The organism is Deltaproteobacteria bacterium (genome assembly GCA_026129095.1).
In the GTDB taxonomy this organism is placed as follows: Bacteria; JAGRBM01; JAGRBM01; order JAGRBM01; family JAHCIT01; genus JAHCIT01.
On the sequence record JAHCIT010000004.1, the window covers coordinates 1 to 113,005 of the forward strand.

The window sequence follows — 113,005 nt, forward strand, 5'->3', positions numbered from 1 at the left end:
TAAGGGGCGCGGGGTGAGGCTTCCCGGCCCAAACGAAAACCCCTCTCCAGTTCCTGGAGAGGGGTCAGGGGTGAGGCGTTGAGGCAGTTAAGGCGTCAGTCGTAGTCGCCGTTGAGGCAGTAGGAGGTGTCCGCCTCCAGCATGCCCGTGAAGTCGCTGCTGGTCAGGCCGACGTTGTAAAGACCGAAGAAGGTCGTGTCGCCCTCCGAGAAGTTCACATATCCGGTCTCGGTGAAATCGAGCTCGATATCGTCGCCGTCATAATCGCCCTCGACGTAGCCCAGGGCGGACCCGCCGCAGGTTTCAGCCGCGCAGCCCACGGTGAACACGCCCTCGGTAATGCCGGCGAATTCGTCACTCAGGAGCGCGCCGAAGAAACCGCCGTCCGCGCCGCCGACCAGCATCACGAAGCCTTCTGTGTCGTGGGTGACGACCGAGACGGATTCGCTGAACGCGAACTCGCCGCAGGCAACGCCGATCTCGCCGTCACGCGGTTCCGCCAGGAGGCCGATCCCTTCCACGATGCCATCGCCGGTATCACCGCCGAAGACGAATGCCACCGAACCGTCCTCCCGCTGGACGCCCGCGCCGGTCACGTTGTTCTCGAAGTCGAGGTCGAGGCCGTCGCCCGACGCCTGGCCGGTCACGGCAAAGCTCTCGAACCCCTCCGGCAGGGATGCCGAAGCCGTAAAAGCACCGGCGTCGTACATCTCGCCGCTGCCGGTCACCGAACCGTTTTCGGCCAGCGTGAGCGTCAGGTAAATGAAGATCGGCGTGTCGCCGTCAACGTTTCCGACCGCCGCGCCCTGGTAGTCGCCCGGTGTCAGCGAGAACCCGCCGCTGCTGCCGCAGGCGGCAAGGCTTAAGGTCGTGATGGCGGCGAGCGCGAGGGTTGCCCCTTTGATGGTTGCCCTGATGGTGGTGAGGTTCATGAGATACTCCTTGTAACGTGCTGAATAGATTGTGTTTCTGGCGATCCGGGCGGCACCCGCCGGACGAACCACCGGGCAGCTTTCCGTATGCTCTTGGAATGATATGTTCCGGGAATCAAGGGCCCAAAAGAAAACCCCTCTCCAGTTCCTGGAGAGGGGTCAGGGGTGAGGCTTTCAGGCAGTTAAGCCATCAGTCCCAGTCGTAGCAGTCCTCGGAATCACCGTAGAAGTAGCCGGCGTCGCCGCTGGTGAATCCGGCGTTCACTTCGAAGTAGTTGCCGTCGAGTCCGCCGTTGTTGATCACGGCGCTGGCCGAAACGTCTTCGCCGTCGAACCGGCCCGTCAGCGTTCCCTCGCCCTCGCCGTCATCCATGTCCATCGTGCCGGTGAAGACACCGAAGTCGCCGTCCTCCCAGTCATAGAAGATGCCGATGAGGTCGCTGTCCCGCGCCAGGACCACGATGTCGCCTTGCGCGAGGTAGTTTTCATCCTCGTCGTTGACGCTGAAATAGCCGCAGGCCAGCCCCAGTTCCTCGCCGTCCACGACGACGCCGCCCGTGTAGCCGAGCGTTTCGGAACCTTCGTCATCGGTGCCGATGATCTCCCCCGTCAGGATGCCGTCCGGCGTGATCGTGCCCTCGATCGTCACTTCCGGGTAGTCCATTCCCACATCCACGGTCGCCGTGAACGAGGTGCCTTCGACTGTTCCCTCCACGTCATACACGTCATCGATATATTCATTGTCGTCGGGAAGGCCTCCCGGATTGTAATAGGCGATATAGTCCATGAGGGTGCCGGTGATCGTGCCGTCCTCCTCCACCGTGAGTTCCAGAAGGCCATACCGGTCGCTGTCGCTGCCGAGATAGGCCGGGCTGATGCTCAGGGGCAGACCGGGCACTTCATAAATTGCCCCCGCCACGTAGTCACCGGGCAAGAAGGTGGCGTCCGGCGCGTTGCTGTCGCTGCACGCGGCAAGGCCAAGTGTCGTGATGGCGGCGAGCGCAGCGCCCGCCTGTTTGATTGGGTTGAGGTTCATTGGTTTTCCCTTTCGTTTGCCCGGCGCGCCGGGGGTTCAGATCATTTGCGCGACATCCTAGAGCAGTGCTTCGCACAGGTGCAACAGAAAAACACACCGCCATTAGAGGCCTCACCCCCTGCCCCCTCTCCGGGAACCGGAGAGGGGGAGACCACTCCCCCTTGATCCCCCTCTCCGTAGTCACGGAGAGGACCTCCCCTTGATCCCCCTCTCCGTAGTCACGGGGGGTGCTGTGAGGGGCGGGGGTGAGTTTTCTGTTCCCGCCCTTCAGGGGGCGCGGGGTGGGCTTCCTGCTCCCTGCCTCACCCCCTTAAATCCCCTCTCCGGGAACCGGAGAGGAAAACTCGGTCCCCCTCTCCGTATTGCGGAGAGGGGGCAAAGCTTCACTGCCGTGGCCTTGCTACTGACCGGCCGGGGGCGTTTCGCCGCCGCCGGTCCCGGTGCCCTCGCCGGCCTTGCGTTCCTGGATCCGCTGCTCGATCAGCGGTTCGATCACGTCGGCCTGCTTGTGGAGCATCTTGCGCATCTCCATGCGCCGCTCGCGGCGGACGTCCTCGGGGAGGTTCTTCACCTCCTCGATCCGCTGGACCGGCTCGGCCAGCGGGTTGGCAAACTCGGTATCGGGCGGCGCCTCGTTGTTGATGGCGGTGATCTTCCCGCGCGGGGCGCCGCCGCTGGTGATGTCGGTGACGATGAAATCAACCAGGTACGGCGTCCCCTTGGTCATGCCGTCAATGACGGGGAGGAACCTGTCGTCGAAGGTGAGGAAGGCGATCTGGTAGCTGCCGTCCACGGCCATCATGATTACCCAGTCGGGCTGGGCGCGGGTGTGGAAACGGAGCATGATCTGGGCGAGCTTGCCGATGGCTTCCGGTTTCCCTGTCTTATAGATCTGCGGGACGCGGGTGAAGGTGACTTCCGGGCCGGGGCCGTCCAGGGCCGCCTTGCGGGCGGCGTCGGCCGCTCCGGCATCGGACGGCGCGGCGTCGGCGCTGGCCGGAGCGTCGGCGGCCGGTTTCTGCGTGTCGGCCTTCCGGCAGCCGGTGAGCAGCCCCCCGGAAAGCCCCGCCGCGAGGAATACACCGGCCAGAAAAAGTGCCGCCTGCCTGCGCATGTCCGTCATATGCATCCGTCCCGTTCCGTCGAACATCTATATTAAAGGTAGCAACACCCTGACTGATAGGTGCCCCCGCCGCCCGCTCCAAGTCAACCACCCCGCCGGAAAACGATGCAAATAAAGCGGGGTTAATGGCGAAGGGCTGGCAGCATTCAAATTAAACCGTTCTCTGGCTATTGCCGGTTTTCTTAGACCCCCTTAATATAAGCCGCAAATTCGCCCGAAGGGCCAGATTCAAGGAGCAGAAAAATGATGAACCGTTTTCTCACGGCGGCCTGCGCCGCCACGATGGTATTCGCCGCCGGATGCGGCAGCAGCGGGGGACCCAACTACCGCCTGTTTGCCGCTGATGGCAGCTACGGCAGCTCAGGTTTCCTTTACGCGATCGATCCGGACGCCGGTGAAATCAAGGTGGTCGGCGGCTTGGCTGACAGTTCCGGCGACACCCTTTACTCGCTGACCGGGCTGGTGTTCGGCAGTGACGGGGTGCTTTACGGTTCCACCAGTGACGACGCCCCTGTACAGGACAATGTGTTCGTCTCGATAGACACCCAGACTGCTGAAGTGACGGAAATCGACATCGAAAGCGATGATGACGAATGCTTCGACGCCGTCGGAGATCTCGAAATCGTCGACGGGACCATTTACGGTGTGTCGGATGACGGCGCCGGCGACACGGGCTGCTTCCTGACGGTTACGACCGATGGCACGGTCGAGATGGTCACTGACGGTTTCGGATGGGCGGGCGGCCTTGCCTACGATGCCGCTGCCGACGCGCTTTACCACCTGACCGAAGGCGGCAGCACCCTGGACACGGTGGACCTGGAGAGCGGCGAACTCGACGAAGGCATCGACGTGGATGATCCGGTCGATGATTACGACGGAATGGCATACAGCTACGTGAAGGCCATGGCGATGGTGGACGGACGTCTGCTGGCTATCATGGGAACGTATTATGACAATTCCGTGCTTGTGGAGATCGACACCGATTCGGGCAACGTAACCGTGCTGACGCCGGTTCCCGACTCGATGGATGCGCTGGCGGCGATCCGCTGATCCGTTAACTGAACGATCAACACCCTCCCGGCCCCTTTCCCCTTTGATGGGGGAAGGGGCCGGAGTGTTTTTGGGGAACACCGGTTTCAAAAAACCGTTCTCCGGCTATTGCCGGTTTTGTTATTGTTCTTTAATATCGAACCCACATTCCCCCGAAGGGGCCAGTTTCAGGGAGCAGAAAAATGATGAACCGTTTTCTCACGGCGGCCTGCGCCGCCACGATGGTATTCGCCGCCGGATGCGGCAGCAGCGGGGGCGGGGCCCGTGCGGACATCTACCTCATTGACGGCACGGCCGGAGCCCAAGGGTTCATCTACAGCGTGGACCTTTCCACCGACCCCATCACCGTGGCGATCGCCGGGCAGGTGACGAGCGACGACGGCGACGTGCTGCCGATGACGGGGCTCGCCATCGGGCCCGGCGGCGTGGTGATCGGAACGACGTCTGCCGATGCCGACAGCAATGACCTGCTCGTCACGATTGACCTGGATACCGGCGCCGCCGAAGAGATTGACTACAGCGGTGACACGGACTGCATCTATGGCGTGAACGACCTCGCCTTCGCCGGCGACACACTCTACGGGGTCACCGGCGAGGACAATACGAACTGCATCATCACCATTGACGAGGACGGCGAGGTCACCGAGACCGACACCTTCGCCTCGTACGGCGGGGCACTGGCCTACGACGCGGCGGGCGATATCCTCCATTTCCTGGACTTCCCGGAAGGCCTCGAAGACGCCACGCTGAACACCATTGACCTCGACGACGGCTCGATCGTGGACGGCGACGATATTACCGGCGGCGACGACCTGTATGACGACTACCCGCAACTGAATAGCGCCTACGTCAAGGGCATGGCGTTCGCGGGCGGCCGGCTGCTCGCGATCACCGGCAGCGACTACGGCGTCTCGCTTCTGATCGAGATCGATCCCGAGGACGGCACGTTCGAAGTCCTGGGTATTGTGCCCATTGCCGCCGACGCCATCGCGGCGGCCAACTGAACCGGTGCGAAGACATGACCATTTTTCAAGGAGCAACTGACATGAAACGGATTCTGATCGCGGCGATCGCCGCCACGATAACGACAATCACCGGATGCGGCAGCAGCGGCGGGGGAGCGGGCAATGCGGACCTGTACCTCATTGATGGCGCGTCCGGGACCCAGGGGTTCATCTACAGCGTGGACCTTTCCACCGACCCCATCACCGTGGAGATCACCGGCCAGGTGACCAGTGACGACGGCGACGTGCTGCCGATGACGGGGCTCGCCTTCGGGCCCGGCGGCGTGGTTGCCGGGACGACGTCGGCCGCCGAGGAGGCCGATGACCTGGGCGACCTGCTGGTGGAGATTGACCTCGCCACCGGCGACGCCGAAGCGATCGACTGGAGCGGCGACACCGACTGCATCGATGGCGTGAACGACCTCGCTTTCGCGGGCGACACCCTCTACGCGGTGTCGGGTGGCGCCACGTGCATCATGACCATAGACGAGGACGGCGAGGTCGCCGAGACCGACACGAGTAATTACGGGGCGCTGGCCTACGACGCGGCGGGCGAGACCCTCTACTATTTCAACAGTTATGACATTGATGGTGCCTCGCTGGACACCATTGATCTGGACGACGGGTCCATCGTGACAGGCGACGTGGAGGTGGACGCCGGCGACCCGCTAGGCGACTATCCGGATATAGAATACTCCTACATCAAGGGCGCGACATTCGTGGGCAGCAGGCTGATCGCGCTCGTCGGCTACTATTACGGAACGAGCGTTCTGGTCGAGGTTGATCCCGAAGACGGCACAATCGTGGTTCTGGGCATTGTGCCCCCCAACGCCGACGCCATCGCCGCGGCCAACTGATCCGTTAACTGAACGATCAACACCCTCCCGGCCCCTTTCCCCTTTGATGGGGGAAGGGGCCGGAGTGTTTTTGGGAAACGCCCCCAAATTAACTCGGCGCGTCATTTTTCTTCTTGACAGTAAAACGTCGGTGTATATATTGTCATACAAGGATGACGCGATGCGTCTCCCCGTATCTGTATAACAGGATTTCAGTTCCCATAACACAACCAAAACACAGGAGAATCAGCCATGCCACAGTTCAATCTCGACAGCATCCGCGAAGCCGCCAACTACCTCACCAGCGACGAATTCCGCACGAAGCTCGAAACCCAGGTCCGCGAGGCGGCCCGGCTCGCCAATGACACCGCCCAGCAGGGCCTTGAGGCGGCCCGCAAGGTGAGCGAGACGGCCATCACCGAGGCGCAGAAGGTCCAGCGCGAGGTGGCCGGCAAGGTGCAGACGTTCACCCGGCAGGTCACTGACCAGGCCCGCGAAACGGTCGAAAAGCTCCGCAGCCACACCGATACCGGCGCGCAGGCCTGATCGAAGGGCCCCGGCCTCACCCCTACTTCCCCTCCCCCTCTCCGGTTCCCGGAGAGGGGGATTTAAGGGGGTGAGGCGGTTTCTTTCCCCTACTTGAAACCCGCCGCCCATACGGACTAGGTAGGGCCCGGTGCTGCCGGTCTGGGGTCCAGGCGGCGGGACCATCCCGCAGGGTAAAGACGCGGAACAAAAGCGGAAAAGGAAACATATGAGCGCCAAGCACGAAGAGGCGAAGAAGATCAAGAACTACCAGGCGGCCATCGGGAAGCAGCTCGAAAAGGCCCGCAAGAAGTTTGCCGACTTGGCCAAGAAGGCCGGTCTCGACCACTGGCCGAAGCTGGAAGACCTGCCCAAGGTGGGCGCGGTAAGCACCAAGATATCGGCCGAGCAGGCCAAGAGTATCCGTGAACCCGCCAAGCGCCGGGCCAAGGTCCGCAAGGCGGCGCTCGCCAATCCCGAGGTCCGCAAGGCCCGCAAGGAGCTGAAGCGCGCCCAGCGGGCAACGACCCGGACCCGGAAGCTGCTGGCCACCCGCACGAAGAAGGCCGAGGCGGCCCCGGCGGCGGCCGAGGCGCCCGCCGCCTCCTAACGGTCCCCTTAAGGGAGGCGCGGCCCCCTTCACAGGCGGGGCCGGGCGGCAACCGGCTCCGGCATGCTCACCCGATTCAACTTCATCGCGCGGTGGATCGCCGAATTCCTGTTCGGCGCGATGGACCTGAGCGACAAGCTCCAGGACCGCGTCTGGTCGCTCCGCAAGGAGGGAACGGTCGTCTTCGTCCAGCGCCGCCGGAGCTGGGTCGATACGGTCGTCTTCAACTACCTGTTCCTGAAGGCGAAGCTCCCGTTGATCCGGTTCGTGGGCGGCGAGATCGACCTTTTGCTGGTGGGGCCGGTCCGCGAGATCATCAGGGCGTTTTTCCGCGCCATCGGGCTTGCCCGGCCGCTCCCCGCGCAGAAGCCCTACCTTGACCGCCTCGGCGAGGAACTGGCCGCCGGGCGCGAGTCGCTCGTCTTTCTCGCCAAGGGGCGGAGCATCGTCAAGGATTTCTTCTCCGGCAACGACCCGTTCCCGCTGCTGGTGAAACTGGCCCGGACCTCCGACCGGCCTGTCTACCTCCTTCCGCAGTACATCATCTGGGACCAGACGCCCGGCCACAGCCGCGCCACCGTCACCGAACGGGTGCTGGGGGCCGAGGATGACGAGTCGGTCGTCCGCCGGGCGATCGCCTGGATCAAGATGCTCCGCTACGCCAAGGCCGACTGCGGCACGCCGATCGACGTGCGGGCGTTCATCAGGCTCCAGGACGAGGGTCTGAGCGACCGGGAGATCGTCCACCGGCTGAAGCTGGAGCTGCTGATGGAGTTCGAGCGCGAGCGGCGGGTCTATTCGGGCCCCAGGCTCAAGCAGCGGCCGGACATGAAGGCTGATATCCTGCGCGACGAGTGGTTCGTGGGGCGGCTGCTGGAGCTGGCCGAGCGGACAAACCAGAACCGCGACATGCTGCTCTACAAGGCCAACCGGATGCTCGACAAGATGGCCTCCGACTACAGCCACCTGAGCACCCGTGCGCTCAACTTCGTGCTGACGCAGGCCTGGAAGCGGATGTGGGACGGCATCGAGATGGACCCGGCGCAGCTCGAAACCCTGCGCCAGGCGATGCGGGAGGGGCCGGTGCTGCTGATGCCGAACCACTCGTCGCATGCCGACTACCTGCTCATGTCCACCCAGCTTTACGCCCACGACATCATCCCGCCCCACATCGCCGCCGGGGACAACCTCTCGTTCTGGCCGCTGGGGGCGATCTTCCGGGGATCGGGGGCGTTCTTCATGCGCCGCTCGTTCCGGGGCGACGACCTCTACAAGCTCGTCTTCGACGCCTACATCCGTTTCCTCCTGCGCGAGGGATACCTCGTCGAGTTCTTCATCGAGGGCGGGCGCTCCCGCTCGGGCAAGATGCTCGGCCCCAAGTACGGACTGCTTTCGACGATGATCGACCACTACTTCACCGGCGACTGCCCGAACCTCTCCATCCTGCCGGTCGGCGTCGATTACGACCGGGTGTTCGAGGAAAACTCGTTCAAGAAGGAACTGGAAGGCGGGGCCAAGCAGAAGGAATCGGTATTCGCGCTCCTCAAGATCGTCCGGTTCTTCGGCGAGAAGCGGGGCCGCGTCTACGTGAAGTTCGGCGAGCTGCTGCGCCTGCGCGACTGGACGGCCGACCGGAACCAGACGATGGACGATGCCGACAACCGCAAGACCTTCACGGCCGATCTCGCCGCCGAGGTCGTCACCCGCATCCAGCGCGAGCGAACCGCCTCGCCCACGGCGCTTGTCTGCGCCGCCCTGCTCCCCGACCCCGGCGTGGCGATCGACCCGATCCTGTTCCAGAAGCGGGTGGAACTGCTGCTCGCCGCCGTGAAGCGGATCGGCATGCGTCTACCCTCCTCGCTTGCCGGGGCGCAGACGGACGCCCTCCGCACGCTGCATGACCGGCTGCACGACCTTGCCCACTCGAAGGTGGTGAGGATTGACGAGAATACCGGCCACATCACCTTCGAGCGGCCCGCGACGCTCGTCCTCGACTACTACCGCAACACTGTCGTGAACCTGCTCTCGGAGCTGTCGCTCACCGCGCTGGCCCTGCTGGCGGGCGGCACGGAACCCGCCGGGGCGGCCGGGATCGAGCGGCGCACGGAGTTTGCCGATACGCTGCTCGCCGGGCAGTTCATCCGGCCGGTCCGCGTCTCCGGCGAGGAGCGGCTGAAGATGCTCGCCGACCTCGGAGCCGCGACGCTCGCCAACGGGGCGGCCCCGCTCACGGCCTGCCCCGCCGACACCGAATCGCTCCGGCTCATCGCCTCGCTCGTCCGGCCGAACATCGAAACCGCCTGGCTCGTCCTGGATTCGCTGCCGCTTCTGGACGGCACGCCCCTGAAGAAGTCCGACTTCGCCAAACAGGTCGTGAAGCGGTCGGCCGACTCCCTGAAGAACGGCGACATCCGGACGGTGGAGTCCATTTCCCGCGCCCGTATTGACGAGGCGATCGGCTCGCTCACGCATCTCAAAGTGATCGAGCCCGGCGCCGAGCGGGACGAAATCCGCTCCGGCCCCACCGGCAAGCGGCACCCGCTCATCACCGGGGCCCGCGACCTGCTCGACCGGACGGCGCTCGCCGCCGGAAAACCGCAGTAGCGTTTTTTCCTATTCGACCTGGGCGGCCTTTGACGGATCGGACGGGGATTCGTCCGTTTCCTTCGTTCCATCGGCCGGCTGGCCGAGGCCGAGCTGGGCGGTGAGCTTGTCGATCTGGGAGTCGAGGAGCTTGAGGTCCTTCTCGATGGCCGGCTGGACGGCCGTGCCAGGGTAGTCGGCGAGAAGCTGGTTGAGCTGTTTCTGCACGGCAAGAAGCGCCAGCCGCCGGGCGGCGGCGTCCTTGATCCTGAGGGCGCGCACCACGGCGTCGGCGGCCTGCTCGCGCTGGCGCTGGACCACGCCGTCAATGGCGGCGGGAAGCAGCTCCAGCGCCCTGCGGTTTTCGGTGGGCGAGCCCGACAGTTCGCGGAGCAGGTAGACCGCTTCCGGGAACTTGCCCTCGCGGACGGCGAGCTCGGCTGCAAGAAGTTTCTGCCGGTCCAGCTCGGCCCGCTCGGCCGACGCCTTTCCCTTCTGGGCCTCCATCGTGCTGAGGGAGGCGGAGATCATCGGCTGGAGATCGGTTTCGGGGAAACGGTTCCGGAGCTCGCCGATCCTCCCGCGCACCGTGTCCAGTTCCGTCCGGCCGTGGAAGTAGCCGTCCTGGAGCGCCGACAGCTCGCGGCCGAGGAGGTCCAGCCGCCGCTGGCGGAAGCCTTCCATGATCTGCTGCGCGCGCTCGCGCAGGGCCGGGTCGCGGGCCTCGCCCATCACGTCGGCCACGAGGCCGTGCGCGGCCGAGTAGTCGGTGCCGTAGGCGAAGATCGCCTCGGCCTGGATGAGCTTCGCCCGCCAGCGGGCATTCTCGTCCCGGTCGCGCCGCTCCAGCGCGGCGATGCGGTCCCGCGTCTGGGGGCCCAGCGGCTCCAGCGACTTCAGCCGTTCCATCACCGCCTGGTAGTACTGGCGCGCACGGTCGAGCTCGCCCACGGCGGCCAGATACCCGGCCAGCTCGCCCGTGAGCGTGGGGAGATCGTCGAACTGCTGCGACGAGAGAAAACCCTCGAGATAGTGCGCCGCCCGCGCCGGATCGCCCGACCTTGCGGCCGCCCGCGCCACTGCGGGCACCACGTCCAGCGGCATCTCCTCCGGCGGAAGCTCGCTCACCGCCGTATCCCAGGCGGCGAGAATCTTCCCGTCGTCGCCCGACTGGACCGCCTGGAGCAGTTCCTGCCGGACCGACCCGCCGGTGCGGGCCGGGATCTGCCCCTCGCCGATCTCCCCGGCCTCGCCGGACGCGAGCCGGGCGGCGCGCAGCTTGGCGAGCCTCGTCATGGCTCCGATAAGCTGTTCCCAGCGGGCGCGGTCGCCCGCTTCGGTGCGGATCGTGTGGCGGTCGAGGCCGCTGGCCGCCTCGGCGAGGGCGACGAGCGCCTCCAGTTCCCCGGTGCGGGCCTGCTTCTGCGCGTCGGAAAGGGTGCGAGACTTGCGCGTCTCGTCGAGAAGCTTTTTCAGCGGGGCCGGGTCGGGGAGCTGGATATCCACCTGCAGCGATTCGGGCGTCGCCGATTCGCCATAAGGGTTCACGTAGCCCTGCGCCGCCGCGCCGCCACCGGCCGCGCCCTCTTCCACCGGTGCGGGGGGCGGCGGCCCGCCGGGCAGCGTGACTCCGGCGCACCCGGATAGAACGGCGGCCAGCAGGGAAAGCCCGCTTCCGGCGGCCCGGAAACGGCGGATGATCTCGGCCTGAAACTGCGGCATCGTCGGCACCTCGTCCAAAAGCACCTGCTCCCCTGAATCCCGATGGTGACAGGCCCCTGTATACACGCCCGGAGCCACGGCCGTAAACCGGCGGCCGGGGGAGTACCAGAGGGGCCGCCACAGGTCAGTTGACAGTGGCGGCGTGAATCACCTAACTAGTGCAAATCTGTAGGTTTCCACGGAATCGCAGAACCATCTAGAGGGAAGGTTATAGTTACGCCCATATGAGTGCCCAGGACGACGCCCTGTTCCAACGATTCGGAAAGGTTTTCCCCGCCGGCACGACCATCTTCGAGGAAGGCGCCGAGGGGCGCGAGATGTTCGTGATCCAGGACGGCAAGGTCCGCATCTCCAAGAAGGTGCGCGACGTGGAGAAGGTGCTGGCCGACATCGGCCCCGGCGCGTTCTTCGGCGAGATGTCGATCCTCCTCAACAAGCCGCGCTCGGCGAAGGCAGTGGTGCTGACCGATTCGAAGCTGCTGGTGATCGAGCCCAAGACGTTCGAGGCGATGCTCAAGGGCAACGCCGAAATCGCCATCCGGCTCATCAAGATCCTCGCCGACCGGCTCCAGGAGGCCGACGAGCAGATCGAGAACCTGCTGCTGCGCGACGACTCCAGCCGCGTGGTCCACTTCCTCACCCGGCAGGCGGACAAGAAGGGCAAGCCCGTCGAGGGCGGCGGCCGCTTCATCGCCGGCAACAAGGATCTGATCTCCGCCCAGACCGGCACCGACCCCCGGCACATCAACGACGTGCTGGACAAGCTGGTGAAGGGCAACCTGCTGAAAATCCAGCCCGACGGATTTGTCGTCGCCGAGACGGAAAAGCTCCGGAAGTTCCTGGAGTACCTCGCGCTCAAGGAGCAGTTCGGGGAGTTTTCCTGATACCCCGCAGCGGGGGCGGCTGTCAGGAAAGGCGGAAACCGGGTTTCCCATGCGTGTGAAGATCTGCGGATGCTCCGGCGGCGAGACACCGGAAACCTCCCTGACGGGGTTTGTGATCGACGACACCCTGGCGCTGGACGCCGGTTCGCTGTGCAAGGCCCTCACGCTCGAAGAACAGTGCGCCCTCGACAACGTGCTCATCACGCACACGCACCTGGACCACATCAAGGACCTGGCGTTCCTCGCCGACAACATCATCGGGATCAAGAAGACGCCGCTCCACATCTGGGGAGCCGAGCCGGTCATCCGGGTGCTGCGCGAACACTTCATGAACGACCGGATCTGGCCGGACTTCACGAAGATCCCCACGGCCGACAACCCCACGCTCGTCTACCACCAGATCGAGCCGGAAAAGCCGTTCGAGGTGGCCGGTTACAAGGTGCTGGCCGTGCCGACGAAGCACCCCGTTCCGAATACCGGCTACATCGTCTCCAACGCCACGGGCGCGTTCTGCTTCACCGGGGACACCGGCGTCACCGAACGTATCTGGGAAGTGCTCAACCAGACGCCGAAGGTGCTGGGCCTCATCACGGAAGTGAGTTTCCCGAACATGATGACCGACCTGGCGAACCTGAGCGGCCACCTGACGCCGAAGATGCTGTTTGAGCAGATGGGGCGGCTCAAGAACCGCAACTACACGGTCTACCTGTCGCACAACAAGCCCAATTTCCGCGAACTGCTCCACAAGGAAGTGGCCGAGACGGGGCTCCAGGACTACTACTTCCTTACCCGCGGCGAGCTGCTCGACCTCGCTCCCTGAAACCCGCCCCCGCAAGAAACCCACCTTGACCCTGCCCAGGGAAATCCGCTCCGCCGCCGACTTCGGCAGCCTTGAGGCCGGGCAGACGATCCGTCTTGGCCTGGAGCGGATGCGCCGCCTCTGCGAAAAACTGGACCATCCCGAACGGGCGTTCCGCGCCGTCCACGTGGCCGGGACCAACGGCAAGGGCTCGATCTGCGCGGCGATCCATGCGGTGCTCGCCGGGGCGGGCGCGGAGCCGGGACTCTACACCTCGCCGCATCTGGTGAGCCCGCTGGAGCGTGTGCGGATAGGGCGGCGTGACTGGACCGAAACGGAACTCGTCTCGTCCGTCAACGAGGCGCTTTCGGCCGTTCACGGCGACACGGCCCTGTCGGCCGAGCCGCCCACGGTGTTTGAACTCGTTACGGCGGCGGCCTTTCTCGCGCTCGCCCGCGCCGGCGTGAAGCTGGCCGTGATCGAGGTGGGGCTCGGCGGCCGTCTCGATTCGACCACGGTCTGCCACCCGGAAGTGTGCGTCATCAGTTCCATCGGGCTCGACCACCAGCAGTATCTGGGGCCGGACATCCTCAGCATCGGGCGAGAGAAGGCGGGGATCATCCGGGAAAAGGCGCCGGTGGTCACGTCCGCCGTGCAGCCGGAAATCCAGCGGCTCATCCACGACACGGCGATGGAGCGGCTCTCGCCCTGCTATCTGGGCGGCCGCCACTTCGACTACGTTTCGGCCGGACGGGAAGGCGGCAGCGAGGCGCGGTTCGACTACCTCGGCATCAACACCCGCTGGCCGGACCTTCCGCTGCCGCTGCCGGGCGCGCACCAGTTCCAGAACATGGCCGCCGCCTGCGCGGCACTGGAACTGCTCGCCGCCCGCGGCGTGGCGGGCCTTGCGCCGGAGACGGTGCGCTCCGGACTTGCCTCCGTGCGCTGGCCGGGGCGGCTGGAGCATGTCTCCACCTCGCCCGACCTGTGGCTCGATGGCGCGCACAACCCGGACGCCGCCCGCGTCCTGGCGAAGTTTCTCGAAACGGCCGCCGCGGGCCGCCGCCTCCACTTCATCGTGGGCTTCCGGGCGGACAAGCAGCAGCGGGAGTTCCTGGAGATCATCGCCCCGCTGGCCCACCGGATCACCGCGACCGGCGCCCCGGGGCTCATGCCGGCGGACGAGGCGGGCCGGATCGCGGCGGCCGTTCACCGGAACACGGTCGTCGAGCCGGAACTTGCGAAAATCCTCGCCCAGCTTCACTGGCGGAAAGACGCCACCGAAACGGCCGTCGTCACGGGATCGCTCTATCTGGTGGGCGCGGCGAAGGCGTGGCTCGACCTCAACATGCCCGGCCAGCGTTCACCGGCCGCCTGAACGGCTGGTTCGGGGCCGGAACCGTCAGGGCTGTTCCGCTTCGCCGGGCGGATTGGCGGCAGGCTGCCGGGCGGGCTCCTGCTGGTCATCCGGCACCCAGAGGCGGTCGCGGCGGAAGTACAGCTCCAGCGCGAGCTGCGTGAACGATTCGAAGACGCCCTCGCCCACTTCCTCCTGCCTGACGATGATCGCCTGGTCATCGGGGCCGATGACATGGAACACCGGGGAGCGGACGAACATCTCCTTGGTCACCTTCCGCATGTTCTGGCGGTCGGCCCAGGTGCGGTAGGCGTCATCCCACGCGATCTCGCGCACTCCGAAGGCGTTCACCTCGCGGATCCCGGCGTCGTCCACACGCCAGTAGTGGGAAAAGTGGCTGATCGTCCGGTTGTAGAACACCAGCGAGCCCGCGAGCACGATCATCGCCCACAGGGCGACGCGGCCGGGTTTCGGCAGGTTTTCCTGGGTGACGGAGCGGTAAGCCAGCGGGAACAGGAATCCCACGGCGGCCAGAACCCCGTACCAGATGGCGTCCACGAGGAAACTGAGCGGCGCGACCGAGATGATCCCCACGCCGGCCGCCGGGCTCTCGAACCGGTAGTAGGTCGTGCATCCGGCCGCCCCGGAAAGGACAGCCAGAACGGCGAGGCGGCGGGCAAAACCGCTGGCGAGACAGGTGAAACGGCGGCTATTGGGGGCGGCTCCGGGGCAAAACATCGGATCGGCTCTCTCCGTGGCATGTACGGCCATTCCCGCCAGGTCACGGGATTTGCAGAAACGGCTCTGTGTGATAGATTAACCGTTGCAGAGACAGAATCAAAAAACGTTAGTTATTATGATGACTTACAAGCCAAGGATGCGCCGCCCCTGACCGGGCGCCGCTGTCCCGGCCAGTGGCCGGGGCATGGGCGACCATGAGCCTGCTCGGAAACCTGGAAGACCTCGGTCTGGGAGACATCCTCCAGATCGTCAGCCTCTCGAAAAAGAGCGGCGTGCTGCTGCTCACGGCGCGCAACCGCAGCGGGCAGGTCATGTTCAAGGAGGGGCGGGTCGTCTGCGCCACGGTCAGCACGATCGCCGGGGATCTGACCGAACTGCTGGTCCGGTCCGGCGGGGTGCCCGAGGCCACCGCGAAGGACGCCCGGCAGGTCTGGGACGACCTCAACCACACCCAGCCCCTCCGGCAGGTTCTCCAGAAAACCTACAAGGTCAGCCCCGCGCTCATTGACGACGCGATCCGCGAGCACATCCAGTCGGTCACGACGGAGCTGTTCACCTGGACCGACGGCGAGTTCAACTTCGACCTGCTCGACGTGGACGACGTCATCTCGCGCCTCCCCCCGGCGCAGCGCGAGCTGGTCGTGACCGAGGGGATCAGCCCGCAGTTCCTGGCGATGGAGGCGGCCCGCCTGATGGACGAGAGCGCCGGCGGGACGACCGGCCCCGCGGGCGCGGCCGCCGCACCGGAGCTTGGCCGGGTGATTCCGATGAAGCGCCCGGCCGTTCCGCCCGTTCCGGTCACGCCGTCCCGGCCCACCCCGCCTGCTCCCGCCCCGGCCGCTCCGGCCGCATCTTCCACTCCGGCTGCGCCCCCCGCGAAGGTGGCCCTGCCGCCGCTCCGCAGCCATGTGCCGGTGATCGTCGCGGACGACGACAAGCTGACGCTGAATGCGCTGGCCGCCTCGCTGCGCCTGCGCGGCTTCGAGACGCACCCGGCCGATTCGGTCGAGGGGGCACGGACGCTGGTCAACGAGTTCGAATCGCGGGGCCAGTTCTACATCGTGCTGGCCGACCTGCTGATGCCGCGCAGCGACGGCGCGGGAATCCTGGGCGGCATCGAGCTGCTGGAGTTCGTCCGCGCCCAGCCGGTTCCGAGGCCCGCCGTGCTGTTTTCCGACTACGAGAACGCCAGCGCCCAGCAGAAGGCGGTGGAACTGGGCGCCAGCGAGTTCCTGCACAAGCCGCGCAAGGCGGAGATCACCAGGGGGGCGCAGTCGGATGCGATCGTGAAGTTCGTTGCGGTGCTGGAGCCCCGGCTCGCCCGGTGGATCGAGGAGGAAACCGGCCAGCCGCTTCCGCCGCTGGCCGCCGCGCCGGAACCGGCCCCGCCACCCGCACAGCCGCCTGCACAGCCAGCCGTGCCGCCGTCCGTGCCGGCGAAGGCCCCCGCGTCGCCGGACTCGCTGCGGGACATCGGCGGCGAGATCGCCGAGGAGATCGGCGCCGAGTTCAAGCCGGCCCAGAAGGCGTCAAGCGCCGGGCTCTCCATGCTCCGCCAGATGAGCCAGGAACTGAACAACCCGGAATCGAACATCGAGATCACGCTGCTCATCCTGCGGTTCGCCGCCGAGCTCATGTCGCGGGCGGTGATCTTCCTCGTGACCGACCGGGACATCCGGGGCCTCGGCCAGTTCGGGCTGGAGGTTCCGGGCGTCAACGCCACGCGCATGGTCCGCTCGACGCTGATCCCGCTGAAGGAGCCGGGCGCGCTGGCCGAGGTGGCGCAGTCGAAGACGACCTACAAGGGTCCGCTCCAGCCGGGCAAGTGGAACGACTACCTCGTCCGGCAGTTCGGCGGGTTTCCGGTGCCAGAGGCATTCATCTCCCCGATCGTGAGCCGGAACCGGTGCGTCGCCCTGCTCTACGGCGACAATGCCCCCGAAGAGCTGCCCACCGGCGAGACCGAGGCACTCGAAATCTTCCTCGTGCAGGCGGGGATGGCGATGGACCGCGCCGTGCTGGAGCGCAAGCTCGGCGAGCTGGCCCGCGCCGTGCCCCGGAGCAAGGGATAGCGCCATGCCCATTGCCCGCATCCTGCTCGCCGAGGACTCCCCCACCACACGGTCCATGGTCGTGTCGGCGCTGGAACTGATCGGCGATATCGAGGTGGTGCCCACCTCCAGCGGGTTCGAGGCCCTGAAGACGCTGCCGCGCTTCAAGTTCGATCTCATCATCACCGACGTGAACATGCCCGACATCAACGGCCTCGAACTGGTGTCGTTCGTCAAGCACAACCCGATGTACCGGCACATCCCGGTCATCATCATCACCAGCGAGACCGGCGAGAAGGACGAGGCCCGCGGACGCGCCCTCGGCGCCGCCGAGTACGTCCACAAGCCGCTGAACCCGGACACCCTCCAGCAGGTGATCCGGCGCTACATCAGGGTGGACTGAAGACCATGGCGAAACTGTCGCAGGAGTTCGTCTCGGAGGCCGAGGAGATCCTCGACGAGCTGAACCGCGAGCTGTTCCGCCTGGACGGCATGGCGTCGGGCGAGGCGTTCAACCCCGAATGCGTGAACTCGATCTTCCGGGGCGCGCACTCGCTCAAGGGGCTCGCCGGCATGTTCGGCTTCTCCGAGCTCCAGGAGTTCGCCCACCATCTCGAAACCCTGCTGGACAGCCTCCGGCTGGGGCGCGTCGCCCTGTCGAAGGCGCTGGTGGACGCCCTGTTCCGGGGCGCGGCCCTGATGAAATCCCTCGTCGAGGCGCGGGCGGCCGAGAACGCCCTGCCCGACACGGCGGGGCTGCTGGCCGAGGTGGGCCGTGTCCTGAACGCGAAACCGGAGCAGGCGCAGGTGTCTCCGGCCGAGCAGGCGGGCATTGACCCGGCCTTCACCTCCACGCTGTCGGAATACGAGGAGCACCGGCTGAACGAGAACCTCCGGACGGGGAACTTCGTCCACAAGGTGACGGCGGTGTTCGAGCTGGCGACCTTCGACACCGCGCTCGGCGATCTGATCGAGGCGGCCAAGACAAAGGGCGAGATCATCACGACGCTTCCCTCCGGGGCGGCCTCCACCGCCGACCAGATCGCCTTCGACGTGCTCGTGGGAACGAAGATCAGCCGCGACGAGCTGGCGACGCTGGTGGCGAAGATACCGGGCGCGGAAGTGACGACGCTGGGCGGCGGCGCGGCGAAGCCCGCGGCTCCGGCCGCCGGAGCGGGCGCTGGAGCACCGGCTGCCACGCCTGCCACCGACGACCGGGCCACGGCCCGCAGCACCGCCCAGACCGTGCGCGTCCACATCGGCAAGCTCGACTACCTGATGAATATCGTGGGCGACCTGGTGATCCAGCGGTCGGAACTTCAGCGCATCTCAGACCGGCTGAAGCGGGAGGTCGAGGCGGGCCAGCTCGCCATTGATTTCGACAAGGCGATCCGCAACTTCACGCGGCGGGTGAACGAACTCCAGACCGGCGTGATGAACACGCGGCTCGTGCCGATCGGCTCGGTGTTCGAGCGGCTGGCGACGGTGATCCGCCAGACGTCCCGCTCGCTCGGCAAGGACGTGCGGATCGAGATGTCCGGCGTCGAGACGGAACTGGACAAGCTGATCGTCGAGGAGCTGTCCGACCCGCTCATGCACATCGTCCGCAACGCCATTGACCACGGGATCGAGCTTCCGGCCGAGCGCGAGGCCGCCGGCAAGCCGCCGCAGGGCACGATCCGCCTGAACGCCTACCCGGAGGGCAACAAGGTCATCGTGCAGATCACTGACGACGGCAAGGGCATAGACGCCGACCGCGTGCACCAGAAAGCGCTGGACCTGGGGCTCGTGGACCCCAACCAGCAGCTCACGAACGCCGAGAAGCTCGACCTCGTGTTCCTGCCGGGGCTTTCCACCAAGACCGAGGTGAGCGACCTCTCCGGCCGGGGCGTCGGCATGGACGTGGTGAAGAACAACATCGCCGGGCTGTCGGGCGTCATCCAGATCGATTCAAAGCCGGGCAAGGGAACGACCTTCTCGCTCACGCTGCCGATCACGCTCGCCATCATCAAGGCGCTGCTCGTGGAGTCCAGGGGACACACCTACGCCGTGCCGATCTACAGCGTGATCGAGTGCGTGCGCGTGCCCGCCGGCCGGGTGACGACGATCGAGCGGCGGGCGGTGTTTGAGCTGCGCGAGCGCAGCGTCCCGCTCATTGATCTCGGCAGCTACTTCCGGCACGAGGGCGAGCCGGCCACCGGGCCCTACGACTACGTGATCGTGGTGGGACTCGCCGAGCAGCGGCTCGGCATCCGGGTGGACACGCTCGCCGGGCAGCAGGACGTGGTGATCAAGCCGCTCGGCGACCTGCTGAAGAAGGCGCCGGGCATTGCCGGGGCGGCGGAGCTGGGCGGCCAGACGACCGTGCTCGTGCTGGACATAGGCCGGATACTCTCGGACGTGATGACGGGCGGGCACGGAGAGCGGGCCGCCTGACGGCGGGCCGCCACACGGAAGAAGGACGGAGGGCCGGAGTTGTACGAGGAGTTCTTCCAGTTCACGGCGCGGCCGTTTTCCAAGACGCCCGACCCCGGTTTTCTCTACGAGAGTCCGGGGCACGCCGAGGCGCTGGCGCGCCTCGAACTGGCCGTCGAGGACCGCGAGCTGGCGCTGCTGCTTGGCGACGTGGGCTCCGGCAAGACGACGCTCACCCGCGCCCTCATTGACCGGCTCGGCGAGACGGTGACGCCGGTGCTGCTCACCAACCCCAAGCTCACCCCCGTGCAGCTCCTTCGCATCTTCGGCGAGCGGCTCGGCCTCTCGCCGCTGCCCAAGAACCGCATGGAGCTCCAGGAGCGGCTCTCCGACCGGCTCTACCAGCTCCACGAGCAGGGAAAGCCGGTGGTGCTGGTGATTGACGAGGCGCAGCTCATCCCCGGCAAGGCGACCTTCGACGAGATCCGGCTCATCACGAACTTCCAGCTTGACGACACGAACCTGCTCACGGTGATCCTCGCCGGGCAGCCGGAACTGGCCGGGCGGCTGGCGCGGCCGGCCTATGAGGCGCTGGCCCAGCGGATCGGCCTCACCTGCCGGCTGGGGCCCCTCGACCGGGCCGAGACGGCCCGGTACGTGGCCCACCGGCTTCAGGTGGCCGGGGCGGCGAAAAACCCGTTCACCGAGGAAGCGCTGAACGCCCTGCACCGGTTCTCGGCTGGCGTCCCCCGGCTTCTGAACAGCATCGCCCACGGCGCGCTGATCGATGCCTTCTCCCGTGACGACACGGCGGTCGGCCCGCAGCACGTCGAGTCGGCCGCCCGCGAGCGGATCGAGACCCGCGGCCCCCGCGGCAGCTCCACCGGCGAGGTGCGCCACTGATGGACATCCTGAAGGCGCGGGCCAAGGCGAAGGCGAAACCGGCCGGCAAGCCGGAACAGCCGGAGACGGCGGCGGCGTCCGTCACGCCACCTGCCGCGCCACCTGCCGCGCCGGAAGCACCCGCGCCCGAAGCCGCCGCCAGGGGCAAGGCACCGAAGGCCAAACGGGCGGCGGCACCACCACCAGCGGAAGCCCCGGCAGCCGCCGGGCCGGAACCTGCCGTCACGGCGGCACCGGCACCCACGCCGCCTGCCAAACCGGCGAAGGCCGCCGCTCCGGCGGCCGAACCGGAAGAAGCGGGAATACCGGACTACCCCGCGCTGGACCTTCCCGATCTCGTGGAGCTGGAAGCGGATAGCGGCGGCGGGGAAGACGGCCAGAACTACGACGAGGAGGAACAGTTCCTCCATTCGTACGCGGCGCAGGCGACGCGGGTGTCCGGGGCACGCAAATACCTCACCTTCGAGGTCGGACCGGAGCGGTATGGCCTGCTGCTCACCGACGTGCGCGAGACGATCAAGCTGTCTCAGATGACGCTCGTGCCGCGCTCGCCGCGATATCTGGCTGGCCTCATCTCGCTGCGCGGGACGATGGTTCCGGTGATTGATCTCCGGCACCGGCTGGGGCTCGATGCCGCGCCGCTCACCCGGCAAAGCCGCATCGTGGTTTGCGAGAGCGCCGGACACCCGGTGGGGTTCATCGTGGACCGTATCCACAAGGTCGTTGACATGACCGACGCCGATCTCCAGTCGGCCCCGGCGAACCTCACGCCGGAAGAGCAGGAGGTGATCGAGGGGGTGGGACGGTTCCGGGCCCTGCTCGCGGCGACCGCCCCCGGCCGCCCCGGCCGGGAGGCCGCGCAGCCCCGTGACAGCGACGCCGGCGGCGAGGAGGCCCAGGGCCCCGCCTGGCAGGTGGAGTTCTTCACGCTGCTCCGGGTCCCGGCGCTGGCACGGATCGAGTTCGGGGGGAGCGGCGCATGAGGCCACCCCCCCAGCAGGCGGCCCGCTTCTCGGTGGGCGGAACGCATTTCGGCCTGGACATCATGCAGATCAAGGAGATCATCGAGCCGCAGCCGGTGAAGCCCGTGCCGCGTGCGCCACGGTTTATAGATGGGGTTATCGAAGTGCGCGGCGCGGTGATCCCGGTGCTGGAACTTTCAAAGCGGTTCGGAACCTCCCCGGCTGCCGATCCGGCCGAAAAACGGTTTATCATCACCTCGCTGGCAGGTAAGCTGCTCGCGCTCGGAGCCGACTCCGTGACGGAGATCATCCGCATTGACCCGCAGGGGTGGCGGCCGGTTCCGTCGCTGCTCAGGCGGCCCGAAACCCGGTGCATCACCGGCGTGGCCCGCTCCGGGCGCGACCTGGTGATGGTGCTGGACCTGGCGGGGCTCCTGCGGTCGGAAGACCCGCTGGACCTGGGCGGCATGCAGGCGCTGGTGGACGAGGCGGGAACGCAGATGGAGAAGGAGGCGGGACACCCATGAACATGGCGACCTGGATGAGCCGCTTCGGTTCCCTCAAGCAGAGGGCGTTCGGGTTCGTGTTCATCGGGCTGGTCGTCTCGCTCGGCATCGGGGCCTACCTCTATCTCGACATCCGCTCCAACATGGACGACGTGAGGCAGAAGTTCCTCGAACTGATCGAGGAGAAGCTGGTGTCGAGCGCCGAGAACTCCTCGACCTACATGGTCAGCGTGATCGAGTTCGGCAGCGGCGCCGAGGAGCTGATCCGGCGGCTCAAGGCCGATTCCAAGGGGGCCGCCGACTTCGTGCTGCTGCTCCGGCCACCGGCCGGCGGCGGAAAGATCTCCGAAGTCATCGCGGCCGAAGGCGTGGAACCCTCGCCCGAACTGACGACCATCCGCGAGGAGTGGACCCGCACCGGCGGCAGCCGGGCCATCACGTTCAACCACGAGGCCGCCAGCGGCGAGCACTACCGCGTCGTCGTCGTGCCCTACCGGCCCGGCGCCGACCTGATGGGCTTCGATTCGCACAGGGCCGGTCCCTCCGAACCGCAGGGCTACCTGCTGCTCGGCATCCGCGAATCCTACATCCAGAACCGGCTCCAGGGCATCGTGCGGACGGAGGAGTCGCTGCTCACCGGCATCTCGCTGGGCGGCCTGTCGGTCCTGACGTTGCTGCTCATGTCGGCCTTCGGCCTGATGGTGCTGATCCTCACGCCGCTGGAGGAGATGCGGGAGTTCAGCGCCGCCATCGCCCAGGGCGACCTGACGCAGGCGCTGGACCCGGACCTCACCGACCGGCAGGACGAGATCGGCGACCTCGGCCGGACCTTCACCGAGATGACCGGCTCGCTCGCCACGATGGTCCGGCACATCCAGGAGTCGTCCGAGTCGCTGCGCCAGTCGGCCCACAAGGTTTCCGAAAGCTCGCTTGCCGTCACCACGTCCAGCCACAGGCAGGAGACGCAGGTGGACAGCACCATCACCACCATCACCGAGATCACCCAGGCCGTGGGCGGAATATCCGAGAACGTCTCCGAGCTGGCCGGCGCCAGCGAGGAGGCCGCCACCTCGGCCCAGGAGTTGGGCCATGCCAGGGCGGAGATCGCCCGGAACGTGACGGTGCTCGCCGAATCGGGCGACGAGACCACCTCGTCCATCCAGCAGATGGCCACCTCCATCCAGCAGGTGAAGACGAGCATCGAGCGGCTGTCGGCCGCGGCCGACGAGACGGCCACCTCCGTCGTCGAGATGGACCAGTCGATCAAGCAGGTCGAACAGAATGCCCGCGCCACCGAGGCGCTTACTGACGAATCGGCCCGCACGGCCGCCACCGGCATGGAGGTCGTCCACAAGTCCATCGAGGGGATCACCCACATCCGCGAATCGTCGGTCCGGGCCGAGACGCTGATGACCGCCCTCAGCCGCCGCGTCGAGGAGATCGGCAAGATCATCACCGTCATCGAGGAGATCGCCGAGCAGACGAACCTGCTCGCCCTGAACGCCACGATCATCGCCGCGCAGGCCGGCGAGCACGGAAAGTCGTTCGCCGTCGTGGCCGACGAGATCAAGGACCTGGCCGAACGCACCACCGAATCGACCAAGGGCATCACCCAGCTCATCACCACAATCCAGAAGGAAGTGAAGCAGGCGGTCTCCGCCGTGGGCCAGGCGGGCCGGCTGGTGGAAGAAGGCGTGAAGCTCTCCCGCGATTCGGGAGAGGTGCTGGAGAAGATCAACCAGCGGGCCACCGACTCGATGAACCAGGTGCGCGAGATCGCCCGCGCCACTGTGGAACAGGCCCGCGGGTCGGCGCAGATCAACCAGGCGATCGAGCAGATCACCTACATGCTCGAAGGCATCCTGAACGCCACCCGCGAGCAGGCGGCGGGTTCCCAGAACATCATCCAGGCGGCCATCCGGGTGCGCGACACGACCGCCCAGGTACGCGACGCCACGGCCGAGCAGGAACGGGGCGCGCGGGAAATCGGCAACGCCATCGAGCGCATCAACCAGATGGCCAACCACATCCGCCGCTCGGTCGAGGAGCACCGGCTCGCCACCGACAAGGTGCGCGAGGCGATCGGCAGCATCCGCGAGTCCACCGTGCTGAACATAGATGAATCCACCCGGCTCGAAGGCGTCGTCGCCTCGCTCAACGAGCAGAGCCAGTCGCTCCAGGAAGCCGTAGGAAGGTTCAGGGTCCAGGGCAAATGATCGTCAACTGTCCGAGCTGCAAGGCCCGCTACGACCTCTCCGGGCGCGGGCAGATACCCGACAGCGTGCGCCTCCGGTGCTCGGCCTGCCAGACCGTGTTCGTGGTGAGGCGGAAGGCTTCTGTGCCGCCCGCCCCGGCGTCCGCGCCCCGCCCGGCCGCCGCTCCCGGCGCCGGGCAGCCGGCGATCATCCTCGTGGCGCACGATTCGGACGAGGTCCGCAAGCTCCTGCGCGACATCATCGCCGCCGAGAAGCACCTCCAGGTGGTCGAGGCCGGGGACGGCCCCTCGGCCATCGGCATCCTCCGCAGCTCGCCCGTGCAGGTGATCGTCGCCGACGTCGCCCTGCCCGGCCTGCTGGGGTTCGAGATTTCCTCCCGCCTGCGGGCCGACGACATCCAGGGCAAGCCCCGGATCATCCTGCTCGCCTCGATCTACAACCACACCCGCTACAAGCGGGCTCCGGCGCAGCTCTACGGGGCCGACGACTATCTGGAGAAGCACCACGTCCACGACATGCTGGTGCCGAAGATCAACAAGCTGCTCTACAACCTCCAGGTCCACGACGACGCCCGCCCCGCCGCCCCGGCCGACGCCATGCAGGCGGTGACGGAGGAGGCGCCGGTGCCCAGGCTCACCGAAATGCAGGAGAACATCCTCAAGAGCCCGGAGGAAAATCCCGTCGGCGACCCCGCCTCGCCGGCGGCGCACGAGCACGCCCGGCGGCTCGCCCGGATCATCGTGAGCGACATCGCCCTCTACAGCGAGGAGCTGCTCGCCGAGGGACTCCGCACCAGCAACATCAGGGATTTCCTGGAACGCCAGTTCACCGAGGCCCGCGAGCTATACAACCAGCGCGTGCCGGAAGCCGTGCGCCGGCGGAGCGACTACCTGGAGGCCGCCATCCAGGAATACATCAGCCGGGTGGCCGGCGGGCGGACGGCGTAGCGGACGGTTCCCGGCAGGGCCGGGAGGGGAACGGGATGAGCGAAGCGGATTCCGCCATCGAGGCGAAGCTGGAGAACCTTGCCCGTTCGGGCGGCTCCCCGCGCTCGCTCGCCCTCATCATCGCGGGGCTGGCCGATCCCGAGTGGCGGGTCCGCAAGGCGGCCATCGAGGCCGGCTGCACCTACCCGGATGTCTCCGCGCTCATTCCCGAACTGATCTCCGCGCTCGCCGACCCGGAAAACGTGGGCCGCCGGAACGCCGCCGCCGAACTGCTGGCGGCCATGGGCGACCGGGCCGTGCCGGTGCTGATCCTCAAGCTGGAGGACATGGACCCCGACGTCCGCATCTTCGCCGCCAACGTGCTGGGGGATATCCGCGCCCCGGCCGCCATCCCGGCACTCATCGCCCGCATCGGCGACCGGGACGAGAACGTCCGCATGGTCGCCGTCGAGCGGCTGGGGCTGTTCGACGACCCGGCCGTGGACCGGGTGCTGATCGGCCTGCTGGACAAGGACGACATCCCGCTGCGGTTCGCCGCGCTGGAAGCGCTTGCCGCCCATGACGCACGGATACCGGTGGAGGTGCTGGCACGGCTCGCGGGCCAGCTTGTGCTCCGCCCCGGCGTGTTCCGCGCCCTCCGCAGCGGACGCCAGCCGGAGGCCTGGGAGATCGTCGCCGGGGGCGTGCTGGACCAGGCCCGGTCGTCGAGGGAGATGGCGACGCTGGCCCTGAGCGAACTGGTGCAGAATTTTCCCGAACTGGTGCCGCGGGTGCTGGGGATGCTCCAGCCGAAGGCCACGCCCGATTCGGTCACGCGGCTCGCACTGGCGGTATCGTCCGAGGACGTGACGCTCCGCCGCGCCACGGTGGACGTGCTCGGCCTGATGCCGAGCCCGGCGGCCGTGTCCCATCTCATCGCGCTGGCAGAGGACGACGACCTTTCGGACCTCGCCGCCATCGCCCTCGCCCGGCTGGCCCACCGGTTCGGACCGCTCATGCTGGAGACCTGGGACCAGGCCAACGACCGGGAACGCTCGCTCCTCGCCAAGGCGTTCGGCACGGCCCAGGTGGGGGCGGCCGCCGACCGGCTGATGGCGGCCCTCGATTCGGGATACGGACACCTCATCGCCAATGCGGCCCGCGCCCTGGGGGACCTGGGGGCCGTGGAGGCCGTCACCGACCTGGCGGTGCTGCTTGCCCACTCCTACCCGGACGTGCGGCTGGCGGCGGCGCTGGCCCTTCAGCGGATGGCGTCAGTGGACATGGACGCCGTCTCCCGCGCCGTGCTCCCCCACTCCGGGGCGGACGAGGCACGCACCCGCGCCGCGGCGGCGACCGCGCTCGCGGCCGCCGGAACGCCGGGGGCGAAGACGGCCCTCTACCGGCTGCTCAAGGACGCCGAGCCCTCCGTGCGGCAGGCGGCCGTCGAGGCCCTCAATCCCCACGCGCTCGACGGCGCGTTCGACTATATCGCCCCGCTGCTGGCCGACGAGTCGGCCGAGGTCCGGCGGACGGTGGTGGATGTGATCGGCAAGGTGCCGCACAGCCGGGTGGTGCAGGTGCTGGACGCCGCCCTGAATGACATCGACATCTGGGTCCAGGTGGGCGCGGTGCGTAGCCTGGGCATGCGGCCGGAAACCGGCGCCCTGGAACCGGTGATCCGGCTCCTCGGCCAGCCCGACCTCGCGCCGCCGCTCGTCGCCGAATCGCTAAGGGCGATCGAACGCCGCAACCCGGCCCTGCTGGCCGAGACGGCCCTGCCGCTGCTGACGAGCGCCGAGGTTGACGTGGTGCTGGCCGCACTGGAGGCGCTGGCCGCCGCCCCCCGCACCCCCGGCATCGGCGCCACACTCGAACGGCTGCTCCGTCACGACCACTGGGATGTCCGCAGCAAGGCGGCCCAGGTATACGCGCTGCACGCGGGCGAACAGGCGCGCCCGGCCCTGCTCGACCGGCTCCGCAGCGAAACCGACGCCCTCGTCCACCGGGCCATCCGGTTCGCGCTGGACCGCATCGCCCCCAAACGCCCATGAGCCCCCTCGACACCAGCCCGAAGATGTCGGACGAGGAGTTCCGCCTGATCAGGGACTTCCTCGTCGCCCGGGTGGGACTCTATTTCGACGAGCAGATGAAGTTCCTGCTGGAGCGGCGGCTCTACCGGCGGCTCGAACTCCGGCAGATGAAGGATTACCGGTCCTATGCCCAGTTCCTGCGCTACGACCCCAAGGCAGCCGCCGAACTGGACGAGATGGTCGAGCTCCTGACGACCAACGAGACCTACTTCTTCCGCGAGGCCTACCAGCTCGACGCCCTCACCGGGGAGGTGATCCCGGAGCTGGTGGAGCAGAAGAAACGGCGCGGCGAGCGGCGGCTCCGGCTCTGGAGCGCCGGGTGTTCCAGCGGGGAGGAGCCCTACACGCTGTCCATCCTGATGCTCGAACATCCCCTGCTAGCCGGATGGGAGACCGAGATCATCGGGACCGACATCAACCAGCGGGTGCTGGCGAAGGCGCGCACGGGCATTTACACGGAACATTCGCTCCGCGGCGTTCCGGAAGGACGCATGGACCGCTACATCGAGCGGTACCCGGACGGCCGGTTCCGCATCACCGACGAGGTTCGCCGCCCCGTCACCTTCGGCGCGGCAAACCTGCTCGACCGGTCGAAACTGGCGTTTCTGATGGATGTGGACGTGATCCTGTGCCGCAACGTGCTGATCTATTTCGATGCCGCCAGAAAGCGCGGCGTGATCGACCTGTTCCACGAGAAGCTCGTTCCCGGCGGCTTCCTCCTGCTCGGCCACTCCGAGTCGCTCCTGAACCTCTCCACCCGGTTCCAGCTCCGGCACCTGGCGACCGACATGGTGTACCAGCGGCCGCCGAAGGAGGCCGGAGCATGAGGGTACGCACTGCTTCCCCCGTCCGGTCCCTGCCCCGGAAGGTGCGGGTTCTGATCGTTGACGACTCCTCGTACAACCGCCAGCTCCTCACCGAGCACCTGTCGGCCCGCGAATCGCTGGAGGTCGTGGGCGCGGCCCGCAACGGCGAGGACGCCCTGAAGAAGGCGCTACAGCTCAAGCCCGACATCGTTACCCTGGACCTCGAAATGCCGATCATGGACGGTTTCACGTTCCTCCGGATCGTGATGCAGTCGAACCCGGTTCCGGTGATCGTGGTGAGCAGCCGCAAGGAGGACCGCAGCGTCTTCCGCGCCCTGGAACTGGGCGCGGTTGATTTCATTGGCAAGCCGGAGGCGAAGAAGGCGTCATCGGTCACGTCCATCATCGACGAGCTGATCTACAAGATCGAGAACATCGCCGAAGTGAGGATGGAGAAGGTCCGCTTCCCCGGCGCCGAGCTTCGTGTCCCGCGGCGCGTTCCGCCGGGAGTGGCCGTTCCGCGTTTCCCCGAACCGCCGCCCGTGCGCGTCCGGGCTCCGGCGGGCCGCGCCGAACGGACGGGACCGGTCGAACTGGTCGTCATCGGCGCCTCCACCGGCGGGCCCAGCGCCATCCAGCAGGTGCTCCAGAACTGGCCGCCCGAGATCACCGCGCCGGTCGTGATCGCCCAGCACATGCCCCCCGGTTTCACGCGCCATTTCGCCGAACGGCTCGGCCGGCTCACCGGCATGGACGTGGCTGAGGGGACGGACGGCGAAACGCTGCGGCCCGGCAGCTTCCGGGTGGCGCCGGGCGGATCGGACATCCTCGTCCACCGCGCCGGGGCAAGGGGCTACCGGACGGAGATCGCCGCTCCAGAGGGGAGCCAGGGGTTTGTGCCGAACGTGGACCGGCTGTTCCTCTCGGCTGCAAGGATTTGCGCCGGCGGGCGGGCGGCGGGCATCGTGCTGACCGGAATGGGGAACGACGGTGCGAAGGGGGCGGCGGCGCTCCACGACGCCGGTTCCCCGGTCATCGCCGAATCGGAAACGACGGCGGTGGTCTACGGCATGCCGCGGGAGGCCGCCCGGACCGGCAAGACCGACGCGGTGGTGCCGCTCGACCAGATACCGGCGGCGCTCAGGGCGCTGGCCATTCCCGGCAGGCCAAAGTCTTCGGAGTAGTTGACGGAGTAGTTGACCGCGCCCCGGCCTTCAGGGCATAAACCCAGACGAAACACCACGTTATGAGCAATCCGGACGACAGCCTATCGAAGCGGGAAGAGTTCCTGACGATGTTCAAGCGGAGCGCCGACTTCGCCCAGGAACTGCTGGGCGAGAACGAGCGGCTGCGCCTGCGTATCCTCGACCTGGAACAGTCCCGCACCCGGATCGGCGAGAGCGCCGAGCCCCTTTCCGCCGAGGCCCGGCAGCTCATGGACGAGATCCAGCGGCTCCGCAAGGAAAAGGAGGAGCTGGTCCAGCGGTTCAGGGAGATCGAGGCGGAGAACCAGGATTTCGCCAGCCGCTACGTGGATATCGAGGAGGAGAACAACAACCTCGCCAACCTCTATATCTCCAGCTACCAGCTCCACTCGACGCTCGACTTCAAGGAAGTCCTCCAGATCGTCCTCGAAATCGTCATCAACCTGATCGGCGCCGAGATGTTCGCCGTCTACCTGCTGGACGAGAAGACGAACCAGCTGGAGCCGGTGGCCAGCGAGGGGTGCGAGGTGACGAGCCTGAAGGCCGTTCCTTCCGGCCAGGGGACCATCGGACAGGTGGCGACCTCCCGGGAGAACTACTTCGTCAGGGAGATCCCGAAGGACCAGAAGCTCGACCCGGAAAACCCGATCGTCGTCATTCCGCTCACCATCAAGGACAAGCTGATCGGGGTGATAGCGATTTTCCGGCTGCTCCAGCAGAAAACCCATTTCGCCAACGTGGACTACGAGCTGTTCACCCTGCTGGCTGGCCATGCGGCCACGGCCATTTTCTCGTCGAAGCTCTATTCGGAGTCGGAGCGCAAGCTCAACACGATCCAGGGCTTCATCAACCTCCTCAGCAAGTAGGGAAAGGAACCGGACCGGGAGATGGAGAACTTCAGTGTGCTGGTGGTCGAGGACTCGCCGACCATGCGGCAACTCATCATCTTCGCGCTCAAGCGCATCCGCACCCTCGACATCATCGAGGCCGGTGACGGCGTGGACGCGCTGAAGAAAATGTCCGAGCGGAAGTTCGACCTGGTGCTCACCGACATCAACATGCCCGTCATGGACGGCATCAAGCTCATCACCCTGATCCGCAAGGATGCCACCCACGGCAGCATACCGATCGTCGTGATCTCCACCGAGGGGGCTGCCGAGGACCGCCAGAAGGCGCTCACCCTGGGCGCGAACACCTACATCACCAAGCCGATCCAGGCCGCCCAGGTTCTCAGTACCGTCAAGGAACTGCTGAACATCCAGTAGACACCGGGCAGGCCGCGAAGCCCCGCGCCGTCAGGCCTGCGCCTTCAGTCCGGTTTTCAGTCCGGCCTGCCAGAACAGCCTGTCAGATTGACGGGTCGTTCCCGGCGATCTCCGGCGGCTTTCCGGGCGGCCCCTCGCCGGCCTCGGCCTCCTCGCCCGTGTCCATGAGGTATTTCGCGATCCAGTAGGGATAGATCACCTTCTGGACGAGGAAGATGCCGACGGCGATGTAGCCCGTGGCCCACAGGAGGTCGATCACGTAGTGGTGGTTCAGGTAAACGGCCGCGAACCACATGACCGCCGGATAGAGGAAAAAAAGCGACCGCTGCCAGACCTTCAGTTCCCTGAAGCCCCAGGCGCAGAAGATCGCGCAGGTGAGCGAGTGGCCCCCGTGGAGCGAGGGGACCGCGGCGAACCGGTTGGGGTTCAGCGTCCCCCAGACGAGCCCGAAGAAGTTGATGCCGAGCAGCTTGTCCAGCTTGGCGAGCCCCGCCGCCCCGCCGATGACGTGGTGCTCGATCTCCGGCTGGGCGAAGCCGTACTTGAGGACGTACCAGGGCGGCGCGGCCGGCAGCAGCGCGTAGGTGACAAGGCCCATCAGGTTCAGGATCGCCAGCGTGTAGGTGAAGCGGAAGAACAGCTCCCGGTCCTTGCGCCAGCCCCAGAAGATGAACCCGACGATCCACGGCATGAAGAAGTGGACCGCGTAGGCCGTCCCGGTGAACACGTCGAGCACCTTCACCAGCAGCGTGCCGTCGTTGACGAGCTTCCACGCCTGCATGGCGAAGGGCGGGATGTCCCCCTGGAGGAACCCCTGCCACTGGCTCTGGTGGACGACGAGCCCCAGCTTGCACTCGATCATCGCCTCGGTGCTCTCGCAGCATTGGGGCGCGCTGGCATAGGCGCCGCACAGGTGGTCGTTCACCGGGCTGACCCGCTGGGCCGCCGCGGCGAGCGAGGGGGAGGCGGGGCCGGAAATCCAGCGGGTGATCCAGCCGACGGCCGCCCGCTCCCAGACGACCACTTCCTCGATGTTGATGCGGCGCATCTGGTCGGCGACGCCGCGCAGCATGTCGTAGCCCAGCCAGAACAGGAAATACGGCGTCCAGTCGCGCAGGAACAGCCGGGCCTTCGTCCGGCCGAGGGCCAGCGAGCCCATCATCACGATGGTGAGGATAAAGAGGACATGATCGGGCCGGAACGCCCGCAGCACGAAGCCGCCCGTCCAGAGCACGATGATCGCCACGATCCAGATCAGGACGATCTGTTTCAGCGTGAGTCTCTTGAAGTCGCGGAAGTAGTGAAGCAAGGGTCTTGATCCGTCCGGCCGGACGGAATAACCGGTTTCAGCCGCCAAGAAAAGCCCGTGAACTCACGCGCAGTCGCGCCAGCGGCGCCAGGCGGCGACGCGCTTCTTGCGCTCGGCCCCGCCGATCTCCGGCCTGAAGCGGGCCTCCTCGGACCAGACGGACTCGATCTGTCCGGTGTTCTTCCAGTAGCCCACGCCGAGCCCGCCGAGGAACGCCGCGCCGACAATGGTGGTTTCCGTCTGGTGGGGGCGCACGACGGCCTGGCCGAGGAAGTCGCTCTGAAACTGCATCAGGAGGTCGTTCTGCGACGCCCCGCCGTCAACGCGCAGTTCCCGGATCCGTTTCCCGCCGCTGTCGGCGGCCATCGCCTCCAGCAGGTCCACGATCTGGAAGGCGACACCCTCCAGCACGGCGCGGGCGAGGTGCGCCCGCGTGGTCCCCCGCGTGAGGCCGGCAAACAGGCCGCGGGCGTCGGGGTTCCAGACGGGCGCGCCAAGCCCGGTGAGCGCCGGGACGAACTGCACGCCCCCGGTGTCGGGCACCTCGCGGGCGAGGGGTTCGATCTCCGTGGCCGAGCGGATGAGGCCGGGGCCGTCGCGGAGCCACTGGACGGCGGCTCCCGCGATGAAGGAGCTGCCTTCGAGGGCGAAGGTCCGCGTGCCGTGCAGGTCGAGGGCGACGGTGGTGAGAAGCTGGTTGCGCGACGGGACGGGCTTTTTACCCACGTTCATCAGCACGAACGCCCCGGTGCCGTAGGTGCACTTGGCCATGCCGGGCGAAAAGCAGGCCTGCCCCACCAGGGCCGCCTGCTGGTCGCCGGCCGCGCCGCCGATGGGCGTCCCGTCGGGCAGGATGCCCACGTCGCGGGTCTTGCCCATGACGCCGGCGTTGGGGACGATCTCCGGCAGGATGGCCTCCGGCACGCCGAACACCTTGAGGAGATCCCGGTCCCAGGCGCCCGTGTGCAGGTTGTAGAGCAGCGTGCGCGAGGCGTTCGTGGCGTCGGTCACATGGGTGCGGCCGCCCGTCAGTTTGGCGATGAGCCAGCTCTCGATGGTGCCGAAGGCTAGCTTGCCGTCACGGGCGCGCCGCCGGACCTGCGGATCGTTGTGGAACAGCCAGTGGAGCTTGGTCGCGCAGAAGTAGGGATCGAGGAGAAGGCCGGTCTTCCTGCGGATCGCCTTCTCGATGCCGCGCTTTTTCAGCCTGCGGCATTCGTCCGCCGTGCGGCGGTCCTGCCAGACGATCGCCCGGCCCACGGGTTCCAGCGTCGAGCGGTCCCAGAGCACGGTCGTTTCCCGCTGGTTGGTGATGCCGATGCCGGCCACCGAGAGCCCCTTCGAGCGGCAGGCCGACACCACCTGCTCGACCACCGACAGGGTGACGGCCCAGATCTCCGAGGCGTCGTGCTCGACCCAGCCCGGTTGCGGGTAGTGCTGGGTGAACTCGCGGTCGGCGTGGGCGATCACCTCCAGCTTCTCGTTCACGGCCATGGCGGCCGTGCCGGTCGTGCCCTGGTCGATGGCGAGAATCACTTCCGGCATGAGCCGTTACTCCCCGTCCCCTTCGTCGCCGCCGGGGGGCCCCTCCGGGTTCCCGAAAAACCCCTTCGAGGGCGCCGCGTCCGCATCGAGGTGCGGCACGTCGTCCGGCGTATGGACCCTGTTGATCCGGTTGAAGGGTATCTCCTTCGGACCGGACGCCATGCGGATGATGAGGGAGTGCTCGCCGAGGCCGCTGAGTATCCCCCGGTAGGAGATGCCGTTGGCCAGCACGATCACCTCGCGCTCCAGCAGCCGGGTGAGCGGCGGCCGGGAGCTGTCGGGCTCCTGGATGCGGCCGCTCACCCGCACGGGGCCGCCCTCGCCCTCCAGCGGCTTGTCCTCGCGGAGCGTGTCCCCGCCAGAGCTGCCCCCGTCCGGCGGCTTGCCGCCGCCGGACTGACTGCCGGTCTGGCCGCCTTTCTTGCCGTCCGGTCCGCCGCCCGTCACTTCAGTTCCTCCCTGAGCAGGTCAACGATCCGGGACAGCCGGCTGCGGAGCGTCCGCTGGTCGGCGTCTCCCTTGCCGATGTACATCGACGGCCGGAACTTCTGGAGCGCGGCATCGAGCTTGGGATCACGCCTGCGCCCGGAGAAGAACAGGATCATCGCCGGATCGTATTTCTTCTGCTTTTCCACCTGCCGGAGCGTCTGCGCGGCGACAAGGCCGTTCATCACCGGCATTTCCAGGTCCAGCACGACAAGGCCGATGTCGCCCCCGGCCTCCTTGATCTGGACATAGCCCTGGATCAGTTCGCGGCCGTTCTCGAAGCAGATCACGTCGCGGGCAAAACCGCGGGAACGGAACACCTCCTCGATCTCCGCACGGATGGTGGTGGAGTCGTCGGCCACGACCACCGTTTCGAGGAACCCCACCTCCGCGCCGCGGGCTTTCGCCGCCCCGGCGGCCGGGGCCTCGACGAAGGCGCTTTCGAGTTCGGCCGGCAGATCGGTCTTTTTCGAGGGCACGTCGGAGAGGAGCCTTTCCCAGTCATCGGCGCTCAGGTCGTCACCGGTCCGGGACGCACCGGCGGCGGGCGGCTCCCGCCGCTCGCCCGGCTTCACGTCGGGCGCAATCGCCCGGTTGCACAGGGTGCAGTGGGTCAGCTCGTCGCCGCGCTCCAGCAGGACGACCACCTCCACGTCGGCGCCACAGTAAGGGCACCAGCGGGTCGGTATCCGCCACTTTTTACTGGTCTTCAGCATGGGAAAAGTCGGGTTTCCTCGTTAATCCGGAACGCCGGAAGGCGGTATTGTCATCGCCAACCGCCGGTTGGGCAAGCCGGGCGGGCGGCAGAGATATATTTTTGACACCTGCCCCTGCTGCCTATATATAGGTTCTTCCGGGACGGTCGTTCCTGAGCTGCTGGCGAGGGCCGGCGTGGCCCGACCGACCGGGCCGCCGGGAGGACAGCGACCCATGCGACTCTACCGATCCCGTATACCCGCCATCGCCACCAAGATCGTGGCCACCCTTGTCGCCGACGGCGACATCGAAATCAACCGGTCCCGGCTCGACGAGGTCGAACTGGACATCAAGTCGGTGCTGGACGAATACCTGCGGCAGGAAAACATCCTGCTCAATGCCGTCCGCGACCACATGGAGAAGCACCACCTCCCCTACCAGGAGTTCGGCAAGATCAAGAAACAGCTTGCCGAGGAGACGAACTTCCCCACGGGCGACGACTCGTTCTTCTGGCTGGCGAACCAGATCATCGAATCGTTCATGATCAACGAGAGCGTCGAGGAGGTGTTCGCCGCCGACAACCTGCTCCGCCGCAAGATCATCCAGGTGTTCCGCGAGAACCTGGTAAACGACGACGACCTGGAGCGAGAGGCGCGCAACCGGATCAAGAACATCAGCGAGGATTCGCCCGAGTGGAACCTTGAGTTCCAGAAGGCCCTGAAACTGGTAAGGGAGCGGCGGGGGCTCAAGTAGCGCCTGCCCTTCGCTGACGAAGACAGGAGCGAGCAGCAGCCCGCATGAGCCGAAAGTCCAAGGCACGTCCGGCGGCGCAGTCCGGCGGTTCCCAGCCCGGTCCGCCTCCCGGCACCGGCAACCCCCTCTCGGCCCGCCTGCGCGACGCCGTCGTCCGCTGGACCCGCCTCACCGCCCGGAACCCCGTACAAACGCTTCTCGTCATCGCGGCGATCACCACCCTGTCGGCCGTGTTCGCCTACCGGCTCGTGACCAACGTGCGGACCGATTTCGCCTCGCTGCTGCCCGAGACCGACCGCTCGGTGCAGAACCTGAAAAAGCTCGGCGAGCGGTACGGCAGCGAGCGCGGGCTCCTCGTCGTCATCTACTGCGAGACGAAGAAGGATCCAGGCTGCTTCGAGGATTCCAAGCGGCTCGCCGGCGACATCGCCGGGAAGCTGAAGCCCCTGGAGGGCACCCTGATCCGGCAGGTGGTCTACCAGAACACCGAGGACCACGAGTTCTACCGCAAGTACAAATACCTGTTCATGGACACCGAGGATCTCGCGGAGATCCAGGACCGGCTGGACATCAAGCTCCGGTTCGAGCGGGTGAAGAACTCTCCCGTCGCGGTGAAAGACCTGCTGGAAGACCCCGGCTTCGACCTGGCCGACATCGAGGAAAAGTACGGCGACCGGGAGAAGAAGCAGTCCATGTACACGGACGGCTACTTCACCAACGGCAATGGCGCGGTCCTGCCCGACGGCCGGGAACTCGGCCCCAACTCGGTCGTCGCGCTCCAGGTGACGGCCCTGGGGAGCGGGCTCGACTTCGGCGGCTCCGGCCGGCTGCTGAAGACCATCCAGGGGATCATTGACGGCCTCGCCCCCGCGAAGAACTACAACCCGCTGATGGAGGTGGGCCTCACCGGCTCCATCGCCCGGTCGAACTACGAGGTCACGGCCGTCGTCACCGACACCGTGCGCACGGCGGCGCTCACGATCCTGCTCTGCTTCGCCCTGATCCTGCTCTACTACCGGCGGTTCCGGCCGGTGGTGTTCATGACCGTCGCGGTGCTGGCGGCGATCTGCTGGACGTTCGCCGTGAGCTGGTTCCAGATCGGCTACCTGAACCAGCAGACGGCGTTCCTGGCCAGCATCATCATCGGCAACGGGATCAACTTCAGTCTGATCCTCATGGCGAGGTATTTCGAGGAACGCGAGCGCGGTCTTGTCCCCGAAGATGCCATTGTCAGCGCCGCCGAAAACACCTTCGAGGCGACCCAGACGGCCGCGGCCGCCACGGCGGCCGCCTACGGCGTGCTCATCTTCACCTCGTTCAAGGGTTTCTCCCAGTTCGGCTTCATGGGCGGCCTCGGCATGGTGTTCTGCTGGCTCGCCTCCTACACGATCATCCCCGCCCTCATCACTCTCACCGAGCGGTGGCGGCCGATGGTCGCGCCGGGCCGGAGGCAGACAGACCACGAGGGGCGGCTCGGCTCGGCCTGGATCGCGCAGGCCGTCGTGAAGGCCCCCCGCGCCATCATCGCCGCGTGCGGCGCCCTGACGGTCATCAGCATGTTCTTCGTCTGGATCTTCCTGAAGGATCCGTTCGAGTACAACTTCTCGAAGCTGAGGAGCCGCGACGACCCCAACGCGACCTACGTCCACTTCCGCCGCCTCACCTGGGACATGAAGCTGGAGGGCGGCGGCGGCGGGTCGGTCTTTCTGGTGGACAGCGCCGAGGAGGCCGCCATGCTGGTGGAGGCGGCCAACGCCAGGCGGGACGAGCTGGAAGCGGCCGGCCCTCCGGGCTCGACCATCACCGGGGCCCACTCGATCTTCACGCAGCTTCCCGAAAACCAGGAGGAGAAGATCCGCATCATCAGCGATATCCGCGAGATGGTCGAGCGGCAGCCGATGGGCTGGCTGTCGGAAAAGCACCGCAAGCGTCTGGACGAGTTCCGCGAGGCGTTCGACATCCGGCCCGTCACCATCGCCGACCTGCCGGAGAACATCCGCAAGCGGTTTACCGAGCGTGACGGCACCTTCGACAAGGTGGTGCTGATCCAGCCCAAGCCTGACGTGTCGCTGTCGAACGGCCGGAACCTGCTCCGGTTCGCCTCGGAGATCGAGAGCTACACGCTGGAAAACGGCAAGACGGTCCATACCTCCGGCGACGCGATGCTGTTCGCCGACATGCTGGCCGCCATCAGCCGGGACGGGCCGGTCGCCACGGCGATGTGCCTCATGGGCGTCTTCGGCATCATCTTCGTCAGCTTCGGGGGCCTGAAGAAGACCGTCTTCATCCTCTTTTTCCTGCTCTACGGCATCCTGCTGCTGGTGGGCTGCATGGGAATCTGGGATCTCAAGATCAACTTCTTCAACTTCGTCGTCATCCCGATCACGATCGGGATCGGCGTGGACTACCACATCAACGTGTTCAAGCGGTACGCGCTGGAGGGCCCCGGCTCCATCGAGAAGACGCTCCACTCCACGGGCGGAGCGGTGCTGCTCTGCGCCGGGACGACGATCATCGGCTACGCGATGATGACGCTCTCGCTCAACCAGGCGATGCAGAACTTCGGGTGGATCGCCATCATCGGCGAGATCACCTGCGTCACCTCCGCCCTGCTGTTCAAGCCGGCCGTGATCCTTCTGGAGGAGGAACGGGCCAGAAGGACCGGCGGCGCGATGCTGGTGGAGTAGGGGGCGGCGCGGCCCCTCCTACCTGCTGACGAACACGGAGAGCTGCGCGCCGGGGCTGGAGACGAGCGACAGGTAGATGTCCCAGATCCCGTCGCCGTTCACATCCGAGGCGGCCACGTTCCAGGCGGGGCCGCTGGTCACCAGCGCCGCCGCCGGAGCGAACAAGCCCGTGGGAACCCCGTCCGCCCCCTGTCCCAGCATGATGATGGCGAAATCGCCGTTCCCCCCGATGGGGAAGACGAGGTCGGGAATGCCGTCGGTGTTGAAGTGCCCCGCGGCGATGAATGGCCCCGACCCGGAGGGCACGATCCCCGCCCGGCTGTCCGTCTCCGTCGGCACGGATGACCCGGGGCCCGGCCGGAAGGTTCCGTCGCCCCTGCCCAGCAGCGTGTGGACCGTGCAACCCGTGGCCGAATACTCGATGATGGCGAGGTCGTCGGCCCCGTCCCCGTTGAAATCCCCGGCCGCCGCCGACCGGATCCCGGTGCCCGCGCCCCCGGTGGAGACGGTGCCGCCGGGCAGCGAGACCACCTCGTGCCGCGGGGCGGAGAACGTCCCGGCGAGGTTCCGCGGGAGACAACCCGGCGGGGGGACGGCGGCCCCGCATCCGAGCAGGACCGATACGCTGCCGTCGCCGTAGTTCACCGTCACCACGTCCGGCCTGCCGTCCCGGTTGAGGTCCAGCGGGGGCGGGTGGCCGGAAGCCGGGCCGAACCCTTCGGCAAGCAGGAACTGGGGTTTCAGCCCCACGCCGATGACCGGCTGGACGGGGTGCGGCTCGAACCGGCCGGAACCGGCCGCAACGAAATGGTGGACCTCGCCCAAACCGTACATGGCGACAAGGATCGCGCTGGCCGGGCGGCCGCCACCGATGACGGCGACCGAGACGGGGCCGCTCTCCGGCGGGAAGCCAATCACCTGCCCGGTGCGGAAATGGCCCTCCCCGTCGTTCAGCATGACCGAGAGGGAACCGGGCGAATAGCCGACGACGGCGAAATCGAGCAAAGCGTCGCCGTCGAGGAACCCCGGCGCGGCGGACCGGACCAGGTTGACGCCCAGAGGGCCGCTGGACCGGAGGGTGAACGTGCCGTCGTGGATGCCGCCTCCGTCGCGGCCGTCGCCCTGGTGAAGCCACCAGGAGTTCGAGAGCGCATCCAGCACCACGATGTCGTCGAGTCCGTCCGCCCCTGAAAAGTCCCCGCGAATGAGCGTCGTGCCCTCGCCGCCCTCCATGGTCCGGTAGGCGGTTTCCCGGTCGAAGCGGGCGGCCGTCGCCGGATCGGCCCGCACTGCCGGAGCAGGCGCCACGAGGGCGGCGGCCAAACATCCGGCCAGCACCGGCCATAGCGGCTTCTGCTTCACTCGCTCTCCCTCTGGCCGGGCAGCGGCCCGGACTGCCGACGGCGCACATCGCGCCTCTGTAATAATATTTGAGAATCCGTTATTCTGCCGTGACACGAGGCACGGATGGGGGCGAAGCGGACCGGAAACCAGTTCATGTTTATGCTTGATTAGGCCCTGCTTGCCGATATAAAAATGAGCGGGCTAGCGCGGCAGATGTGGGGTTGTTCCCAATGCGACCAAGAGGTTTGATTTCGTGGAACCTTAGCGAACTCGCCCTCGCCCTGAAAATCGATGAAAAAGATGTGCGAGAATATTTTACTGACGGAAGGCGTATCTCCTTCCTGCTTGAAAGACGGCTCGCGGCAGAGGTCGGTGGGCAGCTTGCACCGTCTGAAGGAGCTGGGTTCGACTTGATTGACGCCCAAGGTCACAAGTGGGAAGTGAGGAGTATTTCCAAGGGGGGAATTTATTTTTGTCCCAGCTACATGGTCGGCTCAGGACGAGCCTTCGTAGAAACCGGTTTCATTGAAAAGCTTGACCATATTGCCGGATTTTTGGTGTCCGATATCGAAGCTTTTCCGGACGTCCCATATTGGGAAATACCGCATTCAGCCGTGCGGCAGTGGTGGAATCAAAATCAACTGGGTACAACAACAAAAGTAACCCGGGGCAAGGCATTAACGCTGATATCCGATTTGTAATTTATAACCATGAAAGCACTTCAACACGATTTTTTTGATACCCACAATTCCGGTCATGTGGACGCGCAGTTATCTCCAAACCTACTGAAAGACGAACTTTCACGTTTCAGCGAGTTTGGCAAACAGACAATAGTCAATTCCAATAGCACCATTGTTAATGCTTCAAATAACGAAACATTTCATATCAGTTATTACATAAATGAATTCTGGACTGCAAAGCAACGTGCTGCTCATTCAATTCATGAGATCTCTTACCGCGCCTGTTTCAAACCGCAGTTACCGCGCTTTTTCATTGAGCGGCTGACCAGTCCAAAGGATATGGTTTATGACCCGTTTATGGGGCGCGGGACCACCATAATCGAGGCCGCATTGCTGGGCAGAACCCCGGCAGGATGCGACGTAAACCCGCTAAGTCAGGTCATCGTGAGACCAAGACTGGAACCGCCGGATATAAATGATATTGAGAAACGGTTACGCACCATAGATTTCGATTCGCCACAGGATATCCCTGACGATTTGCTTGTATTCTATCATCCCCGAACATTGCAGCATATTTGTGCCCTTCGAAACTACTTGCTGCACAAGGCGGGGAATAAATCCCTGGATAAGGTGGACCGATGGATTCAGATGGTTGCAATAAACAGATTAACCGGCCACTCCCGCGGTTTTTTTTCCGTATACACCATGCCGCCTAACCAGGCGGTTTCGGTTGAAACCCAGCGCAAGATCAATTCTCAACGAAACCAGTCCCCAGATGAGCGTAACATCAGTGCAATCATACTTAAAAAAACAAAGTCTCTGCAAAAGGATCTGACCAGAACTGATCTAGAGCGCCTCACCAGTGCATCATTACGATCGTTACTGTTAACCGGGCAATCCAGCAATACACCGGATATCCCATCGGAATCGGTTTCCCTAGTCGTGACATCCCCGCCTTTTCTGGATGTGGTTGATTATGCCGGAGATAACTGGTTGCGTTGCTGGTTTTTGGGAATTGATGCTCAATCGCTCGCAATCACCATGTCCAGGAAACTTGCTGACTGGATGAACAACATGACCGCCGTCCTGAAAGAAGTGTGTCGTGTCTTGAAGCCCGGCGGCTATGTCGCATTTGAAGTCGGCGAAGTAAGAGGCGGAAAAGTCCGCCTTGAAGAGGCAGTCGTGCCATGTGGCATATCTGCTGGACTGGGCCCGGTTCTGGTTCTCATTAATGACCAGAAATTTACCAAAACAGCGAATTGCTGGGGCGTGGACAACAATTCAAAGGGCACCAATACCAACCGGATCATAGTATTCCAGAAGCCCCCTACCTGATCCCGTAGCGGGCGATCTTCTTCATGAAGCCCTGGCGGGAGAAGCCGAGGAGTTCGGCGGCGCGGGTGCGGTTGCCGCCGGTGGCGAGCAGGGTTTCCTGGAGGATCTCGCGCTCGCGCTGCTCAAGGAGCGCCTTCAGCGTGCCGTTGCCCCGGTCGGCGTCGCCCTCCCCGCCCGGTCCGCCGTCCGTCACGCGCTCCGAGAGGTGCTCCGGCCCCACCTCGGTCCCGCCGTCCAGGTTGATGACGGCCCGCTGCATCTCGTTCTCCAGCTCGCGCACGTTGCCGGGCCAGCCGTAGGCCAGTATCGCCTGCCGGGCGGCTTCCGAGAGCACGGGCGCCGGGCGGCCGCCCTCGCGGGCGAGCTTGCGGAGAAAATGCGCGGCGAGCAGCGCGGCGTCCTCGCCCCGCTCCCGGAGCGGCGGCACGCGCACGGGGAAAACGCTCAGGCGGTAAAAAAGATCCTCGCGGAACCGGCCCGCCTTCACCTCCGTTTCGAGGTTCTTGTTCGACGCGCTCACGATCCGCACGTCCGCCTTGCGGGTTTCGGTGGCGCCCACCGGGCTGAACTCGCCTTCCTGCAACACCCGGAGCAGTTTCACCTGCATCGCGGCCGGCATGTCGCCCACCTCGTCCAGGAACAGCGTGCCTCCGTCGCAGATCTCGAACAGCCCCTTCTTGTCGTTCATGGCCCCGGTGAAAGCGCCCTTGACGTGGCCAAAGAGCTCGCTCTCCAGCAGCGTCTCGGCCAGCGCGGCGCAGTTGACGGCGCGGAACTCCCCCTGCGCGGCCCTGGGGCCGCCGTAGTGGATGGCGCGGGCGACCAGTTCCTTGCCGGTGCCCGTCTCGCCCTCGATGAGCACGGTCGTGTCGGTGCCGATCACCTTGCGGAGCTTCTCGAACACCGCCTGCATGGGGACAGAGCCTCCCACGATGTCCCCCAGCGAGCGGCCGAACTGCGAGCGCCAGTAGGTGTTCTCCTCGGCGAGCCTGTCGGCCTTCTTCCTCAGTTCCTCCACCAGTTCGAGGTTTTCCACCACCCGCGAGGTGACGCCGGAGATCACCAGGAGAAGGTCCAGGTCGCGCTCGTCGAACGCCCTCGCCTCGGTCTTGTTGTCGATCTGGATGATCGCCCGGAACTCGCCCTGGCTCATCACCGGGGCGCACAGGCAGGACAGTATCTTCGACGCCGCCACCGACCCGGCCGTGGGGAACCGGGCCGGCACGTCCTCGACCAGAAGGCATTCGCGGCGGGCGGCCATCTGCTCCAGCAGCGAGCGCGAGAGGATGAAGGGCTCCTGCGGCGCCGCGCCCGACTGGGTGCGCGAGACGGCCGCCTCGAACCGCTTGCGGCGGTTCTTCACCAGGATCGTCACCCGCGAGGCCTTCTCGAAGGCGGCCACGGCGGCGTCGGCCACCGCCTCCCAGGCTTCCTCCGGGCGGCGGACCTGTTCCAGCTTCCGCCACAGCCGGTAGACCTGCGCGAGGGCGGCCGTGTCGCGCCCGATCCGGCCGTCCACGGTGGCGCGGTCCTCGGCCTTGCGGACCGACAGCACCGTCCGGGTGTCGTCGCCGGGGTCCGCGCCGCCGGTCTCCGGCAGGAGGACCGATGCCCGGAACGACATGTCCGACTGGACGCCCCCCAGGGTCAGGATGTCGCCGGGGAGGATTTCGAGCCGTTCGGACCTGAACAGCCGGTCCCTGCCGTCCCGGGTGAGGACGGTCCCGTTGGTCGAATCGAGGTCCGAAAAGTAGAGCTTTTCGCCCGACCGGTAGAGCTGGCCGTGCTCGCCCGACACGTAGGGGTTGTCAATGGCGATGTCGCAGGAGGCCCGCCGCCCGAAGGTGACGGCCTCGCGGTCCATCTCGACCTGTTCGCCCTTGCGGGGGCCGGCGATGAATTCGATCCGGATCATCTCTAAGGGGGTTATCCTACACGGGCATGGCCCGAAAAGGGTATTTTCGGCGTAACTGCCTGATATATTTATGTATTTTAAGTTTCAGCCGGTTCCCAAGCGAATAACCGTTGCCGCCCGCCCCCGCCTCCGTTAGGCTCTTGTGCTGCTTTGGGGAAAGAACAGCCTCTCCTTTATAACGCAACGCGACAGGCAGCAGGCAAACGAACCGTTTGAAACTCAAGAACCTCACCTACCCGCTTCTAAAGAAGGCCATAGACCTCTATGTGGCCCGGGCCTATCCGGCCAAGATCATCCCCGAACGGCTGCTGGGCATCCTCGAACTGAGGGGCCTCGAAAAAAAGAGCGGCTGGAAGGACGTGGTCCAGTGGCCCGAATGGGAACGGACCCCGCCCAAGGCCGGCCCGGCCGAGGTGACGCGGCTCCAGCTCCGGCTGGGGAATGCCTCCTATCCGCACATGAAGCTGTCGCTCGACCGGATTTCGGACACCGACGAGTTCATCTGGAGCGTTGATACCCACGACCAGAAGGTGATCGAGCTGGGCGGCGGGACGGAGAAGTACAAGAAGCTCCAGGAGGAGAACCAGCGGTTCCGGCACGAAATCGAGGCCGACTGGACGGCCGCCGGGATCAGCACCCAGAAGAGTTACTGCGAGGAGATCACCGAGCAGACGCCGCCCCCGGCCCGGATCAGCGAGAACGCCGCCCGCGCCCTCCTCATTGACGACGATGACGAGATCCTCTGCCTGGAGCGGGTGCTGCTGGAGCACGAGGGGTTCCGGGTCTTTACCGCGAAAAGCTCCGCGGAGGCGGTGCAGGTGTTCGAGCAGTCCAAACCGTTCGACATCTGCCTCGTGGACGTGATGATGCAGGACCGCACGGGCGTGGACCTGCTGAAGGAGCTCCGCACGCGCCACGGCCTCAACTGCCCGGTCGCCTTCATCACCGCCATGATCGACCCGCCCGTCAAGCCCGAACCGAACCTCGCCGTCATCAAGAAGCCCTTCGACTCCCGCGAACTCCTCAAGACCGTGCACGACCTCATGGAAGGCAGCAGGGACCAGCGCGCCGGATGAGCGGCCCCCTCCTGGCAAGCGGCCAGGCCCGGTTCAGGACCTGGCTGCCGACGCGGATCTTCGGCGGCGCGGGCTCGGCCGGAAAGGCCGCCAGAATCGCCGCCGACACCGGCATCCGCAAGGCCATTCTCGTCTCCGACCGGGGCCTTGAGGCCGCCGCCCGGACACTCGCCGAAGCGCTCGGCCCCCTGCACGCCTGCACCTTCCTCGACGTGGAGCCCGATACCGGCGTCGAAATCATCGACCGGGCGACCGAGCTGGCGCGCCGCCACTCGGCCGATGGTGTCGTGAGCCTGGGCGGCGGGTCGGTCATGGACACGGCGAAAGGTGTCGCCGCGGCCCTGAAAACCGAAGGCTCCGTGCGGCCGCTCATCGGCACCGGGACGATGAAGGGAAAGACGGCCGCGCCGCACCTCGGCATTCCCACCACGGCCGGCGCCGGCAGCGAAGTGACCTGCGCGGCGGTGATCCGCGACGGCGCGGCCAAGCTCGTCTTCTGGGACGACGCCCTCTACCCCGCCGCCGCGATCCTGGACCCGCTGCTCACGCTGAAGCTCCCGGCCCGGCTCACCGCCGCCACCGGCATGGACGCCCTCACCCACGCGGTCGAGGCGGTCCATTCGCTCTCGTCGGGGCCGCTCACCGACGCGCTGGCGCTCCATGCGGTCTCGCTCATTTCGGGCAGCCTGCGCGAGGCGGTCCACCTGCCTGGGAACCCCGACGCCCGGATGTCGATGCTTGTCGCCTCGAATCTCGCCGGTCAGGCGATCTCGAACGCGTTTCTGGGGTCGGTCCATGCGCTCGCCCACAGCGTGGGCGCGCACTGCCGCGTCCACCACGGCACGGCGAATGCTATCCTGCTTCCCCATGTGATGCGGATGAACCTGGAACTGAACCCGGAGTTCTGCGCCCCGCGCTATGCCGCCGTGGGCCGGGCGCTCGGCGTGCCGCACGGAAGCCCGGAGGAGCTTTCGCTCCGGGCGGTCCAGCGGATCGGGGCGCTGATCCGCGAGGTGGACCTGCCCTCACGCCTGCGCGACGTGAATGTGCCGCCGGGAAGCGGCGCCCTCCTGGCCGAGGGGGCGATGGCCGACATCTCCCACCGCACCAACCCCGTCCCCATGACCCGCGAGCTGTTCGAGCAGCTTGCAGAACGGGCGTGGTGAGCGGGGGGGGCTGATGACCCCTACCCCACCGGCAGGACGATCCTGAACACGGTGCCGCCTCCGGGCGGGCAGTCGGCGCTGATGGTTCCGCCGTGGAGCAGAACCGCCCGGCGGGTGATTGGCAGGCCGAGGCCGGTCCCGCGGCTCTTGGTCGTGAAGAACGGGTCGAAGATCCGCTCCCTCGCCTCCGGCGGAATGCCCGGCCCCGTGTCCCTGATGGTGATCTCCGCCGCCGCCCCGCTCCGGGCCACGCCGATGGCGATGGAACCCTGGCCCTTCATCGCCTGCGCCGCGTTGAGAAGGAGGTTCATGACCGCTTCCCTGAGGAGGTCGGGATCGGCGTTCAGCCGCACGTCGTCGCCGGAGACGCGGACACTCACCCCGCCGCAGGCGGGATCCCGGTCCAGCAGGGCGCCCGAATCATTGAGAAGGGGCAGCAGCCCGATGCGCCGGAAGCTGGGCGGCCGGGGACGGCCGTAGACCAGCAGGTGATTGACCGTATCGTTCAGGCTGGCGAGCCGGTCCATGATCTCGCCGATCACGGCCCGGTCCCGGCTGTCTTCCGGGAGGCGGCCGCCGATGATCTGTATCGCGCCGCCGATTCCGGCGAGCGGGTTCCGCACCTCGTGAGCGACGACCGTGACCATCTCGCCGAGGTGGGCGAGAGCCTTCTGCTCCACCAGCGACGCCTGGGCGTCCTCCAGCCGCTTCTGGAGCCGCCGGAAAAACCACAGCCCCGCCGCCGTTGCCCAGACCGCCGTCAGCGACATCATCCGGTTGAAAATGGCGAACTGGTCGAACTCGTGGCCGAGCGTGGGCTTGAGGAAATAGCCCAGGACCGCCAGCAGCGTGACCGCCACTGTCACCGCGAACATGGCGGCCGTGCCCCCGGCCTGGAAGGCCAGCAATAGCGGGATGATATACAGCACCGGCACGGCCAGCCCCCGCGGCGTCAGGCAGTCGGTGGCGAAAATGGCCGCGGCGATGGCGATGGTGGCCGCCACCAGCACCCACCGGCGCGCACCGGGGCTGTTCAGGGATTCAGGCATTTCAGGTCCGGTCCTGCGGAACCCTCCCGGCCCTTCGGCCATCATCCGGGAGATTTCAACGCAAAACCGTCTTGCTGGATATGACGAATGACAGGTACCCGGCGGGAAAGGGCTATTTCTCGATGGCCCGGAGGATCTCGTCCTCGTGGGCGGCCCACTCCTTGTCGTAGACCGCGCGCTCGTCCGCCCCCACATCCACCTCGCGGACCAGCCGCCCGGCCCTCGACAGGACGAACCAGACCATCGGAATGACACCCCCGAACAGGAACAGCGTTCCGCCGATCTTTCGCAAGTGAGCCAGGGTCTGCCATACCATCCCGGTCACGAAGTCGTTGGTCCGGGCGTACCACAGGCCGTGCTCCACCACGGCCGCGAGCTGGTAGAGCCCAATGGGGAACAGGTTCAGCGTCATCATCAGCACGATTCCCAGCTGGAGCGACCAGAAGGACCGGTTGATGAGCTTCTCGTTCCACGAGGCCCTGGGAAACAGGTGCTGGCAGCAGAACAGCATGCCCGCCAGCGCCACGTTCCCCTTCACGCCGAACATGGCGGCATGGGCGTGGTTTCCGGTGAGGTAGGTCGAGTGCTCGTAGTAGTTGATGATGGGCAGGTTGATGAGCGATCCGAACACGCCGGCCCCGATGATGTTCCAGAAGTTGACGGCGAGGATGAATCTCCACACGCCTTCCATCACGAACTTCTGCCTGCCGCCGGCATGGTTCGCTCCGGCGCGCACGATCTCGTTCCGCATCCGCCAGGCGTCCAGGGTGATGAGGAGCAGCGGCAGCACCTGCAGCGTCGAGAAGACACTGCCCAGGGCGATGATTCCCGTCGGCTTGCCGATCCAGTAGAAATTGTGGGAGATGCCGACCGTCGCCGTGACGAGGAACATCATGACCGCCAGGAAGATGACCCGTTCGGCCATGGCGCGGTTGATGAGCCCCATCTGGACGAGCATGTATCCGACGATGCAGGTGGTGAACACCTCGAAGGTGACCTCGACCCACATGTGGACGGTCATCCAGCGCCAGTAGTCGGAGATGGCGAAGTTGGTCCTCGCCGTCGCCCCCAGCCCGAAAAATAGGAACAGGACCATGATCGCGCTGCCGTAAAAGAGCCAGGCGGGAACGGACCAGAGGTTCTGCTTCGAGATCCAGGGCCGGACGCCCCGGAAGATGATCACGATCCACAGGACAAAGGACACCAGCATCAGGATGTGCCAGAACCGCCCCAGCTCCATGAACTCCCATCCCTGGCTCCCGAACCAGTAGGCCAGGGTGTCGTTCATCAGGCCCATCTGGCCCGCATAGATCCCGAAAAACGCGCCCGCGCCGACGGTCACGCAAAGGGCGAACAGGAGTTCGATCAGGAAACGCTGGCCTTTGGGCACTGGTGCGAGCTTGGGCAGGAAGAAGATCGTGTACCCGACCCAGCACATGAAGAACCAGTAGATCTGAAGGAGCGTGTGCCAGGACCGGACGACGTTGAAGGGGATGGAAAGCCCGAACAGGCTGACGACCGTCATGCCCGGACCGCCTTCGAGGAAATCCTCGGCGCTCAGGATGCCCGCCAGCACCTGGACCAGGAACAGGAGCATGGCGAAGGCGAAGAACTTGTACGTGGATCTCTGGGTGGGACGGACGAAGTCGTGGCCCTTCTCCAGCTCAACCGTGGTGAGCGTGCCGCCATTGGCCCCGTTGAACGGGTCGCCGGGGAGTTCCTTCATCTGGCCATAGATGTAGAGAACCAGCATGATCCCCAGGAACAGCGCGAGGATCGAGACGAAACTCCACAGGACCGTGGGCATGGTCGGGTGGTTGCCGGCATCCGGGTCGTAGGGCCAGTTGTGCGTGTAGCTGAAGTTCTCCCCCGGCCGGTCGGCCCCGGAGACCCACCCTCCCCAGAAGAAAAAGGCCGTCAGCGCCTGCAGGTCGTCCGGGCTGGAGATGTAGTTGGGAAAGGTGAACGCCTCGGAGTAGGAGGAGTCGGTGAACATCCGCGTGTAGTGCTTTTCCAGCTCCCGCAGCGCGAACACCTGGGCGTCGTTGATGCGGATCAGGTCTTCCTCCGGGGAATATCCGTTCTCGTGGATCTCCTGCTGCACCCTCATCCTGATCGCGTTCCGGTCCGCACCGGTCAGCTCGCGCTCCCGGCTGATCTCGTCCTCGTAGTAGGTCCGCATCGCCAGCACCGTCCGGTGCAGCGCGTCGGCGGTGAAGTCGGGGCCCCGCTCCGCGCCGTCGCCCCAGAACGATCCCCACGACATCAGTCCGCGGAGATGGAATATCTCCTTCCCGCGATCGACCCTTTCGGCGGGAATCACCGTTTCCCCGGCGGGCGAGACGAAGTTGGCGATCGGCGGCGCCCCCTCGTAGGTCCACGATCCCAGGGCGACGAGCCCCACGATGCTGATTCCGGCCACGACCGCGAAATGGAGCCACCAGGTCTTCTTGTCCAGAAGCCACTTGGCGAACGTCCGGTTCCTGTTTCCAGCTCCACTCATGGCTGCAACCTCTAATCAAGACCCAAACGGGTGACTTTCAGAAACTACGCCCAGTGGAATGTACGGTAACAAGCAGCGGCAATGTCCATCAATCCGCCAAATGGCTCATTTGCCTGATGCAAATGCATCAGTACCCCCCATTTCCCTCCCCGCCCCCGGCGGGTGTACGCTTGAGGGCAGTCATGGCCGGACCCGACACATCGCGCCCGCAGGGGGAGCCGAAACCCGAAACGGCCGGCACGCAGCCCCTGTTCTTCTCGACCGCGCTCGGCGAGAACTACCGCGAGTTCTGGTCGAACATGGCCAGCACGCCTGAGGGGGCGCGGCTCGCCGTGTCGGGCCACCCGTTCGGCCAGTATCCGGACGAGCGGCTGGTGGACTTGCAGGGGCTCCCGGTGGCGCGGCTCGTGAAGGAGTCGCTCGACCTGGACGGCACCCAGCGGCTCCTCGAAGTCGGCTGCGGCATCGGGCGGCTCGCCCGGCACCTCGCCCCGTGGGTGGAGGAGTACCACGGGGCGGACATCTCGCCGGCCATGTGCCTGAGGGCGTCACACCGGCTCTGGGGGGTGCGGAACGCCTTTTTTCACGAACTGCCGGAGCCGGACCTTGGCGTCTTCCCCGGCCAGTCGTTCGACGCCGTGATGTTCCAGCACGTGCTCATTCACCTGGACCCGCCCGACGCCGAGCACTACCTCGCCGAGGCGTACCGGGTGCTCCGGCCCGGCGGAAAGCTCTACGCCCAGTTCTACAACCGGCGGCACCCGCAGGGGTTCGACGAGACGGTCCACGCCGTGGACCAGCGGCTCCGCGACGGCCGCGCCCAGCGGGGCCGCGTCTTCTGCCACACGAGCCACGAGGTGCGCGCCATCGTCGCGCAGGCGGGGTTCGAGATCGACCGGGAGAAAAGCCACCTGGAACCCTGGCGCCAGAACCGGCGGTGGTGGCCCGACAACGACTTCTTCTTCTGGTTGATTGCCGTGGGGACGAGGCGCTAAGAGCGCCCCGTCTTGTACGTGCCCAAGCACCATTACTTCGACGTGAGGGCCCCGGAGGCGGGGATGCGGCTGGACCGGCTGGTGCGGAAGCTCCTGCCGGACGAGACGCTCGGCAACATCCACCGGATGATCCGCAGCGGCATGGTGCAGGTGGGAAAAACACGGCGCGAGAACAGCTACCGCGTGAGCGAGGGCGAGGTGGTGGTGCTTCCGCAGCCGCCGAAACTGGTCCGCCCCAAGCCCCCGCCGCCCGAGACAAAAGAGTGGACCGCGCCCGCGCCCCAGGTGATCCGCGAGGCCCCCGGCTGGATCGCGCTCCACAAGCCGGGCGGGCTCTCCGTTCAGGGCGGCACGGGACAGGGCCCCTGGAGCGTCGTCAACTGGCTGAAGGTGAAATACCCGGAGGCGGAGTTCGCCCCGGCGCCCGTCCACCGGCTCGACCTGGACACGACGGGGCTCCTCATCGCGGCGCGGACGCCGCAGGCGGCCCGGTGGTTCCAGCTTCACTTAAGCTCGCGCACGATGCGGAAATACTACCTCGCGCTGGTGGAAAGCCGCCCCCGGTTCGAGCACACGATGGTTGACGGGCCGCTCTACCGGGCGACCTCCGGACGGATCAAGATGAGCGTGGATACCCGCGGCGTCACGGCGCTTACCGAGGTGTGGACGCTCTCCCGCGGGGAGCGCAGCTCGCTCGTCATGGCCTTTCCGCACACGGGCAGGACGCACCAGATCCGGGCGCACCTGGCGCACCTGGGCCACCCGATCCTGATGGACGAGCGGTACGGCTCGACGATGCGGCTGCCCGACGGCCTGAGGCCGTTCGAGCGGATCTACCTCCACGCCTGGCGGCTCGACTTTCCCGCCCCGCCCGGTTCGGAGGGCGAAGGCGAACGCATCCGGGTGGAGGCCCCGCCCGACGGCCTGTTCATGAAGGCGATCCGGGCGACCGGAAACCGCCTCACCCCAGCCCCCTCTCCACCTGAAGTGGAGAGGGGGAAGGAATGAGAAAGGGGAAAAGATGCCTTTCCTGTTCCCCTCTCCGGTTTTCTGGAGAGGGGTCAGGCAAGGTCGTAAAATTATTCGGATATATTCGAATAATCATTCGAGTATGGTGAAATCTCTGGAATACTTCCTCGACTATACGTCACCCGCCGCAGGCGAATCCCGATTCCCCCTTCGCTCCCGCCGTTCATGTTCTACACTGGCGGGCCATGACGGCCTACCAGCAGAACCGGGAGATCGCGTGGCGGGAGGTGGACGGGGAAGCGATCCTCGTGGACCCGCTGGCGCGCCAGCTCCGCGTGCTGAACCCGGCGGGGACGTTCCTGTGGGCGCAGCTTGAGGCGCCCCGGACGGCGGAGGAACTCGCCGCGCTGCTCACGGCCGAGTTCGACGTGACGGCCGGGGAGGCCCGCCGCGACGTCGAGGGCTTCCTTGCCCACCTTCTCGGCAAGAAACTGGTCAGGGAGATCACCCGGTGAAAAACGCCCAGCTCCAGCAGGCGGTGGGGGAAATCCTGCGCGAGGAGGTCGCCCGGCGCGGCAAGGTGAACTTCCGCGTGACGGGAAACTCGATGGCCCCGCTCCTGAAACCCGGCGACATCGTGACCGTGCGGCGGGTGCGCCGCCGCTGGCGGCTCCTGCCGGGCGACATTCTCGTTCTCTCTGGCGACGGCCCCCTCGTCGTCCACCACTTCCTCTACTGGACGCTCAGGGACGGGCAGCCCCACTTGCGGACGGCCGGGCGGAACGGTAAGGCGCTGGACCGGCTCTGGCCCCGCGAGGCGGTGATCGGCCGGGTGGTGCTCCGCGAGCGCGGCAAGCTCTCCTTCCGGGGCCCCACGGCCCCGCTGTGGCTGGCCAGTTCCCTCTTTGCGGCGCTGGGCGGCGTGCTCACCGCCAGACTGGAGCGGCTGCTCAAGTGACCGATGCCCACGCGACAGGCACCGCCCGCCCCGCCCTGGCCGGACACCCGCTCGACATCGCCGCGCCGCCGAAACTCGCCGGGGCGGCGGCGCGGATCACCGGCCGGCCGGAGGGCGCCACGGGCCGCCCCTACCGGATGATGCTGCTGGAACGGCGGACGCTGAACTACAGCGACCCCTACAAGGTGACGGTCACGCGGCGCGAGCACGGTTTCTCGGCCGCGTCATCTGCGTTCCGGGCCGACATCGAGTTTCCGGGCCGCAACATCCGCATCGAGATCGCCCCGCCCCCTGCCGCCGGGAACCCGGCCAACGCGCTGGAAAACGCCCTGCGCCTGGTGACCCAGTGGCTCGCCTGGGAGCACCGGGGGCTCGTCGTCCACGCCTCTGCTTTTGTGCGGAACTCAGGCGGCGCGGTGGTGGCCGTGGGGCCGTCGGGCGCGGGGAAAAGCACGCTCGCCCGCCGGGCACTGGACAGCGGACGGCCGGTGCTGGGCGACGATCTCGTGATTCTCAGGATGGAAAAGGAAGGGCTCATGGTGGAGGGGACGCCGTTCTCCGGCTCCGACCCCCGGATTCCCTTTACCGCCGGGCGGCACCCGGTGGCGATGCTCGTCACGCTGGAAAAGGGGGCAGGCACGGAACTGCTGCCCCAGGCCCCCGCCGAACGGCTCACGGCGCTGCTCGCCCAGGTGCAGGGGATCGCCGACCGTTCCAAAACGGAAACGGGCGCGCTCATGGATGCCCTCATACCTCTCCTCGGAACGCTGCCCGGCGGGACCCTCCGCTTTGCCCTCGACTCGGACCTCTGGCAAACTCTGGACAGCTAAGAGGTCTTGCCCATTTCCACGTTCGACCAGATCCGCGAAAAGCTGGTCGCCACGAACCGGTTCGTGACGACCCAGCTCGAACTCACCTACCGCTGCAACTACGAATGCCTCCATTGCTACTGCGTGGACCAGCCCGCCCGCGAGGAGCTTTCGACGGCGGAGTTCAAGGCGGTCATTGACGAGCTTTACGCGCTGGGCTGCATGAACATCACCTTCACCGGCGGCGAGGCGATCATCCGCAAGGATTTCTTCGAGCTCGCCCGCTACGCCCGCGACAGGCGGTTCGTGATCCGGCTCTTTTCCAACGGGCATCTTCTGGAGGGTGCGCGGCTCGAACAGCTCCTGGAGCTGAAGCCGATCTCCGTGGACATCTCGCTTTACGGCGGGAGCGACGAGACCTACGAGGCGGTGACGGGCGAGAAGAACCGCTTTGAGCGCGTCCGGCGGAACGTGGAAGCCCTCGTCGCCCGCGGCCAGCGGGTGATCGTCAAGATTCCGCTCATGCACGAGAGCTACCACGACATCGGCCGGATGATCGGCTGGTGCCGGGAGATCGGCGTGCCGTACCTCACCGACGTCTGGATGACGCCCAAGGATGACGGCTCGGTGAAGCCCGCGCTGCACGCGCTCACCGACGACGAGATGACCGACTTCTTCCGGCGGTTCGGCACGAAGGCGAAGAAGCTCGTCCGCGAGGACGACAAGGCGATCTGCACGTCGGCCTGCTCCTCGCCGATTGTCTCGCCGCACGGGGACGTGTTCGCCTGCACGCAGAACAAGGTGCCGGCCGGGAACGTGCGCGAGACGCCGCTCGGCGAGATCTGGCGCGGCGCCGGATGGATGCAGGAGATCCGCGAGGTGAAGTGGCACCGGTTCACCGAGTGCCGTACCTGCGAGTTCCAGGAGACCTGCTTCATCTGCCCGGCGATCAGCCTCTACGAGAACGGCCGCCTCGAAGGCCCCAACTCCCACGCCTGCCGCGTCGCCCGCATCCGCCACGAGCTGGGACAGGTGTAGGGGGGACCTCTCCCCGGCCCTGGCGGGCCTCCCCCTCTCCGTATGACGGAGAGGGGAACAAGGGGAGTGGTCTATTCCCCCTACGCCACGAGGATCCCCATCAGTTCGTCTTTCGTCGTGGGGCCGTTCATCACGCGAATGGCCACACGGTCGATGGTTTTCGGGTGGTGGCGGGGCAGTAAACAGCAGGCAGGCCGCAGGGAATACCGGCGGGTGCCTCAGCCGGCCGGCGAGCCGGTCGCCACCTGGTAGGGGAGCTGCCCGCCGGTGATCCGGTCGTGCTCGCGGCCCTGGGGCCGGTAGTAGGTGTTCCGGTGGTGGGCGAGATTCAGCGCGAGATACAGCAGCGGGTGGCGGCGGTTGTTCCAGAACCGGCCGCTGGCTCGCCAGGGACCCGATCCTGTTTGGCGGCGGCACGGCCAACCTGTACGAATACTGCGGAAACGATCCGGTAAATTGTACGGACCCGAGCGGGACTGTTCCCATTCTGGCCGTCGCGGTGGTGTGGGCGGGGGCGGAGCTGGCCCTGTCGGCATGGGATGCATACGAGACATATGCCACGCTGACCGACCCGGAGGCATCGGTATCGGAAAAGTCGCTCACGCTGGGGCTGTTCGCGGTTGGGGCCCTTCTTCCCGGTGGCGGCTGGACGGCGAGCGGGAAGAAGATCGTAAAGTCTTCTTCTAGAGTACTGGGCCGTGCCTTAGAAGCTGCTGGGCATTCTAGGCCTGCAAACTCTGCAGCACACCATATTGTTGCCGGTTCTGCCGCTGCTGCCGAACCAGCAAGACGAGTATTAAATAAACTGGGGATCGGAATAGATGACGCTACCAATGGTATATTCTTACCAATGCAACAACATGATATGCTGCACACAACTGAATACTACTCAGCCATAAACAAAGCTTTGCAGGGAGTATCGACACGCCAGCAAGCAATGGACGTTCTTGAAGCTATTGCGCAGAAATTAAGGAATCAGAAATTTCCGTGATGGATAAGGATGCAATATGGAAGATCCGAAAGTATTAGCAGATTTGTTTTCGAGGCTGGGTGCTAGGCATCCAGAAAGATGGGCCAAATCGCAGATTGAAGAGGGTATCCCTCAGCTTGCTAGGTATTTGTTCCTACGGCAGGCGTGGAAGCACGTGGTGGATCCCAATGGCGACTGGATTGCAGATTCAATTACAACGGAAAACCGTGACCTTCCTGGCGGTAATATAGGCCCTGCGCTTAATAGAATCGTGGCGCAGGGAGCGACACACGCTGATATCAACACCATAGTTCGTATCAAACAATGGGAATTGCTCTCCAGACTTTGTCACCTGATTGACGATCCAGACTTGGAAGAGGATGAAGTGAAAAGTATCGGATGGCGACTATTTTTGGTAAATGAAAATGATGAGCCGATCGAGATCATTCCAGGGCTTCATGAGTCTGTTCTAGAAGTTGAACCTACTGGTTATGAGATGCGGCCTGCTAAGTGACTTCCCGCGACACTGTGCGCCAGGACACCGGGCAGTCGCTGGCGGGACGCGGGGGCATGATCGGTGGCGCGCCACCGGTGTCGGCGCAGATCTGGACGTATGCCTACGACCTGAACGGCAACCGTGTGCTGGCCGGGGAGGCCACCCACTATGGCATCAATATCTGCACACGGCAGCACACCTACGACGGCAACGACCGGCTGGTGGCGGTGAGCCACACGGGGTGCCGGACCGAGCGGCGCCGGGGAGCCGCCTGTGGCAGCGGGCGGGGCTGGTGGCGGGGCAGTAAACAGCAGACAGGCCGCAGGGATTTCCGGCGGGTGCCTCAGCCGGCCGGCGAGCCGGTCGCCACCTGGTAGGGGAGCTGCCCGCCGGTGATCCGGTCATGCTCGCGGCCCTGGGGCCGGTAGTAGGTGTTCCGGTGGTGGGCGAGATTCAGCGCGAGATACAGCAGCGGGTGGCGGCGGTTGTTCCAGAACCGGCGGGCGATGCTGCCCAGCGAGAAGAACTCCCGCCGGAACTCCAGGTAACACCGCTCCAGTTCCTCGGTGGTCATGTTCGGATGCCTCCAGATGAGGCGCCCGCAGGTGTAGTGCTCGTAGTTGTAGTCGAGGATGTCGCCGTCCCTCTCCATCCGTGCGTGCGTCACGGTGCCGGGGAGCGGCGTCAGGATGCCGGGGTTCACCATGAACAGCCGGTTCCGCATGACGAAATCCATCGTGTCACGGAACGTCTGGGGCGTGTCCTTTTCCAGCCCGAAGATGAACGCGCCGAAGACGGCGATGCCCGCGTCGTTCAGCTTGCGGATGCCGGCATCGTAGCGGTCCACCTTGTTGAAGGTCTTGCGGTTGGCGTTGAGGTTCTCCTGGTTGACCGATTCAAAGCCCACGAACAGTGACGCGCAGCCGGAGCGGACGGCCAGCTTCAGCAGTTCGCCGTCCCGGCAGGCCAGCTCCAGCGAGGCCTGGCTCCCCCACTTGATCCGGAGCGGAATGAGCGCCTCGAACAGGCGGTAGGCGTATTCGTGGGAGAAGAAGATGTTGTCGTCAACGAAGAAGAACGCCTTCTTCGGATACCGGCGGATCTCCTCGACCACCTGCTCCACGGGCCGGGTCCGGTAGAGTTTTCCGTACATCTTCGTGACCGTGCAGAAATCGCAGCCCATCGGGCAGCCGCGGGAACTCTGGATGACGCCCGCGTCGAAAGTGGTCCGGCCGCCGGGAAACAGGTCCTTGCGCGGGACCGGAACCTGGGACAGGTCCAGCGGCGCGGAGCCGGTGTAGTGCTTTCCGGAAAGGTTCCCGCCGGAAAAGTCGGCCATGATCTGCGGCCAGAGCCCCTCGACCTCTCCCTGCACGACGGCGTCGGCATGTTCCAGCGCCTCGGCCACCATGAACGACACATGCGCGCCGCCCAGGATCACCTTCGAACCCCGCCTGCGGAAATAGTCCGCCAGCCAGTACCCGCGGTTCGCCTGGCAGGTCATCATCGTGATTCCGACCAGATCCGGGGTCTGGTCGAGATCCAGCGGGGCGAACATCTCCTCGGCGATCTCGATCTCGGAGAAGTAGGGCTCCGCCAGCGCGGCGAGGATGGCGAGGCTGAGGTGATGGACCGACTTTCCGCTGACGCCGTGGACTTCCTGGCTAACCGGTGCGATCAGGAGAAGCTTGCTCATGTGGACACGGCCCTTCGGCTCCGGCTGGTTCCGCCGGGAAAGGCCAACTGTCGCAGGGGGTTACCTGCCCCGATATGACAGGTGTCATCCCGGGACTGAATGAAACGGCGCCCCCCTACTCCGGATCGAGGGCGGTGAGGGCGGCGTATTTCTCCTCCAGCCAGCGCTTGAGGTCGAGCTCGTTGAAGATGCGCGTGCCGCCTTCCATGCGGTAGGGGATCATCCCCGATTCGATCCACAGATGGACCGTCTCCACCGGGATGCCCAGCACGGCGGCCAGTTCCTCGGGCGTGATGTTGCGTCCGGTGGTCTGCATCGGGTGTGTCTCCCTCGCACGGCCTATTACGGCCGCTCGCTTCCGCCCCCGGCCTTGAAGTATATAGGGATGGGGAGCGGGCGCAACGGAAAACGGCGCGGGATATTTTTCTGATGGCACGTGAGGCACAGGCGGCCCGAAGGCCGCGAGGACTTTTCGGCAATCTCCGGCGGATCGGGCGCACCCTGTCGGACCCGGCCCTGTCGCCGGCCGAGCGGGCCGAGCGGGCGCTCCGGCAGATCGCCCCCGGCGAATACGAACGGGCCCGTCGCCGCCTCAAGACCTTCGAGGAACTGGCCCGCACGGAGTATTCCCGCATCCGCCTCGACCCCAGTTCGCCGGACCAGGAGGTCGAGGCGTTCATCGCGCTCGTCCGGGCGTCGGTCAAGACCTTCCAGAAGGAGCCGCCCCGCACCCGCGTGGGCCGCCGCATGGTGGACTGGGTTTCGAAGAACCTCGGCCAGATGGAGCACGCGCTGCTGCCCTCGCGGCAGGAGGCGTTCATCCTGCTCGGCATCGAGCACACCGACGATGTGGAGACGATCAAGCTGAGGTTCCGGGCGCTCGCCCGCGAGGCCCATCCCGACAAGCCCGGCGGCAGCCATGACCGGATGCAGAAGCTGAACGAGGCCTACAAAACGGTGCTGAGGATCAAGGGCGAGGGATAAGGAAGGAAGCCTCACCCCGCGCCTCATCGGCGCGGCCCTCTCCAGAAACTGGAGAGGGCAAAACCCGGTTCCCCCTCTCCGTGACTACGGAGAGGGGGTTAGGGGGTGTGGTTTCCTTTATAGGGTGCGGGCTTATCCCGCTTCGGCAAGGTGCGCGTCGCCGCCCGCCGGGCGGCGGCGGATTTCGGTGGAGGAGCCCGCGCCGCGGCTCACGGCCACCTTGCCGGTGCGGACGAGCTCGCGGATGCCGAAGGGCTTCAGCAGGTTCATCACGGCGTTGATCTTCTCCTCGACGCCGGTGAACTCGAAGGTGTACGACGACGGCGAGACATCCACCACCTTGCCGCGGAAGATGTCGCAGATACGCAGGACTTCCGCCCGGCCGTCGCCCTCGGCGTGGACCTTGACGAGCGCCATCTCGCGCTCGACGTGCTCAAGGCCGGTGAGGTCCACCACCTTGATCACGTTGATCAGCTTGTTGAGCTGCTTGGTGATCTGCTCGATGATCTTCTCTTCGCCGCTCGTGACGATGGTCATGCGCGAGACGGTGGGGTCCAGCGTCTCGGCCACCGTGAGGCTCTCGATGTTGTAGCCGCGGGCCGAAAAAAGCCCCGCCACCCGCGAGAGGACGCCAAACTCGTTCTGCACCAGTACTGCCAGTGTGTGTTTCATCTCTTTTCTGCCTTCCTGCTTCCTTCACGCCTTCCCGACTTCAGGAGAGCGAGGCCGAGTTCGGGTCGTCCTTGACGTGCACCTTCAGCGCCTCGTCGGCAACGATCGGGTTGGCGATACTCCCGCCGGCGGGGATCATCGGGAAAACGCTCTCCTTGGGGTCCACCCGGATGTCCACGAGGCAGGGCTTTGTCGTCGAGAGCGCCTCGTCGATCACGCCGGGCAGCTTCGACTTCTGCTCCACCCGGAAGCCCGCCGCGCCCATCGCGTCGGCCAGCTTCACCCAGTCGGGCTGGAGCGGGATGTGAACGGCCGTGTAGCGGTCGTCGTAGAACATCTCCTGCCACTGGCGGACCATGCCGAGGTAGATGTTGTTGATAATGAACACCTTGATGGGGAGCTTGTGCTCGGACGCGACGATCAGTTCCTGGATGCACATCTGCACCGAGGCGTCGCCCACGATCGCGAGCACGAGATCCTTCGGCCGGGCGAACTGCGCGCCGATGGCGGCCGGCAGGCCGAACCCCATCGTGCCGAGCCCGCCGGAGGTCACCCAGCGGAACGGCCGGTCGAACTGGAAATACTGCGCCGCCCACATCTGGTGCTGGCCCACGTCGGTGGTGACGACGGGCGAGCGCGCCTTCGTCTTCCGGTGGATCTCCTGGATCGCCCACTGCGGCTTGATCACCTCGCCGGGGCTTCCCGGCGTCCAGTCCTGGTAGAACAGCGGGTGCTGCCGTTCCCACTCGGCGATCTGGGCGTGCCAGGGGGCGAGCGAGCGGCGGTATTTCGCAAGGTCGGGCTCCGGCGGCAGGTTGTCCAGCATCTTCTGGACCACCTTGCGGGCGTCGCCCACGATCGGCACGTCCACCTCGACGTTCTTGGAGATCGACGCCGGATCGATGTCCACATGGATCTTCTTCGCTCCCACGCAGAACTCGTCGAGCTTGCCCGTCACGCGGTCGTCGAACCGCGCACCGATGGCGACGAGCACGTCGCAGTTCGACATGGCGAGGTTCGCCCGGTAGGTGCCGTGCATCCCCAGCATGTCGAGCGACAGGGGATCGCTCATCGGGAACGAGCCCAGCCCCATCAGCGTCTGCGTCACCGGGATGCCGAGCCGGCGGGCGAGTCCGGTCACCTCGGCCGCGGCGTTCGACCAGATGCACCCGCCGCCCAGGTACAGCACCGGCCGCTTTGCCCCCAGGATGAGCGACAGGGCCTTTTTCACCTGCTTCAGGTGGCCCTCGGTCGAGGGGCGGTAGGAGGGGATGTCCACCCTGTCCGGCCAGGCGAACGCCGTCTTGTGGGCGGTGACGTCCTTGGGGATATCCACCAGCACCGGGCCCGGCCGGCCGCTCGTGGCGATATATTGCGCCTCGGCCATCACGCGGGCGAGGTCGCGCACGTCCTTCACGAGGAAGTTGTGCTTCGTGCAGGGGCGCGTGATCCCCACCACGTCCGCCTCCTGGAAGGCGTCGTTGCCGATGAGATGCGTCGGCACCTGGCCGGTGATGATGACCATCGGAATCGAGTCCATGTAGGCCGTCGCGATGCCGGTGACGCCGTTCGTGGCCCCGGGACCGGAAGTGAGCAGCACGTAGCCCGGCTTCCCCGTGGCGCGGGCGTAGCCGTCGGCCATGTGGACCGCCCCCTGCTCGTGCCGGACGAGGATGTGCCGGATGCTGCCGTCCTTCTCGGCGAAGTGCAGCGCATCGTAAATGTGCAGCACCGCGCCGCCCGGATAGCCGAACAGGGTGTCCACTTTCAGTTTCTTGAGGGATTCGACGAAGATCTGCGCGCCCGTGAGTTCCACGGCGGACTCCATTCACTGCTCTCGCGCCGGGATCTGCCGGACGCGGGCGTCTGGATCAAACACCGGGAGGTACCCCGGCCGGCCCTTTGGCCTGCCGCCCCCCGCTTTCCGTTGCCCCCTTCTGGTGAGGGAGCCCCCGGCGCGGGTAGCTGTTGGCGGCAGGTGGCCGTATCGCCTGCGCCATTCGCCAGAGGCGAAAGGCGCGACCCCGACATGATGCAGAAACCCGCCGGGCCTGTCAAATCAGCAAGCGGTTATGGAAGACGAAGATCGAGAACGATGCGGAGGCCGTCGTCAACACGCCGGAGCGTGAACAGGTCCAGCATGCCCACGTATTCGAGCAAACCCGACTTATCCACGGTCATGATCTGCGAAACATTCACCACCGAATCCCGTGCAAGGCCGCTCGATTCCTTCGGGACGAGGACGTTCCCGGGTGCCTTGGCGAGTTCCAGATTGCCGGTCAGCGCCGCCACGATGACCGTTGAAATCCGGCTGTCGTTGAACCGGTTGGCCTGAATCGCCATGACCGGCCGCCGGTAGCCGGGTGCCGATCCCGCCGGGGCCGGCAGGTCGGCCCACCAGATACTCCCGCGCCGGATTACCACTTCTCGTCCGTCCGCGTCGCCCGCGCCTGCATTTCGACCAGCAGCGGGTCAAGAGCAGAGGACTCGCGGCTGTAGACCTCATTCAGCTTGCGTGTGATCTCGTCATCGCCGGGAGCAAGATAGTGCTCCAGTGCCCGCGTAATCAGCGCGCTCCGGCTGATCTTCCGGCGGCGGGCCTCCTTTTCGGCCTTCCTGAACAGTTCGTCGGGGATGGATACGGCAGTCTTCATGGTATGACCAAGTATAACCATAGTCATACTGGAGTCAAACCGAGGGTATAACCAAGTATAACTTCAATGGTACGGTAACGATATTCTCATCCGGTAACCCCGCCCCTGTGGTATCCTCTAGCGAAGGCGGCCAGAGGTGAAGCATGAGGAAGCGGCGGCAGTTCATTCGCAGCGCGTTGCCGCTCGGAGCCCGGTGGGTGGGCGCCGTCATTGCCTTCGGTCCGGCTGGAATTGTCGCCGCCGCCGATGACATCACGCTGGAGATGGTGGCCGAAACGCTGCCGACCGCCCTCATCGGCGCGGCGCTCATGTTCCCGGCGCTCGGACTTCCGCTGGAGGGCGGGTAGGCGGCAGTTTCCCGCCCCGCCGCGTCCGGCTGCCCCATCTTCCCCCCCCCTTTCACCAAACCGCCGCTTTTTCCCCTGTCCAAGGGGGGCGGGGGGCGGTATACTGGCTCTTAAGAGATATCCCACGAGGCGAGCGGTGCGGCATGCAGGTCCGGGCCGGACGCCCCAGAGGAGAAGCGTTCAAGAGCGTGACGGCGATCCCCCTTCGCATCTACTCCGACTTCCTCTGCCCCTACTGCTATCTGGCCGAAAAGCAGCTTGAGCGTCTCGCCGGCGAATACCGCTTCGTCGTCCACTGGACCGGCTTCGAACTGCACCCGGAGATCCCCGCGGGCGGGGTGAAGGCGGGGCTGATCGGCCCGGACTCCCTGAGCCACGTCTGGGAGCGGGTGGAGAAGACCGCCGCCGAACTGGAGATCCCGATCAAACCCCCTTCCCGTTTGCCAAACACGCACCTGGCGCTGGAGGCGGCCGTGGAACTCGGCCAGACGGAGACGGGAGCGCGGTTCCGCTCGCGGGTGTTCGACGCGTTCTTTCTGGAGGACCGCGACATCGGGGCGCAGCCGGTCCTGCTGGACCTGGCCGCCGGGGCGGGGGCCGACACGGCCCGCCTCCGGGAAGCCCTCGACGGGCGCGTCCACTTCGATACCGTCGAGAGCAACCGGGAGGCCGGATACGACGAGCTTGTGACCGGCGTCCCCACGATTCTGGCCGGGGGCCTGAGGTCGCTCGGCGTGCAGCCGCTGGATACCTACCGGGGGCTGTTCGACCACTATCTCCGCAAGGCGGCCGACGCCTGAATGGATACTCCAGGGAGCCCACTTCATTGATATTCTACGTACTCGACACCAACGTCCTGCTGTTCGACCCGCAAGCGATCGCCAAGTTCGGCTCCGAATACGTCGTCGTGCCGATCACGGTGCTGGAGGAGCTGGACACCTTCAAGCGCGACCAGACGGAACTGGGGCGGAACGCCCGCATGGTGATGCGCTACCTGGACGCGCTCCGCTCCAAGGGGCTCATCAGCCACGGCGTCGAGCTCGAAGGGGGCGGGAAGCTGATCGTCGCCGTGGGGTTCGAGACGGATCTCCGCCTTCTCCCCGACGATCTCGACAGCCACAAGGCCGACAACCGGATCCTTTCGGTCGCCCTCGCCATCCAGCAGGGAAACCTCTTTTCGCAGTTCACCGCCGACGGCCCCTCCATCCTGAGGACGAGCCGCCCGGATGTCTGCGTCGTCTCCCGCGATGTGAACCTCCGCATCAAGGCCGACGCCCTGGGCCTGAAGGCGAACGACTACCAGGTGGGCCCCACCCGGAACCTCGACGACCTCTACCGGCGCCTGAGGGAAATCCACGTGGAGCCGGAGACCATAGACCGGCTCTACCGCGAGGGGCAGATCCGCTACGAGCCGGAGGAAGGCGAGCCGCCGCTCGCCGTGAACGAGTGCGTCGCCCTCATTGACCGCTACGTGCCGAGCCACACGGCGCTGGCCCGCCAGCGGGAGAACGGCACCAGCGGGCTTTTCCTCGTCAAGCCGCCCAAGGAGTCGGTCTGGGGCGTGCGGCCCAGGAACCGCGAGCAGGTGTTCGCCATGGACCTGCTGCTCGACGACCGGGTATCGCTCGTCTCGCTCGTGGGGAAGGCCGGCACCGGCAAGACGCTGCTCGCCATCGCCTGCGCGCTCATGCGGACGGCCGACGACCACCGCTACCAGAAGCTCCTCGTCTCAAGGCCGATCTTCCCGCTGGGGCGCGACCTTGGCTACCTCCCCGGCGACGTGGACGAGAAGCTCAAGCCCTGGATGCAGCCCATCTTCGACAACGTGGAGTACCTGCTCGGCTCCGAGTCCGAGGGGTCATCGGGCAACGAGAGCGGCGGGGGCCGCCGCCGGGGCGGCGACTATGCCCGCGGCGGGCACAAGCGCCGCCGCTACCAGGACCTCATTGACCTCGGCATCCTGGAAATCGAGCCGCTCACCTACATCCGCGGCCGGACGATCCCGCACCAGTTCATGATCGTGGACGAGGCGCAGAACCTCACGCCCCACGAGATCAAGACGATCCTCACCCGCGCCGGCGAGGGGACGAAGGTGGTCCTCACCGGCGACCCGCACCAGATCGACAACCCCTATGTCGATTCGATCTCCAACGGGCTTACCTACGTGATCGAGAAGTTCCGGGGCGAGGCCGTCGCCGGGCACATGGTCCTCACCCACGGCGAGCGGAGCGAGCTGGCCGAGAAGTCGGCGAACCTGCTGTAGGGAAGCCCCTCAGTCCGCAATCGCCTTGCGGAAGGCGGGGCGGCCCGTTTGCCGCTTGGCGTATTCGGCCAGTTCCGGGTGGCCGCCGAGCAGTTCCATGGATTTCGCCCAGGAGAGCATCGAGCCCATCATGAGGTCCGCCACGGTGAACCTGCCGCCGACGAGGTATTCCTTCCCGGCGACGGCCTTCCTCAGCACGTCGAGCGCGGCGCCGAGCTTCTTTTTTGCCGCCTCGATGGCGGCTGGGTCGCGCTTGTCAGCCGGGGTCATCACCTGGAGCTTGAAGAGGTCGCCCAAGGGCGGCTCCACCGTCGCCACGCCGAACAGGATCCACTGGTAGTATTCGCCCCGCTCCGGCGTGCCGGGAAGGGGCGCGAGCCCCTTGTCCGGGTATTTGTCGGCCAGATGCAGGCAGATCGCCGCCGACTCGATCAGCGTCTGGCCGCCGTCCTTCAGTGCCGGCATCACGCCCAAGGGATGCACGGCGAGATATTCGGGCTTCTTGTGGCCGCCCGTGGCGAGGTCAATGCGGACCAGCTCGTAGGGAACACCGAGTTCCTCCAGAAGCCAGCGGGGGCGCGTCGCACGGGTGCGGGGGGCGTAATAGAGCGTAATGGACATGATCGTTCACTCTCCCGGCCGGAAGGTGAAATAAAACTCCGGCGCGGCTCCATTCGTGACGCCGGACCCTGTGGGAAGTCAAAGGGGGGATTTACGGGCGGACCGCTACTTCTTCCCCTGTCCCGGCCGGTGGGACTTGCCGTGGGGGTTGCGGCGGGTGGCCTTCTTCTGGACGGCGTGGGCGTTCATCTTCGAGGCTGTCTTGAGCTTCGTGGCGGCGGCGCGCTTGGCGTGGCTCTTTTTCGGCGCCTTGCTCTTTTCGGAACTCTTGCGGATAAAGACCGACTTGCGGCTCATCTGGATGGTTCTCCCTTTCAGCCAGTAGCTAGCACGGCAGGGGGCCGGTTTCACTGACAACCGTCAGTTGCCGCCCCGCCCCCGGCGCGCCCAGACTCCCCCATGCCCCGCTGGAAGGATTTCGCCGCGCCGCTGCTCGACTGGCTGATCCCGGCCCGCTGCGCCTTCTGCACGAAAAACCCGGCGGCGCGGGGCAGCTCGCTCTGTCTGGGCTGCCGGCAAAGGCTGGAGCCCGTACGGGAGCCCTGGTGTCCCCTCTGCGGCGAGCCCTGGCGCTTCGCCGCCACTGTTTCCATGAGCGACGCGGCCGCCTCGCACCCCTGTCCCCGCTGCCTGAAAAGCCCGCCCCCCTTCGAGCGGGTCCGCTCGGCGTTCGTCTACCGGGAGCCGCTGAAAGGGGCGGTCTCGCGGCTCAAGTTCGGGGGCGACCTCGCCCTCCTGCGCCCGCTGGAAGAGCTGTTCGGGGAGGCGTTCGGCGAGGTGGTGGAGCCGGGCGCGGTCATCGCCAGCGTTCCGCCCGCGCCGGGAAAGCTGAAGGAGCGCGGGTTCGACCTCGCCCACCGGCTCGCCCGGCGTCTGGCGGCCGTTCACGGCAGTTCCACCATCCGCACGGACCTCCTTGCCCCAACGGGCGAGGGGACCGAGCAGGCGGGGCTCAAGTACCGCGAGCGGGAGGCGAATGCGCGCCTGCGGTTCCGGGCGGCGGGTGCCCGCCTTGAGGGAACTCCCGTGGTCTATCTGGTGGACGATGTCTGCACGACGGCGGCGACGCTCAGGGCCTGCGCCGCCATCCTGAAATCCCAGGGGGCGGGAACGGTGCGGGGGCTCACCCTCGCCCGGACGGTGCAGGAGTAGCGGCGCCTAGCGCGACCCGACGATCTCGATCGGGAAACCGTTCTCGGCGGCGTACTGCATCACGTTCAGCGCGATGGTGCGGTCCACGCCGATCGCCTTGGCCGTCTCGTTGTTGAGCGTGACCATGAGCTTGTCGGGGCTGGCGATGGTGATGAGGCCGGGGTCGGCTCCGCCGAGTACCCGGTTGGACAGGTCGCCCACCTTGCGGCCGATGTCGAACAGGTCGGGCGAGAGCCCCACGAGCGCGCCCGCCGTGACGAACGACCGCTCGAAGACGAAGAACGGGATCTTGCGGTCGAGGGTGAACTTGAGGATCAGCTTTATCGTGTCGCCCCGGACGACGGTGCGGTCGGGGACGAGCCACAGGGCGTCAATGCCGCCCTCGAACTTGCGGAGCGCGTTCGCCAGATCGCTCGGGTCATCCACCCGGACGGGGAGGATCTCGAACCCCTGCGAGGGGGCGATGAAGCGGGCCTGCTCGATGAGGTCGCCGGTGTTCTTGGGATCATAGAGGACGCCGACCTTCTGTATCTTGGGTACGACGCTCTTGAAGGTGACGAGCTGCGCCTTCACCGGCACGTCCAGCGACAGGCCGGTCATGTTCTTGGTCTTGAGGTCCTCGCGCTGGGGATTGGTTACCATCGAGAAGAGCACCGGGATGTTCTTCACATGGTCGCGGCACAGGCGCGAGGCGCCCAGGCCCACCGTGACGATGAGGTCGGGCTTGTCGGTGGCCTTCACCAGCCGGTCCACGATGGTCCGGCCCTGGTTGTCGTCCCGGTTCATGTCGTAGATCTCGATTTCCGCCTTGAGGGCCGAGCGGATTCCCTCGACCACCTTGTCGTACCGGTCGATCTTCTCGGTCACGATGACCGAGACGCGCTTGGTGGAGATGACCTGCGGCTTCTCCGGCGAGGCGAACAGGACGAACTCCTCGGCGCGGCGGTTGACGGCGGAGATGTAGTATTCGAGCCCCTCAGGAGTGACGGCCTTGGCCTCGATATCCGCCTTGTAGTTCCCGCCCTTGATCTTCTGGAGGTAGAGCTGCGAGTAGCTGCGGTTGCCGGCGCGGCGGTAGAACACCGAGGCGTATTCGAGCTGGCTGTCGGGCTCGATCGTGACGCTGATCGTGACCGGCTTGCCCCGCTCGGCGAACTCGATGCCGCGGTGGACGATCGTGAAGGGATTCTGGGCCATCGCCGGGACGGCAAGCGCCAGCATCCAGATCCATGTGGCACAAATCACGATCCTGCTGCGGATAGTCTCTTTCCTCACTGCACCATGTCCTTCCGTCCGGCCGCGCTTTCACACTGGCCCCGTGCCGTCTCCCGGAACATCCCAGGCGCGTTACCGCCAACGCTTCCTTCCCGGATTCCGGAGCCCGTCGCACGGGTTACAAAACTGCTACAACGGGCAGTGTGCCGGACAGGGCTGAAACAGTCAACAATATTGACCAGTTAGCACCGGCCCCCCGGCACCCCCCTGACGCGCCGCTCCCCGGCCTGTTTCCGGGCCGTCAAATCTCGCCCCGGTCGTTGATTTGCCCGGCCCGGTCGCGGTAGAAAACTGCCTGTAGGCGAGAGCTATTCCGACCCAGAAGCGGACCCCCGTTTTCCATGCCCGAATCCCAGACCCCGAACACGCACAGAACCCAGCCCATCAGCATCGAGGACGAGATGCGGAACTCGTACATGGCCTATGCCATGTCGGTCATCGTCGGCCGCGCCCTGCCCGATATCCGCGACGGGATGAAGCCGGTCCACCGCCGCATCCTCTATGCGATGCTCCGCGAGGGGCTCACCTCCGACAAGAAGCACTCCAAGTGCGCCGGCGTCGTGGGCGAGGTGCTGAAGAAATACCACCCGCACGGGGACTCGGCCGTCTATGACGCCCTGGTCCGCATGGCCCAGCCCTGGAACCTGCGCTACCCGCTGATCGACGGACAGGGGAACTTCGGCTCGGTGGACGGCGACCCGCCGGCCGCCTACCGGTACACCGAGTCCAGACTGACGCCGCTTGCCGAAGCCCTTATGGAGGATATTGACCGGGAGACGGTCGATTTCACCCCGAACTTCGACGGTGCGGTGATGGAGCCGGTCGTGCTGCCCGGCAGGATTCCGAACCTGCTTATCAACGGCTCGGACGGCATCGCCGTCGGCATGGCGACCAAGATTCCGCCGCACAACCTGACCGAGCTGTGCAATGCCATCTGTGAACTCATTGACAACCCGCAGGCCAGCATCGACGACCTGATGAAGCATGTGAAGGGGCCGGATTTCCCCACCGCCGGGACCATCATGGGCCGCAACGGCATCGTGGACGCCTACCACACCGGCCGCGGCAAGGTGATCGTGCGCGCCAAGGCCGAGTTCGAGGAAGTCCGCAAGGACCGCGAGGCGATCGTCGTCACGGAAATCCCCTACCAGGTGAACAAGGCCCGGCTGATCGAGAAGATCGCCGACCTGGTGCGCGACAAGCGGGTCGAGGGCATCTCCGACATCCGCGACGAATCGGACCGCAGCGGCATGCGGATCGTCATCGAGCTGAAGAAGGACGCCAACGGCGGCGTGGTGCTGAACAACCTGTACAAGCACACGCAGCTCCAGGACAGCTACGGCATCATCATGCTCGGCATCCGCGGCGGGCGCCCCTCTACGCTCTCGCTGAAGGAGATCCTCCAGGAGTTCATCAAGCACCGGTTCGAGGTCGTCACCCGCCGCACCGCCTTCCTGTTGCGTCAGGCCCGGCGCCGGGCGCATGTCCTCGAAGGGTTCAAGATCGCCCTCGACAACCTGGACGAGGTGATCGCGCTGATCCGGGGTTCGAAGAACCCGGACGACGCCCACCAGGGCCTCATGGCGAAGTTCGGCCTGAGCGACGTGCAGGCCAAGGAAATCCTCGAACTCCGCCTCCAGCGCCTCACCGGCATGGAGCGGCAGAAGATCCTCGACGAGCTGGCCGAGGTGATGAAGCTGATCGCCGAACTGGAGGCCATCCTCGCCGACGAGAAGAAGGTTTATGCCATCATCCGCACCGAGACGGTGGAGATGCGCGACCGGTTCGGCGACGAGCGGCGCACGCAGATCGCCGCGGCCGCCGGCGACATCGACGCCGAGGACCTCATCGCCGACGAGCCGATGGTCGTGACCGTGTCCCACCAGGGCTACATCAAGCGCAGTTCCACGTCGCTCTACCGCTCGCAGCGGCGCGGCGGGAAGGGCGTCATCGGCGCCACCACGAAGGAGGAGGATTTCGTCGAGACGGTCTTCGCCTGCTCGACCAAGAGCTACCTCCTCATCTTCACCACCCTGGGCCGCATCTACTGGCTCAAGGTCCACGACATCCCGGAGGGCTCGCGCATCGCCAAGGGCAAGGCGATCGTGAACCTGGTGCAGATACGCTCCGGCGAGGGCGAGCGCATCGCCACGGTGATGCCGCTCCGCGAGTTCACGCCGGACCAGTTCCTGCTGTTCGTCACCAAGAAGGGCACGGTGAAGAAGACCTCGCTGGAGGACTTCTCCCGCCCCAGGCCGAGCGGGATCATCGCGCTCGGCATTGACGAGGGCGACGAGCTGAAGACCGTGCTCTCCTGCACCGCCGGCGACGAGATCATGATCGGCTCGCGCAAGGGGATGGCGGTCCGGTTCCCGAACGGCAAGGTGCGCCCGATGGGCCGCGCCGCCGTGGGTGTCCGCGGCATCGACCTCGATGACGACGACGAGGTGGTGGGTGCGGCCGCCGTCCGGGAGAGTTCGACCATCCTCACCGTCATGGCCAACGGCTACGGCAAGCGCACGCCGGTCGCCGAGTACCGGATCACCAACCGGGGCGGCAAGGGTGTCATCAACGCCAACGTCACGGAGAAGACCGGCCATGTGGTGTCGGTCGAGCGCGTCGAGGACGACGACCAGCTCATGCTCATCACCACCCACGGCAAGCTGATCCGCATCAACGTGAAGGAGATCAGCGTCATCGGCCGCAACACCCAGGGTGTCCGGCTGCTGAACGTGGATGCGGGCGAGTCTGTCAGTTCCATCACCCGCGTTGCCGGCGAGAACGAGACGGCCGGCGACGACGCGGACGGCGGAAGCTGACCGGCACGGCGGGCGCATGGTTTCCGCCAGCAGGCTCCTCACGCCGGTCTCCCTGGGCGCCGCCCTCGCCCTTCTGTCGCTCCATGCCGCCTCCTGCGACCGCATGGGGCGCGACGTGCGGCTCCGGGAGCAGGCGCAGGCCGCGCTCCGGGCGTCGAAGCCCGCCGAGGCGGCCGACCTGTTCTTCCAGGCCTACGAGGCGAGCCCCCGCGGCCCCCACGCCGCCCGCAACCTCTATGACTTCGCCCGCACCGAGGAGCTGGAACTGAACCGGCCGGAGTTCGCCGTCGAGGTGTACGTCCGGTTCACGACCTCCTTTCCGAAAGACGCCCTGGCCCCGGAGGCACTGGAGCGGGCGGCGAGACTCTATTCCGAGCGGCTCGACAACCCGCAGAAGGCCATTGATGTCCTGGTCCGGCTGGGGAACGACTACCCGGATTTCGCCCGTGCGGGGCAGGCGCGGCTCAACGTCGCCCGCGAATACGAGAAGATCGGCAACCGCGACCAGGCGTACGCCAAGTACGAGCAGTTTCTCCGCGACTTTCCCGGTTCGCCGCTGGCCCCGCGTGCGTGGTACCTGCTCGCCGCGCTCCAGTCCATGCAGGGGAGCTACCCGGAGGCGGTCAAGAGCCTCGACACGGCCGAGGCGGCCCTCTTTTCGGATCCCGGTATCGCCGCGTCCGAGGCACCCGACTTCCTTGACCTCGTGCGGATCGAGCGGGCCCGCGCCCTAGAAAACATGGAAATGCCGGCCGAGGCGGTGGAGAGCTACCGGAGCGTCTCGGCCCACTACCCCGGCGCCTCCGTGATCCGCGCCCGCATCGAGGCACTGGAGACGAAGCTCGCCGAAAAGGCCGAGAAGGGAACCCGGTAGGGTACGGACGCCGCCGGCCGTCAGGGCTCCTGTGGCGGCGCCAGCGGTCCGGGCGGCCTGCGCCGCTCCCGGCGTTCCTTCCGCTCGCCCGGTTCCCTGGGCGGCGCATCGGGATCGAGCAGCCAGACCTGGTAGGTGCGGTCCTCGAACACCTTGCGGGCGCGGTGGTCGGCCTCAAGCTGCTTCGAGAACCGGTAGAAGGCCGGGAGCTTCCAGAGCGTCACGTAGCGGGCGTCGAACTTCCCCAGGACCGAATCCACGGGCCGCCGGGTCTTGCCCAGCACGATGTCCACGTAGTGAATGAACAGTTCCCGGTCCTTCGCGTAGAAGAAGGTGGGGTCCAGCGCGACCAGCGTCGTGAGCCACGGCGCGAAATACAGCAGCGGCGCGGAGTCGGCCCACTGGGCGGTGAATATCTTCTGCGGCTCCTTCACCGTGGCCGCCATCCACTGCGCCATCGCGTGCGGCGGCGAGGCGGGCGGCGCCTGCTTGCGGGCGTCGTGGGCGAAGTAGCCCGTGACGGGCAGGATCACGGCGAGTGCCATCGCGGCGTGGCGCGGCAGCACCCTGAAGGGGTTTCCGGCTTCGGCCCGCGACGCGAGCCAGGTCTTCCAGGTCAGTCCGAGCGCGAGGACGCTGAACGGCGCGGCCATTTCGTAGAGCCGCCGCATGACCGTGGAGCTCACGATGCAGAAGGCGAGCGCGATCGTGGCCGCCGTGAGCACCGGGCGGGTCCGCACCTCGCGTGAAACCACGAGCCAGGCGAGGCTGGCCGCCACCACGAGGTAGACCGGCCACTGCATGACGACGATCCGCAGGCCGGGGACGTGCAGTTCGCCACCCAGGGCCACCCGGAGCGCCTGGTTCCCGGCGGCGGTCGTGTGGAACGGAACGAGCACGTTCTGGACGAAAAACAGGTGGAAGTTCACGGGGAAGTTCGGGTGGATCACCTGCCCTGCCGTCCACCCGGCGATGACCGCCACAAGCGGCTTCCAGTCGAACCGGCGGAGCAGCGTGCGGAAAGACACCCGGCCGTTTCCGCCGTTTTCGTCCACGCCTCCGGCCAGTCCCGGCACCAGCCCCCAGAACACCCACACCCCGGCGTAGAACGCCGCGATCCAGCCGCCCGTGTGGAACAGGCTGTAGAGCATCGCTGCCACAAAGAGCGCCGCCGGGCGGACACGCGACACCAGCATCCAGATGATGAGGACCGAAAAGCCGATTCCCCACAGGTGCGGACGGCACATGGCGAGCCGGACGGCGAGCGCCGAGCCGAGTGCGGTCAGCAGCAGCATGAACGCCCACGCCTCGCGGACCCTGAGCCTCCAGAGCGCGAAGGCCAGCGCGAAAATGATGAACGCCTGTCCCATCAGCGCGCCGAAGCGGGCCGCCTGCGTCACGGGAAGCTGGTAGACCGCCCCCAGGATGACGTGAAACAGGAACTCCTTGTCGGCGAACTTCTCCGAGACGATGGAGTACGGCCCCCAGGGGAAACTCTGGAGCGGGCCATTCGCAAACAGCTCGCGGGTGACGGCGAGGTGGTAGTAGACGTCGAAGTCGATGGGCTCGGAGACGTGGAACTGGATCGATGCGAAATAGGCGAGCGCCGCCAGCGAGGCGGCGATGAGGGCCGGAAGTTCGTGCCATTTCCGGCCGTCTGTCGGTGCTGAACCGGTCACGCTGGCGGGCATCGTAGCCGAAGCGGCGGGGAAAGCACCCCTGTGCTAGCCTTTCCCCGTCATGCCGCCTTTTTCAGACACGCTGGCCACGCTCCCGCCGCTGCCTGAGCCCGCCGCTGCGCTCGCCCGGCGGCTTCTGTGGCAGCTTCCCGTGCCGCTCCGGCCGGAGATCGCGGGCGTCATCGGCTTTGCCTGGCGCGTCCACCGCCATGAGCGGCGCGAGCCAGTGCCGGAATCCTCGCCCAACCTGCCGTTCATCGTCCACCCCCTGAGGCTCGCCCTCTCGCTGGTGGAGGAAGCACGCGTCGTTCGCCCGCTGCCGCTCGTGGCCGCGATCTGCCACGACACGCTGGAGCACGACCGGCGGCTCACCTTCACCGAGCTTGCCAGCGCCACCGGCACAAAGGCGGCGGAACTGGTCCTCGCCCTCTCGGTGCCGCACAAGCTCAATCCCGGCGAAAGCCCCGCCGCCTCGCGGGTCAACTACCTGCGGCAGGTGGTCCGGGCGGGCCCCGGCGCGCTGCTCGTCAAGGCGGCCGACCGGCTCGACAACCAGCGCCACCGGTTCCAGTCGGGGCCGGCGGAGCGCCGCCGCGTGATGCTCCGGCAGGACCGGGAGGACTGGCTCCCCCTGTTCCGGCAGCACCTCCCGCCGGAGGGCGCGGCGATTCTCCGGAGCCTCGAACTGATCTGCGGGATGTGAGTTACCATCTTTATCACTCTCCGCCCCCGTGTCTTTACGGGCGCGGAGGAGCTATCCCGCCGGGATCACAAAGGAACGGGCGAACCGGCCGGAAACCGCCCGTGCCCGTTAAGCCCCCTCCCTTTTCCGGGGATTTGCGGCGTATCCGCCCGTGGTTTTCGCAGCTTGCGCTTGCGTGAAAACGCCATAAAGACAGGCACGGAAATCCGCGGTTCCGCCCGGAAGAACAGACCAGGATCGGTCAGGATGGTCCATCCTGGGCCAGGATGGGCCACGCTCTTGAACAGCCCCGGAAAGTCCGGCATTAATCGCAACAGATCAGAAGTGCGCCCGGCGGCCAGCCGGGGGCGCGAAACCCCGAACATCCCCTGACACCCCCGGCCGCCTCACCCCGCGCCTGAACGGCGCGGCCCTCTCCAGGAACTGGAGAGGGCGGGGACGCAGTTCCACGCCTTTTCCTTCCCCCTCTCCGTGACCACGGAGAGGGAGATAGTGGGGGTGTGGTTTCCCCCTCTCCGGTTCCCGGAGAGGGGGCCGGGGGGTGAGGCCGCCTCACCCCGCGCCTGAACGGCGCGGCCCTCTCCAGGAACTGGAGAGGGCGGGGACCGGCACCGCCGGGGCGGCTGCTTTTCATCAACCCCAGAAAAGGAAACCCCTCATGGATACCGTCATCCACGGCTCCGGCGCACGGGCGCTCGGAGCGGCCATCATTGGCGGCGCGGTGCAGACGATCCGCGACGCCATCGTTTCGCTCTCCGGTGACGCCGCGGACGGACCGGCCCGCCGCCGCCACTACAGGGCCATCGGGCCGGAAATCCGGTGGCTGGCGTCTGACGGGAACGGGCCGCTCTCCTTCGGCTGGCTGTGCGGGTGCCTCCGGCTGAACGCCGGGATGATCCGCCGCCGCGTCGCCCGCGAGCTTCTGGCCACCGGCGACCGGGAGCTGGAAAAGCTGGCGAAGCTGCTGGCCGCGTAGCCCCGAACCTGTCATGGCAGGCGGCCTTCTCGTCCCCCACCCCCGCCAGCGGGAGTTCCTGGAGGCGGAGGAGAAGTTCGTCCTCTACGCGGGCGGCATCGGCAGCGGAAAGACCACGGCCGGGGCGATCCGGTTCCTCCGGCGCGCCCGGGACCACGACACCAACGGCTACATCCTGGCGAACAGCTACGAGCAGCTCGACCGGGTGGCCGTGCAGGTGTTCATGTCGCTGGCCGAGGAGGGAGGCCACTCGCCCCGGCTCATCCGCAGCCGCCGCTCCATCGAGATGAAGGAGGCGCCGGCGAGGATCTTCTGGCACTCGACCGAGAACTACAACATGCTCCGCGGCGTCGAGATGGGCTTCTTCTGGCTGGACGAGGCCCGCGACACGAGCCGCGAGGCGTGGCTGGTGCTCCAGGGAAGGCTCCGCCACCCTGGCGGGCCGCTCCGGGGCGACCTTACCTCGACTCCGGCCGGCCTCGACCACTGGCTCTACGAGGAGTTCGCCTCGCCCGAGCGGCGGCCGGACACCCGGCTCGTCACGGGCACCTCCTACGACAACGCCCTGAACCTGCCGCCCGGATATCTCGCCGGACTGGAAAATGCCTACACGGGCGACTGGTTCGAGCAGGAGGTGAACGCGCGGTTCGTGAACACGGCGAGCGGCCGCTGCTACTACGCCTTCATCCGCCAGCGCCACGCCCATGAACCGGTCGCCCGCCACGCGGACCAGCCGGTGCATGTGGGCGTTGATTTCAACATCTCGCCCATGTCGGCGGTGTTCGCCCAGCACGACGGGGAAACCATCTCCGTTTTTACCGAATGGTCGGAGCGCAACTCCAACACGCCCCGGCTCGTTGACGCCATCAGCGCCATCGCCGGAAGCCGGTCGGTGCCCGTGCTGGTCTACCCGGACGCCTCCGGCGCGGCGAGACAGACGGCGGGGGATTCGGACCACGCGCTGCTGAAGCGCGCCGGTTTCCAGGTGAACGCGCCCAGGTCCAACCCCGCCCAGCGCGACCGGGTGCAGACGGTGAACGTCGCCTTCAGCCGGAACCGGCTCCGGATCGACCCCGCGGCGCGGCAGCTCATCCGCTCGCTGGAGGCGACCCGCTGGAAGGAGGGCAGGAACGAGATCGACAAGGGGCCGTCGGTGGAGCACCTCTCCGATGCCCTTGGCTACCTCGTCTGCCACCTGGAACCGGTCCTGTTGCCGAGGGTGAGTGTCAGTTCCCACAGGCTTTGAGGATATCCGCATGCAGCTTCCCGAACTCCGCACCGCGGCCGACGCCGCGCCCGGCACGCTGAAGGCGCTCGCCGCCCATGTCCGCGCCCGGCGTCCCGCCTCGTACGACCGGCGGGTGGCCGAGGCGCGGGACTACTGGCACGACCGGTCGGGCGCACACCTGGCCGAGGACATCCGCAGCACCTTCAGCGACGGCGACATCCGGCAGACGGTCGAGCGGAGCTCGATCACGCTGCCGCTGGTCCGGCGCGTGGTGCGGAAGCTGGCACGGCTCTACCACGCCGAGCCGGTGCGGCGCGTGCGCCCCGCGGGCGAATGCGCCGCCCACGAATCCTCAAGGGACGAAACGGAGCGGCGCTACCACCGGATCGCCACGGCGGGTGAACTCACCGAGACGATGCGGATGGCGCAGGAACTCTACACGCTGACGGGGCTTGTGTATGTCCGGGTTGGCTACGACCGGGGCATCTTCTTTGAAATCCTGGGAGGCGACGAGCTGCTGCCCGCCCTTCCCCCCGGCGCGCCCGCCAGCGATGTCGGCCGCTACCACTCGCTGCTCGTTCCTCGTACCGGCGGGGACGGCCGCGCCGAATACGTCTTCTGGTCGGACCGGCTCCATTTCGTCTTCGACTCCGAGGGCCGCATCACCGGCGACTTCGGCGACCCGGCGCTGGAGAACCCGTACGGCCGGATCCCCTTCGTCCGTATTGACGGCCGCACGGGGGAGCTTTTTCCCGATCCGCCGGAGTCCCTCGTCCGGGTGAACCGCGTCCTGAACTTCGCCCTGACGGAGCTTTTCTACACGATCAAGTTCCAGTGCTTTGGCCAGCCGGTGTGGGTGTCGGACGAGAACGTCGCGCCCGACTTCAAGGTGGGCGTGCAGCACCTCATCCATGTGGTGAAGCGCGACCAGGCCGCCGCTGGGGATTTCCGCTTCGAGAGCCCCGACGCGCCGGTCGGGCCCGTGAAGGAAACCGTCTTCGAGGTGGCCCGCCTCGCGGCCCTGCTGGAGGGCGTCCCCGCCGACACGGTGGACGCACGCGGGCGGGTGGAATCGGGCGTCGCCAGGTGGCTCGCCCAGGCCGACAGCCGCGAGATCCACGCGGCCGAGGTGGCGAGGTTCCGCACGGCCGAGCGGCACATCTTCCGCACCGTGGCCGCCGTGCTCGCCCACCATGAACCCGGCGCGCCCCTCGGCACGGACCAGTTCACCCTGGAGACCGATTTCGCCGATCCCGCCCCGCCGCTCAACCCCGGCGAGGAGCACGGCGCCGACGAGGCGGACCTGCGCCTGGGCGTCATCTCCCCGGCCGACCTGCTTCGCCGCCGCAACCCCGACCTCGCCCGTCTCTCCGAGGAGGAGATCCTCTCCCTGTGGAGACGGAACCGGGAACTGGCGCGGGAACCCTAAGGAGCAAACAGATGCCAGACGACCCACTTGCCGGCCCCGGCGAAACGCCGGATGCCGCAGTCCCCGCGGGAACGGATACTCCCGCCGCCCCGCAGGACGGATGGGAAGAAGCCGCAAGGTCGCTTCTCGGTTCGCGCATCGCCCGGCTGCCGCAGCCCATGCAGGAGCTGGCGAAGTCGCTTCCCGGGGGGACCGCGCCCGGCGCGCTCGTGAAGTTCGTCGAGCAGGCCGAGGCGGCCGCTGCCGCCCTCGCTTCCGGCCCTCCGGTCCCGAAATCCACCGACGCACGGCGGACCGGGCACGGCGACGCGGGCCGGGCCGACGAACAGCTCTGGAACGAACTGATGCAGGACGGCCGGCGCGCGCTCGAACTCAGGCGCCGGCGGCCGGACCTCTATGACGCCCTCCGCCAGCGGTTTGGCGGACGGCCCCGGACACGAAAGGACTGATCCACCCATGGCTTCCACGAAACTTTCCGACATCGTTGACCCGCAGGTGCTCGCCGACCAGGTGAGTGCCCTCTTCCCCGGACGCATCCAGCTGGAAGCGTGCGGCGCTGTTCTGGCCGAGACCAACGGCGATATCGCCTCTGGCGGAACCCGCATCACGATCCCGCGCTGGAAGCGCGGCGGCGACATGGAACCCCTCTCGGACTCGGCGCCCCTGGGCATCGAGAAGGTGGACAGCGTGACCGAGCAGGGCGTGGTCGTCCGGCGCGGCAAGGCGTTCGGCGTCCACGACTTCGCCCGGCTGGTGTCACTGGACGACCCGCAGACCGAAATCGCCCGGCAGATCGCGGCGATCTTCGCCCGGCACCTGGACTCGACCCTGATTCACGTTCTGGAGGGGGCCATCCCCCCGGCCAACCGCCGGAACGTGGCCGTCACGAGCGGCTCGGCCATGAGGATCGGCAAGAGCAGCGTGCTGGACGCCATGTTCGCGCTCGGCGACAACGAGAGCGACCTCACGGCCGCCGTGATGCATTCAAAGGTGTTCAAGGACGCCTACGACCAGGGGCTCATCGTCTACTCGGACGTGCCAGCCGACGCCGTGAACCCCGGCGTCCGCTCCGGCCTCAAGGCGACGATCTTCGGCCGCCCGGTCTACGTGAGCGACCGGGTGCCGGTGGACACCACGGTACCGGACTACTTCGCCTACACGACCTTCTTCCTGGGGAGCCGGGCCCTGTACCTGGGCTACCAGCGGGAGCTGACCATCGAGACCGACCGCGACGTGCTCACCAAGGAGGACATCATCTCCTTCGATGCCCACTTCGTCCCGCACCTGTTCGGCGTCGGCTGGACGGACGCGGCGAACAACCCCGGCAACGACGCCCTTGCCGACCCGGACAACTGGGACCTGAAGGCCGAGGATGCCAGGTCGGTGCGGGCGGTGGCGATGGTGACGAACTGAACTCCCGGATCAGGCGGCCGGAACCCGCACCCGCACGGTGGTTCCACGGCCGGGCGCGCTGTCGAACGTGACGTTGCCGCCCTGCCGGGTGACGAGCTCATGGACGATGTAGAGCCCCAGCCCCGCGCCGTGACCCTCGCCGGCCTTCTGGAGCGTGGCGAACGGCTTGAAGAGCGACGCATGGAGCTGTTCGGGGATTCCGCGGCCGGTATCGGCCACCTCGATCTCGATCTCGTTTCCGCGAGGGCGGATCGTGAGCCGGACCGGCTCGCGGCTTTCCGACTGGGCGGCGTTCTCCAGCAGGTTCATCACGGCGGTCGTGACCGGCCTGCCGTCCACGAGCCGCACTGCCGCCTCCGGACCGCAGGCGATCTCCACGGCGGGGTATTTCCTGCGGACATCCGTGAGGACCGACTCCACGGGAATCTGCGACGGGGCCTTTTCCAGGTGCTCGGCCAGCTCGTACAGACGGTCCACGATCGCCGCGGCGCGCCCGTGGCCCTTCAGCGCGAGCTGGAGCATGCCCAGGGCGGCCTGCCTGTCGTCGGCCGAGAGCGTCGCCGACTGCCCGATCTCGTCGGTGAGCGTCTGGAGGATGGAGCCGCTCGATGCCAGCGGATTCCTCAGCTCATGGGCCGCGCCCGTCACCAGCGAGCCCAGCGAGGCGAGCGCCTCGGCACGGATGAGCTGGTCCTTGGAGTCCTTCAGCAGGACGTAGGCCTCGGCGAGCGCCTCCTCCCGGTCGCGCCACCGCTTGACGATATAGACCGAGAGCACGATGCACTCGATCATGATGAACAGGAACGCGCCGCCCATCGCGACAAGCCAGGCGCCCGAAAGGCGGCCGTCCTCATAAGGGGCGCCGGCCATCAGCGGCGCGTAGGGGATGTAACCGAACCGCTCGGCGATGGTCGTCCCGACAATGACGAGCGAGCCCACCGTCACGCCGATCATGGCATCGCGGATCTCGAACAGGAGCATGGCGACGAAGGTTCCGCCCACGAACACCAGCCCGGCATAGGGACTCGTGAGCGGACCGGTACTGTAGGAACCGTAACCGAAAGTGCCGGAGTAGAAGACGATGGTCGCCAGCACGATGGCGTGGTTCTGCGGATCGCGCTTCCGGATGGCGAAACCCCAGATGAGGATGGCCGCCCAGACGATGTTCATGCTGAGCAGCGTCTTCATGAACAGGGCGAGATACTCCCGGTTCATGTAGGCCGCGCCCTCCGCATCGCTGAGCAGAGGGGTGAAACTGAGGACGACGAAGAGGATGAACACCGCCGTCGTCCCGGCGATGAGCAGCGACTTGTCCACCGGACTCCAGTCCAGAAGGTGCATCAGCTGGCTGATGATCCGGTCCTGCCAGCGCATGTTCTTGCCGGTTGCTTCCAAAACGGTTCCTTTGCCTGCGGCGGAGTATGCCACGGGGCAAAGACGAAAAGGAAACCCTTTAAATGGCGATAACGACCGAAACGATCGAAAGCCGCGACCCGGCGGTACGGGGCCGCCATCCGGCGGGAGCGGCGGACCACTCGGCCCAGATCACGGCCGCGCTCACGGAGCTGCGTCTGGACCTCGCGGCGAGGGGGCTCGCCTGGCAGGAGTTCGAGGGCGTGGACGGCGCGGGTGTCTATGACGGGACGAACCCGGAGCTGGACGCGCTGCACGAACTCATCGCCCTCGCCTTCATCCACCGCTCGCTCGCCGAAACCGCCGACGACCGGTGGGAGCGCGCCGCCCGCCACTACGAGCGGTGCTACCGCGAGCGCGTGGACACGCAGGAGTTCGCCACCTACCACGGCGCCGCCCACCAGCGGACGGCGCGGATTTTCCTGTAACGGCACCGGCTGGTCCGGCCGGGGAAGGAACCGCCATCCATGTCATCCCAGACCGTGAAAAACGGATTCGCCGCGCTTGGCGTGACGGCGACATACAAGTCGGTGAACCTCGGCCCCACAGTGGGCGGCGCATCGCTCCGGATCGAGCGCGAGCTTGTCGAGATCCTCACCGACGAGCGCGGGCTGACGCCCGTGGACTACCTCACGCACGGCCTGAAGAAGGTGGACGTGACCTTAAGCCTCGCCCGCTGGTCGCTCATGAACTTCCAGGCGGCGTTTCCGGAGTTCACGCTCACGGGCTCTGGCGACGACCGCAAGCTCGACATCCGCGCCGACACCGGCACCTCGCTGGAGTCGAAGGCGGGGCAGCTCGTGCTGCATCCGGTGTCGCTCCTGGACGGCGACCGGACCTTCGATCTCACCTTCTGGAAGGCGGCCGTCATCTCGCCGCCGGAGCTGGCCTACCGGGGCGAGCAGGCCCCGGTGGAACTCACCTTCCGGGCGCTGCCCGATTCCAGCGGCCTGCTGCTCACGATCGGCGATCCGTCAGTCACCTGACAGCAGCCACCTGCCGGCCGCCGGATTTTCCAGTCCATGGACCAAGGAGGAAACCCATGTCCCATCACGATCTTTCAGCCCTGCGGAGCCGCCTCACGGTGAAGCTCCGCCAGAAGACCTACAGTTTCGACGAGCCCACGCTCGCGCAGATCGCCGCGCTGGTGGAAGCGAGCCGCCCCGGATCGCAGCCCGTGGAGATGGCACTCCAGTTCCGCCACGCCCTCCGGGGCATGGTTCCGGAACTGACCGACGGAGATGCCGACTACCTGCTGACGCCGCGGGTATTCGAGGCGTTCCTCAAGATCCTCACCGGGGAGACCCGCGAAGACCCTCCCCGCGGGCGGAACTGAACGCGCTGGCCGGGATCGCCGCCAGGGCCGCCTTCAGGCTCGGCCTTTCGCCCGGTGAAACGCTGTCGCTTCCGCCCTCGTTCCTGAAAGCCCTGCTCGCCCGTGCCGACGAGCTTCACGCGGCCTCCCGGATGGAATGGCTCGACATCCTCGCCGCCGCCGCGCTGGAACCCTGGCAGACGGGCAGCGGGCAGTCGGCCTACCGGCGGCTCCGGACCGTGCTCGCCAGCCGGTGCCCAGGCGACCCGGATACCGCCGCGCCGTCCACCGCCGGCGAGCTCATCGCCCTCTATGCCGCCGCCGTCCACCCCGGCCGGCTGGCCGAACTCGCGGGGGAGCTGAATCCATGTCCCACCTGACGGAACTCACGGATCTCGTACAGACGGTGCTGGGGACGCTCGTTCCCGGCGACGGGCGTCTTGTGCCCGAACGCGGGGGCCTCACCCAGTCGGGCCGGACCTTCGACGTGCGGCCCGTGGGCGCCACCGTGCAGTCCTGGGAACGGCCGGGCGATGCGGCGAAGGCGAACCTCGGCGAAAGATTCGTCATCGAGATCCGGTTCGTCATGGCCGCGCAGGCCTCGGCAGTCCGGACGGCCGCCGTGGCCCACGCCTCGAATATCCTCTCCGGGCTCGCCGACACGGGGAACCTCCCTCCCGGCGGCACCCTCTCGCAGGTGATCCCCGGCGCGCCGGTCATCCGGACGAAGACGCCGCCCGGCGGCCCGGCCACGGTGACGCTGGAACTGCCCGTGACGGTGTATTCGTAAGTGACCACACCCCGGCAGGAAACCACACCCCCTGACCCCCTCTCCGCAGACGCAGAGAGGGGGGAACAGGAAGGAGCCTTTCCCGCCCCCTCTCCGTGACCACGGAGAGGGGGATGGGGGGAGTGGTTTCCTGAAGGCGGAGAGTTTTTTCAGGTGAAGCAGAACGGAAACCCCCATGCCCGACTCCCCTGAAACCTTTTTGGACCTTTCGCGGTCCGGCGATGCGGCCGGAGGCGTGGAAAGCCTGCGTGACCGCCTCGACCCGGAGGCGCTCCGCGAGGCGGCGCAGCTCATGGCCGAAATCCGGCGCGAAACCGTGCGGGCGTCGGACGTGCTCGTCAACCAGTTCCAGCGGCAGGCAGTGAGCCCCATCCGGCCGCTCGTGCAGGCGACGGCCGGTGCAATCGAGCAGATGTTCCGGGGACTGGTGGACGGCTCGGTGCGGAGCGGGCGTGCGTTCGCCGCCGTCATGCTGGACGCCGTGGGCAAGTTCGCCACCGCCCTCGGCCAGAGCATGATCGCCACGGCGAAGGTGCTCCAGGCGCTCATGGTGCTGAACATCCCGGCGACGTTCGCCGGGGGGTTCGCCCTCATCGCCATCGGCTCGGCCCTGTCGGCCTTCGCGGCCGGGCTCGGCGGAAGCGCCGGTACGGCCACCAGTCCCGCAGCCCCGCCGGAGCCCGCGCCTGAAACACCGGACCGGCGCCTTCCGGCCGAACTCACCGTCAATCTCGTGAACAACGGCGGCGTCATCGGCATCGACAGCGTGCGCTCGTTCATCGTGGATACCATCCGCGACGCCATCGGCGACGACCGGCTGGTGGTGATCCAGGGGGCGTCCGGCATCCGGGCGATCTGAAATGCCAGTCCTCGCCAGCCGTCAGGCCCTGCTCGTTCCGTCCGTGGAACTGGAAGGGGAGCTGCGCTTCCGTCTGGACGGCGAGGACTGCACGGCGGTCCTCGCCCGTGCCTTTTATTCGCCGCCATCGCTGGCCGCCGCACTCCGGGCGGCCATGCGCGCCGCGCTGCCGGTTCTCGAAGACGAAGCGGCCTGCGGCTTCCGGCTCCATTTCATTCTCGCGGCGGCACTTTCCGGCGGCGAGGCGGTGAACACCGGCGGCGCGCTCGCCTGGACGAACACGTCCGCGGGGCTTCCACTCACGATCCTCCACTCCAGTCCGCTGTCGCGGATCGAAACCCCGGACGGCTGGCCGCTGGTCGCGGGCGACGGGGCGCACGCCGATCTCGCCGTCGCGCCGGGAAACCGGGTCCAGTGGACCCATGCCGGAGACGCCGTGCCGAATCCCGTCCAGCCGTGCCAGTTCGTCTGGCCCCAGCTCCGGGGCCGCGCGCGGCTTTCGGAGCGGCGGATCACGGGCGACTTTTCCACACGCACCCACGCCCAGGCCGAGGACGGCCGCCTGTGGCCGGTGGCCAGGGGCGCACAGCGCCGGTGGGAGCTTTCCTTCGGGCCGCTCTCCGCCGCCGGCTGGCGGGCACAAGGCTGGGACCGGACCACCGGAAGTGGCGGCGCGCTGGAACAGGGCTCGATGATGACCTTCTTTCCCGATACTGGCCGCGAGACGGCCCTCCCCGTGCGGCCGCTGAACCGCACGATCGAGGTGGAACGGACCGTGCCGGGCTACCGGTCGGTGAAGCTCCAGCTCGCGGCGCAACCTGTACCCGATGGCGGCGGTTTCACCTACGGCCGGGAGTTTTCGGTCGAGACCGTCAGCGGCTCCCTGACGGAAACCTTCGGCGGCGACACCGCCCACTTCAGCGCCGATGGCGGCGCGCTGAAACAGTCCGGCGCCACGCCCTCGCCGGCCTCGGTGTTCGTCCGGCTATGGCCGCTTGATGAAAGCCTCCACAGCTCGAACCTGCTGGCGAGCGTGAAGCTGTGGCGCACGTTCCCGTTCGTGGCCAGTGGCAGCGGATGGGAGGCCGGCATCGCGCTCTCGCACGCCAGCGGCAAGGCGGGCGTGGCCGTCACCGCGTCCGAAGGCCCCGCGCACCGGGAGCTCCGGGCCTGGGCCATTCACACCGACGGCAGCAAAAGCCCGCCCGTGACGCTCGGCGTCCTGCGCGGGAACATCCCCCGCTCGGAGGGGATGCAGGAGCGGCCGGACCGGAGGTTCATCGCCCGGTTCTGGTACGTGCCGCTCGGCAGCGGCGCGGCGCTGACTCGGGTGCGTGCCTGGTACAACGGCGAGGGCCCCTTCGACGGACAAGTCATGCACGGTTTCGACACCGGCGGCGGCGACCTCGCCTGGATGCCGGTATGCTCGAACGGAACCTCGCCAGCCTCGACGACCTGGTGGAAGGCGTTCCGGTTTCACGAGGACGCCTCCGGCTGGCTCGGCCCGGACGGGCTGCCGCTCCTGCTGGGAAGCGTGGAGAATATATAGAAGATGCCCAAATAGACGGGCCGGAACCCCTCTTTTGGGGAAGTTCCGGCCCGAAGGTGCGCCGCTTGCAGCAACCGGCGCGTGTCGAAGTCAGGAGTTACTTGGTCTTGGCCGCTTCCTTCTCGGCCTTCTTCTCGGCCTTCTCTTCTTTCTTCGCATCCTTGCTCTCGGCGGATGCCGGGGCGGCAGGGGTCGCCGGAGTGGCCGGCTTGCCTGCTTCGGCCGCCGGGGTGGCGGGCGTGGCCGGCTTGGCCGCTTCAGCCGCCGAGGCGATCAGGGGCGTGCCCGCGATCATTGCCGAGAGGAGTGCTGCTTCGATGGTGCGTTTCATGGTCGGACTCCTTAAGTCCATTCACGTCCGGCATCCCGGAAGAACCGAAGACCCCGCTCATGTGTCCCCATGACACACGGTTTCGGAGCCTTCTCAGCGGTTTCCCTGGCGAACCGGAGCTGGAACATGAATACCGCAGCCGGATTAAAATTAGCGCGCTTTCAGATTAACACCGGAATAAGCCTACATTAATTGCCAGAACGGCAGCGGGATAGAGAACACCGGCAACCTGCGGTCAACCCGGCGAGCCGGTTCAGGTTTCAGCCGGTGACGGCCGTTCTCTTGTTTCACTGCCCGAAACCCATGCCGCATCGTCCTCGCCCGCTTTCAGGCCGATGGTCCGCCGGAGAATCCGTTCCAGCACGATGAAGAACCGGGTAGTAGCCAGCACCGGGTTCAGCCACCCGACGGTGATGCAGTAGTAGGTATCGAACGGCACGGTGTGGTGGATCTGGTGGTGGTCTGGCGGGAGGATGAGCCGCCACTTCTGGAGAAGCCGGACGAAACCGGGAACGGTGTCCGCATGGGCCCACTTGTGAAACTGGTTCGTGGCGAAGACGAACAGGCAGAGCCAGAGCGTGTGCGCCGTGGCGGCGAGGCCGAGGAGTCCCGCGCCTTCGGCCGGGAACGACAGGAGCACTCCCGTCTGGAGCGGCACCGACACGATGCAGTTCGCACCGTTCGTCTCGATGAAGTCGTGCCGGGTAATACCCTTGGGGTCCACATGATGCTCGCGGAACGGGCGGACGAAGTTCGGGCCGAAAACCGGCGTGTTCACCGTGCCGTAGCGGTCGGCCATCCAGTGAACGAAGCCGGAGACGAAATCGGCCAGCAGGTAGCCGCCGGGAACGGCCAGGATGAACACCGCCCACGCGGCGGGGCTGTCAATCCAGCGGGCGAGCCCCAGCGAGCGCGAGAACAGCGCCGCCGACAGCAGGAGGCACCCGGCGATGCCGGCGATCTCCAGCATCCGGTGGACAGGTGAATAGCTGTAGCTGCGCGTTTTCCCTCGCATGACCCTGGCAAAAACCCCCGGTTGACCCTACCAGCCGGGACCATCTTCCGTCTGTTACGGAGATCACACCACCCCGATGCCCCGAAAGCGGGCCTCAGGGAGTGCCGATGCTCACAAGCTGCGGCGTGCGCCGAAGGCGCGTGACATCGTAATCCTGCCCGCGGAGGCGGCCGAGGATGCCCTCGTAGACATCCGTGTCCAGAACTGGCGTGCGCGACAGCACCCACAGGTAGTTCCGGCCCGGATGGCCGACCACCGCCCAACGGTAGTCCGGGTCCAGGTCGATCACCCAGTAGCTGCCGTAAAAGGGCCAGAAGAAGGTCACCTTCAGCTTCGCGTTGGTCGCCGTGTCCACGACGCGGGCCGTCCCGCGGACGCTGCGGACGGGGCCGTCGAGGGTTTTCTCGCGGCACTGGTTGAAGACGCCGATCCGGCCGTCCGGCTCCAGCGTGTAGGTCGCCATCGAGGCGACGCAGCCTTTCTGGAAACGGTTGGGGAAGCTGGCGATCTCGTACCAGTCGCCGAGATACCGCTGGAGGTCCACCTTCTCGACCGTGTGCAGCGGCTTGCCCGCGGCGCAGCCGCCGGGAAGCAGGGCGATGATCGAAGCGAGGAGCCGGATGAGGGTTCGCATGGGAGCAAGGATAATATGACCGCCTTCGACGATGCCATCGCCCGGCCGGAACTCCAGCCGGTGTGGGTCGTGGAGTTTCACGCCCCCCGCCGTGCCATCGCCGCGCTCCCAGCCCACGGCGATGAACTCATCTGTCTTGAAGAAGGCGAGAGTTTCGGCGGCTTCCCGGCCACCGGCTACCTGCTCATCGGCAATGACGAGAAGACGGGAGAAATCGTCCGCTACGTCGGGCGGAGCCCGGACGGCACGGCGATCACGGGACTGGTCCGCGGGCGGTTCCGGTCGGCGGCGCGGGAATGGCCCGGCGGAACGGTGGTGAGGGAGTGGGGCCTCGGCCGCGTCTTTTCGACGCTCCCCGTGGCGGCCTTCCCGGACGCGCTCCCCATCCTGCTGGACCCTGCCCTCAGCCCCCGGACGCTCGACGAAGAGCGGCTCACCTCGGCGGTGGGTTCGTTCACCTTCCGGCTGGCCGACATGGACAGCTTTACCAGCACACTGATCGCGCTCACTCCGCTCCGGCGGCGGGGCGTGACGCTATGGCTGGGATTTCCCGGCATCACGGAGCCGGAAGGGTTCCGCGCCGTCGCACGCGGCCGGGTGCAGGAGGTGACGAGCGACGACGGCGGCGCGATCTGGCGGTTCCAGTGCCGGAGCCTGCTGGCCGACCTCAAGGACCAGCGGCTGTTCCTGGACCGCCGCTCGCGCCTCACCGGAGCCGTGACGGGCGTCCAGACGTCGCTGCCGGTCGCCGACACCGGAAGATATCTCCCCAATACCGGCGGCCTCGTCCGCCACGTCCGGGTCGGCGACGAGATTGTCTCCTACGCCGGGCGGAGTACCGCCAGCGGCGCGGGGAACCTCACCGGCTGCGTGCGCGGGTTGTTCCAGTCCGTCGCCGCCGCCCACGAAGCCGGAGACGAGGCGGTGCAGGTTTATGAACTCTCCGGGCACCCGCTCACGATCCTGCTGAACATCCTCGCCACGACCGAAACCGGCGGCAGTGGCCCCTACGACGACCCGGCCTTCCGGGGCGGAGCGGCGCTGGGACTTGATCCGGACCTGGTGAACACCGGGCAGATCGAGCAGACGCGGGACTCGCTGCTGCCTGCCCTTTTCGCCCGGTTCCTCATTGACCGGGAAACCGACGACGCGAAGCGGTGGATCGAGGAGGAACTCCTGCAAGCCTGCGGCGCGGCGCTCATCGAGGAGTCCGGCGGACGGCTATCGGTCCGGTTCATGGGGCCGCCCTCGCCCGCCGAGACGCCGGCCGTGCTGGACGCCGCGGCCCGGATCCCCGCAGGGGAGCGCATGGACCTGGGGCTCGGCCGAATCCGCAACGCGATCGAGATCCGCTACTCACGCGATCCGGTGGACGGCGTTTGTCTCGAACGGCTTCTCTACCTGGACGCCGATTCGGTGAGCCGCCACGGCGCGGCCCCAAAGCTCACGCTGGAGTTCGGCGGCCTGCACGGACCCTGGTCGCCGCTCGGCGATCACGGCGGCGACGCCCACGCGCTCAGGCTGGCCTCGCGGCTCGCCCTCCAGCTTTCGCATCCCCGGCCGCGCCTCCGGACCGGCGCGGCCTTCGGCCTTCTCACGGCCGGCATTGGCGACACGGCGGTGCTCGCCCACGGCCGCCTGCCTCCCGGCCAGCCGGACGAATCGCTCCCGCCGGAACGGGCGGCAAAAGACAGCCGGGCGCGGCTGGTGGAGATCGTCAGCACGCACCTCGACATGCAGACGGGCATGGCGGTTCTCGACGTGCGCGAGTCGCCCTTCGAGATGCTCCGGTACGCCTTCATTCACCGGAACGGCGCTCCGGATTTCGATGACGCGGACGTTCTGGACCGCCAGTACGCCCACCACGCCGGGGACAGCGGCCCGGACTATGCCATCTACCCCGCCTGATACCTGAAGGAGTCCTGTTCCATGCCCGCCTATACCGCCATCACCGACGCCACGCTCACCGCCGGGCGGCCCATCACCGAGACGCTGATGCGGACGATCCGGGACAACCTGGACCACCTCAAGAACGCGACGGACGGGCTCACCAGCAACGTGACCGTGACGGGCGGCCCCGGCACTCCGGCGACCGCGAGCACCTCCTATGTGACCGTCACGCGCAACCGGCTTTATCTCGAAGCCGGGACGTACACCTTCCGGGGACATGCCGAGATCATGGTCCTCGACGGGAACTGCACCACCGACACGGCCCATGTCCGGCTGAGAATTGGCGGCGAGACGTTTCTTGAGGAAACGTCGGCCGCCTGCGCCGCTTTCGATGCCGTGAGCGGAGGGACCGCCGGGATCGCCGTCGCCACGGGCGGCTGGACCGACCTCGAAGTGCAACTGAAGACATCGAACGCCGCCAAACAGGCCGCCCACCGCCACATCACGGTGTCGTGGCTGAAGACGGCATAAGGAGAAACATGCCATGCCCGAAACCAACATTGACCCCGACGTCCGGATCGAGGCCGCCTCGTTCACCGCCGACGGCGTGTACGTGGTCCGCGATCTGGACGGGCGGCCCCTGTCGTGGACGTTCAACGGCACGCTTCCCGGCCTTGGCTTCGGCGGCGGCACGATCGCTGTCGAGGCGACGAACCTCTCGGCCGCCGACACCGGCCTGTCCGGCGGGGACTGGAGCGCCGACACCGGAAACGGAATCTGGGAGCCGGTCATGGCCGAGGACGCCCCCATCCTCATCACCGGCTCGGCGACCGGCTGGATCGACGCCCCGTTCCGGTTCGTCCGGTTCCGGCTGTCGGGGTCGAGCGAGCCGTCAATCCTGGGCCGTGTGCTGGCCGGTGTCCGCGGCCTTTAGGGATTTCCATACTTCAAGGAGACTGTTCATGCCCGTTCCAGGACGAAAATCACCAGGCATCCCGGCCTTCCAGAAGGGCCAGCCAAACGGCGTCGCCCCGCTGGATGGCGGCGCAAAGGTTCCGGTGGAGAACCTGCCGGACGATACCGGCGGCAGCGCCACCTACGTCCCCTGGTATCCGTTCATCGCTTCGACCGCCCACGCCTTCAGCGTTGCGGGCAGCACGCCCACGGCGCGGAACAGCTCGCTCGTCGTGGACAGGGCCGGCAGTTACCGGCCGAAGCTCATGGTCCGGGTGTCGGCCGTCACCGGCAGCCCGACGCTGGTCCGGGTGACGGCGAACGTGGCGCTGTACGCGGTGAAACCGGACGGCACGAGCCGGACGCTCTACGCACAAAATGACGAGATCGCCGTCCACGACAATGGCAGCACTTACGCCACGAACGACTTCGCGGTGCTCACGGGCGGGGCGATTTCGCTCAACGCCGGAGAGACAATCATGCAGAACGGAAACTCCAACCCGTTCAGGTTCCTCTGCAACGGGAGCGGGACGCAGGTGGATGCCTTCTCGTCGGCCTTTTATCTGGAGAAGCAGTGATGGATGATCTCGCCCGGACCGGAGTCGAGCTGGTCGTCACCACGGGAGCGGTGCTGATCGGGGTCCTCAAGATGCTGCCGCCGCTGCTCCTGCGCGCCGTGGAGACCCAGATCGGGCGGCAGCCCGCCGCCCAGGGCCCCGAAGCCCTCACCCCCGTGGTCGCCTCGATGGACGGCCTGCGCTCGGAAATGGGCGCGCTCCGCCACGAACTGCGTGACCTGCGCGAAACCCTGACCGAGCACCGGATGGACACCGCCGAGCGGCTCACCCGGCTCGAATCCCTCAAGTGACGCCGCCCCAGGCCATTTGCATCATTCCGGCACAGTGGTTAGGTTGCCCGCCATCATAAAATAAAAACGGCCGGGCGAAGGCCCGCCATCCTGAAGGGGAAACTGTTCCAATGGTTGTCAAGAACGCAAAAACGAAATCCATCCTGTCTGTATCCACCGCCGCCGCGCTGATGACGGCAGGGGCCCTCAGCTTCGGCAGCATCGGCTGCGGAAACAACGACCGCATCTACGGCTGTGGGGATGAGATCGACGGGGTCAATACCAGCGGAGTCACGCAGGCCTTCTTTTCCGCATACGACGGCGATGATGTGGAAACCTACTGGACCTGCGAGGTCGAGAAGATCGACGACGAACTGCCCGGCGAACTGCAACTGAACAATTTCCTGTTCTTCATGCTGGCCGACGGAACGGGAAGCTCCGAAGGCATCGGCGAGGTGCTGGAGTGGGAAGCTGGCGAGGAATGCGGAGAGCTTTCCGTTACCTCCAGTGACGAGAACTTCGGCACGTTCATCATCCGCGACATCGAGGTGGAGGGCGACGACCTGGAGGAGGCATCCTTCAACATGGCGGGCGACTTCAACTTCGGCGAAGGCGGCACCGCCAACGCGATGGAAGTCACCTGCGTGAAGCAGGAGTCCGTGGAAGAATAACCAGTCCGGCTTCCGGCCAGACCAACGCCAGACGCCCGGCACCCCGAAAGGGGCCGGGCGTTTTGCTTACCACTTCACGTGATAGGTGCAGGAGTCGGCCCCGAGCTTGCGGCAGGGGCAGGTGTCGTCGTGCTCGACGGTGACGCGCATCGAACCGGCCGGCTTGAACCGGTAGGCCATCGCCTCGATGATTCCCCGGTCGAAATCGCACGGATAGGGGTTCTCGCAGACCATCGTAGCCGAGCGCGGGCCGGTCTTCCGGTAACCGTAGCGGCCGATCTCACCCTTGCGGTGGTTCATGTGGTAGGCGACATCGATGCTTTCGAGCGCCTGCTCGATCGTCTGGATATCCGGCGGGAAGTTGGCGTTCTCCGGGATCTTCATCCCGATGTTGTTCAGGGTGCGGGCGCCGATCTCGTCGGATATCCGCCGGAAGGAGATGAGCCACGACTGCTGGGAATACCACTGGCCGGGCCGGGGATCGGCAATGCCGTTGGTGGCAAGGATCTCGTGAGCCCGCTTCTTGAAGTAGCCCATGCCGTCCACGATCGCGAGGACGGTCTCCCCGTTGACCTCAACACCCTGCGCGAAGGCACGGAACTGCGCCATGACTTTCCCCTCCGAAAATCCCTGCCGCACCGTTGACACCGGAACCTGCGTCCCGGCGCGGCTCAGTTCATGGTTAACACTTTCGTAATCCAGACCCCGGTGTGTTTCAAGTCACAAAACCGGGTAAAAGTGGCCCTATGGCCTATTTTGATACATTTTATCCATTTTTCTCGTGATACGTCTCACATAGCAATTCTCTGCTTCTGGAAATCTGCAAGGCGTGCTGAATCTGGCTCATCCAGTGCTGGCAGGCAGACGCCGCGAAACGGACATGGGCGGGCGCCACGTTCCCTTGTCTTTCCGCCGGGAAACCTTCCAAATGGAAAGGTCCGGCCGGAGAGGGGCCGCTTCCGTCCATTGATGCCGATTTCCGTTTTGACATCGCGGCTCGCCGCAGCCCTTTGCCTCGCCGCGCTGGTTTCCGGCCCGGCTGCCTGCGCCCGGCGCGAATCGATCTACGTCGGCGTGCCCGCACTCCCGCCGCTGCCCGAGCAGCCCGACCGGCTGGGGCCGGGCGAGCACCGGATCCACCTGCACTTCCAGGGTTACGAGCGGTCGTACGTGATTCACGTGCCCTCCGGCTACCGGCCCGACGAGGCGTTGCCGCTCGTCATCATGCTCCACGGCGCCGGGGCCAAGGCCCGTAACACCAACCGGCAGACGAACTGGTCCGCCGTGGCCGAGGAACGGCGCTTTGCCGTGGTGCTGCCAGAGGGCACCGCCGCCATCAAGTCCCTGCCGGCCCGGTTTCTCGCCAATCCCCAGTCCTGGAACGACGGCAGCGGGCGCGGCCCGGCCGCCAGATCGAACGAGAACGACGTGGGGTTCATCCACACCGTCATCACCGATGCCGGATCGCGGGTCACGATCGACCTGCACCGCATCTACGTGGCGGGCTTTTCCAACGGCGCGTCGATGGCCTTCCGCATCGCGGCCGAGCTGTCGAACAAGATCGCCGCCGCCGGAATCGTCGCCGGCCACTACCGCCTGAAGGGATACACGCCCGCCCGCAGCGTGCCGCTTATCTACATCGTGGGGACCGAAGACCCGCTGACTCCCCTGGACGGCGGCGAGATATCTCTCCCCTGGGGACTGTCAATGATCCAGCCGCCCGTCCGGGACACGATCGCCCAGTGGACGCGGCTGCTCGGCTGCGTGCGCGAGCCGGACGAGACGCACAAAAACGGCGAGGTGACGCTGTTCGCCTACCAGACCTGCCGGGGCGGCGGCGAGGTCCACTACTATCTTGTCGAGGGCATGGGGCATGTGTGGCCCGGCGGCGACCCGATGCTGCCCGAATGGGCGGTGGGCAGGCCGAGCGACGCCATTGACGGCAGCCGCGTGATCTGGGACTTTTTCAGCCGTCACCAGCTCGCGCCCGGTGTCTTTCCGAGCTGGACGCCCCCGCACCCCGGCGCGGACCACGCGCAGACGGTTCCGGCGGAGCCGGGCGGCTGAGGTTCCCCTTCGGTCCGCAAACGCCTATACTTCTTTTCACGGGTCGTTCAGGGGTGCCGGGTTCCGGAGGGGATCAGAAGCCGCGGGGAACAGCACGCTTGGGCCACACGATAGTTCACGTTGACGACGATCCCACGATACTGAGACTCGTTGCGATGGCCTTCGAGAAGTCCGGGCACCGGGTGGTGTCCCTCTCCGAGGCCCCTACCGCGCCCGCGAAGATCCGCGAGGCCCGGCCCGACCTCATCATCTGCGACATTTCCATGCCGGCGGTGGACGGGTTCCAGCTCATCGGCCAGATCCGCCGGCCGCCCGATCCCGTCGAGGCGCCGGTGGTGTTTTTCTCCGCCGTCGGCGGCGACGAGGTGGTCTGCCGGGCGTTCGAGCTGGGGGCCGTGGACTTCGTCCGCAAGCCCGCCAGCGTCGTCGAGCTCCTGGCCCGCGTCTCCGCCCGGCTTTCGCGCCCCGGCGCGGGCCGCAAGGCCGACCTTCGCGGGAACCTCTCCCTGATGACGGTCGCCGACCTCATCACCGCCGCCGAGAGCGCGAGAAAGTCGGCCGAACTGAAGGTCACCCACAACGGGCAGCCGAGCGAGATCCGGCTCCGCAACGGCCGCATCGTGTCGGCCAGCCACAACGGCGAGAGCGGCGAGCGGGCCCTCTACCGGATCATCGCCCTGCCCGATGGCGAGTTCGAGATGACGATCATCTCCGGCGATGGCATCGCCGGTCCGCTGGACCTGGAGCCCCGGTTCGCGCTGATGGAATCGGCCCGGATGAAGGACGAAGGGCTCATTTAGAACCAGCCCTGCCTGCCATCACCTGCGCGGCTGTTTCACATTGCGACAGTCCGCGGCGTTTTTTTCGCAAGGTTTGAAAAAATCCCTCCCCCGGCCCCGGTTCCCGGTTTACACTTCCGGCATCGTATGGGCGAAGCCGCAAAGAAGCTGAACCGCGTCCTGATCGTCGAGGACAACCAGTTCATGAAGACCTTCTACGAGAAGGCCCTCAAGGATCTTCCGGTGGAGTTCCTGTACGCGGGCGACGGCGAGGATGCAGTCCGCCTGACCCTCACCGAGCGGCCCGCGATGATATTGATGGACATCAACATTCCGAAAATGGATGGCGTCTCGGCCACGCAGCAGATCCGCAAGTCCGCCGGATGCGAAACCCTGCCGGTCATCGCCGTGAGCGCCCGCAGCCAGGACGCCTACACCCGTTCGGCGGGATTCAGCGAGTTCATTCCGAAGCCGGTCCATGTGAACGCGCTCCGCGACGCCGTGAAGCGGCATCTCAAGCTGGCCTAGACACTGTAGCGGTCCGGTGCCTATCCAGCCGGAAGCTCGACGTAGAAGCCCGCGCCTTCGCCCGACGCACGGTTCGTGTCGGCCCACACGCGGCCGCCGTGCAGTTCGCTGAGCCGCCGGACGATGTTGAGTCCGAGGCCCGTGCTGAGGGACGAGCGGCCCGCGCCCTTGCGGCGGCGGAGCAGCGCATCGGTATCGAACAGCGTCAGGGCGTCCTCGGGCGAGATGCCCGGCCCCGAATCGAGCACCGAAATGCGGACCCAGCCGGGGCCGGGGGTTTCCACCGCCACGCGAACCGTCCCGCCCTCTGGCGTGTAGGTGATGGCGTTCTGGACCAGGTTCGTCAGGATCTGGATCACCTTCGACTGGTCGCCCGTGACCTCGATGTCTTCAGGCGGGAGTTCCACCTGAAGGTCTATCTTCCGGAACTGGGCGGCGGCTTTCAGCGAATGGACCGATCCCTGCACGGTCCGGACGATGCTGAACCGGCTGCGGGAGAGCACGATCTGCCCGGCTTCGAGGCGGGCGAGGTCCAGCAGGTCGCGCACCAGCTCCATCATCCGGTCGCCCGATTCTCGGATCGATTTCAGGCTGCCCCGCACGCCCGCCATGTCGCCCGTGGCCACCCGCATCTCGGCCAGTTCCGTGTGTCCGGCAACTCCGGCCAGCAGGTTCTTCAGGTCATGGGAGCAGATGGCCGCCAGTTCCGTGCGGGAGCGGAACGCCTCCTGCGCCAGCCGGCGCCGCTTTTCGAGCGCATAGACGACGAGCCCGGCCATCATCACGCCGCCGAAGTTCACCAGATGCGCCACCGTGATGACGACAACAGGGTACGTCGGGATGCCGGCCGCATGGAGGTAGGGGTATTCGTGTCCCATGAGCGGCGAGTAGGGAATCACGCCCAGCCCCTCGGCGATGATGATCCCCGCATAGGCCCAGGTCGTCATGAAGGCGTATAAAAGCCCGGTCCAGATGCCGGCGAACAGAGTCCCCAGGATGACGAGCATCGGATAGAGGACGACCACCACCGTCGTCAGCGACCCGGTGAGATGCACACAGTAGGTAATGATGGCCGTGTCGAACACGCCCATCAGCATCACGATGGCGCGGGGCTGTATCCTCAGGAAAATCAGTGCCGCGCCGACGACGCTGGCACCGGCGTAGGCCATGACCGCCGGGAGTTCGTCATAGAAGGCGGGCAGCATTGCCGCGGCCAGGACGATCCCGCCCGAAACCATGGCCCGGATCACCGAGGCGATCCGCTGCTGCCGGTAGAGGTCGTCGGAGTTGTCGGCGAAGTCGGTCGAGACCGACAGGAGGAACAGGAGACGTCCCAGCGTCCGGTCGAACAGCCTGAAACGCGGATCAGCCGCGGGAGGCGCAGGGAGCGGGAGCGTACGGTCTACCGATCCGGTCACATCGGGCGTGGTGTTCTTGCCATTTTCCAGACAGCAGTACCCGTTCGCTGCCAGCCCCGCCCTTCCCAACCGGAGCCGCCGCAGAAAATCCCCAAGACCAGAACGATTCGGGACCAGTCTAAAGGGACAGGTACCCGCATTAAAAGCCCCGGCTGTTTTTTCCGGAAAAATCCCCGCGCAAATATCTGTAATTGCTTTGATTTCTGGCAGTGTCACGCCCTGACATACGGTTTACTTACGGTATCCACAGGAATGGGAGGGTTTATCGCATGGGAAACGGACGAAATCCCCTGCCGGCGCGGGACCGGATCGATCACGCGCCGTCATCGCACCCAAGGGAGATGCCGGGCAAGACCGCCAGGGAACTGCGCGCCGAACGGGAGGAGGTGATCTGGCTCGACGCGAAGATCCAGTCGGAACTGGGACCGGAGGACTATCTGCTCTGCCGGCTTCGCGCCACGGGTCACTCCTGGCAGCAGATCGCCGCCGCCGCGGAGGTCCGGTTCGGCGGCCAGTGGTCGCCCCAGCGGGCGGCCGCCCGGACCGGGCGGGCGCGGGACCGTCTCAGCCGCTATCTGGAGAAGCTGGCCGAACTGGACGGCGCCGGGGAGAGCTGACACCCATGAGCGGCTACATCGTGGGACACAAGGCGATCTGCCAATACCTCGGCTGCTCGCCGAGCACGCTCAAGCGGTGGATCCGCACGGAGGCACTTCCCGTCTGGCGGCTTGGGCCGGGGACGAAGGGGCGGGTAGGCACGACCGCCACCGCGCTGGAGCGGTGGCTCCAGCAGCGGCCGTCCGCCTCAGCCGCGCCGCCTAGCGGGAACCTGCGAACCAGCGGAGAAACAGGTCCAGGCTTACCGCGAATCCGGCACGCGGGGCGGCGCCGTAACGGCTGAGATCAAGATACCAGTCCGGCACCGGGCCGCCGCTCTCGCGCAGTTGCCGGGAGAGCGTCTCAAGGCCGGTCTCGTACTCGGCGCCCGCGCCGATCCAGCCGAAGCCCTCCGGCGCGAAGATGTCGAACGACAGCGCCCGCCCCTGCGCGTCCCGTCTCACCAGCGCGTCGGCGGGAAGGGCCGGCGGGCGGTTCAGGAACACCGGCCGCTCCGGCGCGGCCGGGGACGGCGGATCGTCATGGGCGGGGCGGGGGAACGGAGCCTTCACGAAGTTGAGCGGCACCGGGTTGCGGCCCAGCGTGCGGAGATCGTCGGCCTGCTCGGTGGCCAGCCGGTGGACCAGGTACGAGAGAAAATCCTCGGCCACGTTCATGGCGTCCTCGATCCCGGCGAAGGCGATCCGCGCCTCCACGTCCCATCCGGCGGCGGGACCGCCGCCGGAATCCCGCTGCACGGGAGCGATCGAGAACACCTTGCCAAGGGCCGGTGCGGCGGCGTCGAGGCGGCACGCCGCGCCGGGGCCGAACCCGCGTGCGACCGTGCGTTCGGCCATCTCCACCTGCACGTATCCGTTCCAGTCGAAGTAGTCCCGGATATCCTTCCCGGCGGCGTTGCGGATGCGGAGCAGCGCCTGTCCCTCCGGCGTCCGGGCCCACAGGTGCCAGTGGGCTTCCGGGGAGGGCGAGGCCACGAGCGGCGGAGCCGCCTGGTACAGGCCGATACCGGTCACTTTCAGTTCCTGCCCGGCGGCGCCGTCCAGGACCTTGCCCGTCACGGCGAGCGAGCTTTCCGGCGTGAGATTCCGGGCCGCGTCCCACTGGTCCGGCGGGATGTCCCGGCTGGAGACGATGCACCGGACCTGGCCCGTGCCGTCGCGGACGGTGAGCAGCATGCCCCCCTCGCCCGCCGGAACGGCCGACACCACCCAGCCCTTCAGCGTCACCACCCGGCCCGGGTACTGGCGAAGGTTCTGGATGTGGACGTGGCTGAACATGGCCCCTTACTGGAAGGTATAGACGAGGTTCACCGTGGTGCGGGTGTCGATATCCTTCTTGAACAGCAGCGGTGCCGGCGGGACAACACTCGTGTCCTGCGGCGGATCGGTCAGGTAGCGGATGTTGAACGCCACCTTGAGCGCAAGCCGGCCCACGATGCTGGCCGAGAGTGCCGTCGTCGAATCGGTGATGATCCCGCCACCGGATTTCGGGCCGAAGATGGTCGAGGCGACCTCGCTGAACTCCGCCGTGTCGCTGATCTTCCAGAGGAAGTTGAGCGCGGCGCGGCCAATGAAGTCGTCGTTGCGGATGGCGCCGAACGGCTTGGAGTGCCGTCCGCCGGGTCCGCCTTCGAGACTGAGCTGGACCTTCTCCTCGTCCACGATCCTGATGCCGTAGCCGCCCGTCTCGGTCACCTGGTATTCGAACCCGCTGAACTTGTCGTTGATGTATTCGCCTGTGCCGAACAGGTAGTGCCGCCGGGTCAGGCTGTAAGCCGACTTGCCGAACAGCTCGTACCGGCGGGCACTGGTCTTGGTCTGCCGGGTCGCCTGGTCGAAGCTCCGGGTATAGAGGGCCTTGAAATGGCCGTTGTGGATGAAACTTCCGTGGGCCAGCTCGCCGCTCGTTCCAGCGTTCAGGCTGGTGGACTTGGTATTACCGGTGGTGAGCAGAAGGCCCAGTTCCGCAGCGGCCTTCCATGTATAGGGCGGAGGAGGCGGCTCGGCTGCCGGAGTTTCGGCTGCTGGAGTTTCGGCCGCCGGCGGGGCCTCCCCCGCTTCCTGCGCGAAAGCCCGGACCGGGAGCCACATGCCCAGCGCCAGCATCAGTCCCGCTGCATAATGCTTCATCGTCAAACGTCCCCGGATCATCCCTGAAAGTTCCTTCTGGTTTCATCCTTTTAATGGCTGAAACGTATCACGCCCATAGCACGGGGACCGTTCTGAAAACACCCCCCGCCACTCCCTTCTTTTCTCCCGCCTTGCTACACCCCTTCCTGTGACCACCGCCGACGCCGCCCTCCTGGGCCTGATCCAGGGACTCACCGAATACCTGCCCGTCTCGTCGAGCGGACACCTTGTGCTTGCCCAGCAGTACCTGGGACTCGACATCCCCCCCACGACCATCCTCGCCTTTGACGTGCTCCTGCATCAGGGGACGCTCGCCGCCGTCCTGTTCTTCTTCCGCCGCGAGCTGGTCCCCATGACCCGGCAGGCCGTGAGTCTGGCGCTCGCCGGACCGAAGGAGTGGAGGGGATCCGGCAGCCGCTGGCCCCTTGGGCACTTTGCCTGGATGGCCGTGATTGCCACGGTCCCGGCGATCATCGCTGCCGTCCTTCTGGGGGATTTCTTCGAGGAGGTGTTCGGCAGCGGGCGCTACCTGTGGATCGAGTTCGCCATCACGACGGCCTTCGTGCTCTGGGGACAGCGGGCGGCGCGAAGGCTGGCGGGTGGCAAGGGGCCCGGCCAGTTCGGCGTCAGGGAGGCTGGCATCACGGGCCTTCTGCAGGCGCTCGCCATCCTGCCGGCGGTTTCGCGCTCCGGGACCACCGTCGCCGGGGCGCTCGCCATGGGGCTGGAGCGGGAAACCGCCGCGCGGTTTTCCTTCATCATGTCCATACCGGCCCTGCTCGGCGCGGCGGTCTTCACGACCGGTCCGCTCATGGAGGGTTTCCGCAGCGGCGACATCACGATCGCGGCGGCCGCCGCCGGCACCGTCATTTCCGGCATCACGGGATTTCTCACCTTGGGGTTCCTGGTCCGCATCATCCAGGGAGCCCGTTTGTACTGGTTCGCCGTCTACACGGGAGCCCTGTCGCTATTCCTGTTCGTCCGGGACGTGCTGATGTAGGGCCGGAAAAATTCCCCCCGAAAACCCTTGGTTCCGTGTAAAATGACGCTACTATCCCCCGCCCGGTGGTCCTGAAAGGCCACCCCGAGCACCTCACAAGGGAGGGACAATGCTCCACTTCAATCCGTTCGTCGAGGAATACAACCCCAAGCCCGGCAAGAAGCGCCGCCGCCGGAAAGTGGGCAAGAAAAAGCGCGCCAACATGCGCAAGCGCCGCAAGAAGTAGCGCGCTGAACGGTACAAACGCACCGCCACCCCCTCACGGAACCATCCGCACGGGGAGTGGCGGCGCTGTTTTCTGGAGCCGCCGTCTCCCGGGCAGCCCCCCTACTCCAGCGGCTTTTCCAGCGCGGGCGGCTTGTCGAGTTTCGTGAAGAACAGCTTTTCCTGGCCCGGCGTGAACGTGTCGGTGACATGGACGCTCGTGACGATGGAAAACTTCGTCTGCTTCACCTTCAGCCAGTCTTCCATCCGGAAATACATGCCGGGGACCGCGCCGGGGAACCGTTCGGGCGCGTCAATGAGGTCCGGGTCATCCACCAGGTAGGCGTGGAGCTTGATGGGGATTTCCGGCGGGATGTTGATCCGCATGAGGAAGTAGGAGTTTTCCCAGCCGATCGCCGCGAACCGGTTTTCCTCCGGGATCGCGTTCACCTTTGCGATCTCCGGATTCTTCGGATTGCCGGTGATCGTCAAGGGCTTGTCCATCCCGTTGGTATAGAAAGTCCCGCCCCGGAGATCGCGGAAATCCATTCCTGAATACATCTCGAACTTGGAGGCCACGGTCCCGATGGCGAACGGCGACCAGATGTCGAAGCCGTATTCGAGGCCATAGGGATAGAAGACCGTGTCGTTCCAGATCTTCGGCGACTGGAGGCCGAGGATCATCCGGATGCTGATCCCCTTGTGCAGGATCGCACGCACGGGCCCGTCGATCCACGCGGCCGTCTTGGAGCCGAAGTCGGTCTGGTTGCGGTTGAAGTCATAAAAACGGAAAAACGTCGAGGTGAGCCGTATCTTGAGGATGTCCACCCGGTTTTCCGAGAACTTGCCGTTGGGGAGCCGGACGGAAGCCCGGTCGATGGCAAACGGCGTGTCCTTGTTGAAGCCGATGGCGAACGAGGTCGCCTCCACCAGATCCTCGGCCACCTTGTAGGTCACGTAGTCGGTCCGGCTGTAGGCGGGGGCCTCGCCATCCCAGGCGGTGAGGTAGGCATAGCCGCGCTTTCCGTCCACGGGATCGCGGATCACCAGTTCGCGGATCACCGCCGGCCTGTTTCCCTTGTGGGCCGGGAACGCATCGAGGTTCTCCAGCCGGTCGCCGAGATCGAACGCCATGAACACCAGTTCGTCGTTGGCGTCGAAAAGGCCGCGGTCCTTGTCATGATCCTTGTCGGGGCCGTCGGTAAAAACGTATTCGCCCTTGGGGTGACGCTCGTCGATCTGGAGCGGGATGGGCTCGATCCCCCTCGCCCGGATCGCGTGCAGCCGGATGGACGAAATCGGCCGTCCGAGGAACGGTCCGAGCTGCTCGCCAACGATCAGCACCGGCTCCACGTCGCGGTTGAGCGGCCTGACGAACGGCTTTCTCGGCGCGGGTGCCTCGGCCACCGGCGGAGGCGGCGCAGCCGGTGGAGCTTCAGCCGCTTTTACTGGTGCCGGAGCCGGTTGTGCGGGTGCGGCTGGCGGGGGTGCGGCTGATGCCGGAGCCTGCTGTGCCGGTGCGGCCGGTTTGGCGATAACCGTTTTTTCCGCCGCTGGTTCTGCCGCCGCCGGAGCGGCTTCGGGCACGGGAGTCTCTGCCGCAGCCACCTCTGCTGGAGCCGGAGCGGGAGAAGCGGCGGCTTCCGCGACCGGTTCAGTCGCCGTTCCGGTCGAGGGGTCTGGCGCGGCCTCCGGCGCAGCTTCGGCAGCGGCAACAGGTTCAGCGGGAACAGGCTCGGAGGCTGCCGGCGCTGGCGGGGTTTCCTCCACCGGGCGCTCCGGGGGCGGCGGAGCCATCTCTTCCCAGCTCGGCTCGCTTTCGGTGTAGCTCTTGTCGCCCTGCCCTGAAAACCATGAACAGGCCCCTAGCGATGCCAGTGCCAGCGCCGTCAGCGCCCGGCGTGCCGTAACCACCTTGCTTGCTTCTGCCGTCTTCTTCACGCTTCGTTCCACTCCCTCAATATCATCAACCGCACATCCATGTCCCTTACGGCTTTTCCGGGTCGGTCAGCTCCATCGGATCCTTGCCGTCGAACACGCACCGGAACCCCACGTCCGGCCGGGCCATTTCCGGCGGCAGCGACGCCCGTGCGGCCGCCCGGTAGGGCGACGGCCGGTTGTCGGCCGCCACGGTCCGGTACGAACCGCCCTTGATTACCTTCTGCTGGCCCGCTGGCGGGCCCTTGGGGTTCTGGGACGGCGAACGTCCGTAATAGACCGGATCGAACCAGTCGCCAACCCATTCGGCCACGTTTCCGGCCATGTCCATTAAACCGGTTTCGGTGGCTCCCCTGGGGAACGATCCCGCCGGGGCCACCTCGTCGTGCCGGTCGGTCCGGCCGAAGGCGAAGGGCTCGCCGTCGGCGAAGTTGCCGTGCGTCCACTCAAACTCGTTGCCCCAGGGGAACCGGTTGCCCGATGGCCCCCGCGCCGCGGCTTCCCACTCGGCCTCCGACGGGAGCCGCCCGCCCCACCACAGGCAGAAATCCCGCGCCTGGAACCAGGAGACGCCCGCCACGGGAAGATCCGGGTTGCGGCGGTCGATGTATTCGCGGGGCTCGGTGCAGGCTCCGTCGGCAAGACAGCCCGCGTAGTCGGCATAGGTGACTTCGGTTTTCCTGATCTGGAAGTAGCCAAGCGTCACGCGCCGGACCGGCCGCTCGGCCGCAAGCCCCCCGGCATCGCCGGTCGTGTACTGGCCCGGCTTGATCGGCACCATCTCCCCCGGCGAGGGTGTACGGGGACGGTAGGCGTCCTCTTTCGCCTCCTGGGCGCGGAGGGGAAACGCGGAGACGGCCAGTGCCGCCGCTATGATCCAGATACTGTGCATCCCTTTATATCCAGCCGGGGAACGGGCATGATCGACACCCGGCCGCCGGTAGTCAAGAAACCGGGCCCGAAATCGGCAGCCGGAAACATCAATGAATCCAGCGTCTAAGCCCATCGCCAGCCCCGAACCCGCGAGCACCACCGTACTCGTCCGGGACAGCGCAGAAGGAGCCCTCGAACTGTTCCTCACCGGCAGGCCGCTCACGATGGAGTTCGCCCCCGGCCAGCACGTCTTTCCGGGCGGCCGGATCGAACCCGGCGACGGACGGCCGGAAATCCTCGGCCGGCTCCAGGGGTTTGATCCCGCCGAGGCGGCACGCCTTGTCTCCTGCGGGGAGATTCCCGCCGGGGCGTTCTGGGTCGGGGCGATCCGGGAACTGTTCGAGGAGGCGGGGCTTCTCCTCGCGCTGGAACGGGGGGCGCCGCTCGCGCCGGAGCGGATCGCCGAGCTGGATCGCGCCTGGCGGCTCGAAGTCCAGCAGGGACGGACCGGCTTCGCCCAACTCCTGGAACAGTTCGACCTCGCACTCTCCGCTCCCCGGCTCCGTTTTTTCGATCACTGGTGCACGCCAGAGGGACGGCCCCGGCGGTTCGACACCCGGTTCTTCCTCACCGTGCTGGAGGAGCCCATCGAACTCGTCCACACGCCGGGCGAGGCGGTCAGTTCCCTGTGGGTGCGGCCCGCAGACGCGCTGGATGCCGCCCGGCAGGGCCGGATCGGCCTCATGCCCCCCACCCGGCGGACAATCGAGCGGCTCTCGCGCTACCGGACCGTGGAGGAACTGCTGGGGGGATACTCCAGCGACGAGTTCGCCCGCGACCTCGAACGCCGCCGCGGGCAGCCGGCGGTGGGTTAAGGGTCATTTCAGAACCTCAGTACAGATAAACGACCGGGAACAGGATCATCCAGACGATCGTCACGAAGTGCCAGTAGATGCCGGCGGCACTGATGCCGAAGTGGTTTTTCGCCGTGTACCGGCCCTGAAGGCTTCCCGCGAAGGCGTTGACGAGAAAGCCGATCCCCACGGCGACGTGCAGCATGTGGGCTCCGGTAAGCAGGTAGTAGGTTCCGCCGAAAATCCCCTGGCTGATCTTCACGTCCGTCACGGTCCATTCGTGGACCATCGCGGCCAGAAACACCGCGCCCATGAAGACGGCCATGCCGAGGCCGATCCGGGTGCCGCCCGTGTCGGCGCGCCGCACCGACACCTGGGCAAAGAGGAGCGCCGCCGAACTGGCCGCGATGACCGCCGTGGCGACTGCCGGGACGGCGGTGCTCAGTTCGCTGGCGCCGAAGGGGGGCCAGACCCGGTGGGCTCCGCGCAGGTAGAAATACGACGAGATGAGGCCGGAGAACAGCATGATCTCCGTGATCAGCAGCATGATCATTCCCATCTCCCGGCCGGAGATGTTGAAGCCCGTTCGGGGCGGAATGCTCGCGTCAGGTACCACGCGGATTTTTTACAGCATGTATTCGGGGTCTTCGACGTTTTCAGTGAACGACAGGCTGAAGCCCATCATTCCGAGCAGCGAGAAGAGCGCGACCATGACGATGGCGTGCTCGCGTTCGGACGGGACGTCGGTGCCGAACAGCTTGACGAGGGCGACCACGGTCAGGATGAAAAAGAGGATGCCAGCGTAGCGGAGAAACTTGAAGGCCATAACAATTCCCGTTCCTTAAGGATCTTGGATTCCACCTGCCGCACGGCCCTTGCATGAAGGCCCCGGCGGTCAGGGCGCAAGCAGGAGCGATGTAGCCGGTCCCCGGTCCGGGGGCAACAGCGGGAGCTGGTAGAGCATGAGATACACCAGCACCCCGGTTATGGATACGTAGACCCAGATGGGGAACGCCCACCGGGCGATCCGCTTGTGCTCGGCGAACCGCTCCTTCAGGGCGAGGAACACCGCCCGGGGGACAAGGAACACGAGACTCATGGCGAGCACCGTGTGGGTGCCGAGCACCCACTGGTAAGCGGTCCTCAGCCATCCGCCGCCCGGATAGTAGGTGGTCCCGGTGAGCGTCATCCGGGTGACGTAGGAGATGAGGAACAGCGAGGCGACGGTGATGGCCGCCAGCATCAGCCTTTTGTGGGTCGCCCGGTCCCCCCGCCGGATGGCACGCCAGGCGGTCATGAGCAGGACGAACGAGGTGAAGTTCAGGCAGGCATTGAGAAGCGCCAGCGTCGGGCCGATGCCTTCGGGCGGAAACCCCCGGTGCAGCATCAGCCGGCACCCATCTCGGCCAGCAGCGACCTGATATCCCGGCTCAGGTTTCCGAGCCCTTCCCGGTCGGTGACGTAGTAGCCCCGGATGCGGCCCTGCCAGTCCACCAGCACGAACCGCTCGCCGTGCATGATGTCATAGGCCTGCTCGAAGCTCGGCGCGTCGCGCCCGTCCTCGATCCCGCTCATGCCGGCATCCATGCTCATGCGGAAGCCCTTGACGACGGTGCGTTCGATCTCCGGCAGCGGCCCGGTAAGGAAATGCCACCGGCCGAAGTCTGCCCCGTACTTGTCGCCGTACGCGGTGAGCCGTTCCGGTGTGTCCACCTTCGGGTCCACCGTGAACGAAGCGAGCAGGATGGGCAGACGTCCCGACCGGCTCTCCTTCTCGGCCTCGACGATCCACTTCTGCACGCCGGCCATCTTCTGCGTCAGCAGCGGGCAGGCTCCCTGGCAACTGGTGAAGATGAAGTTCGCCACCCAGATCCGCCCCCGGAAATCCTCCAGCGTCATCACCCGGCCGTCCTGCGCCGTGAGCGAGAACCCCGGCAGCGTGGCGAGCGGCGGCGGGGCGTCTCCGGTCCTTTTCTGCTGGAGCAGCCAGGCGGTCACCGGGACCGCGAGCACGAACAGGACGAACGCCGCCCACAGGAGCGGGCGGCCCCGCGGCGCGGCGGCGGTGTCGGGAGCAGGCAGGGTTTCCGTGGTCATGGCGCTGTAACCTCCGGTGGCTGGCGGGAACGGGCCGTCATACCCGGCGGCGGCAGAACATCACCGCCGACGTCAGCATGAACAGGGTGAAGACGATCAGAATGATCATGTCGCGGGCGAGCATGACCTGGAGCTGCGGGCTCCCGCGGCTTCCGGCGATGGCGAGCCGGACGGCCTCCACCGAGTAGGTGACGGGATTGAGCTTCATCACCCACTGCATCCACGGGCTTGCGCCCTCGACGGGGAAGGCCGCGCCGGAAAGGAGCCAGAGCGGCATCAGCACGATCATCATGATCGCGTGGTAGCCCTGCACGTTGTCGATGACCCAGGCGATGACGAAGCCGAGCGCGGTCAGGCTCATCCCCGTGAGCAAAAGCGCCTGCCCCAGCACGAACCATTCGATGACGCCATACGGATAGCCGGCCAGGGGGGCCAGCATGAGGAAAAACGCCGCCTGGAGCATCGCAACGGTGGTCGAGCCCAGTATCTTCCCCATCACCAGCGATGCACGCGACGCCGGTGCGGCGATCACCGCCTGGAGGAAGCCCTCGTGCCGGTCCTCGATGACGGAGATCGTCGTGAAGATGGCCGTGAACAGCACGATCATCACCACGACACCGGGGTAGAAGTAGGTGTGGTAGTCCATGTCCCCGGCCCCCGGAACCCGGAACGATCCCGCGAGCCCCGAACCCAGGACGAACCACATCAGCACCGGCTGGCCGAGCGCGCCCACCACGCGGCTCCGCTGGCGGAAGAAGCGAACCATGTCGCGCTTCCACAGCACGTAGACGGCTGACAGGTTCAGCCTGAGGGCGCTTTGTCCTTCCATCAGTCCCCGCCCTCCCCGGCTTCCGACAGGCTGTGTCCGGTCAGCCGCGCAAAGACGTCGGCCAGCGTCGGCGTGCGGATTCCCACCGACCGGAACCGGCCGCGCGGGAACGCCTCCACCACGCGGGGCACCATCTTGTGCGCGTCCGGGCATTCGATGAGCAGCCCTTCGGGCGAAACCCGGCCCTTGAGCGACAGCGCCGCCTCGATCTCCGCCTGCGCGGCCTCAAGGCCGTCACCGTCAATGACGATGAGATCGTCCGACACCTGCTTCTTCAGCGCCGCCGGGGTTTCCACCGCCACGCACCGGCCCGAATCGAGAACGAGAAGCCGGTCGCAGTATTCGGCCTCCTCCGGGTGATGCGTCGTCAGCAGCACCGTGAGGCCGGTCGTCTCGCACAGCCGGCGGATCCGTTCCCACAGCCGCCGCAGCGTCGCCTGGTCGAGGCCCTGCGCCGGCTCGTCCATGACGAGGACGGCGGGGTTGTGCAGCAGCACGCGGGCCACTTCGAGGCGGCGGCGCATGCCGCCGGAAAACTCGGCCACCTTCCCGCCGGCCCGCCCGGTGAGGTCCATGAACTCCAGCACCTCGGCAATCCGCTTGCCTGCCTGTTCGCCGCGGATGCCATAGAGCGCCGCGCCGAAGGCGAGGTTTTCCCGCGCCGTAAGCTGGATATCCACCGACGGCTTCTGAAACACGACGCCCAGTTTCGCCCGGTAGGACCACTCATCGGGGTGGACGGGTTTTCCGTTCAGGATGATCCGGCCTTCCCGGAGCGGCAGAAGGCCCGTGAGCAGGTGGAACGCCGTGCTTTTTCCCGCGCCGTTGGGGCCGAGAAAGCCGAACACCTCGCCGCGCATTACCTCGAACGAAAGGTGATCGAGCGCCAGACGGTCGCCGTAGCGGTGGGTCAGCCCCTCGGCCTGGAAACAGATGGTGGCGGTTTCGCTCATGGCAGGCTGACCCTACTTACAGGCGGCCCCCGCTGTCTGCAACGAGCGCCGCGAAAATCCCGACGAGGTAGACGAGCGAGAGGGCAAAGAGCTGGCGGGGCCAGGCGGGCGGCTGGGTTTCCTTCAGTCCCTTGAGGCCCCAGACGAAGAACGCCGTGCCAAGGCCCACCGCCGTCAGGAGATAGAGGGCCCCTGCCACGCCCAGCATGAACGGCAGCAGGCTCACTGGCACCAGCACCGCCGACCACAGGACGATCTGGAGCCGGGTTTTCCGCTCGCCGGTTTCGTGCGGCATCAGCACAAGGCCGGCGCGGGCGTATTCGTCGGAACGGAACAGCGAGATCGCCAGGAAGTGCGGTACCTGCCAGACGAACATGATCGAAAAGAGCACGATGCCCGGCAGTTCGAGCCGTCCCGTCGCCGCCGTCCAGCCGATGAGCGGCGGCATCGCACCGGGAATGCTGCCCACAAGAAGCGCGAACGAGGTCTTCTGCTTGAGCGGCGTGTAGACCAGCACATAGGAGATGAGCGACAGCGCGGCGAGCAGGCCCGACAGGACATTCACGCCGAACGTCATGACGGGAATCCCGGCGGCTGCGAGGCCCATGCCGAAATAAAGCGCCGTCCGGGGCAACAGGAGGCGGGCCGGCAGGGGCCGCCCGCGGGTCCGCTCCATGCGGGCGTCGATGTCCCGCTCCAGGTACATGTTGAGCGCGTTCGCCCCGCCCACGACGAGTCCCATTCCGAGAAGGCACCCAAGCAGCACGCCGGGCCCAGGCGCCTGCGGGGCGATGTAGGCACCGACGGCCACCGCTCCCAGCGCCGTCACCAGGATGCGCGGCTTGGTGAGCGCGACGAGCGCCTTCAGGTCCATCGCCGGGGGTGTCAGATCGCTTCCGATGGCCGTGCCCCTCCCGTGACCGTTTCAGCCGCCAGCGGCGTTCCGAACCGGTTTGCCTCGCGGCTCACCATCCAGGCGGCGACGTGAAGCGCCAGCAGCGCCGCCCCGCCGGCAAGGTGGGCTGTCACCGTGACCAGTTCGAGCCGCGTGAAGACGCTCGCAATGCCGAGCCCCGCCTGTACCGCGAGCATCACCAGCAGCGCCACGCGCAGCGTCCTGAAGGCACGGTGGAGGGGGGCCTCCCGGCGGATCACGAGAACGAGCATCACCACGGCGGCGATGACAAGGAGCGCGCCAATCCGGTGGCCCATGTGGACCCAGACGGCTCCGGCAGGCCAGGCCGTCTCGCCGCACAGGGGAAAGCCGGTGCAGGCGAGCCCCGCGTTCGTGTGGCGGACGACCGCGCCGAGAACGATCTGCACGTAGACGACGGCGGTGGAGACGGCCGTCCAGCGGCGGATGGCCGGAAACGGATGCAGTTCGCCCTCCGGCACGCCGGCGACGGGGCGGCCCGGCCGGGTGAGAAAGGCAATCACGACGAGCAGGCCGAAGTAGACCATCGCCGTGCCCAGGTGCGCGGTCGAGACGGCCGGCGGAAGCCGCCAGATCACCGTCGCCGCTCCGAGCAGGCCCTGAAGAATGACCAGCACGGCGGCCGTGACGCCGAGCCACCGGAGGGCCGGGTTTTCCCGGAATCCCGTCCAGATGAGGCCGGCCAGGACGAGCGTCATCAGTCCCACGGCGGAGGCGACGAGCCGGTGCCCGTGCTCATAGAAGACGAGGCCCGTCATCTCCGGCATCAGGGTGCCGTGGCAGGTGGGCCAGTCCGGGCAGGCGAGCGAGGCGCCCGTGCCATGCACAAGGCCGCCCACGATCAGCAGAAAGAAGGTCGCCACCACGGTGGCCAGAGCGGTTCGGTACGCCCACATGATTCCGTTGAAGAAGGAACTCCCGCAGGCCCCTGGGGGCCCGCCCTTAGAAGATTAACGCGCACCGCCAGCGGGCGCCGGGTTTCCCTAACCCCCGGCAACCCGTGAGACAAGTTGGGTTTCTGACGGAGGCAGAGCAAGATTTTCCTTGCCTACGGCCCCCATGAACCGGTTAGGTTCACGCCTGCCTGATCCAGGCAGGGAGTCAACGACCATGACCGCTTCTTCCGCTTCGGCAGCCTCGGCCGCGCCACAGATTGACCTCACCGGACAGAAGGTGCTCGTCACCGGGGGTTCACGCGGCATCGGGCGCGGCATCGCGCTGGCCTGCGCCCGCGCCGGAGCCGACGTGGCGGTGAACTACGTGAAAAGCGCCGAGGCCGCGGCGGAGACAGTGGCCGAAATCCAGAAGCTCGGCCGCAAGGCGACGGCCCTCCAGGGGGACATGTCGAAACCGGCCGACGTCAAGCGCGTCTTCGCCGGGGCAAAAGAGTTCCTGGGCGGGCTGGACGCGGCCGCCATCAACGCGGGCATCGCCTCCAAGGCGGTGTTCGTGCGCGAGACGGCCGACGAGGAGATCGAGCGGGTGTTCGCCGTGGACCTGCTCGGCGCGTATTACTGCGCCCGCGAGGCGGCGGCGATCTTCCACGAGCAGAAGCACGGCCTTATCGTGATGATCTCCAGCGTGCTGGCTCAGACCCGCAGCGCCAAGATGGGCCCCTACGCCGTCGCCAAGGCGGCCCTCGAAGGGCTGATGACCATGCTGGCCCGCGAGGAGGCCCAGGCCCGCGTCCGCGTGAACAATATCCTGCCGGGGCTGGTCAATACCGACATGGGCCTCAAGGTGGTCAAGCCGATGGGGTTCAAGGAAGTGAGCCAGCTGGGGCCGGCCTTTCCGCTGGGCCGCGTCTGCGAACCCGAGGATATCGGCAACCTGTTCGCTTTCCTCGCTTCTCCCGCCGGTTCCTACATTACCGGCCAGTCGATCATGGTCGAGGGTGGCTCGACGCTGGTGAAAGGGATGTTCTAGGGGCCCCCCGCCGGGCAATTGTTACAACCGGTACCGGCCGGCGTCTTTCCCGTTTCAGATAGTTATTTCAATCAGTTAGCCAGACCACGGGTAACGGCCCCCTTTTGCCGTTCCAGATTCACCACCCCGCCGTCACAGTTTCGTCACAACTGTTTCTTAGTGTCTGCCCGGTCCGGAAAGGCCGGACCCGCCAGGTTCCTTATATCAGGAGTAGCCGAGCTGTCTTGCCGCCTCGCCAACAGACCGGACAGAACATGGGCAGTGAAACCACCCGCCAGGAAACCGGCCCCGGTAAAACCGGGGGTTTTCCGCCGCCTGCGGGCGGCGTGGCTCCGGAGCATCCGCCCATGAGCGACGCCAACGGCACGCCCGGACAGCCACCGCCGCTGGAAAAAATGGGGCGCCATGCACACCGGCGGAGACTGATCGACCGGACAGCGGCCATCCTCGTCCAGTTCGGCGGCCTGGGGATCATCGCCAGCATCCTCGGCATCCTGCTGTTCATCGTCTTTACGGTGCTGCCGCTCCTCAAGGCCGCCGAAGTCACCCAGGACCATGTTTACGACATTCCCGCCCACGCCAACGGAGCGCTGCTCGGGGACGAATACAACACCCATGTGGCCATGATGGGGCCCGACGGCGTGATCCGGGTGATCAACATCGAAACGGGCGCCGAGGAAACCACCCATTCCATCCCGCTGGAACCGCTGCTCCCGGAGATGCCGCCGCCGAAGATCGTCTCGTCGGCCACCATTCCCGGCACGCAGATCTTCGCCGCCGCCACGTCCGACGGCCGCATCGCCATCCAGCCGGTTGACTGGGACGTGAGCTTCGAGGGTAGCACCCGCGTCATCACCCCCGGCTTCCCGGAAACGATCGAGCTGCTGATGGACGGTGAGGGCCGCCCGTTCGGCGTGTATACCGCCCATCACAGCAAGCGGTACGGCATCACCACCGCCGTCGCCCAGCTTGCGGACGGGACAATCTCCATCGTCCGGCGCGTGACCGAGAAAAACAGCTTCACGGGCGAAGTCGAGGAGAGTATTGACGAGTACGCCGCCGAATCCCCCTACCACCTTACGGTCCTGATGCTCGACGAGGAGCAGCGCGACCTCTACGGCGGAACGAGCGAGGGTCAGATCGTCTACTGGCGGCTGGCCGAGGGGCAGCCGGGCGAGCCCGAAGTGGTGTCGGCCGGGCCGTCCGCCGTCACGGCGCTTTCCATGCTGATCGGCGGCCGCTCGCTGGTGGCCGGGCAGGCGAACGGGAACGTGAGCATCTGGTTCCGGGTCCGGCCGGAACAGGACTCCAACGAGTTCCGGCTGACCCGGATCCGCGACTTTCCCAGCCATCCGGGCCCCATCGCGATGCTGGCGCCTTCCAAGCGGGACCGGGCGTTCCTCGTCATTGACCAGACGGGACTGATCTCGCTCAACTTTTCCACCTCCGAGCGCACCCTGTGGCAGGGCCGGTCCGTGCTGGACGCGCCCACCGGCATGTATTTCTCGCCCAAGTCGGACTACGCCTATGTCGCCGAACCGGGGAAGCTCGCCGGCTACCGGATCAAGAATCCCCACCCGGAAGTGAGCTGGAAGGCCCTGTTCGGGAAGATCTGGTACGAGGGCTACACCAAGCCGGACTACACCTGGCAGTCAACGGGCGGAACCGATGACTTCGAGAGCAAGATCAGCCTGCTGCCCCTGCTCGTCGGCACGCTGAAGGGAACCTTCTACTCGCTGATCCTCGCCATTCCGCTGGCCGTCTTCGGCGCCATGTTCGCCTCCCAGTTCATGCACCCGACGATCAAGGGCTATGTGAAGCCGATGGTCGAAACGATGGCCTCGCTCCCCAGCGTCGTCCTGGGGTTCCTGGCCGGCCTGTGGCTCGCGCCCCTGCTCCAGAAGATCTTCCCCGGTTTCATCGCCATGTTCATCGTCCTGCCGCTCGTCGCCGTGGCCGCGAGCCGCGTCTGGATGGCCCTTCCCCGCGCCATCCGGAACCGTTACCCGGCCGGGGTCGAGGTGGCCATCATGGCCGTCCTGCTGGTCAGCACCATCTGGGCCTGCGTCGAGATGAGCCCGGCCATCGAAAAGCTCGTGTTCGGCGGGAACTTCGAGCGGTGGCTCGACCGCACGCTCGGCATCCGGTACGATCAGCGCAACGCCGTCGTCGTGGGACTGGCGATGGGCTTTGCTGTCATCCCGATCATTTTCGCGATTTCCGAGGATGCGCTCTCGAACGTCCCGAGGCACCTGACCAGCGCGTCGCTGGCGCTTGGCGCGAGCCGCTGGCAGACCGTGACGCAGGTGGTGCTGCCCACGGCGAGCCCCGGCATCTTCTCGGCCATCATGATCGGCTTCGGCCGCGCCGTGGGCGAGACGATGATCGTGCTCATGGCCACCGGAAACACCCCGATCATGGACTGGGACATGTTCGCCGGTTTCCGCACCCTGTCAGCGAACATCGCCGTCGAGATACCCGAGGCGCCGATCGGCGGGACGCTCTACCGGACGCTGTTCGTCGCGGCTCTCCTGCTGTTCATGCTGACCTTCACCGTCAACACGCTGGCCGAACTGATCCGCCAGCGCCTGCGCGAGCGTTACGCCAAGCTCTAGGACCGGAAGCCCATGTTCAAGCGCAAAGACAAAGCCTCCGCGGAAACCGGCACGACCTTCATCTGGCTGTGCGCCGGAGCCCTGGGCCTGAACATCCTCGGCATCGGCGGACTGCTGCTCCTCATCGCCATCAACGGGATGGGGCATTTCTGGCAGAAGGAACTCGTCACCGCCGAGATGCTGGACGGATCGAAACTGATGGGCGAGGTCCACAACCGCGAGCGCAATCCGCCCGCCGAGGGGGAGGACCCGCTGGAGACCGGCTTCCGCAAGCAGATGAAGGTCGGCAACCGCGACGTGACCGGGGCCGATTTCCGCTGGGTGGACGAACGGCAGATGCGCGGCGTCCGCCAGGATCCGTGGGCATTTGTTCTGGAACGGCTCGAATGGGGCAACTTCTACGGCACGATGGCCGAGTTCCGGCGCGAAGGCGAGACGCTAGCCACCGATCCGGAGGCCATCTGGAAGCTGTTCGAGCCGTCCCATCGCGAAAAGCGGGCCCTCTACGCCAAGGTCAGGAAGATCGAGAAAAAGGACATCGGCGACGTCAACCACGAGCTGGAGCAGCTCCGCCTCGCCGAGCGGCGCCTTGCCATGAAGCCGCCGCCGGAAGCCGGGCTCGCCCGCCGGAAGGCGGAGATCGAGAATCGCCGGCAGGCGGCCAACGAGCGGTTCAGCCAGATCGCCGGCGAGCTGCGCGAACTGCGCGGCCAGCTAGCGAGCGATGTCGTGGTGATGGAAACCGCCGACGGCCGCCGCAAGGAGATCGCCGTCGGCACCATCGTTCGCGCCATTCCGGCCAACCAGCTTTCAGCCGCCGGGAAGGCCGGACTCTACCTGGACCGGACATGGGAGTTCATC

112 protein-coding genes and 2 pseudogenes (1 of these 114 cut by a window edge) are annotated in these 113,005 nt (G+C 66.5%); 72 read left to right on the plus strand and 42 right to left on the minus strand.

Annotated features, from left to right (window positions below):
• Positions 1-95: 95 nt before the first annotated feature.
• The 3 genes from KIT79_06615 to KIT79_06625 all read right to left on the minus strand — a co-directional run bounded on the left by KIT79_06615 (position 96) and on the right by KIT79_06625 (position 3,091).
• The gene (locus tag KIT79_06615; protein ID MCW5828972.1) at positions 96-1,004 is read right to left on the minus strand and encodes a hypothetical protein; all 909 of its coding nucleotides are present in this window, start codon (positions 1,002-1,004) and stop codon (positions 96-98) included.
• Between the two features lie 118 nt (positions 1,005-1,122).
• Positions 1,123-1,968 carry a hypothetical protein gene (locus KIT79_06620; GenBank protein MCW5828973.1) on the minus strand — a complete coding sequence of 282 codons (846 nt, stop codon included), beginning with the start codon at positions 1,966-1,968 and terminating at the stop codon, positions 1,123-1,125.
• 400 nt (positions 1,969-2,368) lie between these two features.
• Positions 2,369-3,091, minus strand: coding sequence for a hypothetical protein (locus KIT79_06625; protein MCW5828974.1), 723 nt, complete (start codon positions 3,089-3,091; stop codon positions 2,369-2,371).
• Between the two features lie 243 nt (positions 3,092-3,334).
• Here KIT79_06625 and KIT79_06630 point away from each other — a divergent pair, with 243 nt between their 5' ends.
• The 6 genes from KIT79_06630 (at position 3,335) to KIT79_06655 (ending at position 9,720) form a co-directional block, all read left to right on the plus strand.
• Positions 3,335-4,141, plus strand: a complete 807-nt coding sequence (locus tag KIT79_06630; protein ID MCW5828975.1) for a hypothetical protein — start codon at positions 3,335-3,337, stop codon at positions 4,139-4,141.
• Between the two features lie 182 nt (positions 4,142-4,323).
• Positions 4,324-5,145, plus strand: a complete 822-nt coding sequence (locus KIT79_06635; GenBank protein MCW5828976.1) for a hypothetical protein — start codon at positions 4,324-4,326, stop codon at positions 5,143-5,145.
• Between the two features lie 41 nt (positions 5,146-5,186).
• Positions 5,187-6,002, plus strand: coding sequence for a hypothetical protein (locus KIT79_06640; protein MCW5828977.1), 816 nt, complete (start codon positions 5,187-5,189; stop codon positions 6,000-6,002).
• Positions 6,003-6,233: 231 nt separating this feature from the next.
• A complete protein-coding gene (locus tag KIT79_06645; GenBank protein MCW5828978.1) occupies positions 6,234-6,527 on the plus strand; it encodes a hypothetical protein in 294 nt (97 codons plus the stop codon).
• A 208-nt stretch (positions 6,528-6,735) separates the two neighbouring features.
• Positions 6,736-7,116 carry a hypothetical protein gene (locus tag KIT79_06650; protein MCW5828979.1) on the plus strand — a complete coding sequence of 127 codons (381 nt, stop codon included), beginning with the start codon at positions 6,736-6,738 and terminating at the stop codon, positions 7,114-7,116.
• A gap of 63 nt (positions 7,117-7,179) precedes the next feature.
• A complete protein-coding gene (locus KIT79_06655; GenBank protein MCW5828980.1) occupies positions 7,180-9,720 on the plus strand; it encodes a 1-acyl-sn-glycerol-3-phosphate acyltransferase in 2,541 nt (846 codons plus the stop codon).
• 9 nt (positions 9,721-9,729) lie between these two features.
• Here KIT79_06655 and KIT79_06660 read toward each other — a convergent pair whose 3' ends face one another.
• A complete protein-coding gene (locus KIT79_06660; GenBank protein MCW5828981.1) occupies positions 9,730-11,421 on the minus strand; it encodes a hypothetical protein in 1,692 nt (563 codons plus the stop codon).
• 224 nt (positions 11,422-11,645) lie between these two features.
• Here KIT79_06660 and KIT79_06665 point away from each other — a divergent pair, with 224 nt between their 5' ends.
• Genes KIT79_06665 through KIT79_06675 form a run of 3 tightly spaced genes read left to right on the plus strand, consistent with a single transcriptional unit; the run spans position 11,646 to position 14,482 of the window.
• Positions 11,646-12,305 carry a Crp/Fnr family transcriptional regulator gene (locus tag KIT79_06665; GenBank protein MCW5828982.1) on the plus strand — a complete coding sequence of 220 codons (660 nt, stop codon included), beginning with the start codon at positions 11,646-11,648 and terminating at the stop codon, positions 12,303-12,305.
• Positions 12,306-12,354: 49 nt separating this feature from the next.
• Complete coding sequence (locus tag KIT79_06670) at positions 12,355-13,125, plus strand: 3',5'-cyclic-nucleotide phosphodiesterase (GenBank protein MCW5828983.1); 771 nt, start codon at positions 12,355-12,357, stop codon at positions 13,123-13,125.
• Positions 13,126-13,150: 25 nt separating this feature from the next.
• A complete protein-coding gene (locus KIT79_06675) occupies positions 13,151-14,482 on the plus strand; it encodes a bifunctional folylpolyglutamate synthase/dihydrofolate synthase (protein MCW5828984.1) in 1,332 nt (443 codons plus the stop codon).
• A gap of 24 nt (positions 14,483-14,506) precedes the next feature.
• On the opposite strand, the gene KIT79_06680 is transcribed toward KIT79_06675, so the two are convergent.
• Positions 14,507-15,199 (minus strand): hypothetical protein, encoded by a 693-nt coding sequence (locus tag KIT79_06680; protein ID MCW5828985.1) that lies wholly within the window; start codon positions 15,197-15,199, stop codon positions 14,507-14,509.
• Between the two features lie 197 nt (positions 15,200-15,396).
• Here KIT79_06680 and KIT79_06685 point away from each other — a divergent pair, with 197 nt between their 5' ends.
• The 13 genes from KIT79_06685 to KIT79_06745 all read left to right on the plus strand — a co-directional run bounded on the left by KIT79_06685 (position 15,397) and on the right by KIT79_06745 (position 30,550).
• The gene (locus KIT79_06685) at positions 15,397-17,274 is read left to right on the plus strand and encodes a response regulator (GenBank protein ID MCW5828986.1); all 1,878 of its coding nucleotides are present in this window, start codon (positions 15,397-15,399) and stop codon (positions 17,272-17,274) included.
• 4 nt (positions 17,275-17,278) lie between these two features.
• Positions 17,279-17,656 carry a response regulator gene (locus KIT79_06690; GenBank protein ID MCW5828987.1) on the plus strand — a complete coding sequence of 126 codons (378 nt, stop codon included), beginning with the start codon at positions 17,279-17,281 and terminating at the stop codon, positions 17,654-17,656.
• A gap of 5 nt (positions 17,657-17,661) precedes the next feature.
• Positions 17,662-19,689 carry a chemotaxis protein CheA gene (locus KIT79_06695; protein ID MCW5828988.1) on the plus strand — a complete coding sequence of 676 codons (2,028 nt, stop codon included), beginning with the start codon at positions 17,662-17,664 and terminating at the stop codon, positions 19,687-19,689.
• Between the two features lie 39 nt (positions 19,690-19,728).
• Complete coding sequence (locus KIT79_06700; protein MCW5828989.1) at positions 19,729-20,571, plus strand: AAA family ATPase; 843 nt, start codon at positions 19,729-19,731, stop codon at positions 20,569-20,571.
• Positions 20,571-21,554, plus strand: coding sequence for a purine-binding chemotaxis protein CheW (locus tag KIT79_06705; protein MCW5828990.1), 984 nt, complete (start codon positions 20,571-20,573; stop codon positions 21,552-21,554). Before KIT79_06700 ends, KIT79_06705 begins: the two co-directional genes overlap by 1 nt.
• A complete protein-coding gene (locus tag KIT79_06710) occupies positions 21,551-22,060 on the plus strand; it encodes a purine-binding chemotaxis protein CheW (protein ID MCW5828991.1) in 510 nt (169 codons plus the stop codon). Before KIT79_06705 ends, KIT79_06710 begins: the two co-directional genes overlap by 4 nt.
• Positions 22,057-24,255: a HAMP domain-containing protein gene (locus tag KIT79_06715; protein MCW5828992.1), complete on the plus strand. Its 2,199-nt coding sequence runs from the start codon at positions 22,057-22,059 to the stop codon at positions 24,253-24,255. Before KIT79_06710 ends, KIT79_06715 begins: the two co-directional genes overlap by 4 nt.
• Positions 24,252-25,202, plus strand: coding sequence for a zinc-ribbon domain-containing protein (locus tag KIT79_06720; GenBank protein ID MCW5828993.1), 951 nt, complete (start codon positions 24,252-24,254; stop codon positions 25,200-25,202). Before KIT79_06715 ends, KIT79_06720 begins: the two co-directional genes overlap by 4 nt.
• 35 nt (positions 25,203-25,237) lie before the next feature.
• Positions 25,238-27,235, plus strand: coding sequence for a HEAT repeat domain-containing protein (locus tag KIT79_06725; GenBank protein MCW5828994.1), 1,998 nt, complete (start codon positions 25,238-25,240; stop codon positions 27,233-27,235).
• Between the two features lie 23 nt (positions 27,236-27,258).
• A complete protein-coding gene (locus KIT79_06730) occupies positions 27,259-28,101 on the plus strand; it encodes a protein-glutamate O-methyltransferase CheR (protein MCW5828995.1) in 843 nt (280 codons plus the stop codon).
• Positions 28,098-29,264 carry a chemotaxis-specific protein-glutamate methyltransferase CheB gene (gene cheB, locus KIT79_06735; GenBank protein MCW5828996.1) on the plus strand — a complete coding sequence of 389 codons (1,167 nt, stop codon included), beginning with the start codon at positions 28,098-28,100 and terminating at the stop codon, positions 29,262-29,264. The genes KIT79_06730 and cheB overlap by 4 nt, the downstream gene beginning before the upstream one ends.
• Positions 29,265-29,326: 62 nt before the next feature.
• Positions 29,327-30,151: a GAF domain-containing protein gene (locus KIT79_06740; protein ID MCW5828997.1), complete on the plus strand. Its 825-nt coding sequence runs from the start codon at positions 29,327-29,329 to the stop codon at positions 30,149-30,151.
• 21 nt (positions 30,152-30,172) lie between these two features.
• The gene (locus tag KIT79_06745; protein ID MCW5828998.1) at positions 30,173-30,550 is read left to right on the plus strand and encodes a response regulator; all 378 of its coding nucleotides are present in this window, start codon (positions 30,173-30,175) and stop codon (positions 30,548-30,550) included.
• An 82-nt stretch (positions 30,551-30,632) separates the two neighbouring features.
• On the opposite strand, the gene KIT79_06750 is transcribed toward KIT79_06745, so the two are convergent.
• The 4 genes from KIT79_06750 to KIT79_06765 all read right to left on the minus strand — a co-directional run bounded on the left by KIT79_06750 (position 30,633) and on the right by KIT79_06765 (position 34,606).
• Positions 30,633-31,859: a phosphatase PAP2 family protein gene (locus tag KIT79_06750; GenBank protein ID MCW5828999.1), complete on the minus strand. Its 1,227-nt coding sequence runs from the start codon at positions 31,857-31,859 to the stop codon at positions 30,633-30,635.
• Positions 31,860-31,922: 63 nt separating this feature from the next.
• Entirely contained in the window at positions 31,923-33,404 is a 1,482-nt protein-coding gene (gene glpK / locus KIT79_06755; GenBank protein ID MCW5829000.1) for a glycerol kinase GlpK, read from the minus strand.
• A 6-nt stretch (positions 33,405-33,410) separates the two neighbouring features.
• Positions 33,411-33,851: a hypothetical protein gene (locus KIT79_06760; GenBank protein ID MCW5829001.1), complete on the minus strand. Its 441-nt coding sequence runs from the start codon at positions 33,849-33,851 to the stop codon at positions 33,411-33,413.
• Entirely contained in the window at positions 33,848-34,606 is a 759-nt protein-coding gene (locus tag KIT79_06765) for a response regulator (GenBank protein MCW5829002.1), read from the minus strand. Before KIT79_06765 ends, KIT79_06760 begins: the two co-directional genes overlap by 4 nt.
• A gap of 214 nt (positions 34,607-34,820) precedes the next feature.
• Here KIT79_06765 and KIT79_06770 point away from each other — a divergent pair, with 214 nt between their 5' ends.
• On the plus strand, positions 34,821-35,339 hold the full coding sequence (locus tag KIT79_06770) for a DUF507 family protein (protein MCW5829003.1): 519 nt from the start codon (positions 34,821-34,823) through the stop codon (positions 35,337-35,339).
• Positions 35,340-35,383: 44 nt separating this feature from the next.
• Entirely contained in the window at positions 35,384-38,026 is a 2,643-nt protein-coding gene (locus KIT79_06775; GenBank protein ID MCW5829004.1) for an MMPL family transporter, read from the plus strand.
• Between the two features lie 18 nt (positions 38,027-38,044).
• On the opposite strand, the gene KIT79_06780 is transcribed toward KIT79_06775, so the two are convergent.
• Positions 38,045-39,388, minus strand: a complete 1,344-nt coding sequence (locus KIT79_06780) for a VCBS repeat-containing protein (protein ID MCW5829005.1) — start codon at positions 39,386-39,388, stop codon at positions 38,045-38,047.
• A gap of 212 nt (positions 39,389-39,600) precedes the next feature.
• On the opposite strand from KIT79_06780, the gene KIT79_06785 reads away from it, so the two are divergent.
• Both KIT79_06785 and KIT79_06790 read left to right on the plus strand, forming a co-directional pair.
• Positions 39,601-40,071, plus strand: a complete 471-nt coding sequence (locus KIT79_06785; protein MCW5829006.1) for a hypothetical protein — start codon at positions 39,601-39,603, stop codon at positions 40,069-40,071.
• A 9-nt stretch (positions 40,072-40,080) separates the two neighbouring features.
• Positions 40,081-41,385 carry a site-specific DNA-methyltransferase gene (locus KIT79_06790; GenBank protein MCW5829007.1) on the plus strand — a complete coding sequence of 435 codons (1,305 nt, stop codon included), beginning with the start codon at positions 40,081-40,083 and terminating at the stop codon, positions 41,383-41,385.
• On the opposite strand, the gene KIT79_06795 is transcribed toward KIT79_06790, so the two are convergent.
• The gene (locus KIT79_06795) at positions 41,378-43,300 is read right to left on the minus strand and encodes a sigma 54-interacting transcriptional regulator (GenBank protein ID MCW5829008.1); all 1,923 of its coding nucleotides are present in this window, start codon (positions 43,298-43,300) and stop codon (positions 41,378-41,380) included. The two genes, KIT79_06790 and KIT79_06795, sit on opposite strands and share 8 nt — an antisense overlap.
• A 212-nt stretch (positions 43,301-43,512) precedes the next feature.
• Here KIT79_06795 and KIT79_06800 point away from each other — a divergent pair, with 212 nt between their 5' ends.
• The gene (locus KIT79_06800; protein MCW5829009.1) at positions 43,513-44,376 is read left to right on the plus strand and encodes a response regulator; all 864 of its coding nucleotides are present in this window, start codon (positions 43,513-43,515) and stop codon (positions 44,374-44,376) included.
• Complete coding sequence (locus tag KIT79_06805; protein MCW5829010.1) at positions 44,373-45,542, plus strand: iron-containing alcohol dehydrogenase; 1,170 nt, start codon at positions 44,373-44,375, stop codon at positions 45,540-45,542. The genes KIT79_06800 and KIT79_06805 overlap by 4 nt, the downstream gene beginning before the upstream one ends.
• A gap of 20 nt (positions 45,543-45,562) precedes the next feature.
• Here the strand turns inward: KIT79_06805 and KIT79_06810 are convergent, their stop codons facing one another.
• Together KIT79_06810 and KIT79_06815 are read right to left on the minus strand one after the other, a co-directional pair.
• A complete protein-coding gene (locus KIT79_06810; GenBank protein ID MCW5829011.1) occupies positions 45,563-46,591 on the minus strand; it encodes a hypothetical protein in 1,029 nt (342 codons plus the stop codon).
• A gap of 112 nt (positions 46,592-46,703) precedes the next feature.
• A complete protein-coding gene (locus KIT79_06815) occupies positions 46,704-49,094 on the minus strand; it encodes a cbb3-type cytochrome c oxidase subunit I (GenBank protein MCW5829012.1) in 2,391 nt (796 codons plus the stop codon).
• Between the two features lie 182 nt (positions 49,095-49,276).
• Between KIT79_06815 and KIT79_06820 the strand changes: the two genes are divergently transcribed.
• From KIT79_06820 to KIT79_06865, 10 genes and pseudogenes are all read left to right on the plus strand, one after another.
• Positions 49,277-50,089, plus strand: coding sequence for a methyltransferase domain-containing protein (locus KIT79_06820; protein ID MCW5829013.1), 813 nt, complete (start codon positions 49,277-49,279; stop codon positions 50,087-50,089).
• 12 nt (positions 50,090-50,101) lie between these two features.
• On the plus strand, positions 50,102-51,097 hold the full coding sequence (locus KIT79_06825) for an RluA family pseudouridine synthase (protein ID MCW5829014.1): 996 nt from the start codon (positions 50,102-50,104) through the stop codon (positions 51,095-51,097).
• A 206-nt stretch (positions 51,098-51,303) separates the two neighbouring features.
• Complete coding sequence (locus KIT79_06830) at positions 51,304-51,573, plus strand: PqqD family protein (protein MCW5829015.1); 270 nt, start codon at positions 51,304-51,306, stop codon at positions 51,571-51,573.
• Positions 51,570-52,016: a S24/S26 family peptidase gene (locus KIT79_06835; GenBank protein ID MCW5829016.1), complete on the plus strand. Its 447-nt coding sequence runs from the start codon at positions 51,570-51,572 to the stop codon at positions 52,014-52,016. Before KIT79_06830 ends, KIT79_06835 begins: the two co-directional genes overlap by 4 nt.
• Positions 52,013-52,846 (plus strand): hypothetical protein, encoded by an 834-nt coding sequence (locus tag KIT79_06840; protein MCW5829017.1) that lies wholly within the window; start codon positions 52,013-52,015, stop codon positions 52,844-52,846. The genes KIT79_06835 and KIT79_06840 overlap by 4 nt, the downstream gene beginning before the upstream one ends.
• A gap of 6 nt (positions 52,847-52,852) precedes the next feature.
• Positions 52,853-53,863, plus strand: a complete 1,011-nt coding sequence (locus KIT79_06845; GenBank protein MCW5829018.1) for a radical SAM protein — start codon at positions 52,853-52,855, stop codon at positions 53,861-53,863.
• 397 nt (positions 53,864-54,260) lie between these two features.
• A pseudogene (locus tag KIT79_06850) lies at positions 54,261-54,338 on the plus strand (hypothetical protein).
• A gap of 216 nt (positions 54,339-54,554) precedes the next feature.
• Positions 54,555-54,854: an AHH domain-containing protein gene (locus KIT79_06855; protein ID MCW5829019.1), complete on the plus strand. Its 300-nt coding sequence runs from the start codon at positions 54,555-54,557 to the stop codon at positions 54,852-54,854.
• A 16-nt stretch (positions 54,855-54,870) separates the two neighbouring features.
• On the plus strand, positions 54,871-55,347 hold the full coding sequence (locus KIT79_06860) for a hypothetical protein (GenBank protein MCW5829020.1): 477 nt from the start codon (positions 54,871-54,873) through the stop codon (positions 55,345-55,347).
• Positions 55,344-55,706, plus strand: a complete 363-nt coding sequence (locus KIT79_06865; protein MCW5829021.1) for a hypothetical protein — start codon at positions 55,344-55,346, stop codon at positions 55,704-55,706. Before KIT79_06860 ends, KIT79_06865 begins: the two co-directional genes overlap by 4 nt.
• Here KIT79_06865 and KIT79_06870 read toward each other — a convergent pair.
• Positions 55,673-57,025, minus strand: a complete 1,353-nt coding sequence (locus KIT79_06870; GenBank protein ID MCW5829022.1) for a B12-binding domain-containing radical SAM protein — start codon at positions 57,023-57,025, stop codon at positions 55,673-55,675. The two genes, KIT79_06865 and KIT79_06870, sit on opposite strands and share 34 nt — an antisense overlap.
• Before the next feature lie 115 nt (positions 57,026-57,140).
• On the minus strand, positions 57,141-57,341 hold the full coding sequence (locus KIT79_06875) for a helix-turn-helix domain-containing protein (GenBank protein ID MCW5829023.1): 201 nt from the start codon (positions 57,339-57,341) through the stop codon (positions 57,141-57,143).
• A gap of 113 nt (positions 57,342-57,454) precedes the next feature.
• Between KIT79_06875 and KIT79_06880 the strand changes: the two genes are divergently transcribed.
• Entirely contained in the window at positions 57,455-58,009 is a 555-nt protein-coding gene (locus KIT79_06880) for a J domain-containing protein (protein ID MCW5829024.1), read from the plus strand.
• Between the two features lie 132 nt (positions 58,010-58,141).
• Here the strand turns inward: KIT79_06880 and ilvN are convergent, their stop codons facing one another.
• The 4 genes from ilvN to KIT79_06900 form a co-directional block, all read right to left on the minus strand.
• Complete coding sequence (ilvN, locus tag KIT79_06885) at positions 58,142-58,681, minus strand: acetolactate synthase small subunit (GenBank protein MCW5829025.1); 540 nt, start codon at positions 58,679-58,681, stop codon at positions 58,142-58,144.
• A 40-nt stretch (positions 58,682-58,721) separates the two neighbouring features.
• Positions 58,722-60,497 carry a biosynthetic-type acetolactate synthase large subunit gene (gene ilvB, locus KIT79_06890; protein MCW5829026.1) on the minus strand — a complete coding sequence of 592 codons (1,776 nt, stop codon included), beginning with the start codon at positions 60,495-60,497 and terminating at the stop codon, positions 58,722-58,724.
• A 254-nt stretch (positions 60,498-60,751) separates the two neighbouring features.
• Positions 60,752-61,105 (minus strand): type II toxin-antitoxin system PemK/MazF family toxin, encoded by a 354-nt coding sequence (locus KIT79_06895; GenBank protein MCW5829027.1) that lies wholly within the window; start codon positions 61,103-61,105, stop codon positions 60,752-60,754.
• Positions 61,099-61,335, minus strand: a complete 237-nt coding sequence (locus KIT79_06900) for a ribbon-helix-helix protein, CopG family (GenBank protein ID MCW5829028.1) — start codon at positions 61,333-61,335, stop codon at positions 61,099-61,101. Before KIT79_06900 ends, KIT79_06895 begins: the two co-directional genes overlap by 7 nt.
• 143 nt (positions 61,336-61,478) lie before the next feature.
• Here KIT79_06900 and KIT79_06905 point away from each other — a divergent pair, with 143 nt between their 5' ends.
• The 3 genes from KIT79_06905 (at position 61,479) to KIT79_06915 (ending at position 63,945) form a co-directional block, all read left to right on the plus strand.
• Entirely contained in the window at positions 61,479-61,682 is a 204-nt protein-coding gene (locus KIT79_06905; GenBank protein ID MCW5829029.1) for a hypothetical protein, read from the plus strand.
• A gap of 143 nt (positions 61,683-61,825) precedes the next feature.
• Complete coding sequence (locus tag KIT79_06910; protein MCW5829030.1) at positions 61,826-62,482, plus strand: DsbA family protein; 657 nt, start codon at positions 61,826-61,828, stop codon at positions 62,480-62,482.
• A gap of 26 nt (positions 62,483-62,508) precedes the next feature.
• Positions 62,509-63,945: a PhoH family protein gene (locus KIT79_06915; GenBank protein MCW5829031.1), complete on the plus strand. Its 1,437-nt coding sequence runs from the start codon at positions 62,509-62,511 to the stop codon at positions 63,943-63,945.
• A gap of 9 nt (positions 63,946-63,954) precedes the next feature.
• On the opposite strand, the gene KIT79_06920 is transcribed toward KIT79_06915, so the two are convergent.
• Together KIT79_06920 and KIT79_06925 are read right to left on the minus strand one after the other, a co-directional pair.
• Positions 63,955-64,560 carry a glutathione S-transferase family protein gene (locus tag KIT79_06920; GenBank protein ID MCW5829032.1) on the minus strand — a complete coding sequence of 202 codons (606 nt, stop codon included), beginning with the start codon at positions 64,558-64,560 and terminating at the stop codon, positions 63,955-63,957.
• 111 nt (positions 64,561-64,671) lie between these two features.
• The gene (locus tag KIT79_06925; GenBank protein MCW5829033.1) at positions 64,672-64,863 is read right to left on the minus strand and encodes a hypothetical protein; all 192 of its coding nucleotides are present in this window, start codon (positions 64,861-64,863) and stop codon (positions 64,672-64,674) included.
• A 102-nt stretch (positions 64,864-64,965) separates the two neighbouring features.
• On the opposite strand from KIT79_06925, the gene KIT79_06930 reads away from it, so the two are divergent.
• A complete protein-coding gene (locus tag KIT79_06930) occupies positions 64,966-65,718 on the plus strand; it encodes a ComF family protein (protein ID MCW5829034.1) in 753 nt (250 codons plus the stop codon).
• 6 nt (positions 65,719-65,724) lie between these two features.
• On the opposite strand, the gene KIT79_06935 is transcribed toward KIT79_06930, so the two are convergent.
• A complete protein-coding gene (locus KIT79_06935) occupies positions 65,725-66,993 on the minus strand; it encodes an ABC transporter substrate-binding protein (GenBank protein ID MCW5829035.1) in 1,269 nt (422 codons plus the stop codon).
• A gap of 341 nt (positions 66,994-67,334) precedes the next feature.
• On the opposite strand from KIT79_06935, the gene gyrA reads away from it, so the two are divergent.
• Positions 67,335-69,812 (plus strand): DNA gyrase subunit A, encoded by a 2,478-nt coding sequence (gene gyrA / locus KIT79_06940; protein ID MCW5829036.1) that lies wholly within the window; start codon positions 67,335-67,337, stop codon positions 69,810-69,812.
• Positions 69,813-69,828: 16 nt separating this feature from the next.
• A complete protein-coding gene (locus KIT79_06945; GenBank protein ID MCW5829037.1) occupies positions 69,829-70,686 on the plus strand; it encodes a tetratricopeptide repeat protein in 858 nt (285 codons plus the stop codon).
• A 20-nt stretch (positions 70,687-70,706) separates the two neighbouring features.
• Here the strand turns inward: KIT79_06945 and KIT79_06950 are convergent, their stop codons facing one another.
• The gene (locus KIT79_06950; GenBank protein ID MCW5829038.1) at positions 70,707-72,365 is read right to left on the minus strand and encodes a hypothetical protein; all 1,659 of its coding nucleotides are present in this window, start codon (positions 72,363-72,365) and stop codon (positions 70,707-70,709) included.
• 552 nt (positions 72,366-72,917) lie between these two features.
• Between KIT79_06950 and KIT79_06955 the strand changes: the two are divergent.
• The 6 genes and pseudogenes from KIT79_06955 (at position 72,918) to KIT79_06980 (ending at position 78,114) form a co-directional block, all read left to right on the plus strand.
• Positions 72,918-73,028: pseudogene (locus KIT79_06955) on the plus strand (DUF2662 domain-containing protein).
• A gap of 698 nt (positions 73,029-73,726) precedes the next feature.
• Positions 73,727-74,044: a hypothetical protein gene (locus KIT79_06960; GenBank protein MCW5829039.1), complete on the plus strand. Its 318-nt coding sequence runs from the start codon at positions 73,727-73,729 to the stop codon at positions 74,042-74,044.
• Positions 74,045-74,057: 13 nt separating this feature from the next.
• The gene (locus tag KIT79_06965; protein ID MCW5829040.1) at positions 74,058-75,290 is read left to right on the plus strand and encodes a phage terminase large subunit; all 1,233 of its coding nucleotides are present in this window, start codon (positions 74,058-74,060) and stop codon (positions 75,288-75,290) included.
• Positions 75,291-75,300: 10 nt separating this feature from the next.
• Positions 75,301-76,701 (plus strand): hypothetical protein, encoded by a 1,401-nt coding sequence (locus KIT79_06970; GenBank protein ID MCW5829041.1) that lies wholly within the window; start codon positions 75,301-75,303, stop codon positions 76,699-76,701.
• 11 nt (positions 76,702-76,712) lie between these two features.
• Positions 76,713-77,150 carry a hypothetical protein gene (locus tag KIT79_06975; GenBank protein ID MCW5829042.1) on the plus strand — a complete coding sequence of 146 codons (438 nt, stop codon included), beginning with the start codon at positions 76,713-76,715 and terminating at the stop codon, positions 77,148-77,150.
• A 7-nt stretch (positions 77,151-77,157) separates the two neighbouring features.
• Positions 77,158-78,114, plus strand: coding sequence for a hypothetical protein (locus KIT79_06980; protein MCW5829043.1), 957 nt, complete (start codon positions 77,158-77,160; stop codon positions 78,112-78,114).
• 9 nt (positions 78,115-78,123) lie between these two features.
• Here the strand turns inward: KIT79_06980 and KIT79_06985 are convergent, their stop codons facing one another.
• Positions 78,124-79,509, minus strand: coding sequence for a HAMP domain-containing histidine kinase (locus KIT79_06985; GenBank protein MCW5829044.1), 1,386 nt, complete (start codon positions 79,507-79,509; stop codon positions 78,124-78,126).
• 62 nt (positions 79,510-79,571) lie between these two features.
• Between KIT79_06985 and KIT79_06990 the strand changes: the two genes are divergently transcribed.
• The 7 genes from KIT79_06990 (at position 79,572) to KIT79_07020 (ending at position 84,040) form a co-directional block, all read left to right on the plus strand.
• Positions 79,572-79,955, plus strand: a complete 384-nt coding sequence (locus tag KIT79_06990) for a hypothetical protein (protein ID MCW5829045.1) — start codon at positions 79,572-79,574, stop codon at positions 79,953-79,955.
• A gap of 39 nt (positions 79,956-79,994) precedes the next feature.
• On the plus strand, positions 79,995-80,513 hold the full coding sequence (locus KIT79_06995; GenBank protein ID MCW5829046.1) for a hypothetical protein: 519 nt from the start codon (positions 79,995-79,997) through the stop codon (positions 80,511-80,513).
• Between the two features lie 56 nt (positions 80,514-80,569).
• Complete coding sequence (locus KIT79_07000) at positions 80,570-80,863, plus strand: hypothetical protein (protein MCW5829047.1); 294 nt, start codon at positions 80,570-80,572, stop codon at positions 80,861-80,863.
• 131 nt (positions 80,864-80,994) lie between these two features.
• Positions 80,995-81,222, plus strand: coding sequence for a hypothetical protein (locus KIT79_07005; GenBank protein MCW5829048.1), 228 nt, complete (start codon positions 80,995-80,997; stop codon positions 81,220-81,222).
• The gene (locus KIT79_07010) at positions 81,210-81,632 is read left to right on the plus strand and encodes a hypothetical protein (GenBank protein MCW5829049.1); all 423 of its coding nucleotides are present in this window, start codon (positions 81,210-81,212) and stop codon (positions 81,630-81,632) included. The genes KIT79_07005 and KIT79_07010 overlap by 13 nt, the downstream gene beginning before the upstream one ends.
• A gap of 175 nt (positions 81,633-81,807) precedes the next feature.
• Positions 81,808-82,491: a hypothetical protein gene (locus KIT79_07015; protein ID MCW5829050.1), complete on the plus strand. Its 684-nt coding sequence runs from the start codon at positions 81,808-81,810 to the stop codon at positions 82,489-82,491.
• A 1-nt stretch (position 82,492) separates the two neighbouring features.
• The gene (locus tag KIT79_07020; GenBank protein MCW5829051.1) at positions 82,493-84,040 is read left to right on the plus strand and encodes a hypothetical protein; all 1,548 of its coding nucleotides are present in this window, start codon (positions 82,493-82,495) and stop codon (positions 84,038-84,040) included.
• Positions 84,041-84,137: 97 nt separating this feature from the next.
• On the opposite strand, the gene KIT79_07025 is transcribed toward KIT79_07020, so the two are convergent.
• The 3 genes from KIT79_07025 to KIT79_07035 form a co-directional block, all read right to left on the minus strand.
• Positions 84,138-84,371, minus strand: coding sequence for a hypothetical protein (locus KIT79_07025; protein MCW5829052.1), 234 nt, complete (start codon positions 84,369-84,371; stop codon positions 84,138-84,140).
• 253 nt (positions 84,372-84,624) lie between these two features.
• Positions 84,625-85,386 (minus strand): kua-ubiquitin conjugating enzyme hybrid localization domain protein, encoded by a 762-nt coding sequence (locus tag KIT79_07030; protein ID MCW5829053.1) that lies wholly within the window; start codon positions 85,384-85,386, stop codon positions 84,625-84,627.
• A gap of 94 nt (positions 85,387-85,480) precedes the next feature.
• A complete protein-coding gene (locus KIT79_07035; protein ID MCW5829054.1) occupies positions 85,481-86,020 on the minus strand; it encodes a lipocalin family protein in 540 nt (179 codons plus the stop codon).
• A gap of 15 nt (positions 86,021-86,035) precedes the next feature.
• Between KIT79_07035 and KIT79_07040 the strand changes: the two genes are divergently transcribed.
• Genes KIT79_07040 through KIT79_07050 form a run of 3 tightly spaced genes read left to right on the plus strand, consistent with a single transcriptional unit; the run spans position 86,036 to position 88,844 of the window.
• The gene (locus KIT79_07040; protein ID MCW5829055.1) at positions 86,036-87,928 is read left to right on the plus strand and encodes a hypothetical protein; all 1,893 of its coding nucleotides are present in this window, start codon (positions 86,036-86,038) and stop codon (positions 87,926-87,928) included.
• Between the two features lie 21 nt (positions 87,929-87,949).
• Positions 87,950-88,441 (plus strand): hypothetical protein, encoded by a 492-nt coding sequence (locus tag KIT79_07045; GenBank protein MCW5829056.1) that lies wholly within the window; start codon positions 87,950-87,952, stop codon positions 88,439-88,441.
• Positions 88,442-88,454: 13 nt separating this feature from the next.
• The gene (locus tag KIT79_07050; GenBank protein ID MCW5829057.1) at positions 88,455-88,844 is read left to right on the plus strand and encodes a hypothetical protein; all 390 of its coding nucleotides are present in this window, start codon (positions 88,455-88,457) and stop codon (positions 88,842-88,844) included.
• 49 nt (positions 88,845-88,893) lie between these two features.
• Here KIT79_07050 and KIT79_07055 read toward each other — a convergent pair whose 3' ends face one another.
• Positions 88,894-89,439 (minus strand): ribonuclease P protein component, encoded by a 546-nt coding sequence (locus KIT79_07055; protein MCW5829058.1) that lies wholly within the window; start codon positions 89,437-89,439, stop codon positions 88,894-88,896.
• 2 nt (positions 89,440-89,441) lie between these two features.
• Here KIT79_07055 and KIT79_07060 point away from each other — a divergent pair, with 2 nt between their 5' ends.
• Positions 89,442-89,732: a hypothetical protein gene (locus KIT79_07060; protein MCW5829059.1), complete on the plus strand. Its 291-nt coding sequence runs from the start codon at positions 89,442-89,444 to the stop codon at positions 89,730-89,732.
• A gap of 110 nt (positions 89,733-89,842) precedes the next feature.
• Positions 89,843-90,382 carry a hypothetical protein gene (locus KIT79_07065; protein ID MCW5829060.1) on the plus strand — a complete coding sequence of 180 codons (540 nt, stop codon included), beginning with the start codon at positions 89,843-89,845 and terminating at the stop codon, positions 90,380-90,382.
• A gap of 66 nt (positions 90,383-90,448) precedes the next feature.
• On the opposite strand, the gene KIT79_07070 is transcribed toward KIT79_07065, so the two are convergent.
• On the minus strand, positions 90,449-90,991 hold the full coding sequence (locus KIT79_07070) for a hypothetical protein (GenBank protein MCW5829061.1): 543 nt from the start codon (positions 90,989-90,991) through the stop codon (positions 90,449-90,451).
• Between the two features lie 360 nt (positions 90,992-91,351).
• On the opposite strand from KIT79_07070, the gene KIT79_07075 reads away from it, so the two are divergent.
• The 3 genes from KIT79_07075 (at position 91,352) to KIT79_07085 (ending at position 93,756) form a co-directional block, all read left to right on the plus strand.
• On the plus strand, positions 91,352-92,449 hold the full coding sequence (locus KIT79_07075) for a hypothetical protein (protein MCW5829062.1): 1,098 nt from the start codon (positions 91,352-91,354) through the stop codon (positions 92,447-92,449).
• A 98-nt stretch (positions 92,450-92,547) separates the two neighbouring features.
• Entirely contained in the window at positions 92,548-93,249 is a 702-nt protein-coding gene (locus tag KIT79_07080) for a response regulator (GenBank protein MCW5829063.1), read from the plus strand.
• Between the two features lie 126 nt (positions 93,250-93,375).
• Positions 93,376-93,756 carry a response regulator gene (locus KIT79_07085; GenBank protein MCW5829064.1) on the plus strand — a complete coding sequence of 127 codons (381 nt, stop codon included), beginning with the start codon at positions 93,376-93,378 and terminating at the stop codon, positions 93,754-93,756.
• Positions 93,757-93,776: 20 nt separating this feature from the next.
• On the opposite strand, the gene KIT79_07090 is transcribed toward KIT79_07085, so the two are convergent.
• Positions 93,777-95,174 carry a HAMP domain-containing histidine kinase gene (locus KIT79_07090; GenBank protein MCW5829065.1) on the minus strand — a complete coding sequence of 466 codons (1,398 nt, stop codon included), beginning with the start codon at positions 95,172-95,174 and terminating at the stop codon, positions 93,777-93,779.
• A gap of 269 nt (positions 95,175-95,443) precedes the next feature.
• Between KIT79_07090 and KIT79_07095 the strand changes: the two genes are divergently transcribed.
• Positions 95,444-95,791, plus strand: coding sequence for a hypothetical protein (locus KIT79_07095; GenBank protein ID MCW5829066.1), 348 nt, complete (start codon positions 95,444-95,446; stop codon positions 95,789-95,791).
• A gap of 201 nt (positions 95,792-95,992) precedes the next feature.
• On the opposite strand, the gene KIT79_07100 is transcribed toward KIT79_07095, so the two are convergent.
• Positions 95,993-97,069: a hypothetical protein gene (locus tag KIT79_07100; protein MCW5829067.1), complete on the minus strand. Its 1,077-nt coding sequence runs from the start codon at positions 97,067-97,069 to the stop codon at positions 95,993-95,995.
• A gap of 6 nt (positions 97,070-97,075) precedes the next feature.
• Positions 97,076-97,921, minus strand: a complete 846-nt coding sequence (locus KIT79_07105; GenBank protein ID MCW5829068.1) for a DUF481 domain-containing protein — start codon at positions 97,919-97,921, stop codon at positions 97,076-97,078.
• A 148-nt stretch (positions 97,922-98,069) separates the two neighbouring features.
• Between KIT79_07105 and KIT79_07110 the strand changes: the two genes are divergently transcribed.
• The gene (locus KIT79_07110) at positions 98,070-98,921 is read left to right on the plus strand and encodes an undecaprenyl-diphosphate phosphatase (GenBank protein MCW5829069.1); all 852 of its coding nucleotides are present in this window, start codon (positions 98,070-98,072) and stop codon (positions 98,919-98,921) included.
• A gap of 327 nt (positions 98,922-99,248) precedes the next feature.
• On the opposite strand, the gene KIT79_07115 is transcribed toward KIT79_07110, so the two are convergent.
• On the minus strand, positions 99,249-101,066 hold the full coding sequence (locus KIT79_07115; protein ID MCW5829070.1) for a hypothetical protein: 1,818 nt from the start codon (positions 101,064-101,066) through the stop codon (positions 99,249-99,251).
• Positions 101,067-101,112: 46 nt separating this feature from the next.
• A complete protein-coding gene (locus KIT79_07120) occupies positions 101,113-101,955 on the minus strand; it encodes an SUMF1/EgtB/PvdO family nonheme iron enzyme (GenBank protein ID MCW5829071.1) in 843 nt (280 codons plus the stop codon).
• 91 nt (positions 101,956-102,046) lie between these two features.
• Here KIT79_07120 and KIT79_07125 point away from each other — a divergent pair, with 91 nt between their 5' ends.
• A complete protein-coding gene (locus KIT79_07125; protein MCW5829072.1) occupies positions 102,047-102,811 on the plus strand; it encodes an NUDIX hydrolase in 765 nt (254 codons plus the stop codon).
• A 16-nt stretch (positions 102,812-102,827) separates the two neighbouring features.
• On the opposite strand, the gene KIT79_07130 is transcribed toward KIT79_07125, so the two are convergent.
• The 8 genes from KIT79_07130 to KIT79_07165 form a co-directional block, all read right to left on the minus strand.
• Entirely contained in the window at positions 102,828-103,337 is a 510-nt protein-coding gene (locus tag KIT79_07130; protein MCW5829073.1) for a heme-copper oxidase subunit III, read from the minus strand.
• A gap of 78 nt (positions 103,338-103,415) precedes the next feature.
• A complete protein-coding gene (locus KIT79_07135) occupies positions 103,416-103,616 on the minus strand; it encodes a hypothetical protein (protein MCW5829074.1) in 201 nt (66 codons plus the stop codon).
• A 69-nt stretch (positions 103,617-103,685) separates the two neighbouring features.
• On the minus strand, positions 103,686-104,177 hold the full coding sequence (locus KIT79_07140) for a DUF420 domain-containing protein (GenBank protein ID MCW5829075.1): 492 nt from the start codon (positions 104,175-104,177) through the stop codon (positions 103,686-103,688).
• On the minus strand, positions 104,177-104,887 hold the full coding sequence (locus tag KIT79_07145; GenBank protein ID MCW5829076.1) for an SCO family protein: 711 nt from the start codon (positions 104,885-104,887) through the stop codon (positions 104,177-104,179). The genes KIT79_07140 and KIT79_07145 overlap by 1 nt, the downstream gene beginning before the upstream one ends.
• 37 nt (positions 104,888-104,924) lie before the next feature.
• Positions 104,925-105,716 carry an ABC transporter permease gene (locus tag KIT79_07150; protein MCW5829077.1) on the minus strand — a complete coding sequence of 264 codons (792 nt, stop codon included), beginning with the start codon at positions 105,714-105,716 and terminating at the stop codon, positions 104,925-104,927.
• A complete protein-coding gene (locus tag KIT79_07155; protein MCW5829078.1) occupies positions 105,716-106,669 on the minus strand; it encodes an ABC transporter ATP-binding protein in 954 nt (317 codons plus the stop codon). The genes KIT79_07150 and KIT79_07155 overlap by 1 nt, the downstream gene beginning before the upstream one ends.
• Before the next feature lie 16 nt (positions 106,670-106,685).
• Complete coding sequence (cyoE, locus tag KIT79_07160; GenBank protein MCW5829079.1) at positions 106,686-107,543, minus strand: heme o synthase; 858 nt, start codon at positions 107,541-107,543, stop codon at positions 106,686-106,688.
• Positions 107,544-107,554: 11 nt separating this feature from the next.
• Positions 107,555-108,466, minus strand: coding sequence for a heme A synthase (locus KIT79_07165; GenBank protein MCW5829080.1), 912 nt, complete (start codon positions 108,464-108,466; stop codon positions 107,555-107,557).
• 247 nt (positions 108,467-108,713) lie between these two features.
• Between KIT79_07165 and KIT79_07170 the strand changes: the two genes are divergently transcribed.
• The 3 genes from KIT79_07170 to pstA all read left to right on the plus strand — a co-directional run.
• On the plus strand, positions 108,714-109,529 hold the full coding sequence (locus tag KIT79_07170; GenBank protein ID MCW5829081.1) for an SDR family oxidoreductase: 816 nt from the start codon (positions 108,714-108,716) through the stop codon (positions 109,527-109,529).
• Positions 109,530-109,753: 224 nt separating this feature from the next.
• Complete coding sequence (locus KIT79_07175; GenBank protein ID MCW5829082.1) at positions 109,754-112,144, plus strand: ABC transporter permease subunit; 2,391 nt, start codon at positions 109,754-109,756, stop codon at positions 112,142-112,144.
• Between the two features lie 12 nt (positions 112,145-112,156).
• Positions 112,157-113,005, plus strand: the 5' portion of a protein-coding gene (gene pstA / locus KIT79_07180; GenBank protein ID MCW5829083.1) for a phosphate ABC transporter permease PstA. 798 nt of this gene lie beyond the right edge of the window; the window shows 849 of its 1,647 coding nt (coding positions 1-849); it begins with the start codon at positions 112,157-112,159; its stop codon lies off the right edge, out of view.

What these genes read in the sequence shown, in the direction of transcription:
- KIT79_06620 (MCW5828973.1), bottom strand. Translation starts at nt 1,968, where the DNA reads ATGAACCTCAACCCAATCAAACAGGCGGGCGCTGCGCTCGCCGCCATC.
- KIT79_06625 (MCW5828974.1), bottom strand. Translation starts at nt 3,091, where the DNA reads ATGACGGACATGCGCAGGCAGGCGGCACTTTTTCTGGCCGGTGTATTC.
- KIT79_06630 (MCW5828975.1), top strand. Translation starts at nt 3,335, where the DNA reads ATGATGAACCGTTTTCTCACGGCGGCCTGCGCCGCCACGATGGTATTC.
- KIT79_06635 (MCW5828976.1), top strand. Translation starts at nt 4,324, where the DNA reads ATGATGAACCGTTTTCTCACGGCGGCCTGCGCCGCCACGATGGTATTC.
- KIT79_06640 (MCW5828977.1), top strand. Translation starts at nt 5,187, where the DNA reads ATGAAACGGATTCTGATCGCGGCGATCGCCGCCACGATAACGACAATC.
- KIT79_06645 (MCW5828978.1), top strand. Translation starts at nt 6,234, where the DNA reads ATGCCACAGTTCAATCTCGACAGCATCCGCGAAGCCGCCAACTACCTC.
- KIT79_06650 (MCW5828979.1), top strand. Translation starts at nt 6,736, where the DNA reads ATGAGCGCCAAGCACGAAGAGGCGAAGAAGATCAAGAACTACCAGGCG.
- KIT79_06655 (MCW5828980.1), top strand. Translation starts at nt 7,180, where the DNA reads ATGCTCACCCGATTCAACTTCATCGCGCGGTGGATCGCCGAATTCCTG.
- KIT79_06660 (MCW5828981.1), bottom strand. Translation starts at nt 11,421, where the DNA reads ATGCCGCAGTTTCAGGCCGAGATCATCCGCCGTTTCCGGGCCGCCGGA.
- KIT79_06665 (MCW5828982.1), top strand. Translation starts at nt 11,646, where the DNA reads ATGAGTGCCCAGGACGACGCCCTGTTCCAACGATTCGGAAAGGTTTTC.
- KIT79_06670 (MCW5828983.1), top strand. Translation starts at nt 12,355, where the DNA reads ATGCGTGTGAAGATCTGCGGATGCTCCGGCGGCGAGACACCGGAAACC.
- KIT79_06680 (MCW5828985.1), bottom strand. Translation starts at nt 15,199, where the DNA reads ATGTTTTGCCCCGGAGCCGCCCCCAATAGCCGCCGTTTCACCTGTCTC.
- KIT79_06685 (MCW5828986.1), top strand. Translation starts at nt 15,397, where the DNA reads ATGAGCCTGCTCGGAAACCTGGAAGACCTCGGTCTGGGAGACATCCTC.
- KIT79_06690 (MCW5828987.1), top strand. Translation starts at nt 17,279, where the DNA reads ATGCCCATTGCCCGCATCCTGCTCGCCGAGGACTCCCCCACCACACGG.
- KIT79_06695 (MCW5828988.1), top strand. Translation starts at nt 17,662, where the DNA reads ATGGCGAAACTGTCGCAGGAGTTCGTCTCGGAGGCCGAGGAGATCCTC.
- KIT79_06705 (MCW5828990.1), top strand. Translation starts at nt 20,571, where the DNA reads ATGGACATCCTGAAGGCGCGGGCCAAGGCGAAGGCGAAACCGGCCGGC.
- KIT79_06710 (MCW5828991.1), top strand. Translation starts at nt 21,551, where the DNA reads ATGAGGCCACCCCCCCAGCAGGCGGCCCGCTTCTCGGTGGGCGGAACG.
- KIT79_06715 (MCW5828992.1), top strand. Translation starts at nt 22,057, where the DNA reads ATGAACATGGCGACCTGGATGAGCCGCTTCGGTTCCCTCAAGCAGAGG.
- KIT79_06720 (MCW5828993.1), top strand. Translation starts at nt 24,252, where the DNA reads ATGATCGTCAACTGTCCGAGCTGCAAGGCCCGCTACGACCTCTCCGGG.
- KIT79_06725 (MCW5828994.1), top strand. Translation starts at nt 25,238, where the DNA reads ATGAGCGAAGCGGATTCCGCCATCGAGGCGAAGCTGGAGAACCTTGCC.
- KIT79_06730 (MCW5828995.1), top strand. Translation starts at nt 27,259, where the DNA reads ATGTCGGACGAGGAGTTCCGCCTGATCAGGGACTTCCTCGTCGCCCGG.
- cheB (MCW5828996.1), top strand. Translation starts at nt 28,098, where the DNA reads ATGAGGGTACGCACTGCTTCCCCCGTCCGGTCCCTGCCCCGGAAGGTG.
- KIT79_06740 (MCW5828997.1), top strand. Translation starts at nt 29,327, where the DNA reads ATGAGCAATCCGGACGACAGCCTATCGAAGCGGGAAGAGTTCCTGACG.
- KIT79_06745 (MCW5828998.1), top strand. Translation starts at nt 30,173, where the DNA reads ATGGAGAACTTCAGTGTGCTGGTGGTCGAGGACTCGCCGACCATGCGG.
- glpK (MCW5829000.1), bottom strand. Translation starts at nt 33,404, where the DNA reads ATGCCGGAAGTGATTCTCGCCATCGACCAGGGCACGACCGGCACGGCC.
- KIT79_06765 (MCW5829002.1), bottom strand. Translation starts at nt 34,606, where the DNA reads ATGCTGAAGACCAGTAAAAAGTGGCGGATACCGACCCGCTGGTGCCCT.
- KIT79_06770 (MCW5829003.1), top strand. Translation starts at nt 34,821, where the DNA reads ATGCGACTCTACCGATCCCGTATACCCGCCATCGCCACCAAGATCGTG.
- KIT79_06775 (MCW5829004.1), top strand. Translation starts at nt 35,384, where the DNA reads ATGAGCCGAAAGTCCAAGGCACGTCCGGCGGCGCAGTCCGGCGGTTCC.
- KIT79_06785 (MCW5829006.1), top strand. Translation starts at nt 39,601, where the DNA reads ATGCGACCAAGAGGTTTGATTTCGTGGAACCTTAGCGAACTCGCCCTC.
- KIT79_06790 (MCW5829007.1), top strand. Translation starts at nt 40,081, where the DNA reads ATGAAAGCACTTCAACACGATTTTTTTGATACCCACAATTCCGGTCAT.
- KIT79_06795 (MCW5829008.1), bottom strand. Translation starts at nt 43,300, where the DNA reads ATGATCCGGATCGAATTCATCGCCGGCCCCCGCAAGGGCGAACAGGTC.
- KIT79_06805 (MCW5829010.1), top strand. Translation starts at nt 44,373, where the DNA reads ATGAGCGGCCCCCTCCTGGCAAGCGGCCAGGCCCGGTTCAGGACCTGG.
- KIT79_06810 (MCW5829011.1), bottom strand. Translation starts at nt 46,591, where the DNA reads ATGCCTGAATCCCTGAACAGCCCCGGTGCGCGCCGGTGGGTGCTGGTG.
- KIT79_06815 (MCW5829012.1), bottom strand. Translation starts at nt 49,094, where the DNA reads ATGAGTGGAGCTGGAAACAGGAACCGGACGTTCGCCAAGTGGCTTCTG.
- KIT79_06820 (MCW5829013.1), top strand. Translation starts at nt 49,277, where the DNA reads ATGGCCGGACCCGACACATCGCGCCCGCAGGGGGAGCCGAAACCCGAA.
- KIT79_06830 (MCW5829015.1), top strand. Translation starts at nt 51,304, where the DNA reads ATGACGGCCTACCAGCAGAACCGGGAGATCGCGTGGCGGGAGGTGGAC.
- KIT79_06860 (MCW5829020.1), top strand. Translation starts at nt 54,871, where the DNA reads ATGGAAGATCCGAAAGTATTAGCAGATTTGTTTTCGAGGCTGGGTGCT.
- KIT79_06870 (MCW5829022.1), bottom strand. Translation starts at nt 57,025, where the DNA reads ATGAGCAAGCTTCTCCTGATCGCACCGGTTAGCCAGGAAGTCCACGGC.
- KIT79_06875 (MCW5829023.1), bottom strand. Translation starts at nt 57,341, where the DNA reads ATGCAGACCACCGGACGCAACATCACGCCCGAGGAACTGGCCGCCGTG.
- KIT79_06880 (MCW5829024.1), top strand. Translation starts at nt 57,455, where the DNA reads ATGGCACGTGAGGCACAGGCGGCCCGAAGGCCGCGAGGACTTTTCGGC.
- ilvN (MCW5829025.1), bottom strand. Translation starts at nt 58,681, where the DNA reads ATGAAACACACACTGGCAGTACTGGTGCAGAACGAGTTTGGCGTCCTC.
- KIT79_06900 (MCW5829028.1), bottom strand. Translation starts at nt 61,335, where the DNA reads ATGAAGACTGCCGTATCCATCCCCGACGAACTGTTCAGGAAGGCCGAA.
- KIT79_06905 (MCW5829029.1), top strand. Translation starts at nt 61,479, where the DNA reads ATGAGGAAGCGGCGGCAGTTCATTCGCAGCGCGTTGCCGCTCGGAGCC.
- KIT79_06910 (MCW5829030.1), top strand. Translation starts at nt 61,826, where the DNA reads ATGCAGGTCCGGGCCGGACGCCCCAGAGGAGAAGCGTTCAAGAGCGTG.
- KIT79_06925 (MCW5829033.1), bottom strand. Translation starts at nt 64,863, where the DNA reads ATGAGCCGCAAGTCGGTCTTTATCCGCAAGAGTTCCGAAAAGAGCAAG.
- KIT79_06930 (MCW5829034.1), top strand. Translation starts at nt 64,966, where the DNA reads ATGCCCCGCTGGAAGGATTTCGCCGCGCCGCTGCTCGACTGGCTGATC.
- gyrA (MCW5829036.1), top strand. Translation starts at nt 67,335, where the DNA reads ATGCCCGAATCCCAGACCCCGAACACGCACAGAACCCAGCCCATCAGC.
- KIT79_06945 (MCW5829037.1), top strand. Translation starts at nt 69,829, where the DNA reads ATGGTTTCCGCCAGCAGGCTCCTCACGCCGGTCTCCCTGGGCGCCGCC.
- KIT79_06960 (MCW5829039.1), top strand. Translation starts at nt 73,727, where the DNA reads ATGGATACCGTCATCCACGGCTCCGGCGCACGGGCGCTCGGAGCGGCC.
- KIT79_06965 (MCW5829040.1), top strand. Translation starts at nt 74,058, where the DNA reads ATGGCAGGCGGCCTTCTCGTCCCCCACCCCCGCCAGCGGGAGTTCCTG.
- KIT79_06970 (MCW5829041.1), top strand. Translation starts at nt 75,301, where the DNA reads ATGCAGCTTCCCGAACTCCGCACCGCGGCCGACGCCGCGCCCGGCACG.
- KIT79_06975 (MCW5829042.1), top strand. Translation starts at nt 76,713, where the DNA reads ATGCCAGACGACCCACTTGCCGGCCCCGGCGAAACGCCGGATGCCGCA.
- KIT79_06980 (MCW5829043.1), top strand. Translation starts at nt 77,158, where the DNA reads ATGGCTTCCACGAAACTTTCCGACATCGTTGACCCGCAGGTGCTCGCC.
- KIT79_06990 (MCW5829045.1), top strand. Translation starts at nt 79,572, where the DNA reads ATGGCGATAACGACCGAAACGATCGAAAGCCGCGACCCGGCGGTACGG.
- KIT79_06995 (MCW5829046.1), top strand. Translation starts at nt 79,995, where the DNA reads ATGTCATCCCAGACCGTGAAAAACGGATTCGCCGCGCTTGGCGTGACG.
- KIT79_07000 (MCW5829047.1), top strand. Translation starts at nt 80,570, where the DNA reads ATGTCCCATCACGATCTTTCAGCCCTGCGGAGCCGCCTCACGGTGAAG.
- KIT79_07005 (MCW5829048.1), top strand. Translation starts at nt 80,995, where the DNA reads ATGGAATGGCTCGACATCCTCGCCGCCGCCGCGCTGGAACCCTGGCAG.
- KIT79_07010 (MCW5829049.1), top strand. Translation starts at nt 81,210, where the DNA reads ATGTCCCACCTGACGGAACTCACGGATCTCGTACAGACGGTGCTGGGG.
- KIT79_07015 (MCW5829050.1), top strand. Translation starts at nt 81,808, where the DNA reads ATGCCCGACTCCCCTGAAACCTTTTTGGACCTTTCGCGGTCCGGCGAT.
- KIT79_07020 (MCW5829051.1), top strand. Translation starts at nt 82,493, where the DNA reads ATGCCAGTCCTCGCCAGCCGTCAGGCCCTGCTCGTTCCGTCCGTGGAA.
- KIT79_07025 (MCW5829052.1), bottom strand. Translation starts at nt 84,371, where the DNA reads ATGAAACGCACCATCGAAGCAGCACTCCTCTCGGCAATGATCGCGGGC.
- KIT79_07030 (MCW5829053.1), bottom strand. Translation starts at nt 85,386, where the DNA reads ATGCGAGGGAAAACGCGCAGCTACAGCTATTCACCTGTCCACCGGATG.
- KIT79_07035 (MCW5829054.1), bottom strand. Translation starts at nt 86,020, where the DNA reads ATGCGAACCCTCATCCGGCTCCTCGCTTCGATCATCGCCCTGCTTCCC.
- KIT79_07040 (MCW5829055.1), top strand. Translation starts at nt 86,036, where the DNA reads ATGACCGCCTTCGACGATGCCATCGCCCGGCCGGAACTCCAGCCGGTG.
- KIT79_07045 (MCW5829056.1), top strand. Translation starts at nt 87,950, where the DNA reads ATGCCCGCCTATACCGCCATCACCGACGCCACGCTCACCGCCGGGCGG.
- KIT79_07050 (MCW5829057.1), top strand. Translation starts at nt 88,455, where the DNA reads ATGCCCGAAACCAACATTGACCCCGACGTCCGGATCGAGGCCGCCTCG.
- KIT79_07060 (MCW5829059.1), top strand. Translation starts at nt 89,442, where the DNA reads ATGGATGATCTCGCCCGGACCGGAGTCGAGCTGGTCGTCACCACGGGA.
- KIT79_07065 (MCW5829060.1), top strand. Translation starts at nt 89,843, where the DNA reads ATGGTTGTCAAGAACGCAAAAACGAAATCCATCCTGTCTGTATCCACC.
- KIT79_07070 (MCW5829061.1), bottom strand. Translation starts at nt 90,991, where the DNA reads ATGGCGCAGTTCCGTGCCTTCGCGCAGGGTGTTGAGGTCAACGGGGAG.
- KIT79_07075 (MCW5829062.1), top strand. Translation starts at nt 91,352, where the DNA reads ATGCCGATTTCCGTTTTGACATCGCGGCTCGCCGCAGCCCTTTGCCTC.
- KIT79_07085 (MCW5829064.1), top strand. Translation starts at nt 93,376, where the DNA reads ATGGGCGAAGCCGCAAAGAAGCTGAACCGCGTCCTGATCGTCGAGGAC.
- KIT79_07095 (MCW5829066.1), top strand. Translation starts at nt 95,444, where the DNA reads ATGGGAAACGGACGAAATCCCCTGCCGGCGCGGGACCGGATCGATCAC.
- KIT79_07100 (MCW5829067.1), bottom strand. Translation starts at nt 97,069, where the DNA reads ATGTTCAGCCACGTCCACATCCAGAACCTTCGCCAGTACCCGGGCCGG.
- KIT79_07105 (MCW5829068.1), bottom strand. Translation starts at nt 97,921, where the DNA reads ATGAAGCATTATGCAGCGGGACTGATGCTGGCGCTGGGCATGTGGCTC.
- KIT79_07120 (MCW5829071.1), bottom strand. Translation starts at nt 101,955, where the DNA reads ATGCACAGTATCTGGATCATAGCGGCGGCACTGGCCGTCTCCGCGTTT.
- KIT79_07125 (MCW5829072.1), top strand. Translation starts at nt 102,047, where the DNA reads ATGAATCCAGCGTCTAAGCCCATCGCCAGCCCCGAACCCGCGAGCACC.
- KIT79_07130 (MCW5829073.1), bottom strand. Translation starts at nt 103,337, where the DNA reads ATGCTGCTGATCACGGAGATCATGCTGTTCTCCGGCCTCATCTCGTCG.
- KIT79_07135 (MCW5829074.1), bottom strand. Translation starts at nt 103,616, where the DNA reads ATGGCCTTCAAGTTTCTCCGCTACGCTGGCATCCTCTTTTTCATCCTG.
- KIT79_07140 (MCW5829075.1), bottom strand. Translation starts at nt 104,177, where the DNA reads ATGCTGCACCGGGGGTTTCCGCCCGAAGGCATCGGCCCGACGCTGGCG.
- KIT79_07145 (MCW5829076.1), bottom strand. Translation starts at nt 104,887, where the DNA reads ATGACCACGGAAACCCTGCCTGCTCCCGACACCGCCGCCGCGCCGCGG.
- KIT79_07150 (MCW5829077.1), bottom strand. Translation starts at nt 105,716, where the DNA reads ATGGAAGGACAAAGCGCCCTCAGGCTGAACCTGTCAGCCGTCTACGTG.
- KIT79_07155 (MCW5829078.1), bottom strand. Translation starts at nt 106,669, where the DNA reads ATGAGCGAAACCGCCACCATCTGTTTCCAGGCCGAGGGGCTGACCCAC.
- cyoE (MCW5829079.1), bottom strand. Translation starts at nt 107,543, where the DNA reads ATGGACCTGAAGGCGCTCGTCGCGCTCACCAAGCCGCGCATCCTGGTG.
- KIT79_07170 (MCW5829081.1), top strand. Translation starts at nt 108,714, where the DNA reads ATGACCGCTTCTTCCGCTTCGGCAGCCTCGGCCGCGCCACAGATTGAC.